This window comes from Mesorhizobium sp. BR1-1-6 (genome assembly GCF_020165355.1).
Lineage (GTDB): Bacteria > Pseudomonadota > Alphaproteobacteria > Rhizobiales > Rhizobiaceae > Mesorhizobium.
Genome location: NZ_JAIUHZ010000003.1, coordinates 1 through 115,343, shown reverse-complemented (window position 1 = coordinate 115,343; position 115,343 = coordinate 1). Strand labels below are relative to the sequence as shown.

Sequence of the window (115,343 nt, the reverse complement as noted above, 5' to 3'; positions counted from 1 at the left end):
CAGGCCCTGCGCGTCCCGTTCACAATCCTCGGCCCGTTGATTATCGTTTTTGCGGTGGTTGGCGTCTACAGCGTCAGCGCCTCGATGTTCGACCTGTGGGTCCTGCTGATCTTCTCCGTGCTCGGCTACTTCATGAAGAAGTTCGGCTACCCCGCGGCACCCATGGTGCTCGCGCTGGTGCTCGGCAACGGTCTGGAAACGGCACTCAGGCAGTCGCTCATGATGTCGCAGGGCAATGCGCTCATCTTCTTCGACCGGCCGATTTCCGGAACCCTGATGGTTGTCGTGGTCCTCATGCTGGCCCTGCCGCTTTTGCGCCTGCTGATCTCCAAAGCCCGGCATTCGGTGCCTGGACCTTCGATGACGCCTAAGGCCTGAGAGCCAGCCATCCAAGAATTGAATCAGGAGTGCAAGACGTGAAGCCGGCCAGCAACGACGAGGCAAAGTTCCGATCGATCCATGCCATGTTCAACCCCGCCTCGATTGCCATCGTCGGCGCAACGGAAAAGCCGGGCTATGGCGGGCGGTTCCTTCCAAACCTGGTCAATACCGGAAGTTCGGCACGGCTCTATCCCGTCAACCCGAATCGCGACCAGATCTTCGGCGTGCGCAGCTATCCCAGCGTCGTCGACCTGCCCGAAGCCGTGGACCTGGCCTGCATCGTGGTCTCGTCGGAGCAGGTCCTGCCTGCCTTCCGCCAATGCATCGAAAGGGGGGTGAAGTCGGCGCTCATCATCTCCGCCGGTTTCGCCGAACTGGCAACCGACCAGGGCAGGGCGCGTCAGGCGGAGCTACGGCAACTGGCCCGCGACAGCGGCATTCGCGTGTGCGGTCCGAACTGCCTTGGCCTCGCCAATGTCGCGGGCAAGAGCTGGACCACGCCTTCGACGCGCATAGGCCCCGACATGCTGGCCTTCAACCCAACGATCGGCCTGGTCTCGCAGAGCGGCGCCACGGCCTATCGCCCGCTGCTTTGCACAGCCGAGGACAAGCGCATTGGCTTCCGGTACATGGTCGCCACAGGCAACGAGGCTGATCTCGAATCCTCGGACTTCATCCAGTACATGCTGCGTGATCCCGAGATCAGCGCCGTCGCGGCCGTGGTGGAGGGCTTCAAGGACGGCGAGAAATTCGTCGAGACGGCCGACATGGCCCGGGAGGCGGGCAAGCCGCTCGTGCTGCTCAAGATCGGCCGCACGGAGGCCGGCGCGCGCGGGGCGAGCAGCCACACCGCCTCGATGACCGGCTCCGACGACGTGCAGGACGCGCTGTTCAGGCAGAAGGGCGTCATCCGCGTCGATGACTATGACGAGCTTCTCGAAACCGCCGCAATGTTCCGCATGAAAATCAGGCCTCGCGGCAAACGCATGGGAGTGATTTCCGAGTCGGGCGGCATGGGCTCCTTCATGGCCGACAAATGCGCCGAGGAGGGGCTCGACGTGCCGGTTCTGTCGGACGGCGTAAGGGGCCAGCTTCTCGAGATCATGGGTGATCGCGGGTCGGCCGCCAATCCGGCGGATCTGACAGGGTTCGGCACGGGCCCGGATTTCCCGCGCGTGCTCGATATATTGCTTTCGGAGGGCGAGCAGGATCTCGTCCTGATGTCGAGCGTCGGCGGCGCCATGCAGGCCGACACGATCATCGAGGCCTCGAAACAGGCCCGCAAACCCATCCTGTTCACATGGACCGGCTCGACCCAGGACGCCCGCGACCTCGACGCCTTGAGGCGGCTCCAGGCATCGGACGTGCCGCTCTTCTATCTCCCGGCGAAGGCCGCCAAGGCAGCGCGCAGATTGATCGCCTATCACCGCACGAGAGAACTTTCGATTGCCGAGGCCGGGGCGACCCGCCCAGCGGCCCGCCGCGATCTCGAGACGGTCCGCGCCGCTCTTGCGGAAGCGGAAACCGGCCTCGATGAATATCAGAGCAAACAGGTTTTGGCGGCCTATGGCATTACGGGCGTTGCGGAACAGTTTTGCAAGAACCGGGAGGACGCGGCCAAGGCAGCCGAAGCGATCGGTTACCCGGTCGTTCTGAAGATTGTCTCGGCGGACATTTCGCACAAGACAGAGGCTGGCGGCGTCCGGCTGGGCATCAAGGACGCCGAGGGCCTCGAACAGGCCTACGATGCCATCATGGCATCGGCGAAGTCCTATGCGCCGAAGGCCATCATCCCCGGCGTCCTCGTGCAGCGCATGAGGAGTGGCGGTATCGAGCTCATTGTCGGCACCTCGCAGGACCCGCAGTTCGGCCCCGTGATCATGCTGGGTCTCGGCGGCATTCTGGCCGAGGCGCTGAAGGCGGCGACATGGCGGCTGTGTCCGGTAAACCGGCGCGAGGCCGAGGAGATGATCGACGAGGTGCGGGCGCTGCCCACCCTGCTCGCCGGATTTCGAGGCAGCCAGAAGTTCGACCGCAAGGCGCTCGCCGAGGCGCTGGTCGCGGTATCCGAGCTGGCCTCGGATGCCCGCGATGCGATCGAAAGTCTCGATATCAACCCGCTGGCGGTCTTCGGTGAGGGGCAGGGCACGACCGCGCTGGACGCGCTTGTCGTCTGCCGTCCGCGGCAAACGCTTCATGAAAAGCGGAAGGCGGGTTGATACCCATGCGTATTCTCGATGTCCGCTCCTATATCGCCCCGCCGCCGCGCGGTTCGTGGCTGAACGAGATCCGCGTCTCGACGCCGATGTCGGCCTATCCCGAGTACGGCGGCAAACGCGGCGGTTGGCGCGGACCGAACGCGCAGGACGTCTTCATCGAGATTATCGCCGACGATGGCTTGACGGGTGTCGGAATGACACGCGGCGGCGCCATCGTAGAGACGATCGTCGCCCAGCATTTGAAGGGCCTGCTGGTCGGCAAGGATCCTCGCAACATCGAAATGCTGTGGGACCAGATGTACCTTTCCACCCTCGCCTACGGACGCAAGGGTGCGCCGGTCATGGCTCTCTCTGGCATCGACCTCGCCTTGTGGGACCTGTTGGGCAAATGGATGGGACAGCCGCTCTACCGCATCCTGGGCGGCGAGATGCGCGCCTCGCTTCCCTGCTACGCCACGCATCCCGACTCCGACGCCCTGGTGAAGGAGGGCTATATAGGAACCAAGCTGCCCATGGCCTATGGGCCTCCCGACGGCAAGGAGGGCCTTCGACGCAACGTTGAGCGCGTCGCCGAGGTGCGTGAGACCGTCGGTCCCGACATCGACATCATGGTCGATTGCTGGATGTCCTGGACAGTGGACTACACGCTCGAATTCGCACGGGCCGCGGCCGAGTATCGCGTTCGCTGGATCGAGGAACCGTTGCTGCCCGACGATCTCGACGGCCATGTGGAACTGCGCCGCCGTCTTAATGGCCCATTGGTCGCGACCGGAGAGCACGAATATACGCGCTGGGGTTTTCGCGATCTCATCGAACGCGGCTGCGCCGACATCCTGCAACCCGATGTCGCTTGGTGCGGTGGCATCACCGAAATCCGCCGCGTCGCGGCAATGGCATCGTCTCATGGAATTCCGGTCATACCGCACAATGGTGTCCTCCAGCCCTGGGCTACCCATCTGATGATGGCGACGCCCAATTGCCCGCTCGCCGAATACCTTGTCTTTTATGGCCCGAATGACGAAGCACCGCCGCCACTGATGCTGGGCGAACTGAAACCTGAGAACGGGCGCGTGCGGCCGAGCGAGCAGCCGGGTGCCGGCATCGAGTTCGACCACGAGGAATGGCGCCGGCAAACGGCCGCGCGATCGGGTGCCTAGCGACCGTGCCAACGGCGGCTGGGCAGCGGCAAGGGAGGCAGGTATTGCGTATTGTGATAGGCACGGACGGTTTCCTCGAACCCGAGACGACGCCGCCATTGTCCCACGATGTCGCCTACGTGCGTCACGACGACGTTGCTGCTCTGGCGTCCGCTCTTGGCAATGCTGATGCGCTGGTCACCCGCCGCGTCTGGGTAAACGAGGATCTGCTGGGGCACGCACGCCGCCTGCGCCTGGTGCAGCAGGTCGGCATCGGTACAGACCGTATTGACCTATCCGCCGCGGGGCGGCTTGCCATCCGCGTCGCAAACACACCCGAAGCCACCAGCAATGCCGTGGCCGAGCACTGTTTCATGCTGGTACTGGCTGCCCTGCGCGGACTGGTCTGGCAAGTCGAAAGCATGCGTGTGGGTGGCTGGTCCGGCGCGGAGGTCTGGAGCGGCGAGGAGATCGGCGGCAAGACCGTCGGCATCCTTGGCTTCGGTTCGATCGGCGCCGATCTCGCCAGGCGGTTTCTGGCGTTCGGCGCCGGGGTGCTGGTTCATACCCGCACCGTCCCCGCCGAAGGCAGATCGGATATCGCCTTTGTCGACCTTCCCACTCTCATGCGCGCCAGCGACATCGTCGTTATCGCCGCTGGGCTGAATGCGTCGACAAAAGGCATGGTCGGCCGTTCCGAGATCACCGCGATGAAGCGGGATGCGCTTCTGGTCAACATCGCCCGCGGAGCGATTGTAGACGAGGAGGCAATGCTTGATGCCCTTCGAAACGGGCGGATTCGGGCCGCGCTCGACGCCTATGCGAAAGAACCACTGCCGGTGGAGTCTCCGTTGCGAAGCCTGGACAACGTTGTTCAGACACCACACAGCGCCGGTTCCAGCCGGCAATCGCGTGAGCGGATCTGGAACCAGATGCTCGCTAATCTCGATCGGCTGGCAGATGGCCGAGACCTACTCAACGTCGTCAACCTTGCGGACATGACGCCGTAGGGCAACTGCACTGGATCGGATCAGCGGTTCTCTCGAACGCTGACCCGATCCAAGCGCGGCTCAAACAAAAGGGCCTGCGTTTCGGCAGGCCATTATCGGCGGCAGGATCCCCGTTTCCACACACCGAAATCAGGCGGCGTGTCGGTATTTTGCCAGGGAGCCACCCTTCATGACCTTGCCGGGCAATTGATGACCAACGACATGTTCGGCAAGACGCGCCGCCTCGATCATTTTTTCCAGGTCGATGCCAGTCTCGATTCCCATTTCCTGCAGCATGAACAGAAGATCTTCCGTGCATATGTTGCCCGCCGCCGCAGAATGACCGGCGAATGGACAGCCGCCGAGGCCGGCGACGGCGGAATCGAAATGCGCGACCCCGAGTTCAAGCGCGGCATAGACATTGGTCAGCCCCGGACCGCGCGTGTCGTGCAGATGGATGCGCAGTTCGGCGTCCGGCCATCGATTGCGGATCGCACCGAGCAGTTGCTTGGTCTGCAACGGGTTGCCCCATCCCATGGTATCCGAGATCAGCAGCCGCTTCAGCTTGGAGCCAGCGTCGTTGATGACTTCCTCGATGGTTGAAATGCGCGACAAGACCCAGTCGACGGGAATTTCGCCCTGGTAGTTACAGCCCCACGCGGCGTTGACGGTCGCCTGTTCCACCGCAACACCCAATTGACGATAGGTCTCGATCCATTCGGGGTAGGTTGCAACCGTTTCCTCAATGGTCTTGTTGGTATTCTTCTTGATGAAGGCTGGACTGGCGCCCAGCTTCAGCGAACCGTCGAGATGGTACTTGCCGGTGGCCGCCGCCCGTTTGAGACCCTGCGTATTCAGGTAGAGACAGGAGTAGCGCAGGCCGTTCCTCGGCTTGAGGCCGGCCGAGACCTCGTCAGCGTCCGCCATCTGCGGCACCCATTTTGGGTTGACGAAGGAGGTAACCTCGATGTCGCTAACCCCGGTATCGGCAAGCGCGTTGATGAGTTCCAACTTGCGTTCCGTAGGTATGAAGTTCTTCTCGAACTGGAAGCCTTCTCGCGGGCCGACTTCGTAGATCGTGACTTTCTTGGGCAGATCGCTCATCGTTGCCTCCTAAGCCTTCGGTGCGACAAACGGGTATGGGACCGGCTTGCCGCCTCTCTTCGGCAGCACAACGGTTGCCGTGCCCTTGGTGGAATCGAGGCCGCGCGAGTTGCGAAGCCCGATCTCAAGTTCGATGTGGCCGAGGCCGTCCTTCTCGGACATGCCGGTGACCTTGCCCCAGCCGGTGATGGTGTCGCCCGGCAGATCCATTTCGCGGTACTGGAAAGCGATCTTCCATGGCCAGCCTCCGGCGCCCGCCCAGTCCTTCAACATCTGCGAGAGCACGTGCTGCTTCCAACTCCCGTTGATGAGGACGTCCGGAACTTTGTCGTGCTCGGTTGCGTAGGGCTTGTCGTAGTGGATGCGGTGCCAATTCTCCATGGCAGCCGACCAACGCATGATGTGGGCGGTGGTCATCGGCCCCTTGGCGATCTGCGGGATGGTCGATCCGACTTCGACGTCATCGAAATAAACTTGTGTCATGGGTTCCTCCGGGAATCGAACGGTCAGCGCAGGATACGCGTCTGGATGGCCTTGAGCAGAAGCTCGCCATCGCCGTTCGTGTAGACAGTCTCCGTCAGCAGGAAGACCATCGTGCCGGTCCGGCCCTCCTTCTGGTAGATGTCGAGATATTTCGAGCGGACCCGAACGGTTTCGCCAGGTTTCGCCTGCTGGTAGATCTCGACCTCGTTGCCGCCGTTGAGCACGCGCGTGAGTGGAATGGGCAGGGGCTTGAGGCCTTTCATCAGGCCACGCACGGAGCCATCGAAGTCTGGGTCTTTGGCGGCGCGTTCGAACGGGTCGGGCGTACCGGGCGCTGGCCGCAGAACGTGCAAGGGAAACAGCGGCGGAGCGACGACCGAACCGAATTTCGTGCCGGCGGCATGCGCGTCGTCCCAGTAAACTGGGTCATTGTCCATAGTGGCCTGGAAATGACGACGGATCTGGCCGCGTTCGACCGGATCGCAGCCTTCCTCCCACTCGGATTCCAATCCGATCAGGGCCTTCACTTCATCTGTAATGTAGTTGACCATGCGTATCTGTTCCTCCCTGCGTGACGGACGTTCTGGATCGGGGCGCACACCTTCCCGGCGTTGCGTCCAGCGCCCGCCCGGCTATTCCCTTGATCAACATAGAACGCCATCATTATATACATCAAGCAAAAATTTGATCTATGATAGAAGGATTGCATAAAATCTGCGAGGGAGGCAGCCATATGCGCACAAGCCTGTTTCACCGCAAACATGTGGCTCGGGCGGCCAATGTGACGGCTGCTCGTCCTAGGCAAGCTTGCCGATCGCAGCGAGGGCACCGGCCATGGTGACCGGCAGGCCACTCCGTTGCGCCCGGCATTAGCCATGTCCGCCAGCGATCCCACCCTTGCGTCAGCCGAAGCCGCTTCCACGAAGGCTTCCTTTCTGACGCTGTTCCCGTCGATCATGCTGCCGATGTTCCTCGCCGTGATCGATCAGACGATCGTCGCCGCGGCGCTGCCAATCATCGCCGGCGATCTCCATAGCGTCGAGCGCACGGCCGGCGTGGTCGTGGCTTATCAACCGCCGCGCCTTGCTCCTCCACTCTGGCAGCGCAGTCGTCGCCTCGACAGTTGCGGCAATGGCAATCGGTACTGAGCCGTCAGATCGAGACCGAGGACCGTCCGATAGTCTGCTAGCGCTGATTGAGGCGCACAAGATAGCTTATGCTGCGTTCGGTGAAGCCCTGCATAACATGGGCGGTGGAAGCAAAGAGTCCGACAGAGCCAGCCGGGAGGAGGAGAGGACGCTGCTCGCCATCTGCGGCTACCCTGCGGTGGGGGAAGCGGACCGCCTAGCCAAGGCTCGGTACCTTTTAGAGATCGAGGCGCGCGGTGAACTCGACTTGGCAGAGCATATGCAGGCCGTTCTCCGCTCTACGGTGTGGAGGGGGTGAGGCGACCGAGGCGTGGACGGTCTGCTCCTGAATATCTAATCTCCGCTGAACTCAGACGTAGAGCCCGCCTTTCCGACATCCCATAAGCGCACCCGTGCGCGGTGTGAGGTCGCATACTGCCAGAAGCGGAGACCGACCCCGGGGCCACCGCGATAACGGCTAGGTGGGAAGATGGCCAGCGGCGGACCAGCATGGGAGAATTGTCGCACATCTAAGAAACCGCTAATATAGTAAACTGGCTACCGGAGGGCCGTCCCATGTCGATCCACGAGGAACTGCAGGTTTTCTGGAATTCCTATGTGGCTGCCTATCGTGCTGGCGATGCCAAAACATGCGGCGCCATGTTTACGGCCGATGCCGAATTGCATTCGCCCTACGCGTCTCCTGCTCGGGGCCGCGACGCTGTCGAAGCTCTCCACGCAACCTGGACGAACGGGCACAGGGAGGCGACCCACAAGAAAATGGCAGTGATACACGCGGGCAAATCTGGTGAGTTGGCTTGGTGCCTGGCCACGTATACCGAGGGCTTGGAGGTCGGCAACGGTACGTCTGTCGACGTCTTCGAACGACAGGCCGACGGGTCATGGCTCATACGCATGTGCAGCCTTAACAGCACTGACTGATTCATTGGTTCGTTGCCGAGTTGGCTGCGGCGCGGAGGCGGTGGAAATGAAGCAGATTGACTTCTTCTATTTCTTTGGGAGCGGCTACGCATATCTGTCGGTGATGCGCATTGACACTATGGCGAAACAGTCGGGTGTTGCCGTTCGATGGCGCCCCTTCAATGTCCGCACCGTCATGGCCGAGAACAACATTGCCCTCCGCACCCAGACGGCAAAGGTGCAATACATGTGGCGCGATGTGGAGCGGCGCGCGGCGAAGCACCGCGTGCCTTACGTCAGGGCGCCCATCTGGCCGACCGATCCGGACCTTCTGGCCAACCGGGTCGCCATGGTGGCGGCCGAGGAGGGCTGGTGTGAGGCCTATACCGTCGCAAGCTTCACGGCGTGGTACTTGGAAGGCATGGAACTGGGTAGTCGCGCTCATCTGGGGCATGTGCTGACTCCCCTCGGTCATGATGTCGACGATGTGATTGCCAAGGCCGACGGCGCCCGCGCCCATGAGCGGCTCAAGGCTGAAACGGATGTGGCCCGCAGCTATCGCATTTTCGGCTCCCCGGCTTTCGTCGTGGATGGCGAAACGTTTTGGGGGGACGACCGGCTAGAAGAGGCGCTTTCCTGGGCTGCTGGCCGACATGATCTGCAAACATTGAATCATGATTGATTGGACTGAGTGGGCGACGCATTTGATGGAAAACCATGCGCCGATTGTCAGCCCAGGGGAGGATTCAAGTGCGAAGCCGCTGGACCATTCTTGCTGTCTTGTTCGTCGCTCGCGCCGCCTTCGCCTTCCAGCTCGTCAGCGTAGGATCCATAGCGCCGCAGCTTAGCCAAAGCCTCGGAGCGAGTCTGGCCGACATTGGGATCCTCATCGGAGTCTATTTTGCGTCGGGCGTCCTGCTCGCCTTCCCTAGCGGCGCCCTCGGACGCCGCTATGGCGACAAGGCTACGGTCCTCGCCGGATTCCTGGCGATGGCGTCCGTCAGACCCGGTGATAACCGCCCATGACGTGGGATGGGGATGGGCGATCGTCCACCGTTCAATTCAGGCCACCACTGACGGTGCCGAACAGCACATGGCTGGATCCATGGCAGAAGCCGGAAGGCGATTGTCCGTGCTTTGTCGCAGGCCGAGGAGAAGACCTTGCCCTGGCCTCAGTTGCTGCAGCGGGAGGGCCTCAGCCAGGCCGACAGCGAAGACGTTGCCAAGGCGCTCACATGGCTTATCGAGACCGGGAAGGCGGTAGACTTGTCGGGTCGGTCGAAGCCGGGCGCTCGAGCATCCTTCAAACTTCTGGAGGCGCGAAAAGTTGGCTACAACTTCAAAAGTTCGGGGTGGCAAAAATGGCCTTCGAACTTTTGAAGTTTTTTGCTAACTTTGCCGGTATGAAAAGTAGGCGTGACATGACGAAACGTAAAGACATAATACATATAGAGAAGAAAATATATTTAAACCTCTTACTATTGAACCTTGCCCATTGGTTTTAGATTCTGGTTTCTACGGCTTTCCCCTTTGCTGTACGGGCGTTGGGAAAAGTTCAAAAAGTTGATAAGTTGACACAGAAGAAGGAATGAAACGTTGAATGAGCGATCAGATCGATCGAGGAGCCTTACCTCTCCGCTTGGTTGGAGGATCTGGATCACCAGCCAGCTTGGGCCGTGCCGGTTCCGGCATGTCGTCTAGCCCCTCCTGCAGAAAGCCCAGCATCTTGGAAACTTTGCGGTCGCTGATAGGTCCTACGATCTCGATCGACTTCCCGGAGCCGAGCGAGATTTTCACCTTCTTCTTTCCGCGGTTGTCGAGCCACTTTATCACAATGTCTTTAGTGGCTTTCAGAACGGCGGCGCCTCCCGCTCCTAAGGCACCGCTCGAGATGATGATTTTCGCTAGATCGGCAAACTCGGGACCACTCAAGTGCTGCTCAGCCCTGAACTTGAAAGTCTCCTCGAAAGGATCGTCGAAGCCCCTAGAGCCACCCAGCCGATCAATCTCGTTAAACAGTTTGTTCGCTTTCCTATTCCGCTTAACGATAGACTCGACGTCCGCGATCTCATGTTCGACTTTCGCATTCAATGGAGCGAACGCATTCGTGACATCATCCACGAACGCGATGTTTCGGAAGAGCACTTCCCGACGGTGGCTATCACTGCATCGCTGTTGGACAAGGCTCCTATATTCCTCGTCACTATAACATCCCATCAACGATACCATCTCGCCGAACTCGACATCGCTCTCGAGCTCAATCTTAAACACAGGCGACGCCATGTGATCACCTTCCGTACAAGGTTGCTGAATTAGAAAACCACTAAATACGACTGCTCACAAGTCCACCATACCGAGGACACTTAATGCACGCTGCCATCCGCGCCGGCCAGGTCGACGAGACTCCGACGCAGGATCCATTCGAAGCCGCAAACGACAACATTGCCGAACTCCAGCAACCTAAGACCACGGCAATGTCGGCACCGCAGATCTTGGCTTGGCTGATGACGAACGGCCACATCAGCGAGGACGAGCGTGACGCGGGTGGGCATGTTATCAAGCTGGCCTCCATTGCACGGTCGAAGCTGACTAGCCCCGTAGTGCGCAACCACGGCCAGGACGGCCGATCGCAAATGGAAGACGGTCGAAGTTCAGCGCCATACGATCCGCGGGGCGCTCGATGCCTGCGTCTCGGCGATCCGTTATGAGCCCAGACGCAAGGAGGCCGTCCAGGCGTTTGTGGTCGAAGAGACAAACATAGACCTGGATAGTCCCCACCGCGTCGCGCGGGGCCTGGCGGACGTCGCTCGGCATCTATGGGAAGCGAGAAGCGAAGTCGCTGTTCCTATCCCATCTGCTCGGCAACCGAAAGCGAGCTTTGCGTCCCTGGCTCGACGGAGCAGCGATTGTGGTCCACCACCCTGTCGTTGTAAGAGAAGCTACACGTCCCACATAGGTGTTGCGTCGAGAGTTTCCCCCATACGTCGACGCGTTCCCCTCAGGAGGTATTTATCTTCAAACCTGGCCGGGCTTATCAGTCCGGCCTTTTTTAGTTCACGAACTCACTTCATCCGACTGAGGGATTCTCGGACCTATTGTACTTAGGCACCAACACCGATGGCGCACACAGTCCGGCCACGTACCGCCGTCGTAAACCCTGGCGCCATGTTGTCGCTGAATACGCTTCGATTGTCTTCGGCGGACACTGGGCTCAAGTGAACTCTGTTCTGCGGCAACATATCCCCAGCGGCGACATCACGAGAGTGCCCGCGCTCTACATTGGTGTCGTAGGCGCTTGACTGCACGAAGCTGCTGAACGATGTTTTTGCCATAGCGTCATGCAGGGGATCAATCGCAAGCTTGCGAAAGCGCTTGTGCAGCTTGCTCCACCAGAGCTTGAAATGTCGGAGATTTCGTTCAAGGATTTGCCGCTCTACAGCTACGACTACGATGCTGAGTTTCCACCTGTCGCGCGCGCTTTCAAAGACTCTATCGCCGCGGTGGAGGCAGTCCTTTTCATAACGCCCGAGTATAACCGCTCGATCCCAGGTGGGTTGAAGAACGCAATCGACTGGGCCAGCCGCCCTTATGGCAAGAACTCGTTCGCCCGCAAGCCCTCAGCTGTCATTGGGACCTCGCCCGGAACCATAGGGACCGCCGTGGCCCAGCAGAGCCTGCGCAGCGTGCTGAGCTTCTGCAACTCCCCGCAGATGAACGCTCCGGAAGCCTACATCCAGTTCACGCCGGGCCTGATCACGGACGGCGGCGAAGTCACAGTCGAATCCACGCAGGAGTTCTTGCGCAACTACATGGCCGAGTTCCATATGTTCATCGCACGGGTCCTTCAGGTGCTTCCAAAGGATGCCTGATGTTGTCACGGAGCCCCTAGACGGCTGCGATCCGGAGGCTGAGGGAAGGGCGGCCTGCTTGCTGCCTTTCGCAACAATGCGAGAGTGATTGATGGCGGATGGGCCACACCGAAGATATCTTCAAGGGAACGGGTAACCCAGAAATGCCACTACGAAGGCATAGTCGTGGAAACCGCACTGCCACAATCTGCAGTGGCGCCTTTCGGTCGCATTGTGGTGCCGCAGTCAGCTCAATGCGTGGCCAGCCAATCCATAAACCCACGCTCCGTTTTCTTCCCGGTTCAGGAAGCGACGCCCTTTGGACATTGTCGTAACGGTCTCGGCAATGCCAAGGCCGCACTGCTCGAGAAACGCGGCAAACATGCCATCCTTCTCCCGGGTATCGACTCGGACGAAGCGTCCTGCAAGATTTCTCAGATGGACGGCTGTGAGATGGACCGCGTCCAGATCGCTGCGCGCGACCATCGGGCCGATCACGTAGCCACGCCCGAACTCGCGACACATGGAGTAGCCGACGATCTCGCCGCCACGGCTCAAAGTGCAGATCGAGGCATCCGCTGAGAGCAATGCGAGCAGCCTCTCGCGGTTTGTGCCAAACGCGCGCGTATCCAGCTCGATGATCTCATTCAGCCTGTCGCTCGGCAGCGTCTGCAATTCACCTTCCAAATCAGGCAGGGCAGGGAGTGCCGGCGGAACCTCTCCTTGGCGCATATATACGATCCCCTCGCTCGTGAAGCCAAGTGAGACATAGAGAGGATAGGCGGCATGGGTGGCGTTGAGCGCCAAATTGCGATCGCCACACTGCTCGAGCACTTGGTCCATGAGCCATCGGCCGCCTCCTTGCGCTTGTGTGCGGGGCGTTGTGATGACTACGCCGATGGTGGCGAAATCGTCCCCTTGCGGAAACCACATCGCGCTGCCGAAAACCCGGCCAATGCCGTCTACGGCAACAATGCCGCGGCCGGCACGGCGCAGAAGATCCCAGTCCTTTGGCCGATGCGGCCAGCGGACTGAGATCGACAGCGCGTGCAGCAACTCGACGTCAACATCATCGATGTCCCGCGCGACCAGTTCGAAAGACTTCAGGCGCACTGATCTCTGCATTTCAGTCGACCTGCTCCTTATATCCAACTCGCGAGCACGTCCTGTCGTCGCTGACGGTGCCGCAGCCGTCTTTGCCTTATGATTGCACCCGAAAGCCAGCAGGTTTCGCTGGTTCCGGGCCAATATTCGAAATCTTCGGCCAAAGCATAGCTTCATTCGGCACGGAATGCTCTCGCCTGCTGCCACACTTGTCGCATCCAGCGAAGTGCGAGTGGAGCGGCGCCCGGTGAATGTCGAAGAAATTCTAGCGACGCTGATCGCGTTCCCCTCGGTCGTGGGCTCGCCCAACGGCGCGATCGTCGACTGGGTGCGTGAATATTGCGAGGCGGCCGGAGCAGAAACGACCGTCCTTTGCGGCCCCGAAGGCGACCGGTCCAACCTGTTTGTCACGATCGGGCCGCGGCGGGCCTGCGGCTACATCTTGTCGGGCCACCTGGATGTCGTGCCGGCCGGTGAGCGGGAATGGAACTCGGATCCCTTTGTTCTGCGCCACGATGGCGCCAGGCTTCATGGCCGGGGCACCTCCGACATGAAGGGCTTTCTTGCCTGCGTGCTGGCCGCGCTGCCGCGGCTTGCGGCGACGAACTTGCAGCGGCCCATTCATCTCGCATTCTCCTATGACGAGGAGGCGGGTGCCCGTGGTGTGCCGCATCTCATCGCCGCCCTGCCAAGCCTGTGCGAGAAGCCGCTTGGCGCGATTATCGGTGAGCCGAGCCGGATGGAAGCCGTGCGGGGGCACAAAGGCAAGGCGGCCGCGCGGCTCGAGGTGATAGGACGGTCCGGCCATTCTTCACGGCCCGAGCTGGGACTGAATGCCGTGCATGCAATGTCAGGTCTCGTCACGCAGATCGTGGCCTATGGTCAGACCCTCGCGGATGGGCCGTTCGACACGGATTTCGCGCCTCCATACTCGTCATTGCAGGTTGGTGTCATCGCTGGCGGCCAAGCCGTCAACATCATCCCTGATCGCTGCACCGCCGATATCGAGGTCCGTGCCGTGCCTGGTGTTTCCCCATCATCATTGCTTGAGCCGGTAAAGGCCCAGCTAATCGCGCTCGGTGACAGCGGCTTTGACGTGGCGTGGCATGAGCTGAGCGCGTATCCGGGGCTTTCGCTCCCGCAGGAGAGTGGTTTGGCAGCCCTTCTGACCGAGTTGACGGGGCGGGAGCCTCTGTCTGCGGTGAGCTACGGCACGGAGGCTGGTCTCTATCAGCAGGCCGGCATCGACGCGATCATCTGCGGTCCCGGCGATATCAGCCGGGCTCATCGTGCCAACGAATATATTGAGATCGGCGAACTTGTTGCCTGCCAGAGCATGATCGAGCGTCTCGGCAAGCGCCTTGCCGTATAGCGGGAGAGGGCGGTTTCATGGCTTTTCTTTTCAATTCCGACCCGGTGCGCGCAGCAGTCTTCCGCAAGGTTTTCGCACGCGAGCTCCCGGACGTCGAATTGTTCCACAGCAGCGAATGTGTCGACCCGGAGAAGGTGCGCTACCTCCTGACTTGGACGGCACCAGATGACATCGCGCGCTATCGCAATCTCGAAGTGCTGTTTTCGCTTGGCGCCGGCGTCGACCAGTTCAAGCGTGAAAGCCTGCCTCAGGAGGTGAAGCTGGTGCGCATGGTCGAGGACGGCATCATTCGCATGATGCAGGAATATGTCGTTCTCGGCGTGCTGAATCTCCACCGGGATATGGTGGCGTATCGTGAACAGCAGAAGCGCCAGTCGTGGCTCGGTCTTGCCGCTCCGCAAGCCGCCGAGCGCCGCGTGGGCTTTCTCGGCCTCGGCATGCTGGCGCAGGCGGCTATCGAGCGATTGCTGCCGTTTCGCTTTCCCCTCGCTGCCTGGAGCCGAAGCAGGAAGGAGATCGACGGCGTCACCTGCTTCTATGGAGCGGATCAGCTTGCCGGTTTCCTCGCACGGACGGATATTCTCGTTTGCCTGCTGCCGCTGACGGAGGAAACCCGTGGCATTCTCGATGCGGAACTCTTTTCCCTGCTGCCGGCCGGGGCGAGGCTGCTGCATGTCGGCCGCGGGCCGCAGTTAGACCAAACCGCCCTGCTTCAGGCTCTCGATAGCGGGCACCTTGATGCCGCAATGCTCGATGTCACCGATCCCGAGCCGCTGCCGGACGGCCATCCGCTCTGGCGGCACCCGAAGGTGGCGATCACGCCGCACATCGCTTCCATAACGCAAGCAGATTCCGCGGCGCAATCCGTCGTGGACAATATCCGGCGCCACCGCGCCGGGGAAGAACTGATCGGCCTCGTCGATCGGACACTCGGCTACTAACAGGGAAACATGACATGTCACTTCTGATCACGATCGACACAGATCCAGCCTTCGCGCCGAAGCAGGCATTACCGGCTCCAGAGCGGCTAATTTCGGGCAATCCATCCTTCAAGACGTGGGCGCAGGATGCCTCGAAAGGCGAGAAGGTCCTGACCGGCGTCTGGGAGGCGACGCCCGGCGAGACGCATTCTATCAAGGGCACTACCTGCGAATTCTGCCACATCGTTTCGGGTCTCGTCGAGATCGAGGAGAAGGGCGGTGAGACCAAGACTTACCGTACCGGAGACAGTTTCGTGATGAAGCCCGGCTTTGTCGGCGTCTGGCGCACGATCGAAACCGTGCGCAAGATCTACGTCAGCGTTTACGACTGAGCTCAACGCTCAAGGTCCGGCCGAATAGTCCGCGCGGCGGTTCCAGAACAATCGACTTTCCAGGTTCCGCCCGACGCGATTCGACGCGGCCGGGCGGCTCATTCTCGGCGAAAAATGCGGCGTGCTGTCGACTATTGTTCCGATGAAACCAGGTACGAGATGCCGAATGTCGCTGCCGTGTTGAGCAAGCTGCGACCTTCGGTGCCCATCGGTCTCCAGGAGGATCTCAATGAAGGCTTACACGATAGCGCTTATTCCCGGCGACGGCATCGGCAAGGATGTGACCGAGGCGGGATGGCAGGTGCTGCAGGCGGCGGCAAAGCGAGGCGGTTTCGCCCTTGATCCTACGAAATTTCCATGGTCGTGCGCCTACTATCTGGAAACCGGTGCGATGATGCCGCCTGACGGCGTCGAGATGCTGCGGAAGTTCGATGCGATTTACCTCGGCGCTGTGGGATGGCCAGCGAAGGTGGCCGACTCCGTATCGCTTCACGGACTGCTCCTGCCAATCCGCAAAGGATTCACGCAGTATGCCAACATACGGCCGCACAGGCTGTTGCCAGGCGTTCAGGGCCCCCTTCGTCGTGAGGGTTTCGATATACTGTGCATCCGCGAGAACACGGAAGGCGAATATTGCGGCGCCGGTGGGCGCATTCATTCCGGTACGACCAAAGAGGTCGCGATCGAGACGGCAATCTTCACGCGTGAGGGCGTCGAAAGAATCCTCCGTTTCGGTTTCGAACAGGCGCGGACGCGTCGTAAGCAGCTCGCATCCGTCACCAAATCCAACGCGCAGAGACATTCCATGGTTTTCTGGGATGAGGTCACGCGCGAGGTCGCGAAAGACTATGCCGATGTGGAGGTCTCGCCCTACCACGTCGACGCCATTGCCGCCCGCATGGTGCTGGCGCCTGAAAGCCTCGACGTGATCGTCGCCTCGAACCTTTTTGGCGACATCCTCACCGATATTGGAGCGGCCATCCAGGGCGGACTCGGTTACGCCGCCTCCGCCAATATCAATCCCGATCGCAGCGCGCCCTCCATGTTCGAGCCTGTCCATGGTTCGGCACCTGATATCGCGCATCTCGGCATCGCCAATCCGATCGCCGCGATCTGGTCCGGCGCCATGATGCTCGGGCATCTGGGCGAGGAGCAGGCCGCGGCCGAAGTGATGTCGGCAATCGAGTCCGCAACCGCACGCGGAATAGGCACGATTGCGGGTAAGGACAGCACTGAAGCAATCACGCGGGCCGTGCTGGCAGGACTAAGCTGAAAGAGCAGAGGAAAAGACCATGAACGCAATTACGAAGATTGGTTTCCTGAAAGATGGGGATCTGTTTCGCCAGCGGGGGCTGATTGGCGATGTCTGGCAGCATGCGTACAGCAACGCGACTGTCGATGTGACCGATCCGGCCAGTCTGGAGGTGCTTGGAACCGTGCCCGACATGGGCCGAGATGAGACAAGGGCTGCAATAGATGCAGCCCAGGCGGCGTTCAAGGACTGGAAGGCCAGGACCCATGCCGAACGCGGAGCGCTTCTGGAACGCTGGCACAGCCTGATACGGGAAAATGAAGAGGACCTGGCGTTGCTGCTGACGCTGGAACAGGGCAAGCCTCTGGCGGAGGCACGCGGTGAAATCCGCTATGGCGCCTCCTTCGTGAAATGGTTCGCCGAAGAAGCACGCCGGATCGGTGGCTCGACCATTCCGTCGCCAACGCCCGAGCGCCGCATTCTGGTGCTGAAGGAGGCCGTCGGCGTCTGTGCCATCGTCACGCCATGGAATTTCCCCAACGCGATGATCACGCGCAAGGTGGCGCCGGCGCTGGCCGCGGGTTGTACGGTTGTCATTAAGCCGTCGGAATTCACGCCATTCTCGGCGCTGGCGCTCGGCGTTCTGGCGGAACGGGCAGGTATTCCGGCCGGGGTGATCAACATTGTCACCGGCATGCCCACCGAAATCGGCAACGAACTGATGGCCAACGAGACGGTGCGCAAGATCTCGTTCACCGGCTCGACCCGCGTAGGAGCGCTGCTCATGCGTGGCGCGGCCGATAGCATCAAGCGGCTCAGCCTCGAGCTCGGCGGCAACGCGCCCTTTATCGTGTTTGACGACGCCGATCTGGGCAATGCAGTCGAGGGGGTGATCGCATCCAAGTTCCGCAATGGGGGTCAAACCTGCGTTTGCGCGAACCGGATTCTGGTGCAAGCGGGCGTTTACGACGCTTTTGCCGAAAAGCTGAGCCAGCGCGTAGCGGGGATGAAGGTTGGCGCAGGGACCGATGACGGCACTGAGATCGGCCCGATGATCAACGCGGCCGCGATCGACAAGATCGAGCGTCATATCGCGGATGCACAGGCGAAAGGCGCGCGGATCATCGCCCAGAGCGAGACAGTGCCGGACGGCAAGCAATATGCACGGCCCGTCGTGCTGGGAGAGGCTACGACCGAGATGCTGCTGGCATCGGAAGAGACGTTCGGTCCGGTGGCGCCGCTTTTTCGCTTCGAGACGGAGGAAGAGGCTATCGCGATCGCGAACGGTACGCCATTTGGCCTTGCTGCCTATTTCTATACGGAGAACCTCAAGCGCTCGTGGCGTGTGGCCGAGGCGCTGGAGTTCGGCATGGTCGGGCTCAACACCGGCCTCATCTCGACCGAGGTTGCGCCTTTCGGCGGTGTCAAGCAGTCAGGGGTGGGGCGCGAAGGATCGCAGCTCGGCATCGAGGAATATCTCGAGGTCAAGACGCTTCATGTTGGCGGACTTAACTAGTTGTCTTGCAAGCAGGTGGAGACACCTGCAGCTTCCAAAGTGTTGGAACAACAAGAAAGGGGCGGTGAAAACCGCCCCTTTCTCCGTATTGCGACCAGTGATCATTAACGTGGTGGGAGGGTATCAGCCTGGCGCGACTGCACTAACAACAGACGTTCAGGCGAATTCACGAACGGGCTCCAGCCCGACGGCGCCGGCCAGACCGCCGATGTCCTTGATCTCGGTGTATTCGTAGAAGGGGTTCGCGGGCTCGTGGCCGCGATTCACCCAGACCTTGCTCTTGATGCCAAGATCATAGGCGGTCATGAGATCGTAGCGGAACGAGGACGACACATGCGTAACGGCTTCCGGGCCGCAGCCGAGCTTGTCGAACATATACTCGAAGCCCTTCATATGCGGCTTGTAGGCGCCGGTCTCCTCGGCCGTGATGACCATGTGGAAAGGTGCGCCGAGTTTCTCCACGTTCGACATGATCAGGCTCTTCATGGAGTTCGACAGGATCACCAGCGGAATCTCCTTGGCGACCTTGGCCAGCCCCGCCGGTACATCCGGGTGCGGACCCCATGTCGGGATTTCCGCATAGATGCGCTGGGCGTCCTCAGGCCGGAACGTCACATTGTTGCGCTTGCAGGCGCGCTCCACGGAATTGTGCACGACCTCGCTGTAGGGCTTCCAGGCGCCAAGAACCTCATCGAGACGATAGGCCGAGAAGTCCTTGATGAACTGCGCCATCACGGTTGCGGATAGTCGCGCGCCATAAACGCGTCGCGCCGCGCCGGCCATGTCGAAGTTGGTCAGCGTGCCGTAGCAGTCGAAAATGATGTATTTCGGTCTGAACTGGGTCATGGGCGTCGATCCTTCCAATCTTTCGGCACTGCGTGCCTTTAACAGCGAGGATCATAATGAGAGCCGAACAAGACGAGTCGCCGCATTCGATGCGCCCCGAAGCAGATTGTTTCGTATCGCGGTAGAGCCTTGGCAGAGAGTTGCGCCCGAGACCGTTTCGGTCTGCGAGGGGAGCGCGATCGGCCCGCTGTCCGTCCGCATAACATGCGGCGCCGGCGGCAAAGGAAAGTCAAAACACCTATCGCTCAGCTCCTGGTCGGAAGGAACTGCTGTCTGCGGCAGCCTACCTTGAGCTCAGAGAATTCAGGCCCGGACTGAACCATGACCACGCAGCAAATTACGCTGGAAACGATGACATTCGCGCATCTGAGGGATGCTCTCGAATTGTCACGTCATGTTGGATGGCCGCACCGTCGTGAAGACTGGGAACTGATGCAATCGCTCAGCCAAGGCGTCGTTGTCCAGGAGGAAGGACGAGTGGTGGGGACGATCTTGATGACGCCCTATGGCGACGATGCCGCCACCGTCAACATGGTCATTGTCGATGCCGCAATGCGTGGTCGCGGGCTCGGTCGCAAGCTGATGGAGGAGGCGCTTGCCAAGGCAGGCGGGCGCACCTGCTATTTGGTGGCGACGCAGGAAGGGCTCGCGCTCTACGAGAAGCTGGGATTCGTCGCGACCGGCAAGATCGTGCAACACCAGGGCCTGGCGCCGTCTGTAGACGCACCGGCACATGTGTCATGGGGCAAGGACGGCGACCACGCGCGCCTTGTTGCTCTGGATCGCGCGGCGTTTGGTCATGACCGGTCGGCGCTCATGCGCTCGTTGCGCGAGCGCGCGAAGTTCGCCGTCGTTCGCGATGAAGGCAATGTTCAGGCGTTTGCCGCAGTTCGTCGGTTTGGCCGAGGGCTGGTGATTGGGCCGGTGGTGGGGAGGAAGCTTCACGAAGCGAGATGCCTGATCGACTTCCTGCTGGCCGACAGTGCGGGCGAGTTTGTCCGTATCGACACCGACGAATCCACGGCTCTCGGCGAGTGGCTCACCCGTCGCGGGCTGGCCCACGTCGGCGGTGGCATCACGATGCGACGAACCGCAGACGAGCCGAAGGTCGAAATCAGGTCACACCAAACTTATGCGCTCGTTAGTCAGGCGCTAGGCTGAATCGGAGGAAGAAATGCTGGCCAACTCATTGATCGAACTCGATCGTGCACATCTGGTTCACCCATTTTCAAGCTATCGGAGCCATGAAGAAACGGGCGTGCGGGTGCTCAAATCCGCCAAGGGCGCAACGGTGACCGAGGCAAGCGGGAAAACCTTGCTGGACGGGTTCGCGGGTCTCTGGTGTGTCAACATCGGATACGGGCAAGAAAGCGTCGTCGAAGCAGCGGCGAAGCAGCTAAGAGAGCTTCCTTATGCGACAGGATATTTCGGGCTAGGATCTGAGCCCGCCATTCGTCTCGCAGCGCGCCTTGCCGAACTGGCGCCTGGCGATCTGAACCATGTCTATTTCACGCTGGGCGGTTCCGACGCGATTGACAGCACGATCCGTTTCGTTCGCTATTACTACCATGCCAAGGGGACGCCGCGAAAAGACCAGTTTATCTCGGTCGAGTATGGCTACCATGGATCCTCTACGGTTGGCGCAGGTCTGACCGCGCTTCCGGCTTTCCATGCTGGCTTCGGCGTGCCTTACGACTGGCAGCACAAGATACCTTCGCACTACGCCTATCGCAATCCGGTCGGTTCCGACCCGCAGGCGATCATCAACGCATCGGTCGCGGCACTGCGGGACAAGATCGCCGAACTGGGTGCTGATCGCGTCGCGGCCTTCTACGCCGAACCCATCCAGGGTTCGGGCGGTGTCCTGGTTCCACCGGCAGGCTGGCTGAAGGCACTGCACGCCGTGTGCAAAGAACACGACGTCTTGTTCGTTGCCGACGAAGTCATCACCGCCTTCGGCCGCACCGGGCCCCTGTTCGCATGTGAGGAAGACGAGGTCGTGCCGGATTTGATGACCACGGCAAAAGGACTGACGTCGGGCTACGTGCCGATGGGCGCCGTCTTCATGACCGACCATGTTTACAATACGATCGCGGACGGGGCCGGCAAAACGGCTGTCGGCCACGGCTATACCTACTCAGCCCATCCGGTGAGCGCGGCGGTCGGGCTGGAATGCCTGCGTCTCTATGAAGATGGCTTGCTCGAGAACGGCCGGAAGGCCGGGAGGCGCCTGATGAAGGGCCTCCGCTCGCTCGCCGATCACCCGCTGGTTGGCGATATTCGCGGTCGCGGCATGCTGGCCGCGGTCGAACTGGTGACCGACAAGGCGCGCAAAACGCCGCTGCCGGCGGCGGCAGATCCGGGACGCCGCATCTTCGACCGCGCTTGGGAGAATGGCCTTGTCATTCGCGCCTTCAACAGCGGCATTCTCGGCTTTGCACCACCGCTCTGCTGCACGGACGACGAAATCGATGGTATCCTGGAACGCACCCGGATGACGCTGGATCAAACCCTCGAAGACAAGGATGTGCGGGCGGCGATGAAGGGCTGATCCTCGCCATCGCCGGAGCTCCCCCGTCCAGGCGGCAGACGCCGAGCGGGGACGAAGCAAACCCTCAGGGTGGTGCCGCATTCCGCCAGGTGCCAAGCAATTTGCAGCTATGGGACCTCAGCAGAAGAAAACACCGGCGCGCGCTCCAGGTGTTCAGACCGCGGAGCGGCTTTTCATTTGTCGAAAATGACATCGAGAGGCAAATGGGACTTTACGATCGGTGACTTCAGCACGACGAAGCTGAAATATTTGTCGATCCCGATATCCAGTTCGAGCATGCGCTCCATGATCGTCTGATACTCGCTTATGCCCGCTGTGACGAACTTCACAAGATAATCATACCCGCCCGAAATCAGATGGCATTCGATGACGGAATCCACTTTCTGAACGGCTGTGAGAAACCTCGCGAAGTCGTTTTGTTGATGGTGCTTGAGCGTGACCTCGGTGAAGATCGTTAGAGTCTGTCCGAGCTTGGACACATCGATCTGGGCGGAATAGCCGGTAATGAAGCCTTCCGCCTGAAGCTTTTTCACCCGCATCAGGCAAGGGCTCGGCGAGAGGTTGACCAGGTCGGCAAGCTCGACGTTGGTGACCCGCCCGTTCTTTTGCAGTTGGGATAAGATCTTGATGTCGATCTTGTCGAGCTTCATCGCAAACCTGTCACACGTTCGAACTGCGGATCGTCCGGCAGACGGCGTCCGTCACGTCCTGCGTGGTCGCTGTGCCACCCACGTCCGGCGTCAGCACGCCCTCACTGGTCACTGTTTCCACTGCGCTCATCAACCGGACGGAGGCTGCGCTTTCGCCCAGATGTTCGAGCATCTGGGCAGCGGTCCAGAAGGTGGCGACCGGGTTGGCAATACCTTTGCCGGCGATGTCGAAGGCCGATCCGTGAATTGGCTCGAACATCGAGGGATAGCGCCGCTCGGGATCAATGTTGGCGGTCGGTGCAACGCCGAGACTGCCCGCCAGCGCGCCCGCAAGGTCCGACAAAATGTCGGCGTGAAGATTGGTGGCGACGATCGTATCGAGGCTGCGAGGTTTGAGTGTCATACGCACCGTCATAGCATCAACCAGCATCTTGTCCCACGAGACGTCAGGGAACTCTTGCGCCACCTCGGCTGCGATTTCATCCCACATTACCATGCCGTGACGCTGCGCGTTGGATTTCGTAACCACAGTCAGGAGCTTTCGCGGCCGTGACCGCGCCAGCCGGAATGCATAGCGCATGATGCGCGTGACCCCGACGCGCGTGAAGATCGCGACTTCGGTTCCGACCTCCTCTGGGAGGCCGCGGTGGGCACGGCCGCCATGGCCGGAATACTCACCCTCCGAATTCTCCCGCACGATCACCCAATCCAGATCGCCGGGGCCAACGCCCGCCAGCGGCGAAACGATGCCCGGCAATATCCTGGTCGGCCGCACATTCGCGTATTGATCAAAGCCTTGGCAGATCGGCAGCCGGAGACCCCAAAGCGTGATGTCGTCGGGCACATCGGGAGCGCCGACCGCACCAAAGAAGATGGCATCGAAGCGCTTCAGTTGCGCCACTCCATCTTCGGGCATCATCCGGCCATTGGCCTTGTAGTAGTCCGAGCCCCAGTCGAAGTGCTGGACGCGCAGCTTGAAGTCGCCGCAGCGCTGCTGCAGCGCCTCAAGCGCCTGGAGACCGGCGGCGATCACCTCCGGGCCGATCCCGTCGGCAGGAATGGCGGCAATCTCGTATTCGCGCATCGTCACTTCCCTGTTTTCAGCACGGCTGCTCGCAGCCTTAATCTCGTGTGCGACCGATTGTTACCTGTAAGTTGATCTTCTCAGAATTCAGCGACCTTGCCCCACGCAGCGGTCTTCAGGCGTTCGGGCCTATAAGGACGCGGGTCGACAATAGGCTCGCTGCCTGTAATGATGTCGGCGATCATATGCCCCGCGCCGGGGCCAATGCCGAAGCCGTGACCACTGAATCCCGCCGCCAGGATGAAGCCCGGAATCCCCTCCACTTCACCGATCGCGGGAATGCCGTCGGGTGTACTGTCGATATAGCCCGCCCAGGCATCGGAGATTGCGACGCGCTGGAGTTCGGGGATCAATTCACAGGCTCTTCGATATGTCAGTCGAATCTGTCCCATGTCGGGCTTCGGGTCGAGAATCCGGTTCCGTTCCATTGGCGTAATATCGTCAAGGCCCCATTTGCGCAGGCTTTCATGGCCTTGGCGCCAGCCCTCGAAGGCGCCCGGGGCGAGATTGCGCCAGCGGCGGGCGAACATCGGGATAAACTCGCGGCTGAACCTGAACTGCTGCGGCGTTGGATCGACGCGAGCCCGCCCGCTGATAGCCAGCGTGTATCCACCGTTGCTGCGCCGCGTCAGCGAGACGCTCGCTGTATGCAGGGCATCGGGCAGGCCGCTTGCGCCTGGCGCCACGGCTAGAATGGATTGACGCACGGCAGCTTGCGGGAAGCGCATACCAAGCTGGTTGCAGAAGGAGGAAGCCCACGCGCCTCCGGACATGACCGCGGTCTTCGTACGGATGGTTCCCGCTTCCGTAACGACGCCACTGACCCTGCCAGCGCTCAACTCCAGCCCGCGCGCCGCGCAATGCTGATGGACGGTACCGCCGGCCGCCATGATACCGCGGGCGGCAACCGGCACTGCCTTGGACGGATCCGCCGTTCCGTCAGTCGGTGAGAAAACGCCGCCCTTCCACTTGCGTCCGGTCACCTTGCCCTTCTCGGTGGCTTCCTCCGCGCTCAGCACATGCGTCGTAACGCCCACTGTCCCGGCGACGTCACGCCACTTCGCCCAGCCCGCCAGCTCATTTTCGTCTTGTGAGAGATAGAGGAGCCCGCACCGGCGAAATCCAGTGTTCTCGCCAGTCTCCTGTGCCACCTTCTCCCAGAGATCGAGGCTCTTGGTCGCCATCGGCAGCTCGCGCGCATCACGGTTCTGCTGGCGGCACCAGCCCCAGTTTCGACTGGACTGCTCGGCGGCCACCCGCCCTTTCTCGACCAGGGCGACGCTGAAGCCGCGGCGTGCGAGATAATACGCCGTGAACACGCCCACGACGCCGCCGCCGATCACGACGACGTCCGCCTCGCGGGGCAGGGAAGGGCTGCACTCGATGTGCATTAGCGGCGCGGGCATCTACGGGACTCCGGTTACTCTGAAGCATTCTAACCCGCGCCGAGAATAGACAGGCTGCGGAGTTGTGTGCCTGGACGGAATATCCTGCGGTTAGTGAGCCTTAGGACATGCAAATTATTGCGTGAAAAGCTCGCTGGCGTCCCACCTCACAGAGGGGAGGTAGGCTGAAGCCTCAAAGCCATCTCGTGTGAAGGGGCGTCGATTGCGTAAGCGGCCTATGGGGTCGAATCCCACGTGCCCGCATGGCAATCCGCGCCGTCGCTGGAGAAGACGTTGTCGCTGCGGCATTGCGGGGCCGGGCCAAGCAAGGCCTCGGCCGGTAGCGAAGCAGACGGCTTGATGTCGGCGTCGGCGAACAGTTGGACAAGGCCGGGCTTCGTCGGTTTGTCGCAAGCGGCTGCGCAGAACGAAAACCGCACGCCTGATCCGCTCTGGATCCGAAGCGCGGTGCCACATCCGATGACAACGCCGCTTGCGGCCCGAGCACCAGCGGGCCGTCCCGGTCGCCGTGGGGATCAGCTCTCCTTCCACCACGACGATGGTTTCGATGTGGGGGAAGCTTGCGACTTCGAGCTCACCAATAAAGCTGGTTCGGCCCACGATCATCGAGTCCGGTCCTTCCCAGGCGATTTCGCGATGCCCCACCAAGGGGTCGTCCTTGCCGAACGCTGCCCTGCGGAAAGAGCTTGCAACGGGTGCGCCGTCGGCGCGATGCAGCACTATAGCCACGGTCATGATTGCTCTTGCGCCTTGCGTCATGATTTCACTGAAACCTAGCAGTCGGTTCCGTCGTGCTAAGCAGTCAACTGGGATCGCTCAGAGTGTGCGAGATCAGTTCCCGCGGGTGGGTAGCAGGGTAGAGCGGTTGACGTTGCCAGCAACACTTCACATCCTTCCTCGCCCAAGGCCACCGCACTGTGCTCAACGCCATATGGAACGACGATGAACTCTCCGGGTTCGATGATCTCTTCACGGTCACGAAATTTCATGAGCAGGCGTCCCCGGTGAACGAAGAACAGCTGATCGTCGTGCTGCCGAAATGACCAGTTAGAGCTTCCCTTGAACAGGGCGACCTGGATTTGCATGTTGTTGACATGCACCTCGACTTTAGGCTCCCAAGGCGCGTGCAGCCCGGCAAACTCAATTGACAAATTCTTCTTGTGAATTGGCGAAAGGTGCTTGTTCAGGGCAGCGACGTCGCGAATGATCGCGGTGAGTTGGCTTGGTAGGTCATTCCCATTGGCCGGGTACTTGCCATCCAAAGCCGCAGTCCCAATCGTAAAACCAGCTGCGCCTGCGCTTTGGACGACTGCGATTCGTTCAGGGGTGTCGATCGAACCTGCAATGTAGACAGGCTTGGTGACCGCAGCGCAGACAGCCTTCATCAACTCGGGCACGTTCTGCGCCGAACGGTATGCCAGCAGGTCCAGGCCATGCACTCCATCGCGCCCTGCAATCGTCTTGGCACTTTCGACAATTTCGTCGATGGCGCCTTCAAGCACGCTCGGATGACCGGCAATCCGACCCGGAAACGGGAAGTACTGGATGCCGGTGTCCCTGAGGATCGGCAGCACATCGTCGACCCGCGTGCCACCAAGAAGAACGTCAACGCCGATTGCGGCAGCTGCCTTTGCCGAAGCAATTTCGCTTTCGCGGTCCAGTGACACGACTTCCAGATAGGAAGTTGCACCGCCCGTCCTGATGGCTGCATTGAGGCCTTTCAGCTGCTCGATCGGCACGCCGATGTCCTTGAACCCGATGTGCCGCACGCCAAAGCTGAGCGCGGTTTGAAGTTGCTGCGACGCGTCCGGAACCGTGCGGTCATTGCGCGTAAGCATGAAGATAAAGCGTAACCCCATCGGTGGTGGTTCCTTTCGAATCTAGTTCGTTTTGGTTCGCGCCGCTACCAGCCGCTTGGCGTAGGCAAGCGCCGTTTCCAAGCTGGCCTGGTCTGCAATCCCCCGGCCCGCGATGTCGAAGGCCGTGCCATGATCTGGGCTGGTGCGGACGAACGGCAGGCCAAGCGTGATGTTCACGCCCTTTTCCAACCCGAGATACTTCACAGGGATCAGCCCTTGATCGTGGTATTGTGCCACCACAACATCGAATCGGCCTTGACGTGCTTGCATGAAGACGGTGTCGCCCGGATAAGGGCCAGTGGCGTCGATGCCCTCGGCTCGGGCCGCGTCGATTGCAGGTTGTATGATCCGGATTTCCTCGTCCCCGAAGAGGCCGCCTTCACCTGCGTGCGGATTGAGACCTGCTACGGCGACACGCGGGATCGCGAAGCCGAGAGCTTTTCCACCGTCGTGGGCGAGCCGAATGGCGGATAGCTGAGCGTCGAAATCGCCCTGTTCGATCGCCTTGCTCAGCGACGTGTGGATCGTGACGAGCACCGTGCGGATGTCATCGTTCGCAAGCATCATCGCCACGCGCTTGGCGCCGCCGTAGTCGGCCAGAATTTCGGTATGGCCGGGGTAGCGGATTCCCGCGCTGGCCATCGCCTCTTTATTGATCGGGGCCGTGACGATGCCGCTCACTTGTCCGGACTTCGCTGCTGCGATCGCTGCAACGATGGCGTCGAAGGCCGCCTGCCCGGAGATCGCGCTGATACGCCCGATTGGTGGGGACCCGGTAATGCGGGTGGTTTCGATAACTTCAATTCGCCGCGGCTCGAATTGAGCTGCATCGGCAGCGTTGATGCGTCGCACCTCGATGTTCAACCCGAGCCGGCGTACAATATCCTGCATGACAACATAGCTGCCGAACACGACGACGCGTTCGCCGCCCTTCGCAAGCACCTTCGCCACGATCTCCGGTCCAATGCCGGAGGCGTCGCCCATCGTGAGAGCAAGCGGGGGAATGTTCTTCATTGGGTTGCTCCACGTATCCGCGCGACGGCGCGCGTCAGGGCGTCGTCACTGCCAAAGCCACCGGCCTTCATCGCGAACAGGAGCGAGCGCCCATCGCCAAGCCTGGCGAGACCAAGTGGGAATCCGGGATCGAGTTCTTGCAGGATCTCGAACTCACGGACGTTGAGAAGATCCAGGATCGCGTCCATCGTGTCGCCGCCGGTGGCGATCAAAGCGCCGAAGCGTGGGCTTTGAAGCTCTTGCGCTGCGTCTTGTGCGATACGGCGCAGCACCGCTGCCGAGTCCGCCTCGCGCGCCCTTGGTCCGCGCAGCAGCATCACGCCCCTGACCTCCTGGAGTTGGTCTGCCTGCTGATGACTGCGCAAATTTGCGCTCCCAATGACGACCAAGACATCGCTACTGATGCCATCGAGCAATGGCGGTGGGGTCTTCGCTTGCACAAAACGCCGCGATAGGGCTGCAGCCATTCCGGGAGAACCAACCCAAAGGACCGACTCTGGATCCTCGATGGAAGCAATCTGCGAATCGAGTTCTTCCTGCGTTTCTGCATCAAGCAGCCTGACATTCTTGATGCAGTTGGGGACCAGGTCGACTAGCGCGGAATGCCGCACGGGATGCACGGGGTCATGGCTATACGCACTTTCCGACACCGGGATGCCGTCAACGAACTGAATGCCCCTCACTGTCGTACGTCCGGCCTGGGGGAACGCCGGCGCGAAGAGCAGCGATTTGCGGCCGCTCGCCGCAAAACATGCTTCAAGCTCCTCCGTTACGTGGCCGCGTAGAGTGGAGTCCACCGTTTTATAGAGCACGGCACGGCTGGCAAGTCGTGCGGTCAATCGAGCGACCGCCTCGAACGCTTGCGACGAAGTAGCAGACCGCGAACCGCTATCGACTGCGATTACCGCTGCCGCTTGGTTCGGAAGCTGGCGTCTGCCGATCGATGCAGTCAAGCCGCGGGCGACGAAAGGTGCTGCGCCATCTGCCGCGCTGGTGAGGTCATCGGCGAGGACCGCTATGCTGGGTTGATGATGGGTGCGCATGCATCAATTAACAAAACGTCGCCAAGTATGAATAGCGATAGTTTCTGACGAAATCGGTGATAGATTGTCACTGATGGATCGCTCGGACATACCTTCGCTCGACGACCTGCGAGCGTTCGAAGCAACAGCGCGGCTGGGTTCGGTCCGGCTTGCAGCAGACTCGCTTGCGCTCACGCACGGCGCCGTGAGTCGCCGTATCACCAAACTCGCCCATGACATCGGGGTCAGGTTGTTTGAAAAGAATGGGCGAGGCCTGCGGCTCACCCCGGCTGGCGAGACACTCAACCTGACTCTCGGGAAGTTCTTCGGTGAGTTGGCCACCACAGTGCAAAGCCTGCGTACCGCCAATGCCGGGAAGAATGCCCTTGTGCTCTCCTGCGAGCCTTCAGTTGCCATGCGTTGGCTTATTCCGCGCCTGGCGGCGCTTCAAGTGGCGCATCCGAACATGGCCCTCCACCTCTCCGTGGGTGGTGGGCTTGTGGAATTTCGCAAGAAACAGGTCGATCTCGCTATTCGACGGCTGGACTTCGCTGTGCCCGAGACATGGAACGTCCGGACCCTTTTCCCCGAAACGGTTGGGCCCGTTATGAGGCCGGAAGTGGTGCCAGCGTTCGAACGTGGCGACTATCTCGCTCTCGGGTCGAAGACTCGACCTGACGCGTGGGCGCAATGGCTGAAGACCCATCCGTCGGCGCGTCGACCCACAGAAATGCGATACTACGACAATCACGCGCTGATCGTCGAGGCAGCGTCCGCAGGCTTGGGTGTAGCCCTCAGTCCGCTCGTACTCGCGGTTGACGATGTGGAACGAGGAAGCCTGGCGGCGCCTGCTGGCTTTGACCCCGACGGCAGTCAATATGGGTTGATATGGTTGGGGTCGAGTGAACTGCAAGGTGTGGAGTTTGAACTCGCAGAGTGGCTCCAAGCGCAGTTCAGCGGCCTGAGCCCCCAGCACCTTTGAAAGAGCGCCCTGCGAGCTTCGCCTAGCTGAATGTGGTCGACCGGCATCGAAAAGCAGCAACCGAGCATTGATAGGCCGGGTAGAGTTTCTCGATGAGCGGCACAGTTTGCCGTGCTTGGTTCCGCACTACCATTTTACAGGCATCCTGATGAGGCATCGCATGGGCGCATCACGGGCTTCGTACAGGTGACGCCGGTTACTACCTACCTTCAACGCCTGGATGGGTGCCAATCCATTTCAAATGCGGAAAATCCCGGCGCGGCGGATCGTGCAAATTCCTGTGACAAGGAATGCCGTGCCCGCCTTGGACAGGTCGGCACGGCGGCTGGCCTCATTGCTCATTCATTTTTGGGGCAATCACTCTCAGACTCTCACCTATCCCACGCTATCATCATCAGGCCAAACAGAGTGAAATGCCAATTCGGACGCTCTTTTCAGAAGTTCGTGCTGCTCGCGGGCCAAGTTTCGATGACTCTGCGGAAACAGAACAGTCAAACTGGCTGAAAGAACGGAGCCAACCTCTTTATGGCGGGCAGGCTCCAGAGGACATCCGATAAGGCACAGTTTGCCCCATCGGTGAGTTCTCCAAGAAAAGGGAACACAGTTCGGTACACGGCCGGATTTTCATAAGGGAGTGGCCTGGATGAGCAGAACCCGTCTCTCGCGGCCTCAGCGTGCGAAGCGTCGAGATGCCCAGGCTACGGCTGTTGCGGTGAGGCGCTTCTGCTCAAAGGGCGATGATGCGGTCCGCAACAGCGTGGACCCGCTCGGTTGAAGGGGATCTGATCCAGATGGTCGCAAGCATCCAGGCTGTTGCCCCCCATGACATAGCGCTTTCGGTGCGCGATCTGACCGTAAGCCTGCCGGCCGGGATGGAGCGGGTCCATGCGGTCGAGAATATCTCGTTCGATCTGAAACGCGGCCAGATCCTCTGCATCATAGGCGAGTCCGGATCAGGCAAGTCGGTCACGGCGAACGCGATCATGGGGCTCCTGCCCAAGGTGATCCGCCTCTCATCGGGTTCAATACAGTTGGAGGGGATGAACATCATCGGCATGTCGCCCGACAAGCTGCGCAACCTGCGTGGTCGGGTCGTGTCGATGATCTTTCAGGATCCGCTCTCGGCGCTCAATCCCCTGATGACCGTGGGCGCGCAGATTGACGAGGTCATGGCCGCGCATGGATACGGCACGCCAAAAACCTGCCGCGACCGCGCCATTGAGCTGCTCACCGAAGTGGGCTTGCCAGATCCCGAACTCATGTATCATCAGTACCCTTTCCGGCTTTCGGGCGGGCAGCGACAGCGCGTCATGATCGCCATGGCCTTGGCGCTCGAGCCGACGGTGCTGATCGCCGATGAGCCAACCACTGCGCTCGACGTGACCACCCAGGCACAGATTCTGGAGTTGATCCGCGACATTCAGCGCCGCAAGGGCATGAGCGTGATGTTCATCACCCACGATTTTGGCGTGGTGGCGGAGATCGCCGACAGCGTCGTGGTGATGGAAAAAGGTCACATCGTCGAGCAGGGCAGCGCCGAGCAGGTGCTGAAGTCGCCCAAGCATCCCTATACGCAGCGCCTGATCGCGGCCGTACCGCATCTGACCGGCGAAGATCGCCCTCGTGCGGAAGCCGCCAGCAAGGAGCCGATCCTGAAAGTCGAAGGTCTGGTGAAGACCTATCATGGCGGCAGCGCGCTATTCGGAGCGCAGCGGATTGTGATGGCGGTGAACGAGGTTTCGTTCGAACTGGCGCAAGGCCGCACCCTGGGCGTCGTAGGCGAGAGCGGTTCAGGAAAATCCTCGCTGGGCCGGCTTCTGATCAAATTGCTGGACAGCGACGGCGGCGAGATTTTGTTCGAGGGATCTGACATCGCCAAGCTTTCCGAAGCGAAGTTCCGCCCACTTCGACCGCGGATCCAGATGATCTTCCAGGATCCCTTCGCGTCTCTGAACCCACGCTCAACGGTCGGCCATATCATCACGGTCGGTCCGGTGGCACACGGAATGCCTTACGCCCAAGCGCGCGAGGAAGCGCGGGCGCTCCTGGCCCATGTCGGTCTCGATGTCGGCGCCTTCGGCCGCTATCCGCACGAGTTCTCGGGTGGGCAACGCCAGCGCATAGGCATCGCGCGCGCGCTGATGTTCAAACCGAAGCTGCTCATTGCCGATGAGGCGGTTTCCGCGCTCGACGTGTCGATCCAGGCGCAGATCCTGCAGCTTCTGGACCAGATCCAGCGCGAGACTGGCGTATCGATGGTCTTCATCACGCACGACCTGCGAGTCGCCAGCCAAATCTGCGATGAAATCGCCGTGATGCAGAAGGGCCGGATCGTCGAGCGCGGACCGCCCTCGCAGATATTCCTGAACCCGCAAGCAGCCTACACGCGCCAACTCGTGGCGGCGATTCCGGGGGAGCGGCCAGGCAATGCCCGTCCCATTGCAGCAAACGCATGAAAAATAACAAGAGAGGAACTACGATGACCAAAAATGCAACGACTACATCCAACTATTCGAGACGCCAGGCACTCCGACTGATGGCGCTAGGTGGGGCTGCAGGCTTGATCGCGCCCAATCTTCTGGGCAAGTCCGCTTTCGCCAAGACCCCTGCCACGGGCCCGGCCGGTCGCGTCGTCGTCGGCCTCTCACAAGAGCCGACGGTGTTCAATCCGCTGATGGCGCATATCGAAGTCGATGACGCGGTCCATTTCTCGGTTTTCGATGCGTTGGTCAGGATGGATGCCGAAGGTGTCCTTCAGCCGAACCTCGCGGCCGAGGTGCCAAGCCAGAAGAACGGCGGCATTTCGGAGGATGGTCTCAACTGGCGCATCCGGTTACGTGACAATGTTCGCTGGCACGACGGCGAGCCCTTCACGGCCGAGGACGTGAAATTCACCCTTGAGCTCATCACCAACCCGAAATTTCGCGCTTGGCGTACAAGCGGCCATTCGCTCGTGCAGGACATTACGGTGGTTTCGCCCACCGAGATCACCTGGCGGATGAAGGAGGCTTTTGCGCCCTATCTGTCGTTCCTGGCCGAAACCTTCATAGTGCCCAAGCACATCCTGGGGAAAGAGGGCGATCCGAATACAGCGGCGTTCAACCAGGCGCCGATCGGCACCGGCGCTTTCAAGTGGAGCCAACGGGTAGCCGGCGACCATATCGAGCTCGTCGCCAACCCCGAGCATGCCGGCGAGGGCCCCTATGTCGAGCAGCTCATCTTCAAATACATCCCCGATATGACGGTGCTCTACACGCAGTTCAAGAGCGGCGACGTCGACCTGGTCGATCAATCCTACATTACCGCCGACCATTATGCTGAAGCCCGCGAATTGCCAGACCGCGTGGTGACACTGGAGACCGGCGCATCCGTGGAGTCGATCTACCTCAATCTGGGGCGCCCGCAGTTCAAGGACCTGGCAGTGCGCCAGGCGCTTTACGCCGCAATGGACAGGAAAGCGATCGTTGACACGATCTATTACGGCGTGGGCACTCTCACCGAGACCTTCATGCCGAAGGAGTCCTACTACTACAATCCGAACCTGCCCGCGCAGGAATTCAATATGGACCGCGCGCGACAAATTCTGGATGAGGCCGGCTGGGCGCCAGGCCCGGATGGAATTCGCGCCAAGGATGGAGTGCGACTGTCCTTTGCCAATTCGACGACGTCAGGCAACAATCTTCGCGAGCAGACGCAGCAGTTCCTGCAGCAGACGTTTGCCGAGATCGGCGTCGAGATGACGATCTCGAACTTGCCGGCTGCGGTCATGTGGGGCGAATTCTGGCTGAAGTCGCAGTTCGACACCGCCATGGTGGGCGTTACCTATCTGATTGCCGCGGACCCCGACGCCACAAACCGCCTCCATACGAAGGCAATCGCTGCTCAAGGCGGGCACGGTTCGAACACCGGGCAGTATTCCAACCCCGAAGTCGATGCCCTGCTTGAAAAGGGTGCTCGCAGCTTCGATCAGGAAGAGCGGCACGGGATCTATAACCGCGTGCAGGAAGTGGTGCGTCATGATCTGCCCTTCCTGCCGCTGTTAGCGATCACCAACGTGCTCGGACGCAAGGCAGGGTTGGACGGTTTCAAGCCCAATGCCAACACGCGCACCGCGTCGTGGCATGCCGCAGACTGGCGCTGGAAGGCCTGATCCATCCTATTGCCGTCGCCGGATTTCACTGCGGCGACGGCAACAGCCTAAAATCGCCAACCCACAACGGAGGACTCAGAATGCGCGGCTTCCTGCTCAATCGCCTCTCGCAGAGCCTGGTGCTGCTTGTGATCGTTTCGATCATCGGCTTCGGCATTCTGAACCTCCTCCCGGGCGGCCCACTGGCGCAATTCGGGCTCGATCCCGGAATGACCCAGCAGGATATCGAGCGGCTGAAGGGATTGCTTGGCCTCGATCGGCCTATATGGATCCAATACCTGGACTGGGCATGGCGGCTGCTGCAGGGCGACTGGGGACACTCCTTCCGCGACGGAGCGCCGGTATTGCAGATCATTGGCAGCCACGTGTTCGCCACGCTGCTGCTGATGGGATCTTCAACCGTGATTGCGATCTCCATTGGCGCCTGGATTGGAATTCGGGGCGCCACACGCCGCTACTCGCTATTCGACTATCTAGCGACTGTCGGTGCCATGATCGCTTTGTCGGTCCCTACCTTCTGGTTCGGACTCGTCGGCATCTACATCTTTTCCCTGAAGCTGGGCTGGCTGCCCGCGGGCAATATGTCCGAGATCGGAGATGCCTCGATCCTGGGATATCTCCACCATTTGATCCTGCCAAGCATCGTGCTGTCGCTGGTCCATGTCGCGATCTGGAGCCGCTACATGCGGACGGCGACCCTCGACGCCATCAGCCAGGACTTCGTCAAGACGGCTCGGGCCAAGGGATTGAGCGAACGGCGGATTCTGATGAGGCATGTCGTCGGCAACGCACTCTTGCCGATGATTACCTTGGCCGGGATGCAGCTTCCCAGTGTTCTCACCGGCGCTCTGGTGACCGAAACCGTCTTTACCTGGCCGGGAATGGGACGGTTGTTCCTGGATAGCCTTGGCTATAGCGACTATCCGGTTGTGATGGGGCTTTTGATGTTCTCGGCCATCCTCGTTCTGCTTGGAAACCTAATCGCCGACATTGTCGTCGCTATTGTCGATCCACGTATTCGCCTGGCTTGAGCGCGCAACTTCCCCGACAGGAGACAGCCGATATGACCGCTCTCACCGCAAATGCAGCTCCAAGCCGATGGACAAACAACCGCGCGGCGCTTCGTTTCATGAGACACCGCCTGGCGCTGCTCGGGTTGGCGATGATCATTTTCCTCGTGCTTGCTTGCGTGCTCGGCCCCCATCTACTGCCTTATGACTCACTGTATATCGATCTGCGGGCCCGCTTTGCCCCACCGCTGACGGGCCACCACTTTCTGGGCACTGATCCGCTTGGCCGCGACCTTGCGGCAAGATTGTTGATGGCGGGACGAATCTCGCTGCTGGTGGGTTTCTTCGCCATGGTATTGTCGACCCTCGTCGGCACGCTTGTCGGCGTGATCGCCGGCTATCGCGGCGGCTGGATCGGGGCGACGCTGATGCGCACGGTCGATGGCTTCCTGTCGTTCCCTTCGATCTTTCTGCTCCTGGCGCTGGCTGCGGCACTGAAGCCCAGTCCTGTGATGATCACCGTCATCATCGCCCTCACCAGTTGGATGGAGGTTGCCCGTATCGTGGAAGCGGAAGTCCGCTCGTTGCGGGAACGCGAGTTCGTCCTGGCCGGGCGCATGCTGGGATTGAGCGGCACCCACATCATGTTCCGCGAGATACTGCCCAACGCCATGGGACCCATTATCGTTGCTTCCACCCTGACGGTCGCGCGCGCCATTCTAATGGAAGCCTACATCAGCTTCCTGGGCTACGGAATTCAGCCGCCATTGCCCAGCTGGGGCAACATGCTCAACGGCGCCCAGCAATATCTGGGCAGCGCACCTTGGCTGGCCATCATTCCCGGAGCTGCAATCACCATCGCGGTGACCAGTTTCAATTTCATTGGTGACGGACTGCGTGACGCGCTGGACGTCCGGGACGACCATATTTGAAGTGCCGCGAGCGGCCGCTTTCTTAATCCCTGGAACATCAAGAGAAGTCAGTCACGTGCAAGAGCCCAAAGTCGCCGAAAAGAACACGCCCTACTGGTGGGAAGCGGCGCCCGTCATGCCGCTGCCGCGGCAGCCGCTGGCAAAGAAGCTCGATGTGGTGATTGTCGGCGCCGGCTATGCCGGGCTTTCGGCTGGGCTTGTGCTGGCGCGCGAGGGGCGCTCGGTCGCCGCTTTCGATGCTATGCATCCGGGCGAGGGTGCTTCCACGCGCAACGGCGGGATTACGAGCGGCAGCATCCGGCCGGACCATGCCACGATCACCCGGCGCTTCGGTGAAGAGAAGGCCATGGCGATCGAGGCCGAGGGCAAGATCGCGCGCGAATTCCTCTACGACTTCATCAAGACCGAAGGGCTCGACTGCGACTTCCGGCTGGTTGGCCAGTTCAAAGGCGCTTTCGGGTATCAACAGTATGAGATAATGGCGCGTGGCGCCGAGACACTGGCGAAGAAACTGGGGATCCAGTCCTACGCCGTTCCGCATGCCGAGCAGCGAAATTATATCGGCACCGACTTCTACCGCGGCGGAACCGTTCGGATGGACATTGGCGGGCTGCACCCCGCAAAGTTCCACGCTGAGCTCCTGCGGGTGGCGCTCGCATCCGGGTTGACGGTCCATTCGCATACAGTGGTCAAGTCGATCGAGGGGAACGGTTCGGGGTTCCGCGTGGTGACTTCGGCAGGGACGGTCGATGCACGGCAGGTTCTGGTCTGCACCAATGGATATACCGACGGCGCCGCTCCCTTCCTGCGTCGCCGCTTGGTTCCGGTCCGCAGCCGGATCATCGTGACCGAGGAACTTGCGCCCGATGTCATGGCGCAACTGATGCCGAAGCTGATGACGATCACCGAAAACCGGCAACTCGGTTTTTATTATCGTCCCTCGCCCGACGGAAAACGCATTCTGCTGGGCGGGCGCGACAGTTCTCGCGTCGGCGATCCGGTGGCGCCGAAACTTCTGCTACGCAAGGGCCTGGTGAACCTTTTCCCGGAGTTGGAAAACGTGCGCCTTTCGCATTGCTGGTTCGGCAACGTCGCGATGAACCGCGATATGCTGCCCCGAATCTTCGAGAAGGAAGGTGTGGTCTATGCCACCGGCTTCTGCGGTTCGGGCGTGGTCTGGGCGCCATGGATCGGCATGCGTGCGGCCCACAAGCTGATCGGGCATGGTGAGCAGTCGCGCACAGCGTTCGACTTTCGACCGCCTTCCGCCATCCCGCTCTATCGCGGCACTCCGTGGTTCATGCCTGCGATTATCCAGGGCTATCGGTTGCAGGACCGTATCGCCTTCTGGCGCGCCAGCCGCTGAGGCCAAAGGTGACGGCCTTTTTGACCATTCGTCGCTGCGGCCCGGCTGGAGCACCGCGGAGCTTGACGGCGCCGGCGAAGCGCTATGGAAGAAGACCGTCGCGAAGTTGCAGAGTCGAATCTGTGTCCTCGATCTGCCGATTGCGCCGAAGGAGGCGCGGTCGACCCTGCTCACGGTCGATGAAGAGGCCGTCATCGTCGCCTTTCGACGCTATACGCTGCCGCCGCAGGATGACTGCTTCTATGCGTTGCAGCCGACGATCCCGCATCAGGGCAAGCAGCACAAGTTCGTCGCCATCTATCGTACCTCGAAGGTCGCCTTCATGGAATTGCATGAGAAGGCCACCACTGTCGTCTCCCGAGAGTTCCTGCTCCGGTTGATCGCGGCCGTTCCCTATAAATCCACTCAGTGCTCACCGACGATGGAAGCAGTTCACCACACCCAATGCCGGAGGCTCGGCCGCGCCGCTGATCAAAGGGGCTATAGCCAACGGGCGAACGCTTCTGGGCGCACGCCTTCGAATATGCCTAGGCCACGAACGACATCGAGCACCGTACGACTAAGGCCAAGCATCATTGGACCAATGGACAGGTCGAGAGGATGTACCGCACGATCAAGGACGCCACGGTCAAACGCTTCTGCTAGGAGAGCCACGAGCAGTTCGGGTAACACCTCGCCGACTTCGTTGCCGCCTACAACTTCGCACGCAGGCTCAAGACCCTCAAGCGCGATCCAACGGACTCGCGAGCAGGTTACGCCGCCCTGCGCCGAACTGGAACTCGGTCGGGCCTGAGCAGTTCGTATCGATCAAGGGATCAAAAGCGCGCACATCTGGCGAAGTCCTAGATGATTTCGGCACATTCTTTCGAGCGCACGATGCGATGAAGGGCTGATCGGAACTTTGCTTCCGCCTTCATGGCAGCCGAGGTTGGTTGGAACATGTCGCCCCGAGTCGAACGCATTCACAGCGATGAGCGTCTCCCGGCCGAAGTCGATGTCGTCATCGTCGGCGGCGGCATCCTCGGCTCTACGGCCGCCTATTTCCTGGCGAAGCGTGGCCTCTCTGTGGCTCTGCTAGAGAAGGGCCACATCGCCTGTGAACAATCGAGCCGAAACTGGGGTTGGTGCCGCCAGCAGAACCGCGATCGGCGCGAACTGCCGCTCTCGGTGATCTCCATGCGACTGTGGGACGAGCTGACGCGCGATATCAATCGGGACCTTGGATTTCGACGCTGCGGTCTCGTCTATGCGACTCACGACGAGGCTGTGCTCGCCGGCTGGGAAAGGTGGCGCGAGGTCGCCAGGGAATACGAGGTCGACACCCGCATGCTGAGCCGGGCGGAGGTGGCCGAGCGCGTCCCCGAAGCGCGCGACAAATGGGTCGGCGGGACCTATTCAGATCGGGATGGTAAGGCCGAACCTGCGCTCGCCGCGCCGGCTATCGCCGATGGGGCCAGAGCTCTGGGCGCCACCATCCACCAGGAATGCGCCGCGCGGGCGCTCGACTTGGCCAACGGCAAGATCGCGGGCGTGCACACGGAGAAGGGCTACATCAGAACCGGCGCGGTGCTGTGCGCCGCTGGCGCCTGGTCCTCGCGCTTCCTTAGGCCGCTCGGGATCAGTTTCCCCCTAGCGAGCATCCGGCAGACCGCGCTGCGTTCCACCCCGACAATCAACATAGGCGAGGCGGTCTCCACACCCTACTGCACGATCACGCGCCGACTGGACGGCAGCTATACGCTTGCGATCAGCGGCAAGGCGAATCTCGAAATCACGCCCCAAGCGATCCGGTATAGCCGGGAATTCATGCCGCAATTCTTGCGTCGCCTAAAGAACGTCAGGCTCGGCATCGGTCAATCGTTCCTTTCGGGGCCGGACTCAATGCCGGCGCTGCTGACCAGCGACGATCGGATCTTCGAACAGAATCGGGTGCTGGATCCTCCACCCTTAAAATGGCTGGTAAGCCAAGTCGTGGAGAGTGTCCGGAAGACCTTCCCCCAACTCGGCGACATAGAGATCGATAGTGCCTGGGGCGGCTTCGTCGATTGCACGCCCGACGCAGTGCCTGTGGTGTCGCAGGTGGATGCGGTGAAAGGTCTCGTCCTCGCGGCGGGCTGCTCGGGCCACGGCTTCGGTTTGGGCCCGGGGCTTGGTTATCTGGCCGCAGAGCTTGTCGTAAACGACACCCCTTGCGTCGATCCTACACCATTCCGCCTGTCGCGTCTGGTCGACGGCTCGAAGCTGGACATCGCCGCTATCTGAAGATCAGCCGGAAGTCAGGCCTGACGCGCACAAACAATCGCCGCTATGGCCTGCAGGACAAGATCGCGTGGTGGCGGGCCCAACGCTGACCGCTAAAACTGGCGGCCCATTGACCATGCGGCGCTGCGGCCCGGCTGAACGATCGCGTCTACAGGGAAGAGCATCACATGCACTACATCTCCACACGCGGCCATTCCGAACGCAGGAAGTTCTGCGAGATCCTGCTTGAAGGTCTGGCGCCGGATGGCGGGCTCTATGTGCCCGAGACGTACCCGTTTGTGGATGACCCAATGCTGGATCGGTGGCGAAGGCTGTCCTATCCGGACCTCGCCTTCGAGATCCTGTCGCTCTACATCGACGATATTCCGCCCGTCGATCTGAAGGCCATCTGCGCAAAGACCTATACGCCCGAGGTTTTCGGAACCACCAGGATCGCGCCGGTGCGCGCGCTTGAGACGTGTCTCCACGTGGCGGAACTGTCGAACGGCCCGACGCTGGCGTTCAAGGACATGGCGATGCAGTTGCTTGGCAATCTGCTCGAGTATGAACTGGCGCGGCGTGGTGAGGAACTAAACATCCTCGGGGCGACCAGTGGCGACACGGGCAGCGCGGCGGAATATGCCATGCGCGGCAAGAAGAGGGTGCGGGTCTTCATGATGTCGCCGCACGGACGCATGAGCACCTTTCAGCAAGCCCAGATGTTCAGCCTGCAGGACGAAAACATCCATAACATCGCCATCGAAGGGGTGTTTGACGATTGCCAGGATATCGTGAAAGCCGTGTCCGGCGATGGTGATTTCAAGAGGCGCCACCGGATAGGCGCCGTCAATTCGATCAATTGGGCCCGGCTGATGGCTCAGGTCGTCTACTATTTCTCCGCCTACTTCCAGGTCACCGCGGGGAACACATCAGAGGTCGACTTCACCGTTCCTTCAGGGAACTTCGGAAACATCTGTGCTGGTCACGTCGCGCGCATGATGGGACTTCCCGTATCCCGTCTCGTCATTGCAACCAACGAGAACAACGTGCTCGATGAGTTCTTCCGCACCGGCGTGTATCGCGTGCGGGGCCGAGCGGACACGTATGAAACATCAAGCCCATCGATGGACATTTCCAAGGCCTCCAATCTCGAGCGTTTCGTCTTCGACCTGCTCGGTCGCGATGCGAGCCGAACGAAATCAATGTTCGACAACCAGCTCGGGGGAAGAGGATCGTTCGATCTCAGTGGTGATCCCGCCTTTGCGCAGGTGGCGGTTCGTTTTGGTTTCTACAGCGGCAAGAGCACGCACGCCGACCGCTTGGAGACGATCCGTGACACGTGGCGCCGCTTCAACGCGTTAATCGACCCACACACTGCTGACGGCATCACGGTCGCACGCAGGCACTCCGTTCCGGAGATGCCGATGATCGTGCTCGAGACGGCCCTGCCGGTCAAATTTGCGGGGACCATCAGGGAGGCTTTGGGCCGCGAGCCAGATCGTCCAGAACGGTTCGATGGAATAGAAGATTTGCCGAGACGATTTAAGGTCATTCCCGCCGATGCGCAGACCGTAAAGACCTACATCGCCGAAATCGTGCAGGGTGCGGCCTGCTGAAGAACTGCTTGAGCAATCGGAGATCGTTATTTCCGCCATGGCTGTATATACGAAGCTGTCATTCGACGAAGTCGCAGCCTTCTTTGGGGAGCTGGGTCTAGGCTGGCCGCGTTCTGTTCGCGGCATCACGACCGGAATTGAGAACACGAACTACTTCGTAGATGCCGAAACCGGAGAGTATGTGCTCACCTTGTTTGAGCGCCTGACATTCGAACAATTGCCTTTCTACCTCCATTTTATAAAGCACCTTGCGGCGCGGCGCCTGCCGGTCCCGGATCCGGTTGCCAACGTCAAAGGCGAAATCCTTCATTCGCTGAAAGATCGCCCTGCGGTGGTCGTCAACAGGCTTCCTGGCGAGAGCGTGACAGCACCGACAGTGTCGCATTGTCGCTCTATCGGGGAGACCCTGGCGCGAATACACTTGGCTGGGACCGATTATCCACGACACCAGGTCAATCCGCGTGGTCTCGAATGGTGGAACGAGGTGGTGCCTGTGGTCGGCCGCTGGGTATCTGAGGAACAGTGCTCGCTGCTCACAAGGGAATTGGCCTTTCAGAACCAAATTGCCCAGTCCTCCACCTACCGGCAACTACCCAAGGGGCCGGTGCACGCTGATCTCTTTCGTGACAACGTGTTGTTTGACGGTGGTCAGCTGACCGGCGTCTTTGATTTCTACTTCGCCGGATGCGACGCCTTCTTATTTGACATTGCCGTATGCCTCAATGACTGGTGCGTCGATGACTGCACCGGCAGCCAAGACGGTGAGCGAGCAGCCGCTTTCTTAGGCGCCTATGAGTCCGTTCGAACGCTTACTCCAGCCGAACGCATATTGCTTCCCGCGATGCAACGCGCTGGAGCATTTCGCTTTTGGCTATCGCGTCTCTGGGACCTGCACCAGCCTCGGGAGGCTGCAATCCTCAAAGCACACGATCCGAGCCACTGCGAGCGCATGTTACGCGTGCACAGGGGAGAAATCGCATGAGCAAGACCGCGAAGATCACCAATGGAAGCAAAAGCAGGATGGCACCGACTCTCAACAACCGCGTTCGCGAGTTGCTTTCGCAGATCGAGGCGGAGGGCCTATACAAGCGCGAGCGCGTCATCACCTCGCCCCAGTGGTCCGAAATCGAGGTTGGCGCCCGAAAGCTGCTCAATTTCTGTGCCAACAACTATCTCGGCCTCGCTGACAGCGAAGAGCTGCGCGAGGCGGCGAAGGCCGCGCTCGACCGATACGGCTACGGCATGGCCTCGGTACGATTCATCTGCGGCACACAAGAGGAACACAAGCAGCTCGAGGCAAAGATATCGAGCTTCCTCGGCATGGAAGACACGATCCTCTACGGTTCCTGCTTCGACGCCAACGGCGGCCTGTTCGAGACGCTGTTTTCCGAAGAGGATGCGATCATCTCCGACGCGCTCAACCATGCCTCGATCATCGACGGTGTGCGGCTCTCCAAAGCGAAACGCTTCCGCTACGCCAATAATGACATGGGGAGCCTTGAGGAAGAACTGAAAAAGGCTGAAGGCAGCCGCTTCAAGCTCATCGCCACCGACGGCGTCTTCTCGATGGACGGCATCATCGCGAATTTGGCGGGCGTCTGCGACCTCGCAGAAAAATATGAGGCAATGGTGATGGTGGACGACAGCCACGCTGTCGGCCTCGTCGGTGAGCATGGCCGTGGCACGCCGGAATATTGCGGCGTCGAGGGCAGGGTGGACATCATCACCGGTACGCTAGGCAAGGCGCTGGGGGGTGCCTCGGGTGGCTACACGGCGGCGAGCAGGCCGGTCGTTGACTGGCTGCGCCAGCGCTCGCGACCCTATCTGTTTTCCAACACACTGATGCCAGCGATCGCGGCGGCATCGCTTAAGGTGTTCGACATCATCGAGAGGAACGAAGGGCTGCGTGAACGTCTCTATGAGAACGCGGAGCGCTTCCGCTCCGGCATGAAAAAGCTCGGCTTCACATTGGCCGGAGCTGACCACCCGATCATTCCAGTGATGATCGGCGATGCCGCGCTGGCTTTGCAGATGGCTGACATGCTGCTCGAGCGCGGCATTTATGTGATCGGGTTTTCCTTCCCCGTCGTGCCCAAGGGCCAGGCCCGGATCAGGACGCAGATGTCGGCCGCCCATTCGGCAGCCGATATCGACCGGGCGGTTGCAGCGTTCGGTGAGGTCGGCCGCGAACTCGGAGTGATTAGCTGATGTCCAACATGATGCGCGCACTTGTAAAAACTCGCGCCGAGCCGGGCATCTGGATGGAAGAGGTGCCGGTGCCGGAAATCGGCCCCAACGACGTCCTGATCAAGGTGAAAAAGACCGCGATCTGCGGCACCGACGTCCACATCTACAATTGGGACCAGTGGGCACAGAAGACGGTGCCCGTGCCGATGGTGACCGGCCATGAATTCGTCGGCACCGTTGCGGATTTCGGCGCCGCGGTCACCGAATACAAGGTCGGCCAGCGTGTGTCGGGCGAAGGCCACATCGTCTGCGGTCATTGCCGCAACTGCCGCGCGGGCAGGGGGCATCTGTGCCGCAACACGCTCGGCGTCGGCGTCAATCGCCCGGGCGCCTTCGGCGAGTACCTGGCGATCCCGCAGCACAATGTCGTGCCGATCCCCGACGATGTGCCGGACGAGATCGCCGCGATCTTCGATCCCCTGGGCAATGCGGTCCACACCGCATTGTCCTTCGATCTGGTCGGCGAGGACGTGCTGGTCACCGGGGCCGGACCGATCGGCATCATGGGCGCGCTGGTGGCGCAATGCGTCGGCGCCAGGAAGGTCGTTATCACGGATATCAATCCGGTTCGGCTGGATCTTGCGCGCAAGCTTGGCGTCCAGCATGTCGTCGACGCCTCCAAGGAAAAACTGCGCGACGTGATGCCGGCGCTCGGCATGACGGAGGGTTTTGATGTCGGCCTGGAGATGTCGGGGGCAGCCCCCGCCTTCCGCGACATGATCGACACCATGAACAATGGCGGCAAGATCGCCATCCTCGGCATTGCGCCGACCGGGTTCGAGATCGATTGGAACAAGGTCATCTTCAAGATGCTGCATCTCAAGGGCATCTACGGCCGCGAGATGTTCGAGACCTGGTACAAGATGATAGCTCTGGTCCAGGGCCCGCTCGACGTCTCAGGCCTGATCACCCACCGTATCGGCATCGATGATTTCCAGGTTGGATTCGATGCGATGCGCAGCGGCAGTTCGGGCAAGGTGGTGATGGATTGGTAGGCGGCGCTTGCGGCTCCCTCCAAGGCTCGCCATCTGCGGGCATGAACGTCCAGGGCAGAATTCTGATGGCGACGATGACGCTGGTTTCTCACTCAGGGCTATCGAATCTGGGACTTGGTTGCCATATGGTCTTTGGCGGTGGGCCGGAGTCTTGAGCTCATGCGGTGCCGTGAAGCACGGCTCGGCTGTAAAGGTTTTTTCCAGTGCAGCGGAAAAAATTCGTCGGGGCTGGACCTGTCGGTGCGAGGCCGATCAGTGGTGGGACGCTTTCGCGCGGATCAGCGCGTCGGCCATGTAGAGGTCCTGGAGAGAGATACCGGAACTGTCGAAGACAGTGATTTCATAGTCGAAGCGGCGTCCGGGAGCACGTTTTTCAACGACGTCGCCGATTGGCGTCACCGCAAGTACGCCGCCGTCGATGTCGTCGCGCACGTGTTGGAACTCGCCGATCTGGACGGACTGGGAAAGCAGATCACAAAACAGGCGTGCCCTGGGAAATAATTCGCTCGGCAATTCGCGTTTGCCCGGGGCATCCGACCCCATGCTGACGATATGGGTTCCGGGTCCCACCCAAGCGGCATCGAACAGCGGTTCGCGTGAGGGTGTCACTGTGACCACGATGTCGGCTGCGCGCACGGCTTCTTCCGGCAAGGCAGCGCGCGCATCCAGGCCTTTTTCGCCGATCTGATCGACAAAAGCGTCGAGCTGCGGCGAAGGCCGCGCCACGACCAGCACGGTTTCAATTGGGCGGATGCGGGCCACCGCCATCACTTCGAAGCCCGCCTGATTGCCGGCGCCGAATATCGCCAGAACTTTGGCTCGCTTGCGCGCAAGTAAATCGGCCGCAACCGCGTCGGCTGCGGCCGTCCTGTAGGCGTTGACCTTTCCGGCCTCGATAACGGCGCTGAGCTGACCTGAATGCTGATCGAGCAGCACGATTGTGGAGTTGTGGCGGGGAAGGCCACGTGCCGGGTTGCCAGACCAGAAGGAGCCGATTTTCACGCCGGTTAGGTCATCCGACGAACCGGATTTGACTGAGAAGGTATTGGTCGCCTCCTGTGTGCGCCCGAGAACAGCAGGAAAGACCCAGCTCCGCCCCGACGCTGCTGCCACGAGAGCCTTCCGCGCCGCCTCGAAAGCAAGCTCATGCGTGACAAGGGCGGCCGATTCCTCCTCGCTGATGTAGATCATCCAAAATTCCCCATGTGCGTCAGTCGTTTATCGCTGGTTGCAGCTACGGCGTTACCGAGGCAGAAATCGCACGCCACAGCGAACGATGCGGACCTCGGCCGATCGCAGGGCAACCAGGCGGAGCGATTCTAGGTGCCCGATAGTCCTCGCCTGATTTGCGCAATTTGGGATGCCGAGGAACTGCTTAAAACGAACAATCCCGCTGAATTGAAAGCGCAAAACAGCAGCGAAATCTGTCCGCCGGACGCCACTCTAAGGTGCGACTTCAATCCTGGATCGAATGACAGCGTTGCACTTATGGCAATTGAGCATGGCACAGACATCGTCAGCAACCAGATGGAGCTGATGAAATTGGAGCCCCGCCATTTGCCGGGCGCGCTGAAGCTGTCGCAGGAGATGGGCTGGCCCTATCGCCTGGAGGATTGGGAATTTGCCGCAATGGTTGGAAATGGTCTGGTCCTGGAGCGGGGAGGACACGTGATCGGCACGGCCATGTCCTGGAGCTACGGACCGACCTATGCTTCCGCCGGAATGATCATCGTCACCGGCTCCGCGCAAGGCGGCGGCAACGGCTCCCGGCTCTTTGATGGATTGCTTGCGGCTACACAGGGGCGCCACGTGCTGCTCAATTCGACCGAAGAGGGGCTCGCGCTCTATAAACGGCGTGGCTTCACTGCCTGGGGCACTGTACTTCAGCACCAGGGCCCGCTGACTGTTGCCGTGACGCAGACGACCCCTGACATCCGTCAGGCGACGGTCTTAGACCTCGCGGCAATCCAGGCCTTCGACGAACGGGCCACCGGCATGCCCCGGACGGCGATGGTGGCTGCGCTCGCCGATGCGGGCAAGGTCGTCGTTATCGAGCGCGCGGGGCGGGTTGCCGGCTACGCCATCGCCAGGAAGTTCGGGCGCGGCTATGTTGTCGGCCCCTGTGCGGCCGAAAGCGTGGAGGACGCGCGGCTTCTGATCCTGGCCCAGCTTTCGAAGCTTCGCGATCAATTCGTTCGCATCGACGTCTATGCCGAGGATGGATTGGGCGACTGGCTTGAGAGCCTCGGCCTCAAGCGGACCGGCAGTGCCACCGCTATGGTCAAAGGGCAACGACCCGTTTCTGACGGGCTGGCCCACATGTACGCATTGGCAAACCAGTCGTTCATTTAGGAAACAAGGTCATGGACAATAGGGCGGCAAATCTATCAGGGAGCGCGACGGCGAAGAGTATCGACGCCCTTGTGACGCCGACCCTGCTGCTGGACCGCGGACGGCTCGGACGCAACATTCAACGCCTCGCTGAACGCGCCAAGAAGCTCGGCGTGGTGCTGCGTCCGCACATGAAGACGGCCAAGAGCATCGACGTCGCTTGCGACGTGTTTCCACAGGGACCCGGTCCCATCACGGTCTCGACCGTCGCCGAGGCGGCGTATTTCGCGGACCACGGCTTTCGCGACATCACCTATGCCGTCGGCATCTCGCCGGCTTCGGCAAGGCGCGCCATGGAGCTTTGTCGCCGTACCGGCGCCGATGTGAAGCTGCTTCTCGATTGCGTGGACCAGGCCGACGCCCTGGCCCGAGTGCGCGAAGCCACCGGCATGACGCCCTCGGTCCTCATCGAACTGGACTGCGACGACCATCGCGGTGGCTTGAGGCCGGACGACCCAAGATTGCTCGACGTGGCCAACAGGGTTGTCGCTGCCGGTGCCAAGCTCGTCGGCGTTCTCGCTCACGCGGGCGAATCCTACGGCTTGAACACACCCAATGCGCTGGTCAAGGCAGCGGAGAACGAGCGTTCAGCCGCCGTGCGCGCCGCTGAAATCCTGCGCGCTTATGGCCACGCCTGTCCGGTCGTCAGCGTCGGCTCGACGCCGACAGCGCATTTCGCCCAGAACCTGGAGGGTGTCACGGAGCTGCGCGCCGGCGTCTACATGTTCTTCGATCTCGTCCAGCATGGGGTTGGCGTCTGCGACCGCGACGATCTCGCAATTTCCGTTTTAGCCACCGTTATCGGCTCCAAGCCGGAAAATGGATGGGTGCTGGTTGACGCTGGGTGGATGGCGCTATCGCGCGACCGGGGAACCGCAAACCAGCAGATCGACCAGGGTTACGGCGTGGTCTGCGACGAAAAGGGGCGCGTGCTTGAAGATGTGATTGTGGCCCAGGCCAGCCAGGAACACGGTATCCTCTCCATTCGTGCCGGTTCCGGGAAATCCATGCCCGAACTGCCGCTCGGGTCTCGGGTCCGGATCCTGCCCAACCATGCGTGCGCGATGGCTGCCCAGCATGACTTCTACAGCGTCGTCAACGGGGACAGCCCCAAGATTGAAACGCGTTGGGAGCGGATGCGCGGCTGGTAGACGCGAACACACGCCTCGGACGAGCCCACTCTAATCAGCACTGGCGGTCAAGAAAATGAAATTTGCCTCTCACTGGTTGGATAAGTCGACGCTGATAGGCAGCACCATGACTGATGTCATGGATGGGCGCCCCGACCTGAACCTCTGGAAGGATTTCGAATGGCCAGCGATACCCGGCCATTTCGGGCGCCCCTGGTTCCTGCCGGTTCTGGGTGCCTATTCCCGCATTAAGGATCTTGTCGCGTGATCACGCCCCTCGAACATCTCTCGCGCAACGGCCACCTGGACAAGTTCTTCATCGACGGTCGATGGGCCGAGCCAAGCGGCACCGCCAAGGGCTTGGTGGTGAACCCCTCCACCGAAGAGGTTGTGGCTCGGTTTCCGCTCGGAAACAGCTTGGACGTGGATGCGGCCGTTGCAGCGGCCCGCCGGGCATTCACCGCCTGGAGCCGGACCACGCCGGAATATCGTGCCGGTCTGCTCGACCGCCTGCAGGCGCTGCTCGAGGCGCGCAGTGAACTGCTTGCGCAATGCCTCACCCTCGAAATGGGCGCGGCGATTGGATATTCGCGCACCGCCCAGGTGCCGCTGGCGATCGCGCATATCAAGGTCGCTCGCGATGTGGTGACAGCCTTTCCCTTCGTCAAGCAGCGGGGCCAAACCGCCGTCACCCACGAACCGATCGGTGTCTGCGCCTTGATCACGCCATGGAATTGGCCCCTTTACCAGATCACCGCCAAGGTTTCGCCCGCGCTCGCGGCAGGCTGCACGGTCGTGTTGAAGCCGAGCGAGCTTTCTCCCCTGGACGCTCTGCTGTTCGCCGAGGCGATCGAGGAAGCCGGCTTCCCTGCCGGAGTGTTCAATCTGGCGCAAGGTGATGGTGCACGCGTGGGTGCTAGTCTGGCATCCCATCCGAATGTCGACATGATTTCCATTACCGGGTCCACCCGCGCGGGCATTGCGGTGGCCCAGGCGGCAGCGCCGACAGTCAAGCGTGTCGCGCAGGAACTCGGCGGCAAGTCCCCGAACGTGATCCTGCCGGACGCCGATCTCGACCGCGCCGTTTCCCTGGGCATAGCCGCCGCCTTCCGCAATCTCGGCCAGTCATGCAGCGCTCCGACACGCATGATCGTGCCACGCGAGCGGCTGTCCGAGATCGAGGCAATCGCCAAGAGGGTCGCGGCCCAGATCGTCGTCGGCGATCCTCTTTCGGAAGCCACCACTCACGGTCCAATCGCCAACCGTGCCCAATTCGATCGCATCCAAATCATGATCGGCGTCGGTATTTCGGAGGGCGCCAGGCTCATCATCGGCGGACTGGGTCGTGCACACGATCTGAACGTCGGCCTCTATGTGAAGCCGACGATCTTTTCGGACGTGCGCACTAACATGCGCATTGCACAGGAAGAGGTTTTCGGTCCAGTTCTCTGCATCATCCCCTACGACACAGTTGATGAGGCCGTCAGCATTGCCAATGACACGGTCTATGGTCTGGGAGCCCATGTGCAGGGCAATGATATGGACGCCGTCAGAGACGTCGCATCGCGCATTCGCTCCGGTCAGGTGCATCTCAACTACCCGGCCTGGGATCCGCACGCGCCGTTTGGCGGTTTCAAGCAGTCCGGAAACGGACGCGAATATGGGATCGAGGGCATGCTGGAATATCTGGAGGTCAAATCCATCCTCGGCTATTTCTAGGCCATCTTTGCCCGGCGCAGAGGCGCGCCGTCGGAGCCATTCATGCCCGTAGTACAAGAGACCGACGGTGAATTGGTCGAGATCATCATGAACGAAGCCAAGTTTCGCGGCCAGTTCGTCCTGTTCGACCTCAGAGAGCCTTTATGAGCCTCCATTGGTTCAATCCCCCGGTCTCTATCAGGACTGGCAAGCCTGGCATGACGTATAGCTGCAACAACGTCGAGGGTGCAGCTCGGGAGCTCATGGGGTGGAACGATCGAGGCCCCAAATGGGACCTTGCGGTACGCGCCTGCCTGTCCTGTTTGGCTGGCGACATGACACCTGAGGATGTCCGCCAGGCGTTCATTGCCGCTGTTGAGGAGGGAGGCAAGCTGCTTGCCAGCGGTTGAGACTATAGCTTACTCCATGTCTGGCACGTCGCCACCCACAAACAGCGTCGTCGGCTCCCGTATTCGCGCAGTACCGGGTTGGCTTCACGCGACCTCGCAATGACGCCGGCATGGTTCCCAGCCAAGTCCTTGCGGTCCATATCGCCCGATCTCCAGTCGGCTGGTCCGAAGACAGGCCGGAGGTCGCCAGTCTCATCGCGGCCAAAGGCGGTGACGACGATTAGCTTCGGGGCTTTATGTTGCGGCATCAGGTTATCTGAGATGGGGGTCCTCTTTGGGCTGGAGCAAGAGCCGGTGGACGTTGAGCGGTGGAGGGGGCAGAACCTCGGTCATCTCGAATAGAGGCACCGATAGGCCCCCTTGCTCTGGCGCTGTGTGCTTTGACTTAAGGTCCGCTATTTCCTCGTCGCGTCTGGCAATTCGGCTTTCCAGATTGGCGATACGCTCAGTCAGCAAATACCGTCCAACAGCGAACCCGCCACCTCCAAACAGCACGGCAAACGTGGCAAAGGCTGCCGGGTTGGCCGCTACCAGTGCAGAGTTACTCCCAATGAAAGCGATAAGGTCATGCATTGAGGGTTGTCAGTCTGACCCCAGCACAGGCGGCGTAGGATCGAAGCTGATCGCCACGAGCCCCGGATGCCTGTGAGCGATGGCGAGGATCTGTGTCTCAAGCTCGCAGTTGTAAGCCATGAGCGCCTTTACGGTCTCAAGGGGCGTTTCGTAGCGGGCGATGAGCTTCTCTGCCTCCGCGTGTAATTCGGCTTTGGTTTCGGCGTCTAGGTGCATCGTGGCCATTGCAGTATTTTCCTAACGGGTTGCTCTGCGGGATGCCGAGCGCGCGTCAAGGCGGTCCTGAAGGTAACCGTTGAGAACGATCATTTCCTTGAGGGCCTTCATCACGTCGCCCTTGTGTACGGCAACGAACCTGTCGACGGTGGCTTGAAGGGCAGCCTCTTGCCGGCTGTCGAGTGACACAACGCAATCCACCTGAACGCCTCCTAATGTCGTGGATGGACAGTGAACAAAAACGGAACAAAGCTGTCAAGAGTGAAATGACGAGACGAGGAATAAATCCCTTTTTGGGCTATGCCTGACAGTGATGGAAGACGGAAGCGGGCCGCACGCCGACACCTGAAGCGTGCGCGTCAGTGCCTTCATGGGGATGATCAAGTGAGCAGAGAAACGGTTGAAGAATCGATGGGATGATCATAGCCCTGGCCGCGGAGAAGTGCTCTTCGTTTGGCTTCCTCTTCCCCTTCGGCCATCGAACACGCGGAACTCTGAGGCCCGCCTCGTCCCTTTAAGGCATATCTCTACCTGCTGAAGGCAACCAGGATGCCGAGCTCTTCCTGCATGGCGCCATGTGCCCCTCGATGCAGGAACTCGCAGTCCATCGGGCCCCGCTGGCTCCGGCCGGCGGGGTTTTCAGTCATCCAGCGAAACGAAGCCGCTTCCGGCAAGTTCGGAGACTAAAGGAGGTTCCGATGAGAGAGCACGGCGGCGGACCCGAAGATGACGAGGGCATGCAGTTGCTTGCTCGGCGGCTGGCTTGAGAGGTCGGCATCCCGGAACGAGAAGCGCGCGGGTTGATCAAGCTCATTGGTACCGACTGAAGTTCTTTGCGCGCGAAGCCCGTTTCCTGAAAAACCAGCGCTGGCCGTTGTGATCTCGGCCAGGATCGCTGCCCTTGAAGGTCTTGCACGGCCGGAGGTCTTGCTGCATGTTTTCGGTGTTGGATTCCCGGGAGAAAATCATGCCAATTCAACGAAAGGCGGCGGAGGCCGGTATTTTCGACGCATCTGAGTTGGCACTGCTTGGGCGGGTTTTCGACAACCTTAAGCTGGGCAACCCATCGCCGGATGAGCGCGAGTTCATTGCCTCCCGAATTATCGCGAATTACATGGCAGGTGTGGTCGACGAGGCGGAGTTGGTTTTGCTCTCGAAGCAGCCGCTGGGCCGTTAGCCAACTCGCGGAACTTACCGCCTGCCCAGTTTTTGCGTTTCGGGGCCTTGTCGGTCTTTTTTCTTTGACGCGGAACAACGTACTCTTTCCGAAGTTGGAGCGCCGGAAGCTTCGCAGCGATACTCCCAGCTTCCGCAGCCCGTCTCGCCCCACGGCAATGGCTTGAGGCGGGCTGCTTTTGCATTTCGGCGATGCCACGGCGGCCATTACAAACGCGTCCGCTGCCGAAAGGTGGCGGGCTTTTTGCTGTCCAGGTGGAACCCGGCCTGGAGACACTCGTTCTGTGCGGCAACACTGGGCGGCAACGTCAGATCGGGGTAGTGATGCGGAAAAGGCAACGGTTCACCGAGAAGGAAAAACAAGACAGAACGGAGCGCACCTCGGATGCTGCGCGCGAGTTGATCGAGGTCGAGCGCGCGGCACGGGATGCGAAAACAGCTCGGCTGCGGGAGCAGCGGCTGACGGCTGACATTCCCTATGCGAGTTCGGCGCCTAGGAAAAAGCGCGAGAACGCGGGGCCCCAATAGCCCACCACCGCTCGCGATGACGGAACATCGGCGCGAATAGATCTCAAGCGGTTCGGTTTCTGGTGTTCATGCCTGGTAACCTGACGCAAAAAGGTTGCGAAGACCGCGCACCAGAAACGTTAGTCATCCACAGGACCGTCCAAATGAGCAGTCAGCGCGCAGTGCGCAACTGCTGTTGCTGGGTCGCCATAAAGTTCTTCGCCCGCTTCAATGGCACGCACGGCATCAACCAGATCCCGGATCGTCAAAGTTGGTAACTTTGCCCTTCCGGTGGGCTAGTGGCGGCTGGAGCCCGCCGCAAACGATTTGGATCGTGCGATTGTAGAGATTGAACATGTCTGATGATCCATAAGCCGATGAGGGTCGACGGCAAGATCACTTGGCACATCCAGCAGTTTCTGGGGTGACAAGGAAAGACCTACGGATCGCTCGTCACCAGCGTTGATGCCTAATTAACCGCGGTGGCGATATGCAACAATGCCGAACAGAGCGGCGGCCCCGACATTGAGCACGGCCCAGAGTTCGCGGGGCAGGCGGACCGGTGCGAATGGGTTGAAGATGGCGCAGCTCCAAACACACGCTCCAACAAATTGCGAACGCTGATTGACGCGCACAAGACAGCATACTCGTCCTTCGGCGAAGCCCTGCACGAAACAGGCTCTGGCAACAGCAACGCCGCCAGAGCCAGCCAGGAAGCGGCGGCTAGTCTGTCAAGTGCCGGACGATACAGGCCGATGCCGGTCCATCTACAATGACTACGCCCGCATCAGCGGATTGACACGTTCCACAATAGCAGCGACCGCTTCCTTCGGGCTCTTGCGCCCAAGGACGGCCAGTTGAACCTCCTCGAGGAATGTCGACTGCGCGCGAACGGCTTCGGGAAAAGCCGGGAAGGCCGGTCTCGCCTTGGCAAGGGCGGCGGCCTCGACCTTCGCTTGCGGCTGCGACTCGACGAACGACGGCTCGCCATAGGTCGATACGCGGACGGGGCCGTTGCCGTTGCGCGCCATGCCGAGTGTGGCCGCCTTGCTTGCCACGAAGCGGATGTAATTCCAGGAGAGCTTCTTGTCAGCCGAATTGGCGGGAATGGCCATTGCCCAGGATTCGACGACCGCATGCATTTCCTGGCCGCTGCCGAGGACCTTGGAACCGGGGAATTCGATTGCCTTAATCTTTCCCGGCGCGGTCGACTGCTCCTTGTTGTTGAGCTGCGCGTGGCGGGCGAAAGGCAGCACTGCGAATGCTGCGCGTCCCTGCTGCATCCACGTCACCATGTCGTCGTTGCGGGTCGTGGCATAGCTGCGGGGGAGCGCCCCGACCTTGAAGAGGTCGGCTAGCACGAATAGGGCCTTTTCCATCGCCTCCGGGTTAGGGACCACGTGAAACTGCTTGTCGATGAAATCGCCGCCGAAGGCGCGGGCAAACATGACCGGGAACACCGCAAGATCGCTCGCAAGGACCATGCCGACGACCGGCGTGCCCGACTTCGAGGTGAAGGTCAGCTTCTTAGCCTGCTCGACCAGTTCCTCCAGCGTGTTTGGTGGCGCCGATATGCCGGCCTCCTGAAGCAGATCCTCGTTGTAGAAAAGCCCCTGCGTGGCGTGGCGCACTGGGATGCCGACAAGTTTGCCGTCGACCGTCATCGACTGGCGCAGGCCCTCGGCGATGTCGTCGAAGTCCTCGATCGGCTCAACTTTCTGGAAGTCGTCGAGCGGCTCAAAGAGTGAGGCGATCTGCGAGGTCATGCGGTTGTCAATGACGTAGCCGACGTTGAAGTCGGTCGCGCTCAGGCTCGCCTCGCGGAACAGCCGGTCCTGGAGCGGATTGCTGTCGAGCGTCGTCCAGGATATCTGGACGTTGTTCTTGTCCTCCCAGGGCTTGATCACATTGCCGGCAGCGCCGGTCGTCAGGTTCGTCTGGTGGACGCGGTGGCAAAGCACGTTCAGCGTCTTCGCTTCGGCATGGGCGAGCCGACCCAATGCGCCCGTCGCGCCGGCGGCCATCGCGGTCGTCAGCAGGGCTCTGCGTGTCATATGCAAAGGCATTGTCTTCCTCCCTTTCCTGGTGACGACGTCACCCTTTGGTCGCGCCGGCGGTCAGCCCGGCGACAAGAAACCGGTTCATCAGCACCACGAAGACGAGAACCGGCAACAATTGGACGGTAGAGGCCGCAAAGAGCACGCCCCAGTCGACGCCATCGACCGAACTGATCATCTCCGAGAGGACCAGAGGCGCGGTCTTGGCGTTGTTGGCGGTGAAGATGTAAGCGAACAGGAACTCGTTCCACGCGAAGACGACGACGAAGACGGCGACGGCGAGCATGCCTGGCGCTACGAGCGGCAGGATGATCTTCACGAGGACCGTCAGCGGCCGCGCGCCATCGAGGACCGCCGCCTCGTCGAGTTCGCGCGGCACCTGATCGATGAAGGTGCGCATCAAAAGCGTTCCGAGCGAGACAAAGAAGCTCGCGTAAAGCAAGATCAGCACCAAATGGGTATCGTTGAGCCCAAGCCGGTTGACGACCGGGAAGAGTGGCAGCGTCACCACGATTGGCGGGATCAGCCGCGATCCGATCAGGAACATTACCGATCCTTCCAGGAAACGGACACCGCGATAGCGTGAATAGGCATAACCGGCGAGCAAACTCGCCGTGACGGCAAGCGCCGTCGCCCCGGCGGTGATGATCAGGCTGTTGACGAGCCCCTCGAAGAAGGCCGGCCAGCGCAGCCATAGCGAGGCGTAGTGGTCGAGGGTCGGGTTGAAGAAGAGCTCCGGCGGAACCGCGAAAATCTCGCGACCGGGCTTGAACGACGAGAGCACGATGAAGCCGATCGGGAACAGCGACCAGACGACGATTGCCGCAACAGCGAGCGTCTTTGCGGCACCGATGGCGAGACGCTCAGGACGCATTGGCCACTGATTCCTTGCGTAGCCGCCATACATAGCCAGTCGCCAGAAGCAGCGAGATGACGACCATCATCCACGCCGTCGCGGCCGCCGTGCCGAACGAGTTGTAGCGGAAGCCTTCCTGATAAAGATAAACCGAAACGACCTCGGTCGTACGTGCCGGGCCGCCCTGGGTCAGGAGCCAGACCTCGGAAAAGAGACGGAAGGCGAAGATGTAGCGGAAGAGCAGCGCGATCAGTATCGCTGGCGCCAGAAGCGGCAGCGTGATGTTGCGGAAGAGCTGGAACGCGTTGGCCCCGTCGGTACGCCCAGCCTCGTAAAGCTCCTTTGGAACCGCGAGCCTTGCCGCGTAAAGGATGATGAATGTGAACGGCAGGTGCAGCCAGATCGTCAGCAGGCCGACGAGGATGAGGCCGTGGGAAGGGATGAACGTCCAGTCGAGCGTCGGCAGCCCGGTGTATCGCAGCATAAGCGTGATCGGCCCGACGTCCGGATCGAACAGGAAACGCCACATGGCGACCGCGGTCACCTCGCTGATGGCGTAGGGAGCGAGCACCACGACGAGCAGGACACGCTGAAAGGGGAGCCCGGAGGTGAAAAGCAGGGCTAGGCCGAGGCCGAGCAGCAGTTCGAGATGGACAGCCACGGCGACGACGAGAACTGTGTTCCAGATCGAGCGCCAGAAATAAGGATCTGTGAGGACACGGATATAGTTGTCGAGCCCGACGAACGTTGCCGATTGGCCGAATGACGAGGCCTCGAAACTCAGCCACAGGACGAAGATGGCGGGTAGCACGATAATCCCGAGCACCAGGAGGTGCACGGGTGTCGCATAAACATAGGCAGGCGAAAGCGCGAGGCGCCGCCTCTTGGTCCCGCCAACCGATTGCGCCGCCGTTTCCCTGGTGTGGCCAACGGAGGCCTCGGAACCAAATGCCATTGCTCCTCCCTGAGCGGTTGCGCGTCAGCCGTCCGCGGCGGCAAGTGGAACGGTACCCTCCACCGTCGTTCTGTACATCACCCGGCGGTATCCGGGGTAATCATTGATGGCAGTGTGCAGGACGTGGGGATTGTTCCACATGCCGAGCGTCTTGGGTTCCCAACGGAGCCTGCAGTTGAACTCGGGCCGGACAGCCCGCGCCATCAGGAAGTCGATCATCGGTTTGCTTTCTTCCTCCGTCATCCCCTTGAAATTGGTCATGACGCTGCTGACAAAGACATAGCGCCGGCCGGTCGCGGGATGCCGGCAGATCACAGGGTGCTCGACGACGGCATTCTCGATCGCCTCGACATCGGCCTTGACGCCGAGCCGGCTGTGGGCCGCATTGATGGCGAAGACCCCGCGGCCGCTATGGATGCCGGTCAGCCCTTGCAGGATTTCGATCAGTCGCGGCGAAAGCGAGGCGTACGCCTTTTCGAGGCTTGAGAAGCACGTGTCGCCGCCGACCGGCGGCACCTCTTCGCCATAGAGCATGGTGATGCCGGGCGGCTTCGGTAGCCAGGCGAGGTCCATATGCCAGTCCTCGCCGATCACCTTGCCCGTGTCGTCCGGCTCGCGCACGAAGCGCACGATGTCGTCGAAGCCGTCGATCGGCGTATGAACCGGATTGCCGCTAAACCGGCCGAACCGGCGGGCGACCTTGTGGAGGCCAGCGGCATCAAGCTGCTGATCGCGCACGGCGAGCACGTGGTACTTGTGGAGTGCCCGGCGAACGTCTTCGAAACCATCCTCGCTCGCACTCGCCAGATCGATCCCGCGGATTTCTGCGCCGAGCGCTCCGGTGAAGGGGCTGACCTCGAAACGGATAAATTCGTCATCCCGCAGCACGTGATCCTCCCTTGTACCGTCAGCGTCATCCGCATGGGCTGGCTGACTTACGTGTAAGTAAGTAACGCGAAAGCGAGCAGCTGTCAACTCGCTCTTGCTTTGATTTGCTGGACGTCTAGCCTTGAGGTGAGCTCTTACCCGTCCTGCCATGCCGCGCGGATGATCGCCTCCAGTGCGGCGAAGGTCCTGGCGACCTCGTCGAAGCTTCCTGTGTCCTGCGTCATCGGTGGACAGGACAGAAGCGTGATGCGCAGCATGTGCACGAGTTCGTCCCTAAGCGTGTGAGGGGACAGTTCTCCGTCCTTCACAGCCTGGTTCACGGCATCGCGCAGGCTCTGTTCATAGACCTGGTTGACCCGCTCCAGGGCATGTTCGGCTGGTTCGCCGAGAACGAGCAGGTCGTGACGCAGACGCGAAAGCGGGCTCCACATATTGCGGGCTCCCTTCTCTGCGTTGAAACGTTCGTAGAAGCGGCGCAGATCCTCGAGCTGCATATCGAGTCGGTCGAAGAACCGGGCGTCGGGCGTCGTCCAGAAGCGCTTGATCCGGGCCTCCGCGTTCACGGCGAAGTCGGCGATCAGTTCCTCCATCAACTGACGCTTGTTGCCGAAGTGATGGTGGATGTTAGCCCGCGTCGTGCCGATCGCCGTCGCTATATCGCCGAAGCTGAAACCGTCGTGGCCGCGCAGGACATAGAAGTCGGCCGCGACCTCTTTGATCCTGCTGCGGGTGGAGGATGCCTCGTCACCGGAAGGTCCTGAAGTGTTGCCTCTCATATCCCTTCCAAAATCCAAGCCGCTCTGCGCTGTGACGATGCGATCGGCGCGCCCATCATACAATGTCATGGATATATGCGTCGTACATGTCTGTTCTTTCACCCCGTGCAAATCTAAAATGCAGTTAGCTAGATGTGAGCTTTCGGGAGGTGTCTAGTCGTCCCCGTTGGGGCAGACCAGGTGTCGATCCCTGCCGGCCACTATACGCACGGCATGGCCGGTGGAGGCCAGCTTTACATCTCCGGCCAACCCCGGTTCCAGCCGAGGGCAGTCTTTGCCGCGATAAGGATTTCGAGACGCAAGCTCGGGAGAACATTGCTAATATGCTGGCAATCCTTAAGGCCGGTGGCGGCGGACCCCGCGATTTGCTGAAAGTGACCGCCTACATTGTCGGTGTGTCCAACTGGCCGCGCTTCAACGCAGTTTACGCCGCTCTGTTGCCCGACGCCCGTCCTGCCCGCATCGTCGTGCCCGTGACGGAGCTCCATCATGGTTCCCTCGTCGGGATTGACGCCATCGCCATGCTACCGCACTGAAACGTCGCTGTCTGGCGGTCCTCAACACCCAGAGACAGAGATGGGCTACCGTGCAGTTCTGCGAGCTTCGGGTACATCCGTCATTTTCTGAACGCGGGCCGGTCGCGGTGCGAGCGTCGTAGCTTGGCATGTCGGTGGCCGCAGTTGAAAAGAATCGCCGGGTGCCCTGGCTAATCTTAAGGCGAGCACTTGAAGTCGATCCCGCCCAGACCGTTCTTGGCGCCGCTGGCGACACAAGCGGGTCATTCCACATTCGGAAGCTTTCGCGGGAAGTGGCCCCGACTGTCGCAACTCTAAATCGAACAAGAACTTGTGGCTACGATCTGACCTCTTCGCCCGGCGACATTTCGATTGGAGGCGCGACTAACCTGTTTGACGGCCTCGGCTTCCTCGTGTCGAAACGGGAAGGTTTGAGCGGCCGCTTTGCGCCTCAAGTTGGCCGTTGAAATTATCATGGCCGCCGTCCAGAAGCAGACATCCGAGCGGCTAGCCGCAATGGCGCTTTCGCCCAACAGCGGCCACCCTCCCCTTGCTGGTGCACCCACTTCTATTGGTTACAAGCATCGGAGCCGGCGTGGACAGGCTGCTACGCGCGTTACCCGGGCTGCGGCCTCAAACTCGGTGCGGGGCTTATTTGGCGAAGCGGCTTCGGAATTCGGTAGTGGTGTTGCTGTGGGGGAAGGGTTCGGCCGGGATCGGCACGGCGAGAAAGGCGCACAGGTTCGGCCAGCCGTCGGCCACCTGATAGACCAGCAGGCGCGACGGCGGGAAAGCCGAGATCACTTCGGCGTTGTGGGCTTCGAGCACTTCGATGGCATGGGTTTCGTCGTCGAGACGACCGCCGAAAATTTCCTCTCTATGACGGCCCGGCCAAAACTTTGCGGGTCGGAGGTCTCGCCCATGGTGTTGAAGATCGTGGCACGTGCGCTCCTGTACCAGTCTTCGGCGTTGCGAATGGTGAGGATGAGCTTGGCGTCGGGGAAATACTCGGCGAGTTCGCGCCAGAAATAGGCCGTCGGCCAGTCGACTGCCGACTTGTAACCGGCGTAGACGACGTCCCAATCCACCGGCTCGCCGCGCCCGGCGGCGCGGATCAGGTTGCGGTGCTCGGGGTTAGAGTTGACGTCCTCCATGTGATGGCACGGCCCGAACCCGAGCATTTCAAGCGCCAGGTTCAGAGTGTGCGTGCCGGTGCGGCCGAAACCAGCCCCGATAACAGATAATGCCATGAGAGCCTCCTGTGGCGGGAGCGGATCATAGATTGCAGACGTTGGGAAGGGAGGATGGTCCTGGCGCTCACCCTGGGATACCAAATCGGATATCGAGCGATGCGCCAAACTCGCTCTGCCCGAATGCTACATGCGGGCCGGCCTGTTACGGCGTCGATAGCGATCCGAGCCGCAGGGAGCTAGGCGGCGGCCTTGGTTCCAGCATCATAGCCCGCTAGAAATCTGGCAATTCCGTCCATCATGGGGTGGAAGAGGACTGGCAGCTATTTAAGTGCCAACGGCGGCTCGGCGCCTCCATTCGCATCAGGTCAGCAAGCGTTGCTTCAACCATAGCGAGACTTCAAGATGCGGCCGATCTGGACCAGATTCAGAAGCACAAAGAAAACATTCCAGCCGACGACGTTCATGAGCGGCGCCGGCTGGCTGTAGAAATACACGGCAAGGCAGATTGCGGCCGTGGTGGTGAGAATCCTCAGCCGCAAAATGTCCAGTGTGAAGTAGGCGATCACATACAGGATGTTCGCCATGTTTATCAGAAGTTCCATGTCCCTGGTTTCCAATTGGGCGGCCACTCAGACGAGACGATCCTTGAAGTGCTCCCGAACGGCATAGGAGATCGCACCGCGGCGAATGCCTATGTCCTTCAAGATGTGGTCAGGCAGCTCCTGCAAGGCTCTCTCGGCCCTGCGGGCCCTCAGACTGACCGAAACGCGTCTTAGATATTGAAGCATTGGTTTCTCCATTCGTGGGGAATCGCAGCACTGGCAAGCGGCATGCCGCCCCGAGTGCCGTCTGTTCATTGTTTACTGCTTGGGATGACGCTGCCCCGCTTTGATTACGCGGGGCAGCAACTGGACGTCGTCAGGCGGCCGCCGTCATCGGATCATTGCGAAGGACGACCGTGTCGAGGATCGGGTAGAATTCCTCACCGGGCATGCCGACGCGCTTGGCGTGATCGCGGATCGCCTCGCCGTCTTTGGCCTCGTAGATGCAGAAGGTGCCGATACGCCCGTCGGGTTCGTGCACGACATAGCTGCGGATCCAGCTGACCGTGCCCGACATCTGTTCCTTGGCGACCTTTGCCGATTTGGCGCCGGCGGCTTCGAGTTCCTGCAGAGATGCCCAAGCGCTGGGGCGGCGAATAACAAACAGGTTCATGATCTTTCCCTTCGATTTCGCGCCAGCTCTTCGCGGCGCCATTGATTGCCAGGCGTGTCTGCCTGGCTGGGGAAAAATTACCTCTAGGGGGACTGATCGTCCTTACCGGGACCTGATCTCTGGCTGATCTTTCGCTGTCACCCGATAAGCTCGATCAGCAGCTCGTCCTGAGGCATTGGCAGGGTGCTGGCTCTCGCGCGAAAAGCTGTGACGGAGGGTCGCGGCTTTCTCTTCCAGGCGTCGTGATCCCAGCTGGCGGGCCGATCTCTCTGCAGCGGTGATTTCCACCTTCGCTCCGCTGACGTCGCCGGAACTCAACAAAGCACTGGCGAGCTGCAGCCGAACCCTTGCTGCGTGATACTCGACGCCTGCGCTGGTCCAGAGCTGCCGGGCCAAGGCCAGAAGCCGATGTCCGTTCGCATCGCCTGGCTCGCAAAGTGCGGCCTTGGTTTCGGCTATCAATGCCTGCGTTGCCGGTTGCCGCCAGCGTTCGGGCTGCGCGTCTATTTCGTCGAGATAGATCTTCGCCTGGGCTGAGCGCCCGCCTCGCGCTGCAATGCAGGCTGCGTGCACCAGCAGGTTTCCGCGCCGCTGCAGATGGAACCACGACACCCCATGCAGGGCTCTGTCCAGTGTGGCCAGCGCCCCGTCCAGATCGCCTGTTTCGAACAGAAGCACGGCATTGCCCGGCTCCGCGTCCCAACCTAGCGCATAAGCCTGGTCGTAGTCGGCGCGCGCCGATGCGAGGTCGCCGATCATGGCGAAGATATCGCCGCGGACACGGAAGCCTTCGCCGAGCGACCAGGATTCCTCCGCGGAGAGTTTGGGCAGCGCTTCGTTTATGCAGGTCAGCGCTTCAGGCAATATCTGCTGCGCCGCGACCACTTCGGCACGATGAAGGTCGCAAGCGCCCGAGGTCTGCGCAAAACTTGCGGTGCACCAGCTTTCGAAGCCTTCGCTCCACTGGCGGGCACGGGGCCAATCCGCGTACGTCCTGCAACTCCAGAGAATATTGCAGTAAACCAAGCTGCCGGTGATCGGGTCGACCTGGCTCGACAAAGCGATCGCCGCCGCATGGTTTTGCTGCTCGCTGCCCTCCTCGATCTTGCCGAGGGCGAGATTGAAAAATCCCTTGTATGTCAGTGTCAGGGCTCGCAGGCCGGGATCGTCGCAATGTTCAGCTATCGCGTAGGCAGCTGACGCCAGTTGCAGCGCTTCCTCGGGACGGCCGCCCGAGGATGCCAGGCGTGACCTCATCCATAGCAGATAGGCTTGTGCGCTATCGTCTTTCGACTGGGAAAGAAGCGATGCAGCACGTTCCAGCCATCCCTCTGCGACGGCACCTGATCCGCGCTCGGCCTGGATCTTGGCGAGCGTGACAGCCGATCTGGCGGCGCGAGCGAAGTCGCCTGCCTCGACATGAGCCGCCACCGCGCGGGCCAACACAGGGATCGCCTCGGTCGGCCGCCCGCCACATTCGACCACCAGTGCCCAGAGATCGACGTCAGCAGGAGAGAGACCCTCATTGTCCGCCAAATGCGAGAACAGTTTTGCAGCCGTGCTCCAGTCGCGCAGGGCTGCCAGCCTGCGGGCCTCGGCAAGCTTGTCGTCCCCTTGCAACGAGGCAGGCTGCACATAGCCCAGTCCCGGTTCATCGATGGCAAAGCGATAACCGTGGCGAACGTAGCTGTGTATTGCGTCCTGCAACCCGCCCGCTGCAAGCGTCTTTCGAGTGAGGCTGACGACGCGCTGTAGCGACGCTTCCGTCACGATGACATCCGGCCACAGAGCGTCCATCAGCTCGTCTTTTGGAACCACCCTGCCGGCGTTGCGCACCAGATACACCAGCAGATCAAAGACAAGCGGCTGGATCTTCTGCTCAACGCCGCCTAGCGACAGTTTGCGGGCAGCTTCGTCAAGTTCGAATTGTCCAAATGCGTGTTGCATCGTCTCATCCCGATGCGACAATCTACCTTATCGGCTTTGACTGCGGGAGGGGTCTGGATCGAAAGGTGGGAGGCCTAACTTGGTCCGTAACCCAACGGCTGCTTTAGCGATAGCCCGCCAAAACTGAACGGTCTGCTTAGGCGCAAATTGTTTTAGTATTCCGCGAGCCCGATGCGGCGAAAGCGGCTTGTGTGGAATAGGCGTGGGCGGGCGAGGGCAGACGTTCACAGATGCGCGGTCGTCTCCTAGGAGTCGCTTAGTAGCGCCTGCGCGGGCTGACACGTTGACGTTAGAATGTCCATCAGTGTTCGCTCACGAACAAAAGCGGACTGTCTGCCTTCGGCCCCAATTCCTGCCAGTCAGCAAGGCGCCTCATCTCAGCCATTCCCGCACCACCGTCCGGCTTCTAGAAGCGGACATCGCTGGTGCCGACGCTCCTGTCGACTTCGCGCCCCAAAGCGGCCATGCGTCGATGCCTGCAATCGCCGCACAATGTATTCAACGAACGCGTAGACGGCTGGATTAGACCCGACAAATCTTGATAGGCTGCCGGTCTGGAGATCGCACCATGAAGGAGGTTGAAAAGCTCGCAGTCGAGGTTGTCGCGACTGGCCTCGGCTGGCCCGAGGGTCCAACGATGCTTTCCGATGGGCGCGTTGTCATCGTCGAAAGCTATCGCAGCCAGCTGACCGCCATCGATCGTGAAGGAACTGCTCGGCAGTTCGCGTATGTTGCGGGAGCGCCGAATGCATGCGTTCTCGGTTCGGATGGCCTGCTCTACGTCTGTCAGAATGGTGGCACGACCGGACCTTGGCGGGCCGCGGAGATGACAACGCCATCGATCCAGCGAGTTGCCGAAGGCGGAAAGCCGGAAATCCTGCTAACGGAAGTTGCGGGCATTCGGGTCAATGGCCCAAACGATCTCGTGTTTGCTGCTGATGGCCGGCTTATCTTCAGCGATCCCGGCACATACAACCCCAGCAATCCGGACCCCAGCTACATCTTTGCCGTCAACCCCGATGGCAGTGCCTACCTTGCTGTCGGCTTCGACGAGCCGACCTTCCCGAATGGAGTGGCGATCGAGACGGACGGCTCGATCGTCTGGGCTGAGTCCTACACGGGGCACGTCAAGCGGCAGCGTCCCAATGGTTGCGTCGAAGATCTTGGCCGCTTGCCTGGAACCAATCCGATCCCGGACGGGCTGAAGGTCGGCGCCGATGGCCGCCTTTATGTCACAGATATTGCCGCCAATGGTATTCATGTGCTGAAGCCCGACGGTACCGCGGAAGGTTTCTTCATCTGCGGCAAGGCAACGACCAACTGCGTCTTCTCCGGCGAGATGCTTTGGGTGACAAATGCCGGCGTGCTGGCGACCGGCAGCGACCCCTCCTTCGACGGCACGCTCTGCTGTGTGCGTGTTCCGGGGGGCGGAGGACCGACGCATTACGGTCGCATCGGCGGTAAGAAACCGTGAGTAGTTCCTCGATTATCTCGAACATAGGCCCTCGGGCCAACGGCGGTGCGGGCGTTGCAGAATCACCTGCTTCGACGGCGGCGCTGAAGCGCCTGTACAGCATCGCCGCGGTGCGCGACGCCGCACTGCGGACGTTGCCGCGCCCGGTGTTCGACTTCGCCGACGGCGGCGCCGAGGATGAGCGAACGCTGCGCCGCAACGAACAGGCGTTCAACGACGTTGCTATCCTGCCGAGGCCCCTCAACGGTGCAGCGACACGGGATCTCTCCCTTGATCTTTTCGGCGCAAAGCTCGCCATCCCGCTCGGTATCGCGCCAACTGGCCTGGCTGGTCTGTTCTGGCCCGACGGCGAGTGCGCGGCAGCCCGAGCAGCGGCAGCCGCTGGCACCTTCTACTGCGCCAGTCACGGCTCGGCCTGCACACTGGAGGACATAGCAGCCACCGGGACCAGCCCGCGATGGATGCAGGTGTTCATCTACACCGATCGCGGCTTCACCCGGGAAATGGTGGATCGGGCGAGTGCCTCAGGATACGGCGCGCTGGTGCTCACCGTCGACAACCAGCTGCTCGGCAACCGGGAACGCGACATCCGCAACGGGTTTTCCATCCCGCCGCGCTTCGGTGTGGCAGGGACGCTGGCGGCCGCCACCAAGGCGGCGTGGCTGCTGCGCATGCGCACCCGGCTTCCGAAACTGACCTTCGGCAACTACCTGCGTCCCGGCGAGACGGCGACGGTTGGCGCGCTGGCGGGCCGCATGGCCGCACTGCTCGACCCTGGTCTGTCCTGGGCCGACGTCGACTGGCTGCGCACCGTTTGGTCCGGACCGTTGTTGCTGAAGGGCATCCTGCATCCCGGAGAAGCCACGGAGGCCGTGGCGCGCGGTATCGACGGCGTCATCGTGTCCAATCACGGCGGACGCCAACTTGACGGTGCCGTCGCGTCGTTCGACGCGCTGCCTGCGGTGGTCGCGGCTGTCGATGGCCGCATACCTGTACTGATTGACGGCGGCGTTAGGAGGGGCTCCGACGTCGTCAAGGCGTTGGCGCTCGGAGCGTCCTGCTGTCTGATCGGCCGGCCACAGCTATGGGGGCTCGCGGTCGCCGGCGAAGATGGGGTGCGACACGTGCTCGAACTTTACCGCAAGGAGATCGACCGGGTCATGGGGCTGATGGGGGCACGGAGCCTTAGCGACCTCGGTCCAGACTGTCTTTCGTTCGTTCAAGCTACGAGGCTGCCACATGATTGAAGACCCGCCGCTGCTCACTATCAAGCGCCGTTTCGAACGGCCTGCGGCAGACATCACCAGTGCCTTTTCCGGCGTGCCCGTCAGCCAGGTCGTCGACGCCATGGGCGGGCGCGGAGCCTTGCACCATGCGATCAAGCCGCTATCACCAGCTGCTGCTACGCTGGTCGGCGTCGCCGTGACCTGTCAGTGCGGCCCTTCCGACAATCTCGCGCTGTTTGGGGCGCTGGACGTCGCCGTAAGTGGCGATGTCATCATTGCGGCCACCGACAGCTTTGCCGGGGCGGCCGTCACCGGGGATCTCGTGCTTGGCATGGCGCGCAATAAGGGGGTCGCCGGCTTCGTCACCGACGGCCTCGTGCGCGATGTTATCGGGATCGAGGCGGTCGGGTTGCCGGTTTACTGTGCTGGCGTTATCGCGAACTCGCCGGCGCGCAATGGTCCAGGCACAGTCGGTTTTCCGGTGGTGCTGGGAGGCGTGACTATCTCGCCGGGAGACATACTGATCGGCGACCGCGATGGCGTCGCCGTGGTACCCCGCCTGGAGGCTAGGACCGTGCTGGCGCGGCTCGCCGCCATCAAGGCGGCCGAGCAGGATCTTGATGCCAAGGTGCGCCAAGGTCTGGAAATGCCCGAGTTCGCCACCGTCGTCCTCAAGTCTGACAGGACGCGCTTCGTTGATTGAAATGGGGTTGCCGAATTGCAAAAAAGATTTGAGGACAACATCATACCGATGAGGTGACGCGACTGCCAGCGTGCGGAGCGCTCAAACGTAATTTACGCGGCGCGCCGTTGGGGCAAATGGGGACCCGAGCGGGCTCGACGAGGGTCGACGGCAGTCACGATGCTGTGGTGGTGATCGCAGTAGACGCGATCAGGCGAAGTTGGCCCGGCACAAAAACGGTAGCCGCCAGGTACTGACGGGTCTTCGCTCACCGGGAAGCGGCACTGGTATACGCCGAGCTGAATGAGGGGAACGTCTCTTGACGTTAGTCTGATATTTTCAGGCATGATGGTTTCCAGGTTCCTTTAGTCCATAGCCATTGCTGGCTGACGACCGCAGTGCGACGTCGGGCGAGCTTCTCTCGTTTGGAGGGCTTTGGATCAGCATATGGTGCTTGTCGCGCCGTCAATGAAGTCCGACCGCCCCGCTTCTGAGGCCAATAGTTTGCGACTTAAGGCCACACCTGCGAGACTCAGGAAACACAGGCAAAGTCCCATCGTAGAGCGCCTCGGCCGGGGTTTGTCCCTTGGCGGAGGTGTAGTGGCTTCGTGAGCGCGCGCCGCCGTGCACGTTCAGGACCCTGATGCCGTTGCTCAAAACCCAAACCGCTCCGAAAGACGGAGCTCGACCCAACGATGACCTTTTCAATGTCCGCGTTGTGAATGGCAGCAATGCGCCTTCAACTCGGTCGTTCGAGCTTGCTTGTGGCTGTCCCGAAAGCTGACGGCAGGAGATGGGGCGCGTACAGTGCGCGAGTGGTGAACTCGGTTGTGCCAAGGGGCCGTGCATTGGCTTGGGAAAACCAAGCCCGACTCCCAGGGGCATGAAAAAGCGTATGCCGCTCGGTTGTCCGATCGAATTCGGAGAAGGGGAAGAAGCCCTAAGTTTTGATCTTTTCGGCGGCGCGGTCGCAAATATCCTGACATTTGCCAGATGTTCTATCTAACATTGCAGCCGGTAACGGATCCTATCCCGGCCCGTGGAGCTACCCCGCCTCCTTCCGATTTGACCCGAGTGGCCCATCTCAATTTCAGACGCGATCTACCGTCCCTTCGAAAATTTGATCCGGCCACTTGAAATTCCCTACCGGCCGCTGCCCTCCAAGGGGCCGGTGGCGGTTCTCATGCACTTCATCTCGATGTTCCGGGCGGTATTGATCGCGCTCGCGCTTTCCTCCATGGCGATGGAAGCCATCAATCTGACGATCGTCTGGGGGCTTTCCGTCATCGTCGACGGCGTCACGTAACAGGGCGCTTCCGCATTTCTGCAAAACGAATGGCCGCTTTTGACTTTCCTTGGCCTGCTGATCTTTCCGGCCATGCCGGTAGCCTCGTTCCTGCTCAACACTCTGACCTCGCACACGCTCGGCGTCGGCATGCCGGCCGCCATCCAGTGGCAGGGCCACAAGGCGGTGGAGCGGCAGGATCTCGCCTTTTTCCATGATCTCTATGCCGGTCAGGTTGCCTCGCGCCTGCAGCAGGTGGGATCTGCCGTCCAGCAGCAGATCATTGCCGCGCTCCAATCCATTCCGCGCTTCCTGCTGCAACTGGTCGGCTCGGTCGGCCTGCTCAGCGCGCTGTCCTGGCAGCTGACTTTGCCGGTCATCGTCTGGTTCGCGCTCATGTGGCATTCACCGTTAGAGTGGTTCCCAGCTTTGCCGAACGCGCGCGCCGCACCGCCAAGCAGCGCAGCCTGGTGGCCGGCGCCATCACCGATCTCTACACCAACATGCAGATGATCAAGCAGTTCGCCGCCGAAGACAGCGAGGCAGGGGCTATCCGCCGCACCATCCAGCAGGCCGTGCATACGCAACACAGCGAGCAGCGCATCTATCGCACCTCGGAACTGACGGTCGTCGTCCTCAACATGGTCCTGTGGCTGACCATGCTTTGGATCCGATTTTCCGGTCTCGTCAACGGATTTCTCTCCATCGGCCAGTTTGTCGGCGCCGTCTACATCCTCCAGCGCCTGTCGACACAGATCTTCACGTTCCTGCAGATGGGCCAGCAGATCTTCCAGGCGATCGGCACGATCAAGGACGCCATGCCGGTCATGATAACCCCACCCACCATCACCGACCGGCCGGATGCCGCGGATCTCAAGGTCGAGACCGGCGAGATCCGTTTCGAAAACGTGCGTTTCGCCTACAAGGCCGGAAAGCCTGTCATCGAAGATCTGTCGCTGACGGTCCGCCCCGGCGAGAAGGTCGGCCTCGTCGGCCTCTCTGGTGCGGGCAAAACCACGCTCGCAAACCTGCTCTTGCGTTTCTACGATATCAAGGAGGGCGCGATCCTGATCGACGGGCAGGATATCCGCGCCATCAGCCAGGCAAGCCTTCGGCGCCCGATCGGTGTCATCGCGCAGGATGTCGCGCTGCTGCATCGTTCGGTCGGCGACAATATCCGTTATGGCCGACCGGATTCGAGCGAGCGGGAGATCGAAGAGGTGGCGAAAATGGCAGCCGCCGATGCCTTCATTGCCGATCTTGCGGACGGGGAAGGCCGCAAGGGCTGACGAGATCAGATAACCTATGCTATGCCGCTTGATGACCGCTCCTACAGAGGGGAAGGTCTGGACGACACTGCCGCAAATCAGACGCCTGACCCGATCCGGCTTCCGGGCGCGCACGAGAATGAAGGTCGGGAGGCGGCAAAGTCGACCATACCCCCTTGGATCTTTTAGCTTCAGTTCCTCATTTTGGTGTCGGCTCGCACATCCCTTCCGCAGCAGATCAACTAACGGGGCTTCCGCTCCATCGCTGAAAGGCATTGACGAAGGCACGAGCGGTAACTGATGAATTGACTAATAGTCTCGAGGCTCGTCTGGCGCGCTTGTTGGGCCGACGTTGAGCTACATTAACCCTTGCATGACGGGGCCAGGTTGGACCGCCCATTGAAAGGTGACCTCAGGCCGGAACGACAACTCTCAACTCAACTTTGCCATTGCGGTAGTTCATTCGCCTTTTCGGAAAGCGCAAGGTTCTCGCGTCGTGCTCGCAGGCAAAGTAGGATGCGGCATGGAAGCAAGGGTGCTCGTTCGCCAGGACGGCAAAACGGACGCAGGGGGTGTTTCGGACCCGGTGCCGTGGTGGAGCTTCACGAAGACTGCGTTGGCGATTGCTCTGCTGCGTCTGTCGGATTACGGCAGGGTCAGCCTGGACGAACCAGTCGAAGGTGAGCCTTACACTCCCGTTCAACTCCTGCGGCATGAAGCTGGGTTGCCGGACTATGGTTCCCTTCCAAGCTACCATGCGGATGTTGAAGCGGGCCGTCCGCCCTGGTCTACTAACGATCTATTGAAAGCGGTCGAAGCGGAACGGCCGCGATACGTCCCCGGACGGGATTGGGCCTACTCGAACGTCGGCTATCTGAAAGTCGCCCAGCTGATCGAAAGAGCATCAGGGCTGCAACTGGCCGATGCCCTTACCGACATGGTTTTCTCCCCAGCCAAAATCACCACGGCAAGACTGGCGACCACACCTGATGATTTGGGGGGCGTTTGCATGGGTGATGTCGTTGGCTACCATCCGGGGTGGGTCTATCACGGGTTGGTCGTTGGGACGGTGGTCGACGCGGCTCGCCTTCTGCATGGCCTGTTGAGGGGTGCTTTGGTCAAACCTGAAACGTTGATCAGAATGCTTGATCGTAGGCCGCTTCCGCAACTTCGCTCCGAGCTTCGCCCCGATCCGGCATACGGATTGGGATTGATGGTGAGTGCGACAAACTTGCTCAATCATCCTGTCGGACACAGTGGAAGCGGTCCAGGCAGTCAAATCGCCGTCTATGCGCAGCGAGAGACGACTAGTGCTATGTGGGCTACCACAACATCCGGCACTGATCCAGAAGCGGAGGTTTTCCGATGTCTGCGGAATGGGCGGTTCTAATGTGTTCGACGCGATATATGATGCCGCATTGTTACCTAAGCATAGGCTAGGCACCAGCCGGGAGCGCGAACCCAACATCGTTCGGCTGGTACCTCATCGTTACGGTACAGCCGCTTCACTCTCTTGTGCTCCCCATTCTCGAATGCCGCAGCGAGCGCTTTTTCCGATTCATCGTCGCGCATTCCTTCACAGGGGAAGATAGCCACCGGCGAAATCCATTGCGCGTGTAATTCCTCACCCCTGCGCGTCACGAGGAACACCGCTCCTCGAAGGTGCATATTGCCCCAATTGCTGCTAATAAATCCAAGATCGGTCGTCAGGGGTAGGACCAGCCTTCCGCCATCATTGAGTCGGTCCAGCCAGATATCCGCCGGTCGGGTTGCTCCAGCATTCACATAGATCACATCGGCTGAATTGAAAGCCACAGAACTGCCATCCCCCTGGACCACGGAAACGGTCCGATAGGAAGTGAGATTTGCTTTAGCCCGGGCAGCAAGCTCCGGCTCGAACTCGATCGCCGTCACCTTGCCGGATGCGGCAACGAGTTCGCCATGATCGCAGAATAGTAGCCGGCACCAGCACCAACATGCACGATATGCTCGCCTGGTCGCGGCGCAGCCTGCGAAAGCAGGAAAGCATGAAGTGACGGTTGCCCGTTATTGATGTGGCGCTCGGGGACGATGCCAACAATGTCATTCGTATAAAGGTAGACCGGATCGGCGGTCGGGGTTGGCACATAGGCTTTTCGCATTCGGAAGATCGGCCAGGGACCGGGACCAAGGAAATCTTCTCGCGGGACTTCGGCAAAAGCTGTCTCAACACGCTCATCGACAATTCTACCAGCCGCCGTGATCTGCTTCGCATAAGCTCGGCGCACGATCTTCAATTCGTCCGGTGTCATCAGCAGAACCAACTCCAGTGAATAATTTCGCTGTCGCAAAACCCCAATAAATGCGACACGATTTTCTTCGGAGCAGAATGTCCGGTTTGTGATCGTGTGATCAAGCCCAATGAACGTCTTGGAAGGGCCGCTTGCCGACGGCAACTTTCGTTTGAGCAGATCCGAGACCGGTCAGTCTGGAATCGGCCCCGTTGAAGAAATTCGATTGGCGACTGCTACCTTTCACTCATACGCCTAGAGGCACGTTTCACATCACCAATAAGGGATCGACGAAGTTTCGCACCCGGCGCAACGATAGCACAGCTCGGTACGGCTCAGCCGAACGGTGTTCCTGGCCGTGTTAGCCGCAACGTGTAGTCCCACGTTGAACACACAATTTAGATGCCGAGCGAAAACCTGCGCACGATCTCGAGACGCCGGCGGGCCGCCACACCGGCGCTATATGACCGCCACCGGCATCGGTGGCATATCGCGGATCCGGTGCGAGGCAAAGCTCATTCAACCTCAATTCGCCGGCTTGCCAATCGCGAGCGGACAAACTGGCACGCGGCTCACGATTGCCGCCGCCACATTGCCGTGCCTGCCGGCGCTCCAAGAGGACCTATGACCCACCTAAGCGAGTCCTCCTGCTGCATTGGGACCAGCGCTTGTGTAGAGTAAACTGACCCTTTAGTTGACAACTGCCATGCGGCAAGAATATTCGAGATGACTGCCGAACCCGCTGCCCTTTGTCTGCCCCCTAGCATTTCTACGCTGGACCCGGTGAGTTCGCTGCGATTTTGCATGGGGTTCTCGCCATGAACAGCCGCCCGGATGCGCACAAACTCGGCGAAAAAAGCCGACGCGAACATGAAGCTGGGTTTGAGCTCCTCGTTCGCAGCGTGAAGGACTATGCCATCTTCATGCTCGATCCCGAGGGACGCGTTGCGAGTTGGAACGAGGGAGCGGAGCGGATCAAGGGCTACTCCGCGGACGAGATCATGGGCAAACCCATAACGATCTTCTATTCAAACGAGGTCGTTCAGTCCGGGCATGTGCAGCGCGAGTTGGAGAGTGCGCGCCAGTATGGCCGATTCGAAGACGAAGGCTGGCGGGTTCGAAAAGACGGTTCACAATTTTGGGCCAATGTTGTCATCACCGCGCTGCGAGCGCCGGATGGGGAACTGCTGGGCTTCGCTAAAGTGACGCGCGATCTAACCGAGCGGCGCCAAGCTGAAGAGCAGGCCCGGCAGTTGGCGGCGGAGCAGGCGACCCGCGATTCAGCACTGCTGCGCAGTCAGGAGCTAGCGGAACTTAATTCAAAGCTGCAGGAACAGGCTGCCGAATTGAAGGAGGCGCTGGATGCGACCAAGGAAGCCCGCAACGCGGCAGAACTCTCGGCAGAGGCCGAAAGGGAGGCATATCGCGAGCTTGACCAGTTCGCCTACATCGCATCCCATGATTTGAAAGCGCCACTGCGCGGCATCGGCAATCTCGTAGAGTGGTTGCAGGATGATCTTGGCGAGAAGATCGAGGGAGAGTCGATTGAGCACATGCGCCTCCTTCAGGTGCGCGTCCGGCGCATGACTGCGCTCATCGAGGGCATTCTCACCTACTCGCGCGCGGGCCGCCAACACGGCTCGCAAGAACAAGTAGATACGGGTGCGGTTCTAAGCGAGATCGTCGACCTGCTCAACCCGCCAGAGCAAGTGCGAGTTCAGTGGCCCCAGCGGATGCCAACGATAGAAGCAGAACTCGTGCCTCTCCAGCAGGTTTTCATGAACCTGATCGGCAACGCGATCAAATTTACCTTGGCCGTGCGACCCGATCCCGCAATTGCGATCGAATGGCGCGATGTCGATGACGGCGTCGAATTCGCGATCACAGACAACGGCCCTGGGATAGAGCCACAATTTCACGATAGAATCTGGGCAATGTTCCAGACTCTCAACAGGCGAGATGACGTCGAAGGAACCGGCATCGGCCTCTCAGTCGTCAAGAAGGTCGTCGAGCGCCGCGGCGGCAGAGTCTCCGTCGAATCCTTGCTCGGCGAAGGGGCGACATTCCGCTTTGTTTGGCCGAAGAGTACCCAAGAGGACGTGAGCCACCGTGAGTGATCAACTCAACATCCTGCTCGTTGAAGATGACGAAGTGGACGTCATGAATGTACGGCGCGCCTTCCGCAAGAATCACGTTGCAAATCCGGTCTATGTGGCGTCGGACGGGATCGAGGCGTTGGAGAAATTGCGAAATGGTGAGGTTCCGAAGCAGAGAAGACTGATCCTGCTCGATCTCAATATGCCACGGATGAATGGGATCGAGTTCCTTCGAGAACTGCGGCGGGATCCTGATCTTTGCACGACAGCGGTCGTAGTTTTGACCACTTCCAAAGACGAGCAGGACGTTTGCGATGCCTATAGCCTGAACGTTGCCGGATACCTTGTTAAGCCCGTGACCTTCACAGATTTCTGCGAAAAAATGGCCGCTTTGAACAAGTTTTGGTCGCTCGTGGAGCTACCCTGAAGGTTGTGATGGCGAAATCTCCGCCCCTCCCAATTCCTGTTCCCGCCGACAAGCGTCGGCCCCTGCGTGTGCTCGTCATAGACGACGACGAAACCGATAGAGCCTCGATCCGACGACTTCTGCAGCAAACGGACTTGTCGGTTGCGATTGATGAGGCGGCTTCCGGCGCGGAATCGCTGGGGTACCTCGAAAGCAGTGGCTATAGCTGCGTCCTTCTGGACTACTATCTGCCCGACATCAACGGACTCAAGTTGATCGAGAAAATCAGAGCGGCTGCCCCTAATGCTCCGATCGTCATCTGCACGGGACGTGGACATGAGGATCTCGCCGTCGAATTCATGAAGGCCGGCGCCTCGGACTATCTTTCCAAGAGTTCAATGACAGCTGAACGCCTTGCTGCGGCGCTGCGCTATGCGATCGAGCTCGGAGAAGTGAAGAAGGCGAAGGCGCGGGCCGAGGAGGAATTGCGGGCCGTGCTGGCAGAACGGGAGCTGCTGCTCAAGCGGGAGCACGAGGCACGAACCCGCGCCGAACAGGCGACGCAAAGCCGCGATCAGCTTTTGGCCATAGTGGCGCACGATTTGCGCAACCCCATTCAGGTCATCATGAGTGCCGCGCGAAGAACGCCGGAGCCTGAGGCAGGATCGGGACAGAGAAACTACGCTGAGTTCATCCAGCGCGCCGCTCGCGAAATGGATCGGCTGGTGCGCGATCTGTTAGACCTCTCCAGCTTGGAATCGGGAAGCTTCGCGGTAGAATGCCAGCCCGTTGACCTTCTGGAGGTTATCGAAGAGGCGCGGGAAAGCTTCGATTTCTCCGCGGAGGGCAGAAATCTGGCCGTCGATTTTGGCGTTATGCCGAACATCCCCGCAGTCATGGCCGATCGCTCCAGGCTCCTTCAGGTAGTTGGCAATCTGCTCAGCAACGCGCTGAAGTTCACACCTGACCAAGGGAGCATATCCGTTCGCGCTGAAGAGCACGACGGTTGTGTTGAAATTGCCGTCCAGAATACCGGATCGGTGATCGCCCCAGAGCAAATGCCTCATATTTTCGATCGGTTCTGGCGAGGCGATCGGTCATCCCGGAACAGCGCAGGACTTGGGCTGGCAATCTGCAAAGGCATCGTCGAGGCCCACAATGGTGCCATCGAAGTAGTCAGCACGGACCAAGAGGGCACTATATTTAAAGTGACGCTTCCGGTTGGTGGCCCGGATCGCCACTGAAGCACTGCTGGAAAGTGCAACACAGCAAATCCCATAACAGGTAGGAACCAGTTGCACTCTCACAGCTTCTGCTCGCAGCCTCAACGAGCGGACCAGGCATGGGTGACAATAAACCGGATCGCGAGCAGATGACCACGATCCTCGCACGCTTCCTCGCCAAGAAAACCGGCATCACCGAAGCGCAGGCTCGAAATCTAGTAAGCTTGGTTGGTACCGAGCTTTTGTTGCCGCGGCCTGACGAAACCCATAACGAGGCCCCGCAAGCAAATGGTGGTTTTGCAAATGGTGGTTTTATTGTGCGCGACCCCGTGTTGAGCGAGGCTAAGCAGCGGGCCAATGGTGGCATACCGCGCCGCCTGGTTGTCCTCTCAAATCGGCTGGGGAATATCCGCGATCCGGCGCAGGCGGGCTGGCTGGCAGTAGGCATCGCGGATGCATTGGCCGAGCGTGGCGGTCTATGGCTGGAGCAAGCACCGAGTATCAAGACTCTGCCGCGGGCGACGAACCGCTGATCCACCTTGAACACGTGGGAAGGATTGAGACGGCTGCGCTCACCCTGCCGCGCCAGGAGTATACGCTCTACCACAACGGCTATGCCAACAGCGTGCTATGGCCACTTTTCCGCACCTTCGACGAAGCTCTCGCGTGGGGCAGCCGGTCGGCGAAGTATTCCTCAGCTGCTCGGAGGGCGTCATCTGGGCCAGCAGGTACGGGACTACTAGCAGGGGGCTCTTCGTCGAGCTCGTAGAGCACGATCCCCTCGCGACGAACGTCTAGGAAGAAATACTGACCCTCCCCGAGTGCAGTATTCGCGCCGGCGGACATGTCAAGCAAAGCTTCGCGGTGCAGATTATATGCAGTGCGAAAGGTGGCGTTGCGCAGGTGTCGCAATGCGGCCACGTCCAATGGCGCGCGCGGGCGAAATCTTAGGCCCTATTTCCGTCCCTATTCGCGCCGGGACCTGGATGATGCGGCGGCGTTATAAGATCTCTGCAACTGTCTTATAACGCCGCTTGCGTCGCTTGATCTCATCCTGTTATAAGAGAAACTCATTTTTCTTATTATTGGAGTTGTGCGCAGCCAAGCCGGCGGATGCCAAGCAATTTCGCCGGTTGATCGCCACGGCCGCGGAGCGAGTGGGCGGCTCAGGCGGCGCGATGGCGCTTGCGCGGCCTGAGCCGCACCGGCCGCTGAGCGTGCTGGTAACGCCGCTGATTATCGAGACGACCTGGTTTGTGACAGGCCGCTCCGCCGCGATCGTGTTCTTGGCCGATCCAGACAGCGCGCCTCCGACGGCGCAGGAACACTTGCGCAGTCTCTATCGGCTGACCCCGTCCGAGGCGGCCGTGGCCATGGCAATTACACACGGCGCGGGGCTACAGGCGGTCGCAGATGAGCTCGAAATCAGCCTAACCACGGCGCGCACTCACCTGCAGCACGTATTCGAAAAGACGGGGACGCGGCGACAGGCGGAATTGGTTCGCCTTATCGGGGCTAGTGGCCTTTACGAGCGACAATAGCCGGAGCGCAGTCCGGCTTAGTAATGCCCCAGCAGGTCGTGAGGACCTTCTACAGCTCGACGCCACTACATCCGATATCTCAAAGACGCACTTTGTAACCACTGCTGCTAGTCTAGAAAGCGATCCGGCGGACAGATCACGGCTTCCCTGCCTCGCCCCGGCGCAACCCGCGCCGGCCACTGCGTTACGGCACCCCGCAGGCTTGCCGCAGGTGATCGGTGCGTTCCATGTATGCAAAGGCGCGATACAGGCCGCCGGAGCCGCAGGACTCCCATCGCCGGCACAGAAGAGTTGCTCGTCGGCATAAGCCGAACTCACTCAAGTGGGTTTGGCAGACGTCAACTTTAGCTTTGCTACGTGCCCAAACCCGTCAGTCGTCTTCGCGAAGAGTTTCGGGCGCCGGCAGGCGTACGAAAGTCCCCGAGGAAGGAATCCGGGGGCCACAGGCGACGGCTATGGAGATTTCGATCTGCGGCTGATGTCGGCGATGGCTGGGACGTCGCCAGGGAGGGCGGAGATGGATGCCGACGGCCGCTTCGTTGCGCCTCCAGGCGATGTTGTCGACCTGGCACGCTGCTGGGCACGGCTCTGTCGGCGTTGAAGATCACCTTGGACACACGTGGGTTCGCCGCCGGAGGCTGAGTGCCTGCGGCTGAATGCTGGATGATACAATGCCGGTCATGGGGCGTTCTCCGGGTTCGGTGTCGATATGTCCGGGGCCCCCGCGGCTGCCTCCATCGGTCGAAGGTCTAGATGACGATCATGCGTCTCGCATCGCAGATTCGCTCCGGTCAGGCTCATCTCAACTAGCCGGCCTGGGATCCGCGCGCCCCATTTTGCGGTTTCAAGCAGTCCGGAAACGGGCGCGAATATCGGGCCCAAGGCAAGTTGGAATGTCTTGAGTGTCAAATCCATCCTTGGATGTTTCTAGGCAACATCTTTGCCGAGCGCCGAGGGCGCGCCCGGTGGCGTCATCTTGCCGGTAGGCGGCCTTCAGTGGGGCTTCCGCTCTCGGGTGCGCCGCCGATCCGAAAAGAGGCGAGCCGATCGGCGGGACCAGCCGGATCATTAACAGACCGCGGAACAGCTTGCGGGGCTTTTCCCATGCTACCGAGATGCCGTTGGAAAGCTCATGGGGCTTGGCCTATTGGGTGCGACGGTATGGCGGCGTCGCTGGTCCCCACTTACTGTTCAGGCATCTGGCGAGCTGTTTGAGTAGGTGAGCCTCACCGTGACACAGGGTTCGGTCTAAGGCTTGTTTAACCAAGCCGGGGCTTTGCCGACAGATAGGCCTCTGTCTCAATCCTCCATCAACCACGTTCGTGCAAAGGGAAGAGGTTGGCTGACAGGGGGTTGTTGTGCCTAAGGATTTTTGGCGTTGTAAGAGCGGAAATTTTGCGCTTCTGATGGGCTTGGCGTTGCCCGCTATTCTGGCGACCGTGGGTTTTGCGACGGACGTCTCCACCATAATGCGGGCGAAGGTCAGCCTTCAAAGCTCCCTGGACGCTGCAACTCTCGCCTCGTCGCATCTGTCGGATAATGAAGCCGACCGCAGGCAGCTTTTTGATCGCTATTTTCAGGCGAACGTCGCCAACCATGGCGAACTCTCGAATGCGAGAGTGACCTTTTCCGTCGACAAGGGTCTGAACTACATCAAGACCAAAGCTGTTGCTTCCGCCGATGTGGCCCTCAATTTTGCCTTTCTATTTGGTGCCAACCAGCGCATCGAGGTTGACTCGGGCGCGGTAGAGGCCACCAACAACCTCGAAGTCGTCCTCGTTCTGGACAACACCGGCTCCATGGCAGGGGCCAAGATCAAGGCTCTTCGGGATGCCACCAAAGCGCTGCTTGATAGCCTGGAGGGAGCGAAGTCACCCAACCGCAAGGTGAGTGCTGCACTTGTCCCCTTTGTCACCGCAGTCAACATCAATGGCGACGAGTTCGACCCATCTTGGATCGACATGGATGGCAAGTCGTCGACCAACGGCGTCAACTTCCCTTTGCTGCCCGATGGCAAGCGCGTCAATCACATGGACCTGTTCAGGGACCTGGCCGAGGGAACCGGTTGGAAGGGCACAGGCTGGAAGGGCTGCGTCGAGGCCCGTCCAGGAAGTGCCGGCATTTCCGATATCGCGCCGGACCAGACTGATGCCGATACCTTGTTCGTGCCCTATCTCGCTCCAGATGACCCCGGCGATGCCACGGATCCATCGGCCAGCTATGGCAACGATACCAAGGTCTACAACAACTCCTATCTCTCCGATGACGTTGAGGACGGCGCGGATAAGAAAGGAAAAGACAAGAAAATTGCGAAATACAAGAACCCGAAAGCGAAAAAGATTAACGACAAGAAAGGGCCACTTACGGTCGGTCCCAATCGCGCTTGCCCCACACCAGTGGTCCCGTTGAGCATCGACCTCGACAAACTGCGGACCGCCGCCGCCCAGATGCAAGAATGGAATGGCTCTGGCACCAATGTCTCCGAAGGGCTCTCCTGGGGTATGCGGGTGCTGTCGCCGGACGCACCTTACACCGGCGGGGCCGCATGGAAGGCACCCAACACGAGCAAGATCGTCGTTCTGCTGACTGACGGCGAGAATGTAGTCTTTGGAGCCAGCAACGAACCGGAAAAATCGGACTACACGTCATATGGCTTTCTGTCGTCGGGCCGCTTCGGTTCGAGCAACCAGACGGACGCGGCGCGCACGGTCGATCGCTGGACCCTTGACGTTTGTCAAAAGCTGAAAGCGCAGCAGGTCCAGATTTACACGATCACCCTGCAATCCGACACGGCGGCCAACCGAACGCTTTACGGAAAATGCGCCACTGATCCGAGCAACTACTACGCCGTTAACGACCCTCGCAAACTGCCCAACGTGTTTCAGGAAATCGCTCGAAAGTTCACGGTGCTACAACTGACCAACTAGATCGCCGTCCTATTCAGATGAATCGATCGCGCCGAGCTTCAGCAGCAAAGAAGCATGCCGGGACACGCGCCGCGGAACGCCGCTGCCGACAGATGGCGGGCTTCTCTGGCTTGCATGAATTCAGGACGGCGTCTCGCGCACGCTGACCGTCCTCGGTATCGTTTGGCTTGCCACTCAAATCCATTGCCAGGTTGGCGTGGCAGCACATATGCACGCCCCGTTCGGGTTCGGGCTGAACGGGGATTTTCGCAACGTGATAGCCTTGTCGTCGGAAACTTGCGGGGATTGGCCGCCTTTAGGTCGCCAGAATCGCGGTGGCTGTGGCATCGCTCGTGACCGCTTGGGGTCGACATCTGGCGCGCCTTGCCAGGCGGTTTGAAATCGGACCGCCCAAACCCGACCAAAGTCTGATTCCGAAGCGCAAAGGTCTGAACGCGTGAAACAACGCAGGCGTGGTCACATTAGTAAGGCGACCGCCGATCATCAGTCCCTTCATCGCCGGTCGATTGAGTACCCGCCACGCTCGCTTCGTGTGGCGGGTACTATATGGTGGCTTGGCCGGCAGCCTGGTACATGATTGTGTTCGCAGCGGTTTTGGTGAGTGTTCCTTGTTTTCGGCAAGCCGTTATAGCCCAAACGACAGGCTCGATGGTGATCATGCTGCCCGTCCATACAATCGGTCCCGCTCTGAATGGCTGACTGCCAAGCGACATGGCCGACGAAGAACGGTTGCTCAAGATCCTACAGGCCGGCACCCAAGAATTCCGCTGGCGTCGGCATTGAACTGACCCATCAAATGTGCCTAGATTGGACAAACATCGCTGGGGAGGAATGGCGATGATGGCCACGCAAACAGATACCACTCGAACGTTTATCGAGGCTGCGCGGTTAAGTGTTCGGCGTACCGGACGGGAGATTGACGAACTTCACCGGAGCCTGAGCTTTTCCCGGAAAGCCGTCGAAGCCTCGCGCCAACTCTTGAAGCGCCTTCATGAGCAGCAGAAAGATCGCCCGCCGGGATCGTGCTCCGCATTCATCGGAAAAGCGGCAAAGGCACCGAGCGACATCTCCGCATTTGATTGCGACATTCTGCGCGAAGTGTTCAAAAAACTTGTCTTGGAAACCAAAGTGCCGGAAGACAAATGGCGCGATCTGGCTACAAGCCTGATCCTGGAATTTACCGACCACAAACAGATCGAACCAGCCTTGATAAACTGGATCATCCGCAAGTAGGCACTGCCGCCGTGGAGGGTTGCCAGTCGCCCCTCTCTCGTTGCGAAAAAGTTGTTCGGCGAATCTCGCTGGCTGGACTTCAGGTCCTGCTTCGTCACTGCGTGCTCTTGTTGCCGGCCCTTGCCGAGCTGGGCATCGACTCCCGCATGAATGAAGCCGTCAATAGCTGCTGAAATGACGAAGCTCTAGCCCGATGTAATTGAGACAGTTCTTGACGAATGGCGAGTAGCCAACGTTTACGTATACCGTATGCACTCCACGCCGATCACCGATCGGCCTGTCGCTAGTCTGCCAGCGAGGGAAACACTTGGATTGCTCATGCCAAAACCATTGCCTTCAGAGGCGGCCGCATGCCGCTGCAAGCAGGCATCGCGTTTGGTCATCAGGTGCCGGGTCCAGCTCCGCCCTCGGGCGAGAGATTGCAGATCGACCATGTAGTAGTTTGGCCTGAGAGGCTTGACGATGGCACTACGAAGATGTCCGCGTACATTTTTGAGCACGTATATCTGAAGCGGGAGAGCAATCCGTGTTATTGGTTTCATCACTTTGAAGGGAGGCCATCCGATCAATATGAAGGACAATGGTCCATTCGACTGGAGAACAGGGGCATAGTGCTGCTTTCACGAACCTTCGGCCTCATCAAAGACTGACTGCCTCGGACTCGTACAGTTCGTTTCGCCAACCATGCTAGCGCTGAGTGATGGCGTTGGGCAGCGCCTTGAAGTCAACAGTCCTTAATCTCGGGACCATGACTTCGCCATCAACGATGGAACCTCCAACGTCAACTCCTGCGCTGTGCTGTCGGCATTACATATTTCGACATGCAATCCCAACCTGAGGCCTCTGAAGTGGCCAGCTCGGTATGTCGATGGGAATCTGAGGCGGCCGCCGTCGAATTCACGTAGTGCGGGTGGGCATCGCTCCAGGACAATGAGGAAGCAGCTTTCGAAGGCTCGCAGCTTTCCCAGAGGTCCGGCGGCGTTACGTCTGTTTTTTCGCGGCAAGTCGGCCGGCCGGGATTCGTCTCACCCCGGAAGCGGCCGCGCCGGTCAATATCTAATCGCTTGGATAATTCGACATCTCCGCTCTGCGCGGCCCAGCAGCATTGGCCACAACCGGAACCTCGATTTTCGCGAACATCGGTCATGCCGGCTGGCGCCTGTTGAGCAGATCTCTCGAACGCGCGAGCGCCTGATGAGAGATCGCGATCAGTTCCGTGCTGATAGTCATGATCCCCACGGAGCGATGCAGACGTTCGTTCGTTCCTGCGATGCTGGTAAGCACGTTATTCTCGACCGCAATGAGGGTGGCGGTGAGCCGATTAGCAGCGCACCCTTGCCGACGCGATTCATTGTTATTTTTCGAGACGTTTGAGGCTGAATACCGCCTCTTGTCGCCAGGATTAAAGATCGGCCGCTCGCTGGTCATGACGCCGGTATGCGCGATGATGGCGGCTATCGAACTTAACTGGATCAAGCTTGCAGCAAGATCGCCCTGGCGGAACCAAAGCTATCGAATCGGCTTTTTCCTGCATCCCATGATCAGGAGGGTCCCCATGGATAGTCCGTTGCTCAAGAAGCTGGTGCAGTTCTCCGATTTTTCCGAGGACGACAAGTGTCTCATCAACGAACTCACGTCAGAGCGACAGAAACGCTATGGTGCCCGCCAAGACATTATTCGGGAGGGTGAGCACTCCAAAGACATCCACGTAGTGCTTTCCGGGCTTGCATGTCGATATAAACTCCTCGAGGACGGCTCGCGTCAGATCATGGCATTCCTTGTGCCGGGAGATCCCTGCGATTCCGAGATATTCATCCTGGACGCGATGGACCACAACATCGGGACTCTGGCGCCGAGCGTGGTTGCGTCGATCTCAGGCACCCGCATGAAGGAACTGCTTCTCAACCGCCCTAGTATCGCGCTCGCCTTCTGGTGGAACACGCTTCAGGACGAAGGAGTGTTGCGCGAACGCATTATCGATGAGGGAAGGCGCGACGCCTATTCGCGCATTGGATTTCTGATATATGAAATTTTCGTGCGCATGCGGGCTTTCGGCGACATCGTTGACCAGAAGTTTGAATTCCCGATTACCCAAGTGGACCTGGCGGACGCGACAGGCCTCACACCTGTTCACGTCAATCGGATGCTGAAGCAGCTTCGCGAGCAAAATCTCATCGCGATTGATGGCACGACGTGGACTGTACTTGACCCTATAGGCCTGCGCAAAGCCGCTCAATACGAGGCTAGCTACCTGCATTTGGACCGAGCCAAACGGGAGCCGGCAAGCGAGGCGGGGCGACGGGTCAATGGTCTAATCTGATGAGGATTACCGGCGGTGAGCAGCCGATAGAGATGCCATCTAGGCCATCAAAACCGATCAATCTGACCGCAGCGGCGGAACCGATGCCTTGGGTTGAAGCCTGCAAAACCATCGGCGTGACCGGACCAAGCGAGCTGGTTGCGCTGGATGTTCGTGGCTTAACTCATGCAGACAATGGCCGGCTTAACGATGGTTCTCGGGAGACCGTATATGTCGTGGTCGCTGGTTTCGGCGTGTTGCGGTGCGATGATGCGGCTATGGAGTGCACCGCTGGCGACGTCATTTTCGTCCCGAGAGGCTGTCCGCACCGCTTCGAACGACTGGACGGAGAGATCAAGATCTGGACTATTTCGCCAGTGGGCGGCCCGTAGCCGGCAAACTGTTCCCTCACAGCTTCAGCCCCCGGAACTGCGCATTGTCGAGAGCTGGCGCAAAGCAGACAATCGTCTCTCAATTCATGACAGGAACCTGCCAGAGGCTAAATATTGTTTGGTGCTTCGAAAGCGGACACATTGGATGTTGAGCGTCGGGGACAGGCGTAACCGCGTCTTGAGGGTGGCTGTAGGGCATGCCGGGATCTAGCCTACCGACTTCTCTTCAGGCGTCAGCCCGCCAAGATCACCCATGACGACTCCGCGTTGGCGTCGCTCGTTACTCCTATTGTCAGACATCTGGCGTGTGTTGAGGGGGTAGGAGAACTTAAATCTGCTGATGCGGTTTTCGGACCGGTGGGATCCAGCCATTCCTAAGAGGAACATATGGGCCAAATAATCGCCCGATATACCGAGACCCGCGCCCCGCAAGGAAAAAAGACAGGGATAACCGACAGGGATAACCGAGAGGCTATCGTCAAAGCTCCCGACAAGACGAACAATTGGGATCATGATGCGGTCTATGTGACGGCGACAATCGGCGTTGAGTCGGAGCAAGGCGTGGAATCGAAATAGCCAGCGCCAGGGCAAATGAACGCGTTGGCCAAGACATGAAGCGGAGATCGACGATCTGCCGCGCAAGGGATTTGCCATTGGCATAGTAGCCTAGCGGTTATGCTTTCATCCGCTAGGAAAGCGCGCGGAGGGCAGCGGCATCCTTGACTTCCGGCGAACGTCGGCAAGTTCGTCAAGCAACCGCTACATGATCCCTGCCGAAGCATGGAACGATTTCGAGCTGGCGATGTTGGGCCCTCGCACTGTTCCCATTCAGTGCTGTGTTCCCGCTGATTGCCCGCCGCCGAAAGGTGGCGGGCTCTTTTTGCATCGTGGAACATACCTCCACCTTCGCAGTTTATAGCGTTCCGATTGCTGCGTGTGGGGAATTCATGAAGCGAGATTTTGCAGACCTGTGCGCTTGGGCGAGCGCACGGGGCATTACAATCTACCAGCGTTCAAAGACAGTATGGATCGCGGCTGGCGGCTATCGAGGTCGCGATTTGGAAGTTAAGGGGCGGTCGCCAGCTATTGCCCTCGCACTATGGATTGAGGCTACCCGGTACCGAGGCTCGATGTAGGCTGTTCTTGCAAACAATTTGCTCGCACCCGCGCCGAGCCAAGGTGGCCGGCGCCCTTTTTGCGGGGGGCGGGTGGGGTAAACCTGCCAGCCGCGCGGTGCGGCCTGAACCCTACAGCATGCCCACTACAGGGCAGGAGGGGACCTAACCCACCATCCGAAGCGGCATGTCATGACGGGAAATGATGCGTTCGAGTTCGCCTTCGTCCTCGATGCCGGCCTGAAACAGCGCCATCAGCTCACATGCTGCGTCGTTGGCCATGGCGGAATCCAGGCTGCACCGTCTCTCTGAACAATACCGGATAAGAACCCGCTGGAGCAGTTCGAGATCGGTTGGATAAATGGCGATGTCTGCTGGATGATGCATGCGCATGCTGTAGTCCTCCGCAAGCCGCTGCCTTTGTTCAGCAGCTTAAGGGAGCCGCTGAGCACCCCTATCGCATCCTGCTCCTGCACCGTCACTTAACTATGATATGTCCGCCCTGGATCTGCCGTCGCCAGCCACGTCGCCGCTCTGTTTCCCGATCTTGCTCGTCGGTGTTGGTCAACTAGGTTCTGTGGACAAAATGTTCAAACGTGATCTGCCAGGGGTCACTCTCCAAAGAGCGCTCTTCGCCAACCCAATGGAAGGTGTTTGCAGTGATCTCTGTGAATCGCCACCGCGCTTTGAGCCCGCGTGAATCCTCACCCAGCTGAACAATGTCCTTGCCCTCTGCCCGCCCGATCCGGCGCGGGTAATCTTGGTTGAGCGGGTCACTCCAAATGATGTGCCAACCACCGATCTCAGGATCGAAAACGCGTAAGGTCGTGCCATACATGGTGGATGGAGCGGGGCGCTTGGGCCTGATCCAGATGTCCTGAATCGCACGGCCTTCGAGTACCCAGTCGAAATGGATTTCCCCCGTCGATCTGTGTTTCGTGCCGTCATGGAGATGATGAATCGTCTCCATTTCCCAGCTTCCAATGAGCCACCCATAAAGCTCCATGTCCTTCGCGTATTCAGTTACCGGACCGTCGGATCCAAACCCTCCTGTTGAGCGGCATTAGACAGAGAATATCGCACAGTCTCCCTGACAGCCCTCTGTCAGGAGGTTCGCGAAAAGAACTTTTCAGCCCGCGTAGGTCGCGCAGATCAACGGGATACCCATCTCACCCGACGCGTCATTCAACACCGATCTTTGAGGAGGGCAGCTTTGTTTCGAGGACTGATGGACGAGGCGGAATTGGCGTTCTTCGCGCCTTTCCTGATCGAGAACCGCTCTCGAGGCGGCCGGCGTCCGCAGGATCATCGCAAGGTGCTGGACGGCATCTTCTGGATCACGCGGACGGGCTCGGCCTGGCGTGATCTGCCGGCCGAGTTCGGCAACAGGAACTCAGTTCAGCGCCAGTATCGCCGGTCGAAGGAAGCCGGCATCTGGGACGTCATGGTAGCAGCCCTTGCCGAAAGCGACGCGGCCGACACCAACATGCAGATGATCGACAGCACGATCGTGAGGGCGCACCAGCACGCAGCCGGCGGAAAAGGGGGATTCACAGAAATGCTATTGGCCCTTCGCGCGGTGGGCTCACGACCAAGCTTCATACCCGAACGGATGCGCAGGGCCGTGCTATCGGCTTCTGCCTAACGCCCGGGCAGGCGTCGGGCATGGCCGCCTACGGGGACCTCATGCAGGAGGAGGCGCCCGATCCGGCCGCGATGCTGGCCGACAAGGGGTATGACAGCGACGACATTCGCGACGATCTCGAGCGGCGCGGCGCAGGCCCGGTGATCCCGACAAAGTCGAACCGCAGAGTTCAGCGCCCGGTCGACAAGGCGACATACGGGCTGCGCAATCGCATTGAGCGCTTCTTCGATCGCTTCAAGCACTCCCGCCGCACCGCCACCCGATACGACAAGCTGGCTTCAAGCTTCCTCGGCTTCGTTCAACTCGCAACGATCAGACGGTGGATCAGGTTTGTCCGCGCTACCTAGTGCTCCCGAGGCATCGATCCCGCGCCGCAGGGAACACTTCCGCAAACTCGAAGTTCGGCTTCCACAACGGAGAACCAATATGACGGCCACTCGAAATTCAAACGACAATCGAATGCCAGAAAAGATCCCGTTTGGTGCGGTGGAGATATCGCGCAAGCAAGCGGAGGATGAAGTCAGGGCCCGACGCAGGTACAAAATGGCGAGGCGGGCTAGGGAATCGAGGCGAGGCCCGGTCATGCCTCGCATAGTTCTTGACGGACGCCACTAGCAGATCGCGGGCGCAGCCGTCTGGATCGACCTCTCTATCTAGAGATGGGGCACCCTTAAGTGGCACCCTCGGCACACCTGCGATGCCGAAGCTCCGAGCACCATAGGTTTCAAGGGATGGCGCATCCGCCGTGGGGGCGTGCCAGGGGTAGAGGTTGGTAGGGGACGAACTGGGCTCGCGTTGCGGAACCCGGGGGGTTCGTGTTCCCAAGACGACTTGCTGAGCGCAAGTTCTGGCCCGCGCGGAAGGCGAAGACCGCAGCCTTCGCGTGGTTCCTGCTGTCGGATGCTGCTGCATATGTGACCGGCAGGCAATACGTGGTCGATGGCGGGATACCGATGCTGTAAGTGGTCCGTGCGCCATGCGACCGCGATCGCCGTTGGAGCTCTGGTAGCGTGGGCTGATCGACGGGCGGCGAGAACCGCGCCTACGCTGGCCCGTTCAGATCCGTTGCCGACTTGCCGAAATCGATCATGTGATGCTCGTTGGCATGAGGGGCACTCAAATGCGCTGTTGATGAGGCAAACCGACCCGATCCGATCAGGTCCGCGCGGGTCGTCGCAGACGAGCGGAAACAGTTCCCTCGTTGAGCATGTCGCTGGCGCTCTCTTCCGAGCTTGCAGAACTACTGCCAGGCGAGCGTCGGCAACTGCCTGCTTTTTAAATCATCATCAACTCAGTTCGAGCAACCTACACCTTCCTCAGACCCCGCCGCTGTCTCTGCGATTATGGGCTTTGCGAACTGGCACACCGTCCACCGACCTCAGATTGACGCACGGCCCTTTCGCTGCAAAGATATTAACCACTTGTTTACCAAGCATCAGCAAGCGCTGACGATCGGAGGGGGTGTGGAATCGTTTCTGGGTACGAACCGCCTTAATTGGGATGATCGGGCCGAACTGCATTCGACTGACACAACGGGCAGCTACCAGATCGAAAACGTGCTGGCAGGAGGATCCAATCTCTATGAGCTTGAGACGAGCGAGCTCGGTAATATTGTCGGCAAGGATATCATCCATCTACAATGTCACATTGGGCTCGACACGATCAGCTTGAAAAATCTCGGCGCGCGCAGCGTGACCGGCCTCGACTTTTCATCAACTGCCATCGCCGCTGCGCGGGATTTCGCTTCCAAGGCAGGCACCGATGTGCGCTTCGTGGAAGCGCCGCTATTCGAGGCAGTCGAAGCGCTTGGCCGGACCTTTGACGTCGCTTACGTGACTTGGGGTTCGGTAAACTGGCTCGACGACGTGGGCCGGTGGGCGCGAGTGGTTGCCGATCTCCTGCGACCCGGCGGTCGGCTCTATATGGCTGAGGGTCATCCGTTGATGTTCCAGTGTGATCGCAAGGCCGCGGCACTCGAGTTGAAGCACGACTGGCGAACGCCCATAGCTCAGCCGCTCGCCTGGAACGAGGAACTTACCTATACCGGCGACGACCGGCGCTTGAAGCATCCTCGCTACTATGAGTGGATTCATCCCATCAGTGATGTCGTGAACGCCCTGATTTCAGCTGGGCTCACGCTCGATTTTCTGAATGAGCATGACACGGTTTCGTGGCAGCACTTTTCATTTGCGGTGAGGGCCGGCAAGAATATGTACGGCTTGCCAAAGAACTCTCCCAGGATTCCGATGGCCTATTCCATCGGCGCGACGAAGCGAAGCGCCGGTATGATCCCGTATCTCGCCGCTCCTAAAACCATGTGACGGTATGGATCCCGCTTAAACGACTGTCGCCTGCGGTCAGGGTTCTTTCCGAGCACAGGGCTCTTGCTACGACGCGCAGTCGAAGGCACCCGCCTTTGCCGAGCACCGGCTGGTCGGGTTTTGACGGCGATCTGGTTTGCAAGGCGAACGCCCTCACCTTGAGTGTAGCCGTTTCCTAAATCTTGCGTATAGGCCAGCCGCGCCGTGGAGCGCGGCTTATAAGGGGTTCACAACAGCCCAGGTTCGTGCCGTTTTCGCCGGTCTTCTCTGATTGCGGTCAGGGCAGGTGACGAAATCGCTTGTCGACGATTCCCATCAATATCAGTGTTGTCATCGGTGTCGTCGGCAGCGTGAAAACGTCGAGGGACCGGCGTCGACCCGAGATGACATCAACGTCGGAAGTGCAAAGTTTTCAGGAGTGTGAAGTTTAAAATTAAGCAATGAACGCTAGTGTTGGAGCAACGAGTCCATCCGAACACCGGAACCACACAGGGAGTTCCACCCCATTGCCCCTTTTCGGCGCTAGGTTCGGCGGGATGAAGGATGCCGTTTTTTCTTCGGTGAATATTCCGGCCGCCATGGCGGTCTTGGTTATTGCCATCAGCGCAGCATATGCGGACCATCAAAACAAAATTGTTTCGGACCAAGCCGCCCGCGCGGATGTCCTGGTCAAGGTAAATCTGATCCGCGCCAAGCTGGAAGGTAACATCAGCGGAAACCTTCAACTTGTGCATGGACTGGTCGCGACGGTCGTGACGGAACCCTATATGGGACAGCAACGCTTTGCTTCTCTCGCGAGAAACCTGTTCAGCGAAAACTCACAATTGAACAACATTGCCGGCGCGCCCGATCTGGTCGTTTCCTTGTTGTACCCGCTGAAGGGCAACGAGAGGGCGATGGGCCTCGACTACCGCAAGGATGATTGGCAACGCAAGGCCGCGCTAAGGGCGCGAGACGAGCGCAAGTTGATTCTTGCCGGCCCCGTCGACCTGAAGCAAGGAGGCCAGGGCTTCATCGGCCGTTTTCCGGTTTTCGTGTCGAGTGCGGGCAACAGCGAAAGATTTTGGGGCATCATATCCGCAGTCGTCGATGTGCAGCGCCTTTACAAAGCGAGCGGCCTGTTTGACGATGATCTCGGGATTGATATCGCGCTCATAGGGAGAGATGCCCTTGGCCCAAGCGGAGTTCAATTTTTCGGCTCTGCAGACATCCGCAAAAGCAATCCGGTGACGGCCGAAGTTCTGCTTCCGTCCGGCTCGTGGCAGATCGCAGCCGTCCCCAAAAACGGCTGGCCTTCGACGCCCAGCAACGCTTGGCTTTTGCGTACCATCATGGCCGCGGCCGGGGCGCTGATCCTGATCCCATTCCTGGTAGCAGGTCGGCTGCTTGGTGAAAGGCAGCGCAATTATACGGAACTGCGTCGATTGTCCCGACGCCTAGAACTTGCTCTGGAGGCGTCAGCCATTGGCGTTTGGGAACATGATCTCGCGACCAATGACCTGTCGTGGGATGATCGTGTCAACGAAATATATGGCAAGCCCAGCGATGGAGGTCCTCGCGGTTATTCGGATTGGGCGGGCGCAATACACCCTTTGGATCTGGCCCGCGCCAACGCAGATTTCAACAGTGCTGTGGCCAGCGGCGGAACATATTCGTCGGAGTACCGGATTGTCCGTCCAGGTGGTGAAATCCGTTACGTCCGATCCAAGGCCACCATATACCAAGCCCCAAACGAGACGCCCAAGATGATTGGCGCGGAATGGGATGTGACGGCCGACGTCCTGCTCAACAGCGACCTGGTTCGCGCAAAACAGCTGTCGGAGACGAAAAATGCAGAACTCGAGTCTGCCAAGGCGCGCATAGAGCATATCGCACTTCACGACTCTCTGACGGGTTTGCCCAACCGTCGTTACCTCGACCAGGTACTGAAAGACTACGCAGCAAAAGCTAGGCGAGACTGCGGTCATGTGGGCCTGCTTCACATCGACCTCGATCGGTTCAAGCACATCAATGATACACTTGGCCACGCCGCGGGTGACGCGATGCTGGTTCACGCATCTACCGTGCTGCGATCCAAGGTAGGGGAGGGGGGCTTCGTCGCTCGTATTGGCGGCGACGAATTCGTGGTCCTGTGCACTGTGCAGCTTACTAAGCAACTGGGGCTGCTGGCTGACGACATCATCAGCAAGATGAGCGAACCTGTTTACTACCAAGGCCACCGATGCCGCTTTGGTGCTAGCGTGGGGATTGCAGTCGAGAACGACAATGACATTGAAGGCAAGCATCTGCTGGTGAATGCCGATATCGCGCTTTACCAAGCAAAGACGCGTGGGCGCAACCGGTATGATTTCTTCACCGAGGTCATGCAAAGCGAGATCGTCGACACCAAGCGGATTGCCGACGAAGTTCTCGGCGGCCTGGAGCGCAATGAGTTCATAGCCTTCTACCAGCCTCAATTTAACGCAAAAACCCTCGAAATCGTCGGCGTGGAGGCGCTCGCGCGATGGAGACACCCAAAGCGGGGAATTTTAGCGCCGGATGCCTTCCTAAGGATTGCCGACGAGTTAAATGTCGTCTCGATGATCGATCGATCCATACTGAACCAATCACTTTCAGACTTTGCAAAGTGGTCCAATGCAAATCTCCATATACCACGCGTATCGGTCAACGTTTCAGCGCGACGTCTTCAAGATGAGGAACTCATAAAGAGCTTAAGAAAATTAAATATCAAAAAAGGAACGATTTCGTTCGAACTTGTAGAGTCTATTTTTCTGGATGGCAGCGATGATTTGATTGCATGGAACGTCAATCAAATAAAGGAACTCGGTATCGATATAGAGATAGATGATTTCGGCACGGGCTATGCCTCTATAGTCAGCCTGCTCAAGCTGCAGCCTCGCCGGTTGAAAATAGATCGACAGCTGATTATTCCAATCGTCAAATCTCCGCAACGAAGGCAGGTTGTGTCGTCGATCATTGAGATTGGCAAGTCCTTGGGTATCGAGATTATAGCAGAAGGTGTCGAGACTATGCAGCACGCACGGATGCTTGGAGATTTGGGCTGCGACATACTGCAAGGCTATGCCTTTGGTCATGCGTTGGATTCCGAGGGACTACAACTCTTTGTTCAGTCTCGGCGCCTGCGCGCAGTCAGCTAAGTGTCAGACGCGGCCCGGGGTTCAATCGGTGGGCGATATCCAACAATGCTGCGCCATCGCTTTAGCCCTGTCGACGAGTTCGCCGGCAATTAGGATCACCGGATCCAGCGCGGGTGGCGGTTTCCTCAGTGGACCCACGACAGGCCGAACAGGGCCGGGCTGGGGCAATGCGGGCGTCCACCGGCGTCTATAAATGCCTTTCCCGATTGCCGAAAACCCGGAAACTCTAGCCGCATCCGAGTATGCCGGTTCGCGCCACCCCGCTTGCGGCCATGATGTAATCGGCGTCGTCCAGATTGCAGGGCTCCTTAGTTTGCGTAAGCGGCAGCCTTTCGCCTCTTTTGCAACGAGCAGGTCTGGCGGTCATTGCTTCTAATTCGACAATAATCCGCGTAGTTCGATAGTTAATCCGCGGGCATCGATGGCACGCCGTCCATGTTCTGGCGTCAGGTCGGGTGATGCGCGGCGATAGAGCTTCGTGCTGGCCGCGCTACTTCTCATCGAAGGATGCCTTCGCTGCTAGCGAGCGCGGCTCCTTCGGCCATTCCCAATCAGTTCCAGGAGCATGTCCTTGCGGTGCTCCAAACGGATTCCAGACGGCCAGGACGCGCGGTCAAACGGCCTCGTACCTCGCCCTTTATTCAAGCCGCTTCAGTGAGCTTTGGGCTCAATCAGGTCGCGAAAAACATCAAACCAGAAATGAAAATCGGCTGTCCGCCCAGCGAAATGTGCTTCCATGCCGCAGTAGACCACTGCCGTTGCCGCGTCTGGGCCATAGAGTTCCCGGGCCGCACTTGCAGCAGCAATTAGGTCGGCTGTATCCGACAGCATTAGGTCGCGAGTTGCGTCGATCCTTGAAGTCATTTGGTAGTTCTGTGGCGGTGATGCGTCTCGTCAAGAAGGGCGGCCAAATTCGGCAATAATAATCCGCCCACTTGCTCCGGCCGGCGTTTTTTTTTGCCTGTCGAAACCAAACCAGCGCTGCCACGTTCGGCCGTAGGAGGTTTCGATGGAAGATGACGGCAGCGAACGGGAAGACCAGGGCATGCGGCTTCTTGCTCGGCGGCTGGCTAAAGAAGTCGGCATCTCGGAACGCCAGGCGCGTGACCTGATCAAGCTCATCGGCCCCGATTGGAATTCATTGCTGCGGGAGGCGAGGTTTTTGAGAGACCGCAATTAAGGGACGTCATGTGTTCAAGCAATACGCGGTTCGCGGCCAGAAATCGCCGGTATGCCGACGCGAGCAAATCGCCAGGCGTGCTGTTCTCACTGACCCGGCCTTAGCACCTCCTGCAGGTCGGAGCCGAAGGCGCTTTCGCTGGAGTGAAAAATTGAATATGTGGCAGCCATGGAAGTTATTTTTCCGGGAAACGGGATTAGCGGAACCTAAGATCTCCCCGCAGCTTGTTGCGGAATGGACGATCGAACCAAGCCTGAAAAGGTGGTGCCTCCGCCGCCGCCCGGATGGCAGAACGGCAGGGGCATTTTGATAGCGGTCTCAGCGGTTGTGGTTGGGGCTTGCGCGCTGTTCATCTGGTGGTTGTTCTCTCGATGAGCACGCGTGGAACCAACTTCCTTCACAAATGGATATCAAGCAACGTCCCGGAAACAGTCGGGGCGGATGTCAGCTCGGTTGCCCAACTCACCCAGAAGCTTTTTTCGGATGCGAAAGCGGCTGGCATCAGCAGCACAGAAATCGAGGAAGATACCGTCAGTTTGTACAACGCAATCCTTGACGCAATAGTACACCATGAGGCCGGCATGGCGGATTGAGGGAACGTCTGAATCTCTCCGCCTCATCGCCAGATCAGCCGTCCTTGCCGCCCCGGTTCACCTGTGACCGGGCTTCTCATGCCAAATGAGAGCTGCCGCAGGCCGCGCATGGCCACCTCCGGCCGCAGGCCAGGTGGACAAATGGTCCTCTTCGCGGCCGTGTTCCCGGGACTTGGCGGGCCGAGACCGGATAGCTTTGGCGCCCGCGCAATTTTTTTGCCTCGAATTCCAACATGGGCGCTCGTTGCGGCGGCGCTTGACGCATTTCGAGGACCTGTTCGGTGATGCCTGCTCGGCAAAGTATCGGCCCAGACGCGGTTTCGAGGAATCGCGCTTCCTGGCGAACATACCACCATGGTGGACCATACAATCGCGGCCGTCACCCGATCACGAGGCAAGTTCGCAGCGCTACTACTGCATGTCTCCACCTCCACGAGCCTGTGAGAAGGATTGAATCTCCTCGAGGTCAATCCTGCCATCGCCGTTCTCGTCGACGGCGTCAAATATCCGCCCGATCACGTCCTGGATCTCGCTGTGCGAAAGGGCTCCATCGCCGTCGGCGTCCATTATCGCAAACATTATTTGCATACGGGCAAAGTACATCATGCGGGGCCCCATGCGATCAGCCTTTCGAGATATCCTGCCCGCCTCGCGAGGCCCTTGTGCGATGTCCCGGTGCCAATCTTTGCGGCGCGGAGGTCCTCCTTCGGTACCGCCATCTCCCTGCTGTTTTTCCTGCAACATCTCGTCGATCATCTGGCGCATCATTTCACGCGTCTGGTCGTCGATATGTCCGGTGGGGCCGGGGGCGGCGTGGATCCAGACTGCTGCGTTGGCAGTTTAAGGTCCGGTGTCCCGCTCGTCTGGGCCATCGCCGGCAAGCTCAACAAGACCAAAGCAGCGGCAACTGCCGCCGGCCCGCATTGCACTTTCATCGGATTCTCCTTCCTTGGATGGTTGTGCCAAACTTTGGCATTCACGGCCAAACTTGCTCCTCAAACTTTGGTTCCGATTCGCACGCTCGGCTAGCAGCCGAGTCAGATGCCTCGGTCCTTTCCGACTGACGGTCCGCGATGTTCAGGTCGGGCAACGGGGGCACCTTCGCTTGCGTCTGGAAAGCGGTCGTCGACGGCATCCATTCAAGAAGAGCGGCTCCGTGCCGGCGCTGAGAAGCTAAGGAGGACTCGGCCAAGCCGGGAGCCTCGGGGTGCGCGAACGGCCCCGGGTTCTAACTGCCGACCGAAAAAGCGCCGGTCAGAACGAGGGCGAGCAGCCTGGAGCAGACATCGCCGAGAGACGGGCAGGACATCGAACACGCATAGCCGGTGTGCAGCCTCTCCAGCGATCTATGGTAGTCGGCCCACCACGGGCCGATATTGACGGTCGGGAGATTGGCTAAACCCACTCTGCGACGTCCATCGTAAGGTGTCCTTCCATGCGGGCGTGTTTGCGTGCGACGATGTCGAGACAGCGTTCGGCGGCTTCGCCGAAGAAGCTCATATCGGAAATCCCCGCGACAAGTCCGAGCAGCCAATGATTGTAGGCCCAGTTAATTGGCTGAGACACCAGGCCTTCTGGGTTGTCAGGCCAGGCAAAATGGATTTCGGTGGTCTATATGCGTACAGTCCCAATAGATCAGCCGGCCAGCTTGGAGCGTACCAATTCGCGACTGCAACGAAGATTGCGTCGGTTAATTTCAAAGCCAGGGCTCCGCCAGCACTGGCTGCCGGTCGTGACGCTCAGCCTTTGTTGTCGAGCTCCTGCAAACCCCTTTGGATGGCTTCGATGAGCATCGCCGTAGAGTAGGGTTTCTGAACCCAGCCGAGTGGTCTTGCCGCTTCGGCTCGAAGCTTTACGTCGCGGTCAGCGTGCGCGGTTGCAAAGATGCACCGTATGCCGAAGTCCCGGTAGAGTTCCAACGCTGCGTCAATTCCGTCCCGCTTGCCAAGCAAGCGGATATCCATCAGGGCAATCGCAGGCTGAGCCGAGCGCGCAATTATGATGGCCTCCTCGGCTGTACTGGCTATCCCAGCCAAGACAAAACCTGCATCGCCAAGACTAGCCTCGACATCGATGGCGATGAGGTAGTCGTCTTCGACGATCATGATGGATGGTTTGCCGGAAACTCTCGCTTCTGCACCAGTCCCATCGTCTCTGGAGAAAACTAGCTGAGGTCTGGATGGTCGGCTCGAAACCCCCGTCCGGCTTGTCTCAACTATTGCCGTTTTTAACGTCAAAGCCGTTCTCCCCGGGAGCCTGAGAAAAAATCACGATGCAACGAGACGGATCTCGCTCAACTTCGAGAATCCCACCAATCTGTCGCGCCAATCCCTCAACCAACCGCAAACCTGACGAGGAATGACGCACCGCCCTCAGATCGAAACCTGAACCTTCATCCTCTACCGTCAACACCTGCTTTTGACCGTGCTGCTTGATCCCAACCCGAATAATGTTGCTTGCCTTGCCCGCAGATCCATGTTTGACGGCATTGACCAAAAGCTCATTGAGTATGAGCGCAAGCGGCATCGCGATATCGTTGGGCAACTGGATGGGATCGGCGTCGCAAACGAGTTGGACGTTCGCTGGAAACACCTGCTTTGTCGTTTCGCAAATAGCCCCGAGAAAAAGTGGCGCGCTGAAATTGGATGCATCTGGCGTGTCGTAGAGGACACGTTGAGCCGCAGCCATGGTCGCCACTCGCTTGCTTGCCTCGTCGAGCGTCTTGCGTGCCTCCGAATTTTGACTGGTCCTGGCCGCTACCGAAAGCAAGGACTTCAACATCATCATGTTGTTCTTAACGCGATGGTTGAGTTCGTTAAGCAGGATCCGCTGTTGTGTCTCAGCTTGCTTGCGCTCGCTGACGTCGACCAGCATGTTGATGCCGCCGACAATTTCTCCAGCTGCATCCCGCATCGGTGTCGGATAGGGAATGAATGGAATCCGCGTGCCGTCCGGCCGCTCGGCAATTGCCTCAACTCCCCGGACCGGCCGCCCTTCACGAAGGGAAACAGCCATTGGACACTGGTCGTGAGGAAGTGGCGTTCCATCTGGCCAATAGAGCTTCCAGGTGACGCACCATTCATCACTGCCGATCACCGGCGTGCGGCCGGCGAGTTCGACCGCTGCCTCATTGAAATAGGTGATCTTGCCCTGCTCGTCGGTCGTGTAGATTGCAGCAGGGATGGCGGCGAGAAGATCCTGAAGGTGACGTTCACTGTCGCGCACCTTTGCTTCCGCGATTTTCTGCGCAGTTATATCCCGGGCAATTTTGGAGGCGCCAACGATACGGCCCGCTGCGTCTCGGACAGGCGATATCGTCAGAGAAATGTCCACTAGCGACCCATCCTTGTGGCGCCGGACTGTTTCGAAATGATCGACAATTTCGCCCTTGCGTATCCGACCCAGGATGAGCGGCTCCTCTTGCAGCCGATCCGGAGGGATGATGATCGTGATGGGCTTGCCGAGCACTTCCGAGGCCGAATAGCCGAACAGGCGCTCAGCTCCGCGATTCCATGTCAAAATGATCCCATTCAAATCCTTGCTGACGATCGCGTCATGGGAAGACTCCACGATTGCTGCCAGCCTCTGAGCAGCATTTTCGCCCTTTATGCGTTCGATGCCGAAACCGAGTTGACGAGCGATGGTCCGACCCGTTTCAATCTGCTGTTCCGAATACTCTTGAGGCTGGTCGAAGTAGGCCATGAATTTGCCCAGAAGCCGTCCACCTTGTGTGATCGGAATGAAGTAGACCGCACCGATGCCCTCAGTCCGGATCGCTTGTTTCAATTCTTCCGGCAAATCCGCTTGCTGTGCATCGTCCACACAGATCGGCTGCGGATCTTGGCTCTGCGCTGACCAAGGCGAGTGTCCTTCCACCGCTACGCGGTAAGTGTCGGACAGGCCACGCCAAGCCACAAACTTCATGCGCCCGTTTTTATCCAACAGCAATATCGAAGCACGCTGGCATTGGAGCGCACGTTGGATTGCATCGAGCGCCGGCGCATACACATCCTCTTGCGTGCGCGCATGCTGCAGCATTTCGGTGAATCGATGTATCGCACCCTGCTCCTCGGCACGTTTGGCAAGCGCCGCCTCAACCCGCTTGCGCTCGCTGATATCGTGCTGAACACGTACAGCGTATCGAAATGACCCGTCGCAGTCATGAACGCTCGACGAATTCACAACAGCCCAAAAAACTGATCCATTCTTGCGAACAAATCGCTTTTCAAGTGTGTAGCTGTCGATCTCGCCAGCCACTTGCCGTCGATACTGCTCGCGATCTGCTTCAGCATCGGCGGGAAAGGTGCGGTCAAAAATCGATCGCCCAATCAGCTCATCCTGCGAGTAACCCAAAAGGTCACACAGATAGGAATTTACCCGCAGCAGCTGGCCTTCGGCGTTTGCTTCCACGATACCTGCGGCAGCGTTCTCATAGGTAATGGCAAGCCGCCGCTCCTGTTCGCGTATCAGCTCCTGCGCCTTGACCGTTTCAGTCACATCGGTGGTGATACAGCGGGTATTGAGAAAACGGTCACCCAATGCGCGAACGTTGGAGGTTATTTCTACCCAGCGGATCGAGCCATCTTTGGCCCGCAGCCGCGCGCGGTGGTTTTGAAGTTCCTCCCGCCGGGACAGGCGGTCCAATATGTCTGCAATAGCAACCGGATCTGCGTGAAATTCGCGAATGTTGCGGCCTACATATTCCTCGGCCGTGAATCCCAACATTTGCAATTCTGCGCGATTGGCACGCAAGATGGTGCCATCTTTCCCGACGAAGTGAAGTGCGATGGCGGCATTCTCGAAGAAATCCTCAAACTCATTGGTGAGTATCGGGTCGGGCACCTCCGAGAGAGAGGCTATCTCGTCGACTTGAGCAGGAAGAACCCCTTGCTTCATTTGGTACCCCGTCTCCCACAAGCCCCCTCAAACGCTTGTGGGGATGAAAAGTTCCAAACTGATCGCTTTAATCGGCGCCAGACGCATCAGATCCGTTAACCCAAGGTGCATGAACATCGCGGATCCCATGCTTGAGGGCCGCCCGGATAGGTTCAAATGCAGCAGAGGAGCCAGAAGAAATCGCCTGCCGTGCGGCCCGAAGCACTATGCGTCGGCACGATTGTGCACGGGTCGAGGTGGTTGAGCAGTGCGTCGGCAATTTGCCCGTTGGGGTCTTCCACCTGCCTCTCAAGCCGAGCGTGCCGTGCCATTGCTTGGGCCATCATTGCTGCTGGAGACGACGAAGCCCGCGAATAAAAGTCTCTATCGCGGCTCTTTGCGAAGGTTGAGATAAGTCGCATCGAACTCAGCGGCTCGCGCCAAGCGATCCCAGTTCGTGATGGTCACCACCTTACGCTGCCATGTGATAAGGCCAGCACGGCGCAATGCCATGAGCGTCCGATTGAGATGGACAACAGACAGCCCGACCGTATCCGCCAGCATGCTTTGCGTGACAGGAAATTCAAATGACCATTCCCGGGTCAAGCCGACGACCTCCATGCGCAGGAACATCTCGCAAATGATGTGCGCCAGGTGGGCCTCTGCGGACCGGCGCCCGAGGCACGCGATCCAAACCCTCTGGATGGCGGCATCCACCGCCAATACCGTTGTCAGCACGCGGAACAGGTGCTGGTGGGTCTCGGTGATCCGACGCAGCGTATCATGCCCGATGAACGCCATGCGAGTTGGCGCCAAAGCAACGACGTTGTGGTCCATAACGTGCAACAGGAATGCATGCAGGTCCACGAAGTCGCCTGGAATGTGGAGGGCCGTTATCTGGCGCCTGCCGTCGGCGAAGGTGACATTTCTTCCCGTGATCCCCGAGACGATAACGCAGCTCTCCTTGGGTTCGGAGTGCTCCACGACGATTTCGTCGTCGACTTCGTAATCACGCACGCGCCAGGGGCCGTCCTGAAGTACTGCCCGGTCTTGGACCGTGAGATCGTCCCGTCGCTCCAGCACCTTGAACAACACGGATAAATCGAAACCTGATCTGTTCGGCAGTATCATCTCACCTGGCAAGGGGTTACCTCCTTAATGTCGAGCGGGCTCAAAAGCTCAGGTCAGGTAGTATCGTGTCCCATACCTCACCCCATCACTTGGAAGTAGTCACGTTCCGAGAATCGCCGAGTGTCGGACCAATATGATGGTACGACTGTCTGCGGGGTCGAAGGCGGCAAGCTAGCGATTCATTTTTTTCGCACGGACATCACAGTGGCGTCACCGAGCGCTCGCCCGCGTGCTGCACACCACCCACGCCGGCGAAGACAAGCTGCATCTCCCCTCATGATCTCCACCTAAAGAACGTAAAGCTGCACGACGCCGAAGGTTCCGCCACACATGAAGAAGGCTTCATATCTTGCCGTGGAGCGACACCTTCACGCCGCCGCATCCGACCATGGTCACCAAGTTCCGGGTTCGTCCTAAACTGTGGCCACCCAAGATGTCGGATCAGCTTGCGGCAAAACCTTCAAGCACGTTTGCAGAGCTTGGGCCAAGAATGGGAACCCGCGTTGCAGTCGAAAGTTCTTGATGATGGCAAATCACCCGATCACGAGCGTGCTCACCTCAATCGGCACATTGACCTCTCGGCCGGCAGCATTCCTGGTGTTGCTGGCTTACGCCGCCCTTTGGCTATTTTTCGACAGGGAAAGTTTGAACTGGCATGGCGCGGCGACCCTGTTCACCTGGGCCATGACACTGTTCATTCAGCGCGCAGAGCATCGCGACACGCAGGCGATCCATGCCAAGCTGGATGAGATGTTGCGAACGAATAGCTCGGCATCAAACATCACCAGAATCGATGATGAAGAACCAGAGGAAATCGAAAAGCATCGCACTCGTAAACAGCAGGGCGATTGAGATGTGCCAAGCGGACTCGCGGCGCCACGGGCGGGCGCGGACCCAGTGAGGTTTGGCCTAAATCTGCGAAGGCTGCTCAAGGGCCTCAAATACGTGGCCGTTGCCGTCGTCGCCAGCCTGATCACGTTGCTGAGCATAAACTTGGCACCAGAGCCACGCATTTTGCGAACGCTTGTGCCGCACCGTTTCGACGCGGCGGATCCTGAATTTGTCAGGAGCATGAGCAGTTATTCGCAAGGACAGCTGTTCGAATCAAACTCGGTACAAACCCTTGTCAACGGAGATGAGATCTTTCCTTCGATGCTGCAGGCGATCCATGCGGCTCGCTCTACAATTGATTTCGAGACCTATATCTATTGGTCGGGGGTCGTCGGTTATGAGTTCGCGAGCGCGTTGGCAACCAAAGCCCGAGACGGTGTCGAGGTCCGTGTGCTCGTTGACTGGGTCGGCAGCCTGCCGTTCGATGAAGACCTGATCGAGATCATGACAAGCGCCGGCGTGCGGTTCCAGCGCTATAGACCTATTCATTGGTATACGTTGGATCGTGTAAACAACCGGACCCATCGCAAGCTGCTCATCGTCGACGGGCTGGTCGCGTTCACCGGCGGCGTCGGTATTGCCGACAACTGGCTCGGAAACGCCCGCAACCCAGATGAGTGGCGCGACACGCACTATCAAGTCAAAGGGCCCGCAGTGTCTGCCTTCCAGGCGGCATTCGCGGAAAACTGGTTGGAGACGGCCGGCGAGACATTGCAAGGTGAGAAGTTCTACCCACCCTCCGAACCTGCGGGGACGCTTGGAGCTCAGCTGATCCTGTCATCGCAGCCAAATGGCTCGGAGAACATGGAACTGATGATGCTGGCCGCGATAGCTGCCGCCAAGGATCATCTTCGCATCGGAATGGCCTATTTCGTGCCTGACGATATTGCCCTGCAGCAGATCCTGGACGCCAGGAAACGAGGGGTAGCAGTCGACGTGATCGTGCCCAACTGGCTCACAGACGTGCCCCTGGTCCGAAAGGGCTCGCGGTACTTCTGGGGCGACTTGCTCAAAGCTGGGGTCCGGATCTTCGAGTTCCAGCCAACGATGTATCATCCCAAACTCCTGATCGTCGACGACGTCTGGACGAGCTTTGGCTCTGCCAACCTGGACGAGCGCTCTTTGCGACTGAACGACGAAGCCACGCTGAATGTCTACGGCCGGGATTTTGCCAAAACGCAGATCGACCTGTTCAGCCAGGATCTTGCGCGATCAAGGCAGATCAGTTTGGGCGAATGGGAAGCGCGCCCCCTGACCGAAAAAGTATCGGACTGGCTGGCCAGCAGACTACACTCGCAACTCTAGAGCCTCTTGGTGGGCGAGTCCCCGCAAACGGCATCTGCGCCCGTCAAATGGCTAATATGGTGCGCCACGCGCAAGAATGGGAGCAACCCCGCAATAACACCGAGCGAATTGCTCAAAACGCGCCCTGCAACTTCATCGGCCGATGCATGAGTGCCCACCTTGTCATACACGCAGCGCCAGCGGCGCCGGGAACACGGAACTGTTCTCGCTAGTCACTGATTTCTTTCACGCCCAGTTCGGGCTGATCGGTGTGTGGGTCATTCCATGCCGGCCAAGCCGCCGGCACTTGGCCCCATCTCACCGCCGCCGAAAACCTACGCTAACCCACGCTGCATGGACTTGCCGCAGACGTCGGCGAAGGAGAATTTGCGAGGAGCTCGACTGGCGCGATGAGCGGGTCCGTTCGCTTTCGGGCCGCCAGCTGAGCAGCGGCGAGATCTCCCGGGCGTTGATGCACCGGTCGCGCCTCCCGATCCTCGACGACCCGACCACGGGGCTAGACGCCCGCCGGGCGCTCCACCTGGACATGCGCGATCGTTGCAAGGCGAGGTATCGCCGTGCTCTGGCGACGCCTTTCATCGAAGAGCGCGCGCGCGGGAACAATGTCGTGGGTCGGCGGTGCAGACCGCGTCGCCGCCGACTCGGGTGGCCAGCACGGAGGACCCATTCGCCCCTCTACAGTAATCTGCCAGAGCGTCATAAGCGTCATGTCATGCTCAAGGAGCGAGCTGGACGGCCGCCGCTCGATCCGCCGGATGCGCGCGTCACTGAAATGAGTATCACTCGTGAAGAAGACTGTCGGAGTGCTTTTCTGCATGCGGCATTCCCAACCGGACTGCCTGCGAAAGCGCCGAAGCGCGAGCACAATGCGGGCAGCATCGGTCCATCGCCGCCATCGGCGTCGAACTCCATCCAGGCTGTGCAGACCGATCTAGCGTAGGGGATCCAACCAACCAAGACAGATGAGTTGCTGACAGGCGACGGTGAAGGGGAAGGCGGCTCGCTTCGTTTGCGGCAATGGCATGCTGGGGACTTCGGTCGATGCCGGTGGAGTTCGCAATTCCTGACAGGGCCATGGAACAACCACTCTCTGCGGCAGTTGTCCGGCTCAGGAGGCGAGATGAGTGCGACCATAGAGTTCTTTCGAAGCTGGCTGCAGGAGAATGTCGGCAATGTGCCTGCGGACGCACCAGTCACCGTCGCAGGGCTCGTGCAGCAGTTCGAACAGGATGCGGATGCTGCCGGATATGGGCGCGAGGTTCGCGAACAAGAGATCGACAACATAGAAGACGCCATCCAGCAAGCCCTCGACAAGGCGAATGCGACCAGCGAGTTGCAGGCGCCGCGTCAGGAAGATGACTCGCTTGCTCCGGTCATCGACGCTCTTGAGGCGGCAGAACCCGAATAGTCCGCTTCTGCCGGTAGTGACTGTGGTGAGAGGGGCCGCTGATCATGGTGTGCTGTGGAATATTGTGTCGTCCGACGAGACACGCTGTCCTCGGCGGAGACACGCTGTCCTCGGCGGCCCATCAAGTCAACCAGAGCGCGTTCACAGCACGACGAGCGCTCATGGACAAGTGTCGCTATCGGTGGGACATTGGCGACGCCCTCTCCCCCAGAGTTGCCTACTCCTCTGCCTCCACGATCTTGTCGAGAACAGCTTCAGGCGCGACGTCGCGCTTCAGTTCGTTCAATTCATCATCCGCTTCCGTGCGAATATTCAAGCGCCTGGCAATCTCCTCGACCATCTTGATAAGCTTGGTCGTCTCATGTTCGTTCAGCAGGCTCACCTGAAGATCGAGGTCTGCTCTGGCATCGTCCTCAGCGGCCATCCGGTTCTGGTTGATGAGCACGAACGTGGACAAGAAAATCGCCTCCACGGATGCAATCATTGCAAGGATGACCAAGGATGGGTCCCAAGGCTGAACAAAGCCAACGGGCTTAATGTTGAGGACGATCCAGCCGCCGAAGAAAACAAGATGAATATAGACGAAGATCATGCTGCCTGCGAACTTGCTGATTGCTGCCGCAGCGCGTTGCTCCGCAGTGGCTGCTTTCGCATCGCGCTTTCGTCGTTGAACAATTGCTTCGATGTTGCGGGCCAAGGCCGGAGCGAGACCGTCCGCGGCTGGTCTGGTTGGGGTGGCGTGTCCTATGTCATTGCCTGAGGCATTCGGGCTCACAGTTCTCTCCGTGTCTGCACCTGACCCACCTAACTGGCCGGTTGGCGTTTCGATCCATGCAGTCTCAGGAGCGTTGACCTAATCTCATTACGATGGCTCACCCAGTGAGAGACCTGTCAGAAGACGTTGTGATAGCGAGACGGTCACCGGCACGGATGGGCCTGGCGACGCTGATCGTGCCTTCCATACGATTGCGATGTCGAGTCCGGGGCTCGCACAAGCGACGGCATCCGCGGCAGAGCGGGTCCGCGCGCGAGAGTTGGGGCCGCACACCTCGCCCGCGCTCCCCGTGAAGAGAGCTGGCGCACCGATATCGCAAACAGCCTACGGCGTAAAAAAATCCGCGCGTTTATCCTAAGCGTGAATGTTATGCCAGCTACTATGTCGACGAGGTGGCCAGATGCGCCGGCATCGCACGCAGCTCTGATCAGTTTTCCGCGCCGTCGCTACTCCTTTGTTCTTATTGCTCAACTGCGGAACCGCTCCGAATTTCCAGGATCATTTTTCCTGGAAAAGGCAAAGAATTCTATGCACGCGTCACCATTTATCTGAGACAACTTCTTTTTCTGAGACAATTGCTCTCGGTTAGAATGTCTGCGGCTTGAGAAATTCGTGGGCAGTTTTGGAGCAAAGAGTGGTTCACCACGACCGGCTTTGTCTGGCGACCAGACTGGTGCTGATCGCCTCAAGCTTTCTGGCGGTGCTGGTCGCTCGCGCTCAGGCGCAGGACGCGGACCGCGTCATCAGAGATCAGACAACTGTCATTGAGCGGTTCGAGCCGCCGCCTCGGCGGCCTCCAAGTATCACCGTTACGCATGCCGCGCCGGTCGCCGGCCTGTCCCCCGAGCAGCTCAAAACCATCCGCTTCCGGCTCCGCAAAATCGACCTCGAAGGAGCGGTGACGCTCGATCCGGCGATCTTCTCTGCGCTTTGGGGGAAACTGATTGGTCGAGAGGTTTCACTCCTCGATATGAAGGAGATCATCGACGGAATCGAACGCATCTACCGTGAACACGATTACTATGCGGCGGCCCTGGTCCCGAAGCAGGATTTCAGCAGCGGCCGGATCCGCATCGTCGTCTACGAATCCTATCTCCGCGATGTTGTCGTGGAATCGGATCAGCCCGGTCTCGAGGAACGGCTGAAGCCGTATATTGCCCGCATGGTGGCGGAACGACCGGTCCGTGTCTCTCACCTTGAGCGCTACGCCTTGCTCGTCGCCGATATCCCCGGCTTCACGGTGGAGGCCAAGCTTTCCAAGGTCGAGGACGATCCGGCTGCGGGGAGGCTTGTTTTGAAGGTCGACTTCAAGAGGAGCGGGCTCGATGCCCGCCTCGACAATCTGGGCACGCCATCAACCGGGCCGCTGCAGCTTTCCGGTATCGCGCGCGTCAACGATGCTCTCGGATTGTTCGAGGGCACCGAGGCGCTCGCGGTGACCAATCCCGCCGACCCGGACAAGCTCGTGTTTCTCCGGTTCGGGCAGGCATTTCCGCTCGGGCCGTCGGGGTTCGTCGCCGGGTATGAGTTCGGCCAAGTCTGGTCGAATCCGCTGGACGACGACGACATTCACGTCGGGAGCACGTTCGGAAAGGCTTTTTTGAACTACGCGATTGTGCGCACGATCGACCACAATCTCTTCGCCAAATTCGCGATCAATACCAAGGATGTGGCAGTCGACGTCAATGGCGATCCGGCGGCGCGCAATAGCAATCGATGGCTGACGGCGGCAGCCACGTTTGACACCACCATAGGCGGTGTCGCCGTCGTCGCCGAGGCCGGCCTGGGCCGGGGTTTAAGCGGTCTCGGCTCGAATACCGAGAACGCCGATTTCACCTACATGTTCGGTGAAGGCACGCTCTCACGCGACATTACCGATACCCTCACGGCGCAACTGCAGTTCACCGGCCAGTACGCCTTCACCGAGCTCCCTTCGGCGGTCCGCTTCGACCTGGGAGGCGACCCCTATAGCCGAGCCTTCGACAGCTCCTCGATCACCGGCGACGATGGCATCGCGGCCGCGTTCGAGCTTCGGAAAGGGATCGATGCCGCCATGCCGTGGCTGGCTAATCCCAGCCTGTTCGGATTCGTTGACTATGGAGCGGTGTGGAACCCGCCGGGCAGGGATTATGAGTTCGCTTCGCTCGGTTCCGTCGGTATCGGCATCCGCGCCGGGATCGGAACCCACCTCAACCTCCTGGCCTACGTGGCTACGCCCTATAAGGATGAAGCCCAGCTCGGTGTCGAGGGCGCCCTGTTCCGCGTCGCGGCGGGGGTGCGCTTCTAACCATGCGTCCTCTACGCTCAAACCTCGCCCAGCGCGTGGATCCACGCTCATGAAAAGGAATTGCCCATGATCACGATCCGTTCGATGTCCGTGACCAGCCTCGTGGCTCTAGTAAACCTGGGCGTCTTATGTAGTACGGGCGTGCGCGCCGACACCCTTCCCCGGATCGAAGGCGACACGCCGGCAAGCGTTTCTGCTGTCATAGCAGAGATCCAATCCAAAACCGCGTACGCGCACACAAGCTGGGGCATGCGCGTGGTCGATCTCGACGCGGGGACTGTGCTTGTCGATCAGGCGGCCGACCGGTCGCTCACTCCGGGGTCGATCATGAAGGTCTACAGCACGGCCACTGCGCTCGACCTGTATGGGGCGGACTACCGGTTCCATACCCCGGTCTACAAAGCTGGGCCGGTGTCGGAAGGCAGGCTTGACGGCAATCTGATCCTGGTCGCCTCTGGAGATTTCAGCTTCGGCCTGCGAGAGCAGCCTGACGGCACTCTCGGTTACAACAATTTTCCAGAGATCGACCACAACTATGCCGACACCGGCTTTGCTGGGGGCGCCTTGGTCAAGGAGAGCGACCCGCTAGCCGCCCTGGACAATCTGGCGAAGAGGGTTCATGCCTCCGGCATCGCGGAGGTCAAGGGCGACGTCATCATCGATGCGCGGCTTTTCGAAACCCATCGCGACCCCACGGACGGGATCATTTCCCCGATCTGGCTCAACGAAAACGTCATCGACATCATGACGACGGCGGCCGGCGCGGGGCAGCCGGCCAAGATCGATTGGCGACCCAAGACCGCGTCCGTCAAGGTGATAGGCGCCGTGATGACCGTCGCAGAGAATCCAAAGCCCATCACGATCGAGTCGCCTGCCCCTGGAGAGATTCGGGTCAGCGGCGAAATCGCCGCCGGAGTTGCGCCCACCTTGAGCATCTGGCATGTGCCGGACCCTGCCGCCTTCGCTCGAACAGCGTTCATCGAAGCTTTGCAGCGCGCCGGAGTGAAGGTAGACGCGAACGCGCTTGGGCCAAATCCAGTTGACGAACTGCCGGACGCGGCGGCCTATTCCCCTGACAATAAAGTGGCCGAGCACGTCTCGCCTCCGCTCTCGGAATTCGTCAAGGTCGTTCTCAAGGTCAGCTACAATCGCGGCGCCCATTTGATGCTGTGCCTTGCAGCCGTGAAAGGCGGAAGCCGAGACTGCGTGGCTGGAATCGGCAAGGAGCTCGAACTGCTCGACCGCCTGGGTGTGTCGCGGCAAAGCACTTACGTCTTCGACGGCGCCGGCTCCGATGATCACGCCAAGACAGCGCCCGTGGACCAGACAACGGTGCTCACGCGAATTGTCAAGGAGCCGTGGGGATCGGCCATCCGGGACGGAATGGCCATCCTGGGTGTGGATGGAACACAAGCTGCGAACGGTCTTGGAACCCCGGCGGTCGGGCATATTCACATCAAGGATGGCACACGGGTGATCTCCGCGCCCGGAGATTATCAGGGCATCATCATCGCCAAGACCCAAGTCGGCTATATCGAGGCGAAAAGCGGCCGCGAGCTCGCTTTTGCGATCTTCCTCAACAGCGCTCCTTTTGGCTCGGTCGAGGATTTCATCTCCGCCGATCACGACATTGCTGCAATTGCCGCTGCGATTCAGCAGGCCTACTAGGCGCGACGCTTCTGAGGCAGGCATGGTAACACCCCACAGCACTCCCAGCTTTTATATCTTCAGTAGCAGCGCCTTTATGCGCGTTCTCTTCGGATTGGCATTCTCATTGGTACGTCGGTACGTCGTGGCGATCGAGCCGCGGCCGCATTGGAGGAAGAGATGGAACGAACGATGTTCAAGAGAACGCGAAGCGGCTTGATGGTTGCCTTGGGCGTCGTGGCGCCACTTTGGGGTGCCGGAATCGGCGCGGCCGCAGCCGAACTCGACCTTCCGCCCGCTATCCGCTCGATTATGGACGCGCCACGCTATTCCGGGGCGATCTGGGGCCTCCGGGCAGTCGATCTCTCCTCGGGAGCCACGACGGCGGCCTATGGCCCGGACTCGCTTTTCTTCACCGGTTCGGTGCGAAAGCTGTTCTCGGTCGGTCTCGCGCTGAACGCGCTCGGCATAGATCATCGCTTCGAGACGAAGGTCTATCGTCTCGGCGAGGCAGGGGCAGACGGCACGCTTCAGGGAAATCTCGTCTTGCTCGCAAGCGGGGATCTGACCCTTGGCGGACGAACTGCGGCCGGCGGCAAGATCGCCTTCACCAACTTCGATCACACCGAGGCCAATTCGCTCGGCAGCGCGACCCTCACGGAGGCCGATCCGCTGTCCGGGCTGAATTCCATTGCAAGGCAGGTCGCCAAATCCGGAATCAAGGCCGTCACGGGCGATGTCGTCATCGATGATCGCCTTTTCGATCATTTCCGCGTGCCAAACGGGAATGTTCTGATCACACCGATGATCGTGAACGACAACCTCATAGACGTGACCATCCTGCCGGCTGAAGCTGGACAACCGGCCGCGGTGGACTGGCGACCTAAAACAGCGGCCTTCACCGTCAGTTCGCAGGTGATAACCGTCGCCGCCAGCGAACCGATGGAAATCTCCCTCGAGATCTCGCCAGCCGACCCCAAGATCGGGATCGTCAAGGGCCAGATCCCTGCCGGCTACAGGCCGAGCCTGCCCGGCGTCGCAACATTGGTCCAGACGTTCCCGATCGTCGAGCCGTCTTCCTTTGCGCGCACAGCTTTAATCGAGGCGCTGGGCAGGGCGGGAGTCTCAGTTACGGCATCGGCGACAGGCCCGAACCCGGTCGCGAAGCTTCCTTCGAAAAGCGCCTACTTACAGTCAGCGGAAGTCGCTCGACTCGTTTCACCGCCATATGCGGAATACGCGAAGCTGATCCTCAAGGTCAGCCACAATCTCGGAGCCAATCTGAGCCTTGCGCTATTTGGACTGACGCAAGGAGCAAGAACCATTGAGACGGACCTCGCAGCCGAGCGGAATACGCTGATAGGTGAGTACGGACTTTCTCCCGACGGCTTCGATTTTCCGACAAACGGCAGCGGCAGCCCCGATAGCCGTGCGACACCCGGCGCCGTTACGGGCCTCCTTGCGGCAATGCGGAAGACGAAAGCGTCGGAAGTTTATTTCGACGCTCTTCCCGTTCTCGGGGTCGATGGTTCGCTAGCCACAGTCGGGATCGATCCGCCAAATCCCCTCATTGCGCCAGGCGTGGGAAACGTGTTTGCGAAAACCGGGACAACAGTCGCGGACGGCACGCTCAAAGCCCAGGTCTTTGCGGGATACATCAAATCGAAGGCGGGAAAATTGCTGGCCTATGTCACTTATGTGAACAACGTCGCGCCAATCGGGAGCATTGCGGACGTCATCAAGGTATTCGCGGACGAGGGAGCGATATCTGCGATTTTGTACGAACTCAACTGATGACCGCGAGATTTCCCATTGGGTGCCGTGGGGCACGTTCCAACCGCCGGAGCAGATGATGAAACATTCGAAATTGGCCTCTTGGGCGGGAGTCGCGATAGTTGCCTGCCTCCTGCCGAAACTGGCCTTCGCCGAGCCCGTCACAACTGACCCCGTGACGACTGACCGTGTCACCGAGGTTCTCCCAAAACTCGATGCCATTATCCGCGATGGCATGTCGCGAACCGGCGTGCCCGGCTTGGCGATCGCCATCGTTCACGACGATGCGGTAGTGTTTCTCCGCGGCTACGGCGTTCGCGAGGTGGACAAGCCTGAGCCCGTCGACCCCGACACTGTGTTTCAGCTCGCCTCGATGTCGAAGCCGATTGCGTCCACGGTGGTCGCCACTCTCGTCGGCGAAGGTCTCGTGGCTTGGGACGATCCGATCGTAAAGCACGATCCCGGATTCGAACTGAAGGACCCCTGGGTCACGCGCGAGGTCACGCTTCGTGACATGTTCTCTCACCGAAGCGGTCTTCCCGGACATATTGGCGACCTGCTCGAGGACCTGGGATACAGCCGCGAAGAAATCCTGTTCCGGCTACGCCACGTCAACCCGGCCGGTCCCTTCCGGGCGAGCTACGCCTATACCAATTTCGGCTTGACGGAAGCGGCGCTCGCCGCAGCCAAGGCTGCCGGGAAGCCTTGGGAAGTATTGTCAAAAGAGCGGCTGTACCGACCCGCGGGCATGACCCGGACGAGCTCGCGACATTCTGATTTCCTCGCCGCCGAAAATCGCGCCGTGAATTCCGTCCGCACTGACGGCAAATGGCTTCCCGGCCCGCCACGCGATCCTGACGCCCAGTCTCCGGCTGGCGGTGTCAGCTCCACGGCACGCGACCTCGCGCAGTGGCTGAGGCTCCAGCTTGGCGGCGGCAAGCTCGATGGCAAGGAGATCCTCACCTCGGCTGCTCTCGCCGAGACTCACCAACCGGTAATCGCACGGGGGTCCGCATCGGGTCCGTCCGGCGCTTTTCCCCCTTCTTACGGGCTCGGCTGGAACGTCGATCTCGATCCGCAGGGTCGTATCCATCTCAGCCACTCGGGAGCGTTCAATCTTGGTGTCGGCACGAATGTGCATCTCGTTCCGTCAGAACGGCTCGGCATAGTCGTGGTGACGAACGGCTATCCGGTCGGCCTCGCGGAGGCCACGAGCAAGAGCTTTCTCGATCTGGTATTTGCCGGAAAGGTTGAACGAGACTGGATCGACGCCTACGGCCAGCTCATGGCTGATGCCATGAAGCCCGACTACGGCGGCGCCATCGATGCCGAGCGGGCGCGCTCGCAGCCTTCGCCGGCCCTGCCTGCCGCAAGCTATGTCGGCACTTACGGCAACGACTTTTATGGCGGACTGACGGTTACACAGAAGAGCGACAGCCTGGTCATGAGCCTCGGGCCCCGCACGGAGTCCTTTCCACTTCAGCACATCACCCGCGATACCTTCACATACCAGCCGATAGGCGAAAACGCCTCTGGACCGAGTGCCGTTTCGTTCACCGTTGAGGCCGACCGGACGACAGCCGTCACGATCGAGAATTTGAACCTCCATGGCCAGGGCATTTTTCTTCGAGACCCACGCAAGCCTTGACCCAGAGAGAGAGAGAGAGAGAGAGAGAGAGAGAGAGAGAGAGAGAGAGAGAGAGAGCTTGGGGGTGTCGAACATGACCGACATAGCGAGCCAGCCGCCTTGAGGTTTCCGATGCGGACACGATGCCGCTGGAGCCACATCGTCCGGCATCCGAGAACCTTCACGCTCGCGCATGTTGGCGTCCCAGAGATTTAGGTGTTCCCCGATGTTATTAGGTTGGGTCTAATGTCTAACGCCTCGGCAACCCGGTAAACGACATGGATTTCAGGACGTTCTCAGGCTACGGATACCTCCTCATCGGCGGCCTTATCCTCGTCGGCGCCGGGCTCCTGACCATTTCGCTCATCGTCAATCTTGGGGTGGCGCGCAGTGTGCGGCAGGACGCACGCCATCGTGAAAAGCTGTTGGAATATTATCGCAACACCTTTTCGCAGCTGGGGGTGATCCTGATTGGAATTGGAGTATCTCTGTTCATCTTCTTTTTTCAGCAGAACTACCAAGACCAGCGCAAACGCGAAGCCGAACTCCAGCAGGTCATGGCCAAACTGGCGGCACGCATCGCTCGTGGCGCAGCCGTCGTCGAATCCCTAGGTGAATTCGACACGCTGCTCGATGAGGGTGGGCCCTACATCGATCCGAAACTCGGTGGAAAGAACAACGCCATCAGCGCGCACGGAGCGGAGCTCGCCAAGCAGGTCGCCGAGATTCTTTTGGTCGAGCGCGACGTTGACGTTCAGTCGTTCGAGATTCTGAACTTATCGCGTGACTTCGAATCGTCGTTCGTCGTCAACGAACTCGATCCGACGCTGTGGTTTAATATCGTCAGCGATGAGAGCGAGATCAAATATGCCACCACCCAGCTCCCGCTGGACTACACGGATTTGCACGATGCGATCGGCGGTGAGCCACTTGATGCTGCGATCGCTAATCCTGAAAAGGAGCGGAAGATCAAGCAGGAGGTGCTGGATATCTTTTATGATGCCGACCTGTTGCGCCTGCGCAGCAGGAGACTTCTCGGCCGTGCGTGCTGGCTTTTCAGCAACGGGCGGGGCTTCGTCAAACTTAGACCGGTCGATGAGATCGAAGCGGACGCCAGGTCGCACCAGGAGTGGATCGATCGGTCGAAACATTTCCTGATGCAATTGAAGTCGGGAAGCGGGGATTGCTTCAAATTGCTCCGCTACAGCCAAACGTCTTGAATCGAGACTGATCTTGCTGCCCTCGTGTGGCTAATCTCCGTCCGCCGCCGCGTGCCGGGATTATTCCGTCGCGAAGCTCTATGCCTTGTCTCCTCTCATGCTCATGTTGTTGCCCCACCCACGGAACCGGTGCGTTTCCAGGGCCTCTTTTCCTGGAAAGGGCAAAGAATTCCATATTCGTTCCCCAGTATTTCTGAGACAAATTCTTCCGTTTTTGGAATGTCTGCCGCGAGAGGGGTTCATCGATGCATATATCGTTAATAGGCTAAAACATGCGCCCATTCGTTATTGTGTCCGAAAGACCCGAAGATGCAGACTATAAAACGATCTTGAGGGCCTTGGTCAGCTATAATGATGCGACGAGCGAACCTTCTGGCTATGCGCCAGTCGGCATCCTCCTTCGTGATCATGATAGCGATGAGACCATCGGCGGCTTGTGGGGAAAAGTGTCTTACGATTGGTTGTTTGTCGAACTGTTGTTTGTTCCGGAATTCCTGAGGCGGCAAAAGCTCGGGACGCAACTCATGAATGCTGCTGGACAGCTCGCTCGGGAGCGGAAGTGTGTGGGGGTGTGGCTGGAAACCTATGGATTCCAGGCGCCAGCTTTCTATAAGACCTTGGGTTACGAGGTGTTCGGGCAACTTCCAGATCACGCTCGGGGCTCAGGTCGGTTCTTCTTGCGCAAGATGCTGGCAGCGTCGGTTTAGTGACCAGCAGTGCATCTCGGCTATGGTAGGGGCGGATGTGGTCCGGTGGGCTCGCGGCGGGACAACGGCATTCTGGTCCAGCCGGAAAATCGACCCCGCGTAAAGGCGCATGAGAGCAGCTACGCCTCTCCGAAACGCTGCTGCGCCATTGCGCCAGCAAGCCAGATCGGATCGAACAGGTCGACCAACGCCCTGTGGCAAGGCGATTGAACTTGGTCGAGGCCAGCTTCATGGCCGCCCGTCAGAAACGCGCCGACGCCTTCATCGACCGCGGCTGGATCTGGAATCCGCAGCCCCAGCGAGGCCAAGTCGCCGGCAATCGACGTTTGGGACGGCAGGTATGCAACCGCAGAGCGCAGCCGCATGCTCGGCGCTGGAAGCCGGATCATCACAATTCGGGTCACCGATGGCTGCGCGTCGGGGCCGATGATCGTGGCGCCGCACATCAGGCCCGCAAGGACGCTAGCCGGTGGTGTCGGCAAGGAAAGACAGAAGAACATGCGGCCATCACCGCTGGGTTCGACCAGGTCGAGGTGCATGGCCCGCCCCGCCATCACGAGCGGGCCTTCAAGTTGAAACCGGCTCGTCGGCAGCCGCTCCGAATACTGTGCGAGAACGCCCTGCGGGCCATTCGATTGGATTGACAGTTCTGCCCTGATGAACTGGGCGCGGAAATAGGGCGACCAGGCGTGGGAGTAGCAGGCGTAGGTGCCGGCGAGCGACCGGCTTGCATCCTGGCGTTGCCCGGCGAGCGACCGGCGCGACGGTTCGCTTATGCGCTCCAGTGTATCGCGCTCGCAATTATGTCGAGTACAAATGGCCTGGATGAACTCGTCGAGCTCGCAGTCGGCGATCCAGGCTCCCGGACGCCCAACATCCACGACCTTCGCCCAGTCCTCGTAGAGCCGGAGCTCGCGCGGGTGGGCACGCCCCTGCATCCATTTGTGCGCGCGCTCGACATCGAACGACGTCGCCGGGTTGACACGACGGAACGCCGCCGCGAGGTCCTTGCGTGTCACGGCGCCGAGGAATGCCATCGTCACCCGCAATTTCTGACCAACATTCTGCGTCACGCGCTCTCCTTTGCTGTTGTTCTCCCGCCCGCGGATTCGCCCCGAATTTCCAGGGTCAGTTTTCCTGGAAAAGGCAAAGAATTCTATAACGCCGTTCCCGCTTATCTGAGAGGATCTCTTTTCGATTTAGAGCGTCTGCGGTGAAACCTTCGCCACCCAGCATGCAGGCGGCAGAAATGCTGTTGATTTGCTGCCCCAATCGGCAGTCATGGGTGCATAGAATCTAATTTAAGATTTCCTAATTCGGAGAGGTTCGAGGGGCCAGGCAGGTGGGTAGAAAAGTCGACGTCATCAGGCGGTCGCGCCTTACGGCCGGCCGGCTCAGGCAAATTGGGTCGCCGACGCGAATCTCCTGCCTGGCGCGGGCCATAGTACTCCTTGCAGGCCTGCTATCGACGGCACTTCCAGCAAACGCCAGGAACTTCAATGTCGGCAACGAGACGCAGCTCCAGACCGCGCTCAATCCGAGTGGTGGCGCCCAGGACGGCGACACCATCACCTTCACCGCGAACATCATCTTGAGCACCAACCTGCCTGAGGTGAAGCGCGACGTGACCATCAACGGCGCCAACCATACGCTCTCCGGCAACAAGCAGCATCGCGGTCTGTTCGTCCAGTCGGGCAAGGTCGCGATCAATGATCTCGTCATCGAAAATGCCAAGGCACAGGGCGGCAACGGCGGCAACGGCGTGAGCCCCAACACGGGTGATGCCGGTGGCGGCGGTGGCGGCGCCGGACTTGGCGGGGCCCTGTTCGTCGCCAGCGGCGCCCGTGTGACAGTGAGCAACGTCACCTTGCTGCACAACACGGCGCAAGGTGGCGTCGGCGGTGCCGGCGTTTCGGCTGACGGCAAGTTTGCGGGCGCCGGCGGCGGCGGCGGCGGTATGTTCGGAAACGGCGGCATATACGACGGCACCAGGGCCAAAGGCGGCCCCGGCGGTGGCGGCATTGGAGGTGGACCGGGACCCGAGAACGGCGGACCTGGTGTCTTTGGCGGCGGAGGCGGCGGCGACGCCAGCCTGGGAGCCGCGGGCATCGGCATCCACCTGCGC

At 59.9% G+C, this 115,343-nt stretch carries 100 protein-coding genes and 5 pseudogenes (1 of these 105 running past the window's edge); 66 read left to right on the top strand and 39 right to left on the bottom strand.

Translation table 11 applies throughout. The features are described from left to right. The 4 genes in view from LB545_RS08440 to LB545_RS08425 are tightly spaced (at most 53 nt apart) and all read left to right on the top strand, a layout consistent with a single transcriptional unit that may run on beyond the window. Window positions 1-378 carry the final stretch of a tripartite tricarboxylate transporter permease gene (locus tag LB545_RS08440; RefSeq protein ID WP_140560005.1) on the top strand. Its footprint begins 1,143 nt before the window's first position, so only the last 378 of its 1,521 coding nucleotides appear in the window; its start codon lies beyond the left edge, outside the window; the stop codon is at window positions 376-378. A 38-nt stretch (window positions 379-416) separates the two neighbouring features. Beyond that, window positions 417-2,600, top strand: coding sequence for an acetate--CoA ligase family protein (locus LB545_RS08435; RefSeq protein ID WP_140581795.1), 2,184 nt, complete (start codon window positions 417-419; stop codon window positions 2,598-2,600). A 5-nt stretch (window positions 2,601-2,605) separates the two neighbouring features. Continuing rightward, on the top strand, window positions 2,606-3,757 hold the full coding sequence (locus tag LB545_RS08430; RefSeq protein WP_140581798.1) for an enolase C-terminal domain-like protein: 1,152 nt from the start codon (window positions 2,606-2,608) through the stop codon (window positions 3,755-3,757). Between the two features lie 53 nt (window positions 3,758-3,810). Beyond that, window positions 3,811-4,746 carry an NAD(P)-dependent oxidoreductase gene (locus LB545_RS08425; RefSeq protein ID WP_224704926.1) on the top strand — a complete coding sequence of 312 codons (936 nt, stop codon included), beginning with the start codon at window positions 3,811-3,813 and terminating at the stop codon, window positions 4,744-4,746. A gap of 129 nt (window positions 4,747-4,875) precedes the next feature. Here LB545_RS08425 and LB545_RS08420 read toward each other — a convergent pair whose 3' ends face one another. Genes LB545_RS08420 through LB545_RS08410 form a run of 3 tightly spaced genes read right to left on the bottom strand, consistent with a single transcriptional unit; the run spans window position 4,876 to window position 6,863 of the window. Beyond that, window positions 4,876-5,829 carry a hydroxymethylglutaryl-CoA lyase gene (locus LB545_RS08420; RefSeq protein WP_140560001.1) on the bottom strand — a complete coding sequence of 318 codons (954 nt, stop codon included), beginning with the start codon at window positions 5,827-5,829 and terminating at the stop codon, window positions 4,876-4,878. Window positions 5,830-5,838: 9 nt separating this feature from the next. Beyond that, a complete protein-coding gene (locus LB545_RS08415) occupies window positions 5,839-6,312 on the bottom strand; it encodes an acyl dehydratase (RefSeq protein ID WP_140560000.1) in 474 nt (157 codons plus the stop codon). 23 nt (window positions 6,313-6,335) lie between these two features. Continuing rightward, the gene (locus LB545_RS08410; protein WP_140559999.1) at window positions 6,336-6,863 is read right to left on the bottom strand and encodes a MaoC family dehydratase N-terminal domain-containing protein; all 528 of its coding nucleotides are present in this window, start codon (window positions 6,861-6,863) and stop codon (window positions 6,336-6,338) included. 324 nt (window positions 6,864-7,187) lie between these two features. Between LB545_RS08410 and LB545_RS08405 the strand changes: the two genes are divergently transcribed. The 4 genes from LB545_RS08405 (at window position 7,188) to LB545_RS31135 (ending at window position 9,386) form a co-directional block, all read left to right on the top strand. Beyond that, window positions 7,188-7,460, top strand: coding sequence for an MFS transporter (locus LB545_RS08405; protein ID WP_140559998.1), 273 nt, complete (start codon window positions 7,188-7,190; stop codon window positions 7,458-7,460). Window positions 7,461-8,015: 555 nt separating this feature from the next. Continuing rightward, complete coding sequence (locus tag LB545_RS08400; protein WP_140559997.1) at window positions 8,016-8,381, top strand: YybH family protein; 366 nt, start codon at window positions 8,016-8,018, stop codon at window positions 8,379-8,381. Window positions 8,382-8,427: 46 nt separating this feature from the next. After that, entirely contained in the window at window positions 8,428-9,042 is a 615-nt protein-coding gene (locus LB545_RS08395; RefSeq protein ID WP_140581803.1) for a 2-hydroxychromene-2-carboxylate isomerase, read from the top strand. Between the two features lie 35 nt (window positions 9,043-9,077). Further along, complete coding sequence (locus tag LB545_RS31135) at window positions 9,078-9,386, top strand: MFS transporter (protein ID WP_348640287.1); 309 nt, start codon at window positions 9,078-9,080, stop codon at window positions 9,384-9,386. 582 nt (window positions 9,387-9,968) lie between these two features. Here LB545_RS31135 and LB545_RS08390 read toward each other — a convergent pair. Continuing rightward, window positions 9,969-10,643 carry a hypothetical protein gene (locus tag LB545_RS08390; RefSeq protein WP_140559995.1) on the bottom strand — a complete coding sequence of 225 codons (675 nt, stop codon included), beginning with the start codon at window positions 10,641-10,643 and terminating at the stop codon, window positions 9,969-9,971. Between the two features lie 83 nt (window positions 10,644-10,726). Between LB545_RS08390 and LB545_RS08385 the strand changes: the two genes are divergently transcribed. Both LB545_RS08385 and LB545_RS08380 read left to right on the top strand, forming a co-directional pair. Further along, complete coding sequence (locus LB545_RS08385) at window positions 10,727-11,068, top strand: hypothetical protein (protein ID WP_140581805.1); 342 nt, start codon at window positions 10,727-10,729, stop codon at window positions 11,066-11,068. 630 nt (window positions 11,069-11,698) lie between these two features. Then, window positions 11,699-12,229: an NADPH-dependent FMN reductase gene (locus tag LB545_RS08380; RefSeq protein ID WP_140559993.1), complete on the top strand. Its 531-nt coding sequence runs from the start codon at window positions 11,699-11,701 to the stop codon at window positions 12,227-12,229. Between the two features lie 225 nt (window positions 12,230-12,454). Here the strand turns inward: LB545_RS08380 and LB545_RS08375 are convergent, their stop codons facing one another. Then, a complete protein-coding gene (locus LB545_RS08375; RefSeq protein WP_140581808.1) occupies window positions 12,455-13,333 on the bottom strand; it encodes a GNAT family N-acetyltransferase in 879 nt (292 codons plus the stop codon). A 226-nt stretch (window positions 13,334-13,559) separates the two neighbouring features. Between LB545_RS08375 and argE the strand changes: the two genes are divergently transcribed. From argE to LB545_RS08350, 5 genes are all read left to right on the top strand, one after another. After that, window positions 13,560-14,684, top strand: coding sequence for an acetylornithine deacetylase (gene argE / locus LB545_RS08370; protein WP_140581810.1), 1,125 nt, complete (start codon window positions 13,560-13,562; stop codon window positions 14,682-14,684). A 17-nt stretch (window positions 14,685-14,701) separates the two neighbouring features. Then, entirely contained in the window at window positions 14,702-15,625 is a 924-nt protein-coding gene (locus tag LB545_RS08365; RefSeq protein WP_140581813.1) for a 2-hydroxyacid dehydrogenase, read from the top strand. A gap of 14 nt (window positions 15,626-15,639) precedes the next feature. Beyond that, window positions 15,640-15,996, top strand: a complete 357-nt coding sequence (locus LB545_RS08360) for a cupin domain-containing protein (protein ID WP_140499561.1) — start codon at window positions 15,640-15,642, stop codon at window positions 15,994-15,996. A 229-nt stretch (window positions 15,997-16,225) separates the two neighbouring features. Next, on the top strand, window positions 16,226-17,269 hold the full coding sequence (locus tag LB545_RS08355; RefSeq protein ID WP_140499559.1) for a tartrate dehydrogenase: 1,044 nt from the start codon (window positions 16,226-16,228) through the stop codon (window positions 17,267-17,269). 19 nt (window positions 17,270-17,288) lie between these two features. Continuing rightward, entirely contained in the window at window positions 17,289-18,764 is a 1,476-nt protein-coding gene (locus LB545_RS08350) for an NAD-dependent succinate-semialdehyde dehydrogenase (RefSeq protein ID WP_140581815.1), read from the top strand. Between the two features lie 156 nt (window positions 18,765-18,920). Here LB545_RS08350 and LB545_RS08345 read toward each other — a convergent pair whose 3' ends face one another. Further along, window positions 18,921-19,610, bottom strand: a complete 690-nt coding sequence (locus LB545_RS08345) for a haloacid dehalogenase type II (RefSeq protein ID WP_140499555.1) — start codon at window positions 19,608-19,610, stop codon at window positions 18,921-18,923. A 321-nt stretch (window positions 19,611-19,931) separates the two neighbouring features. Here LB545_RS08345 and LB545_RS08340 point away from each other — a divergent pair, with 321 nt between their 5' ends. Further along, the gene (locus LB545_RS08340) at window positions 19,932-20,771 is read left to right on the top strand and encodes a GNAT family N-acetyltransferase (RefSeq protein WP_140581818.1); all 840 of its coding nucleotides are present in this window, start codon (window positions 19,932-19,934) and stop codon (window positions 20,769-20,771) included. A 13-nt stretch (window positions 20,772-20,784) separates the two neighbouring features. Further along, window positions 20,785-22,161, top strand: a complete 1,377-nt coding sequence (locus tag LB545_RS08335) for an aspartate aminotransferase family protein (RefSeq protein WP_140630291.1) — start codon at window positions 20,785-20,787, stop codon at window positions 22,159-22,161. A 173-nt stretch (window positions 22,162-22,334) separates the two neighbouring features. On the opposite strand, the gene LB545_RS08330 is transcribed toward LB545_RS08335, so the two are convergent. The 6 genes from LB545_RS08330 to LB545_RS08305 form a co-directional block, all read right to left on the bottom strand. Next, on the bottom strand, window positions 22,335-22,811 hold the full coding sequence (locus tag LB545_RS08330) for an Lrp/AsnC family transcriptional regulator (RefSeq protein ID WP_140499549.1): 477 nt from the start codon (window positions 22,809-22,811) through the stop codon (window positions 22,335-22,337). Between the two features lie 10 nt (window positions 22,812-22,821). Further along, a complete protein-coding gene (locus tag LB545_RS08325; RefSeq protein WP_140523338.1) occupies window positions 22,822-23,895 on the bottom strand; it encodes a tartrate dehydrogenase in 1,074 nt (357 codons plus the stop codon). An 80-nt stretch (window positions 23,896-23,975) separates the two neighbouring features. Further along, entirely contained in the window at window positions 23,976-25,301 is a 1,326-nt protein-coding gene (locus tag LB545_RS08320) for an NAD(P)/FAD-dependent oxidoreductase (RefSeq protein ID WP_224704884.1), read from the bottom strand. Between the two features lie 794 nt (window positions 25,302-26,095). Next, window positions 26,096-27,160: a cupin domain-containing protein gene (locus LB545_RS08315; protein ID WP_140499543.1), complete on the bottom strand. Its 1,065-nt coding sequence runs from the start codon at window positions 27,158-27,160 to the stop codon at window positions 26,096-26,098. A gap of 21 nt (window positions 27,161-27,181) precedes the next feature. Then, window positions 27,182-28,174, bottom strand: coding sequence for a 4-hydroxythreonine-4-phosphate dehydrogenase PdxA (pdxA, locus tag LB545_RS08310; protein ID WP_140499541.1), 993 nt, complete (start codon window positions 28,172-28,174; stop codon window positions 27,182-27,184). Next, entirely contained in the window at window positions 28,171-29,217 is a 1,047-nt protein-coding gene (locus tag LB545_RS08305; protein ID WP_140581823.1) for a four-carbon acid sugar kinase family protein, read from the bottom strand. Before LB545_RS08305 ends, pdxA begins: the two co-directional genes overlap by 4 nt. Before the next feature lie 73 nt (window positions 29,218-29,290). On the opposite strand from LB545_RS08305, the gene LB545_RS08300 reads away from it, so the two are divergent. From LB545_RS08300 to tdh, 12 genes and pseudogenes are all read left to right on the top strand, one after another. After that, window positions 29,291-30,178, top strand: a complete 888-nt coding sequence (locus tag LB545_RS08300; protein ID WP_140499537.1) for a LysR family transcriptional regulator — start codon at window positions 29,291-29,293, stop codon at window positions 30,176-30,178. Between the two features lie 791 nt (window positions 30,179-30,969). Then, window positions 30,970-32,634 (top strand): ABC transporter ATP-binding protein, encoded by a 1,665-nt coding sequence (locus tag LB545_RS08295; RefSeq protein WP_140581825.1) that lies wholly within the window; start codon window positions 30,970-30,972, stop codon window positions 32,632-32,634. 23 nt (window positions 32,635-32,657) lie between these two features. Beyond that, the gene (locus LB545_RS08290) at window positions 32,658-34,328 is read left to right on the top strand and encodes a peptide ABC transporter substrate-binding protein (RefSeq protein ID WP_140581828.1); all 1,671 of its coding nucleotides are present in this window, start codon (window positions 32,658-32,660) and stop codon (window positions 34,326-34,328) included. An 80-nt stretch (window positions 34,329-34,408) separates the two neighbouring features. After that, a complete protein-coding gene (locus LB545_RS08285; RefSeq protein WP_140499531.1) occupies window positions 34,409-35,359 on the top strand; it encodes an ABC transporter permease in 951 nt (316 codons plus the stop codon). 32 nt (window positions 35,360-35,391) lie between these two features. Further along, a complete protein-coding gene (locus LB545_RS08280; protein ID WP_140499530.1) occupies window positions 35,392-36,270 on the top strand; it encodes an ABC transporter permease in 879 nt (292 codons plus the stop codon). 115 nt (window positions 36,271-36,385) lie between these two features. Then, the gene (locus LB545_RS08275) at window positions 36,386-37,636 is read left to right on the top strand and encodes an NAD(P)/FAD-dependent oxidoreductase (protein ID WP_263493767.1); all 1,251 of its coding nucleotides are present in this window, start codon (window positions 36,386-36,388) and stop codon (window positions 37,634-37,636) included. A gap of 88 nt (window positions 37,637-37,724) precedes the next feature. Beyond that, window positions 37,725-38,302 (top strand): annotated as a pseudogene (locus LB545_RS31130) (IS481 family transposase); the annotation flags it as partial. Between the two features lie 273 nt (window positions 38,303-38,575). After that, the gene (locus LB545_RS08260; RefSeq protein ID WP_140581914.1) at window positions 38,576-39,898 is read left to right on the top strand and encodes an NAD(P)/FAD-dependent oxidoreductase; all 1,323 of its coding nucleotides are present in this window, start codon (window positions 38,576-38,578) and stop codon (window positions 39,896-39,898) included. A gap of 167 nt (window positions 39,899-40,065) precedes the next feature. Then, a complete protein-coding gene (gene thrC / locus LB545_RS08255; RefSeq protein WP_140581833.1) occupies window positions 40,066-41,493 on the top strand; it encodes a threonine synthase in 1,428 nt (475 codons plus the stop codon). A gap of 37 nt (window positions 41,494-41,530) precedes the next feature. Continuing rightward, the gene (locus LB545_RS08250; RefSeq protein WP_140581836.1) at window positions 41,531-42,475 is read left to right on the top strand and encodes a homoserine kinase; all 945 of its coding nucleotides are present in this window, start codon (window positions 41,531-41,533) and stop codon (window positions 42,473-42,475) included. A gap of 38 nt (window positions 42,476-42,513) precedes the next feature. Then, window positions 42,514-43,701: a glycine C-acetyltransferase gene (locus tag LB545_RS08245; RefSeq protein WP_140581916.1), complete on the top strand. Its 1,188-nt coding sequence runs from the start codon at window positions 42,514-42,516 to the stop codon at window positions 43,699-43,701. Beyond that, entirely contained in the window at window positions 43,701-44,735 is a 1,035-nt protein-coding gene (gene tdh / locus LB545_RS08240) for an L-threonine 3-dehydrogenase (protein WP_140581838.1), read from the top strand. The genes LB545_RS08245 and tdh overlap by 1 nt, the downstream gene beginning before the upstream one ends. 252 nt (window positions 44,736-44,987) lie before the next feature. Here tdh and LB545_RS08235 read toward each other — a convergent pair whose 3' ends face one another. Then, a complete protein-coding gene (locus tag LB545_RS08235; RefSeq protein WP_140581841.1) occupies window positions 44,988-45,926 on the bottom strand; it encodes an ornithine cyclodeaminase family protein in 939 nt (312 codons plus the stop codon). 132 nt (window positions 45,927-46,058) lie between these two features. Here LB545_RS08235 and LB545_RS08230 point away from each other — a divergent pair, with 132 nt between their 5' ends. The 5 genes from LB545_RS08230 to LB545_RS08210 all read left to right on the top strand — a co-directional run bounded on the left by LB545_RS08230 (window position 46,059) and on the right by LB545_RS08210 (window position 50,364). After that, entirely contained in the window at window positions 46,059-47,087 is a 1,029-nt protein-coding gene (locus LB545_RS08230) for a GNAT family N-acetyltransferase (protein WP_224646636.1), read from the top strand. Window positions 47,088-47,098: 11 nt separating this feature from the next. Next, window positions 47,099-48,277, top strand: coding sequence for an alanine racemase (locus LB545_RS08225; RefSeq protein WP_140581843.1), 1,179 nt, complete (start codon window positions 47,099-47,101; stop codon window positions 48,275-48,277). A 55-nt stretch (window positions 48,278-48,332) separates the two neighbouring features. Further along, complete coding sequence (locus tag LB545_RS08220) at window positions 48,333-48,524, top strand: hypothetical protein (RefSeq protein ID WP_224704882.1); 192 nt, start codon at window positions 48,333-48,335, stop codon at window positions 48,522-48,524. Next, on the top strand, window positions 48,521-49,975 hold the full coding sequence (locus LB545_RS08215) for an aldehyde dehydrogenase family protein (RefSeq protein WP_140581846.1): 1,455 nt from the start codon (window positions 48,521-48,523) through the stop codon (window positions 49,973-49,975). The genes LB545_RS08220 and LB545_RS08215 overlap by 4 nt, the downstream gene beginning before the upstream one ends. A 143-nt stretch (window positions 49,976-50,118) precedes the next feature. Further along, window positions 50,119-50,364, top strand: a complete 246-nt coding sequence (locus LB545_RS08210) for a DUF982 domain-containing protein (RefSeq protein WP_140559981.1) — start codon at window positions 50,119-50,121, stop codon at window positions 50,362-50,364. A gap of 582 nt (window positions 50,365-50,946) precedes the next feature. Here the strand turns inward: LB545_RS08210 and LB545_RS08200 are convergent. Next, window positions 50,947-51,162 carry a hypothetical protein gene (locus LB545_RS08200; protein ID WP_140559979.1) on the bottom strand — a complete coding sequence of 72 codons (216 nt, stop codon included), beginning with the start codon at window positions 51,160-51,162 and terminating at the stop codon, window positions 50,947-50,949. 925 nt (window positions 51,163-52,087) lie between these two features. Between LB545_RS08200 and LB545_RS08195 the strand changes: the two genes are divergently transcribed. Next, a complete protein-coding gene (locus LB545_RS08195) occupies window positions 52,088-52,330 on the top strand; it encodes a hypothetical protein (protein ID WP_411971069.1) in 243 nt (80 codons plus the stop codon). A 979-nt stretch (window positions 52,331-53,309) separates the two neighbouring features. On the opposite strand, the gene LB545_RS31125 is transcribed toward LB545_RS08195, so the two are convergent. The 6 genes from LB545_RS31125 to LB545_RS08170 all read right to left on the bottom strand — a co-directional run bounded on the left by LB545_RS31125 (window position 53,310) and on the right by LB545_RS08170 (window position 58,368). Beyond that, the gene (locus LB545_RS31125) at window positions 53,310-53,471 is read right to left on the bottom strand and encodes a DUF6804 family protein (RefSeq protein ID WP_411971072.1); all 162 of its coding nucleotides are present in this window, start codon (window positions 53,469-53,471) and stop codon (window positions 53,310-53,312) included. 141 nt (window positions 53,472-53,612) lie between these two features. Beyond that, window positions 53,613-54,902, bottom strand: a complete 1,290-nt coding sequence (locus LB545_RS08190) for an ABC transporter substrate-binding protein (protein WP_140559976.1) — start codon at window positions 54,900-54,902, stop codon at window positions 53,613-53,615. Window positions 54,903-54,930: 28 nt separating this feature from the next. Then, window positions 54,931-55,767, bottom strand: coding sequence for a carbohydrate ABC transporter permease (locus LB545_RS08185; protein ID WP_140581853.1), 837 nt, complete (start codon window positions 55,765-55,767; stop codon window positions 54,931-54,933). Further along, window positions 55,757-56,704 (bottom strand): carbohydrate ABC transporter permease, encoded by a 948-nt coding sequence (locus tag LB545_RS08180; protein WP_140559974.1) that lies wholly within the window; start codon window positions 56,702-56,704, stop codon window positions 55,757-55,759. Before LB545_RS08180 ends, LB545_RS08185 begins: the two co-directional genes overlap by 11 nt. A 24-nt stretch (window positions 56,705-56,728) precedes the next feature. Then, window positions 56,729-57,679 carry a TauD/TfdA dioxygenase family protein gene (locus tag LB545_RS08175; protein WP_181171874.1) on the bottom strand — a complete coding sequence of 317 codons (951 nt, stop codon included), beginning with the start codon at window positions 57,677-57,679 and terminating at the stop codon, window positions 56,729-56,731. A gap of 47 nt (window positions 57,680-57,726) precedes the next feature. Further along, window positions 57,727-58,368, bottom strand: a complete 642-nt coding sequence (locus LB545_RS08170) for a TetR/AcrR family transcriptional regulator (protein WP_181171873.1) — start codon at window positions 58,366-58,368, stop codon at window positions 57,727-57,729. 134 nt (window positions 58,369-58,502) lie between these two features. On the opposite strand from LB545_RS08170, the gene LB545_RS30980 reads away from it, so the two are divergent. After that, window positions 58,503-58,904 carry a RidA family protein gene (locus tag LB545_RS30980; protein WP_318012528.1) on the top strand — a complete coding sequence of 134 codons (402 nt, stop codon included), beginning with the start codon at window positions 58,503-58,505 and terminating at the stop codon, window positions 58,902-58,904. A gap of 630 nt (window positions 58,905-59,534) precedes the next feature. Here LB545_RS30980 and LB545_RS30975 read toward each other — a convergent pair. The 6 genes from LB545_RS30975 to LB545_RS08140 all read right to left on the bottom strand — a co-directional run bounded on the left by LB545_RS30975 (window position 59,535) and on the right by LB545_RS08140 (window position 63,238). Then, a complete protein-coding gene (locus LB545_RS30975) occupies window positions 59,535-59,711 on the bottom strand; it encodes a sulfotransferase (protein WP_281405963.1) in 177 nt (58 codons plus the stop codon). Further along, window positions 59,684-60,133: a sulfotransferase family protein gene (locus tag LB545_RS30970; protein WP_210239947.1), complete on the bottom strand. Its 450-nt coding sequence runs from the start codon at window positions 60,131-60,133 to the stop codon at window positions 59,684-59,686. The genes LB545_RS30975 and LB545_RS30970 overlap by 28 nt, the downstream gene beginning before the upstream one ends. A gap of 323 nt (window positions 60,134-60,456) precedes the next feature. Continuing rightward, entirely contained in the window at window positions 60,457-60,678 is a 222-nt protein-coding gene (locus tag LB545_RS08155) for a hypothetical protein (protein WP_140559971.1), read from the bottom strand. 27 nt (window positions 60,679-60,705) lie between these two features. Continuing rightward, the gene (locus tag LB545_RS08150) at window positions 60,706-60,864 is read right to left on the bottom strand and encodes a DUF1127 domain-containing protein (RefSeq protein WP_140559970.1); all 159 of its coding nucleotides are present in this window, start codon (window positions 60,862-60,864) and stop codon (window positions 60,706-60,708) included. Window positions 60,865-60,994: 130 nt separating this feature from the next. Continuing rightward, the gene (locus LB545_RS08145; protein ID WP_140581860.1) at window positions 60,995-61,291 is read right to left on the bottom strand and encodes a DUF4242 domain-containing protein; all 297 of its coding nucleotides are present in this window, start codon (window positions 61,289-61,291) and stop codon (window positions 60,995-60,997) included. 102 nt (window positions 61,292-61,393) lie between these two features. Then, window positions 61,394-63,238, bottom strand: coding sequence for a winged helix-turn-helix domain-containing protein (locus LB545_RS08140; RefSeq protein WP_140559968.1), 1,845 nt, complete (start codon window positions 63,236-63,238; stop codon window positions 61,394-61,396). Between the two features lie 568 nt (window positions 63,239-63,806). Between LB545_RS08140 and LB545_RS08135 the strand changes: the two genes are divergently transcribed. From LB545_RS08135 to LB545_RS08125, 3 genes are read left to right on the top strand one after another with little or no spacing between them, the layout of a single operon-like run. Next, window positions 63,807-64,712, top strand: coding sequence for an SMP-30/gluconolactonase/LRE family protein (locus LB545_RS08135; protein ID WP_140559967.1), 906 nt, complete (start codon window positions 63,807-63,809; stop codon window positions 64,710-64,712). Continuing rightward, window positions 64,709-65,959 carry an alpha-hydroxy acid oxidase gene (locus LB545_RS08130; protein WP_140559966.1) on the top strand — a complete coding sequence of 417 codons (1,251 nt, stop codon included), beginning with the start codon at window positions 64,709-64,711 and terminating at the stop codon, window positions 65,957-65,959. The genes LB545_RS08135 and LB545_RS08130 overlap by 4 nt, the downstream gene beginning before the upstream one ends. Then, on the top strand, window positions 65,952-66,641 hold the full coding sequence (locus LB545_RS08125; RefSeq protein ID WP_140547177.1) for an RraA family protein: 690 nt from the start codon (window positions 65,952-65,954) through the stop codon (window positions 66,639-66,641). Before LB545_RS08130 ends, LB545_RS08125 begins: the two co-directional genes overlap by 8 nt. A 92-nt stretch (window positions 66,642-66,733) precedes the next feature. Here the strand turns inward: LB545_RS08125 and LB545_RS31120 are convergent, their stop codons facing one another. Continuing rightward, window positions 66,734-66,967 (bottom strand): GcrA family cell cycle regulator, encoded by a 234-nt coding sequence (locus tag LB545_RS31120; protein WP_140559965.1) that lies wholly within the window; start codon window positions 66,965-66,967, stop codon window positions 66,734-66,736. A gap of 734 nt (window positions 66,968-67,701) precedes the next feature. On the opposite strand from LB545_RS31120, the pseudogene LB545_RS08115 reads away from it, so the two are divergent. Both LB545_RS08115 and LB545_RS08110 read left to right on the top strand, forming a co-directional pair. After that, window positions 67,702-69,191, top strand: a pseudogene (locus LB545_RS08115) (ABC transporter ATP-binding protein); the annotation flags it as partial. Window positions 69,192-69,696: 505 nt separating this feature from the next. Then, window positions 69,697-70,563, top strand: a complete 867-nt coding sequence (locus LB545_RS08110; RefSeq protein ID WP_140584636.1) for a serine hydrolase domain-containing protein — start codon at window positions 69,697-69,699, stop codon at window positions 70,561-70,563. Window positions 70,564-70,598: 35 nt separating this feature from the next. On the opposite strand, the pseudogene LB545_RS08105 reads toward LB545_RS08110, so the two are convergent. Further along, a pseudogene (locus LB545_RS08105) lies at window positions 70,599-71,464 on the bottom strand (protein-L-isoaspartate O-methyltransferase family protein). Between the two features lie 797 nt (window positions 71,465-72,261). Here LB545_RS08105 and LB545_RS08100 point away from each other — a divergent pair. The 10 genes and pseudogenes from LB545_RS08100 (at window position 72,262) to LB545_RS08055 (ending at window position 83,560) form a co-directional block, all read left to right on the top strand. Further along, a complete protein-coding gene (locus tag LB545_RS08100) occupies window positions 72,262-73,560 on the top strand; it encodes an ATP-binding protein (protein ID WP_224704880.1) in 1,299 nt (432 codons plus the stop codon). Beyond that, on the top strand, window positions 73,553-73,966 hold the full coding sequence (locus LB545_RS08095; protein WP_140562225.1) for a response regulator: 414 nt from the start codon (window positions 73,553-73,555) through the stop codon (window positions 73,964-73,966). Before LB545_RS08100 ends, LB545_RS08095 begins: the two co-directional genes overlap by 8 nt. 8 nt (window positions 73,967-73,974) lie before the next feature. Next, window positions 73,975-75,189: an ATP-binding protein gene (locus LB545_RS08090; protein ID WP_140584635.1), complete on the top strand. Its 1,215-nt coding sequence runs from the start codon at window positions 73,975-73,977 to the stop codon at window positions 75,187-75,189. 98 nt (window positions 75,190-75,287) lie between these two features. Continuing rightward, window positions 75,288-75,701: a hypothetical protein gene (locus LB545_RS08085; protein WP_181172028.1), complete on the top strand. Its 414-nt coding sequence runs from the start codon at window positions 75,288-75,290 to the stop codon at window positions 75,699-75,701. Between the two features lie 645 nt (window positions 75,702-76,346). Next, the gene (locus tag LB545_RS08075) at window positions 76,347-76,709 is read left to right on the top strand and encodes a helix-turn-helix transcriptional regulator (RefSeq protein ID WP_210239524.1); all 363 of its coding nucleotides are present in this window, start codon (window positions 76,347-76,349) and stop codon (window positions 76,707-76,709) included. A 768-nt stretch (window positions 76,710-77,477) separates the two neighbouring features. Further along, a pseudogene (locus tag LB545_RS31115) lies at window positions 77,478-77,640 on the top strand (aldehyde dehydrogenase family protein); the annotation flags it as partial. A 427-nt stretch (window positions 77,641-78,067) separates the two neighbouring features. Then, window positions 78,068-79,636, top strand: a complete 1,569-nt coding sequence (locus LB545_RS08070) for a pilus assembly protein (RefSeq protein WP_224704879.1) — start codon at window positions 78,068-78,070, stop codon at window positions 79,634-79,636. 837 nt (window positions 79,637-80,473) lie between these two features. Further along, window positions 80,474-80,869, top strand: a complete 396-nt coding sequence (locus tag LB545_RS08065; protein ID WP_140646494.1) for a hypothetical protein — start codon at window positions 80,474-80,476, stop codon at window positions 80,867-80,869. Between the two features lie 1,351 nt (window positions 80,870-82,220). Continuing rightward, on the top strand, window positions 82,221-83,189 hold the full coding sequence (locus tag LB545_RS08060; RefSeq protein ID WP_181172029.1) for a Crp/Fnr family transcriptional regulator: 969 nt from the start codon (window positions 82,221-82,223) through the stop codon (window positions 83,187-83,189). Continuing rightward, entirely contained in the window at window positions 83,189-83,560 is a 372-nt protein-coding gene (locus tag LB545_RS08055) for a cupin domain-containing protein (protein ID WP_140584631.1), read from the top strand. The genes LB545_RS08060 and LB545_RS08055 overlap by 1 nt, the downstream gene beginning before the upstream one ends. A gap of 1,280 nt (window positions 83,561-84,840) precedes the next feature. Here LB545_RS08055 and LB545_RS08050 read toward each other — a convergent pair. Both LB545_RS08050 and LB545_RS08045 read right to left on the bottom strand, forming a co-directional pair. Next, window positions 84,841-85,068, bottom strand: a complete 228-nt coding sequence (locus LB545_RS08050) for a hypothetical protein (protein WP_140584630.1) — start codon at window positions 85,066-85,068, stop codon at window positions 84,841-84,843. Window positions 85,069-85,243: 175 nt separating this feature from the next. After that, window positions 85,244-85,645, bottom strand: a complete 402-nt coding sequence (locus tag LB545_RS08045; RefSeq protein WP_140584629.1) for a hypothetical protein — start codon at window positions 85,643-85,645, stop codon at window positions 85,244-85,246. 258 nt (window positions 85,646-85,903) lie between these two features. Between LB545_RS08045 and LB545_RS08040 the strand changes: the two genes are divergently transcribed. From LB545_RS08040 to LB545_RS08030, 3 genes are all read left to right on the top strand, one after another. Further along, window positions 85,904-86,667 (top strand): IS5 family transposase gene (locus LB545_RS08040; RefSeq protein WP_224704923.1). Its coding sequence is split into 2 segments (ribosomal slippage): window positions 85,904-86,213 and window positions 86,213-86,667, totalling 765 coding nucleotides; the frame shifts between segments, so codons are not numbered across the junction. Window positions 86,668-87,552: 885 nt separating this feature from the next. Continuing rightward, window positions 87,553-88,641 (top strand): class I SAM-dependent methyltransferase, encoded by a 1,089-nt coding sequence (locus LB545_RS08035; RefSeq protein WP_224704878.1) that lies wholly within the window; start codon window positions 87,553-87,555, stop codon window positions 88,639-88,641. 536 nt (window positions 88,642-89,177) lie between these two features. Beyond that, a complete protein-coding gene (locus LB545_RS08030) occupies window positions 89,178-91,799 on the top strand; it encodes an EAL domain-containing protein (RefSeq protein WP_224704877.1) in 2,622 nt (873 codons plus the stop codon). Between the two features lie 651 nt (window positions 91,800-92,450). Here LB545_RS08030 and LB545_RS08025 read toward each other — a convergent pair. Continuing rightward, on the bottom strand, window positions 92,451-92,663 hold the full coding sequence (locus LB545_RS08025; protein ID WP_224704875.1) for a hypothetical protein: 213 nt from the start codon (window positions 92,661-92,663) through the stop codon (window positions 92,451-92,453). Between the two features lie 145 nt (window positions 92,664-92,808). Here LB545_RS08025 and LB545_RS08020 point away from each other — a divergent pair, with 145 nt between their 5' ends. Together LB545_RS08020 and LB545_RS08015 are read left to right on the top strand one after the other, a co-directional pair. Further along, window positions 92,809-92,979 carry a hypothetical protein gene (locus LB545_RS08020; RefSeq protein WP_181172030.1) on the top strand — a complete coding sequence of 57 codons (171 nt, stop codon included), beginning with the start codon at window positions 92,809-92,811 and terminating at the stop codon, window positions 92,977-92,979. Window positions 92,980-93,263: 284 nt separating this feature from the next. Next, window positions 93,264-93,572 carry a hypothetical protein gene (locus LB545_RS08015; protein ID WP_411971068.1) on the top strand — a complete coding sequence of 103 codons (309 nt, stop codon included), beginning with the start codon at window positions 93,264-93,266 and terminating at the stop codon, window positions 93,570-93,572. A gap of 411 nt (window positions 93,573-93,983) precedes the next feature. Here the strand turns inward: LB545_RS08015 and LB545_RS08010 are convergent, their stop codons facing one another. The 6 genes from LB545_RS08010 to LB545_RS07985 all read right to left on the bottom strand — a co-directional run bounded on the left by LB545_RS08010 (window position 93,984) and on the right by LB545_RS07985 (window position 99,590). After that, entirely contained in the window at window positions 93,984-94,139 is a 156-nt protein-coding gene (locus tag LB545_RS08010) for a hypothetical protein (protein WP_224704921.1), read from the bottom strand. A gap of 661 nt (window positions 94,140-94,800) precedes the next feature. Continuing rightward, entirely contained in the window at window positions 94,801-94,977 is a 177-nt protein-coding gene (locus LB545_RS08005; protein WP_181172031.1) for a hypothetical protein, read from the bottom strand. Then, window positions 94,968-95,138, bottom strand: coding sequence for a hypothetical protein (locus tag LB545_RS08000; protein WP_181181828.1), 171 nt, complete (start codon window positions 95,136-95,138; stop codon window positions 94,968-94,970). The genes LB545_RS08005 and LB545_RS08000 overlap by 10 nt, the downstream gene beginning before the upstream one ends. Window positions 95,139-95,311: 173 nt before the next feature. Next, window positions 95,312-95,677 carry a response regulator gene (locus tag LB545_RS07995; RefSeq protein WP_140584665.1) on the bottom strand — a complete coding sequence of 122 codons (366 nt, stop codon included), beginning with the start codon at window positions 95,675-95,677 and terminating at the stop codon, window positions 95,312-95,314. 106 nt (window positions 95,678-95,783) lie between these two features. Further along, window positions 95,784-98,468, bottom strand: coding sequence for a PAS domain S-box protein (locus tag LB545_RS07990; protein ID WP_140584666.1), 2,685 nt, complete (start codon window positions 98,466-98,468; stop codon window positions 95,784-95,786). A gap of 363 nt (window positions 98,469-98,831) precedes the next feature. Next, window positions 98,832-99,590: a Crp/Fnr family transcriptional regulator gene (locus LB545_RS07985; protein WP_224704873.1), complete on the bottom strand. Its 759-nt coding sequence runs from the start codon at window positions 99,588-99,590 to the stop codon at window positions 98,832-98,834. A gap of 513 nt (window positions 99,591-100,103) precedes the next feature. On the opposite strand from LB545_RS07985, the gene LB545_RS07980 reads away from it, so the two are divergent. From LB545_RS07980 to LB545_RS07970, 3 genes are all read left to right on the top strand, one after another. Beyond that, the gene (locus tag LB545_RS07980) at window positions 100,104-100,430 is read left to right on the top strand and encodes a low affinity iron permease family protein (protein ID WP_140562275.1); all 327 of its coding nucleotides are present in this window, start codon (window positions 100,104-100,106) and stop codon (window positions 100,428-100,430) included. A 93-nt stretch (window positions 100,431-100,523) separates the two neighbouring features. After that, window positions 100,524-101,774: a phospholipase D-like domain-containing protein gene (locus tag LB545_RS07975; protein ID WP_224704872.1), complete on the top strand. Its 1,251-nt coding sequence runs from the start codon at window positions 100,524-100,526 to the stop codon at window positions 101,772-101,774. Between the two features lie 1,120 nt (window positions 101,775-102,894). After that, on the top strand, window positions 102,895-103,182 hold the full coding sequence (locus LB545_RS07970; protein WP_140562242.1) for a DUF768 domain-containing protein: 288 nt from the start codon (window positions 102,895-102,897) through the stop codon (window positions 103,180-103,182). A gap of 217 nt (window positions 103,183-103,399) precedes the next feature. Here LB545_RS07970 and LB545_RS07965 read toward each other — a convergent pair whose 3' ends face one another. After that, complete coding sequence (locus LB545_RS07965) at window positions 103,400-103,957, bottom strand: DUF1003 domain-containing protein (protein WP_140562244.1); 558 nt, start codon at window positions 103,955-103,957, stop codon at window positions 103,400-103,402. A gap of 634 nt (window positions 103,958-104,591) precedes the next feature. On the opposite strand from LB545_RS07965, the gene LB545_RS07960 reads away from it, so the two are divergent. The 6 genes from LB545_RS07960 (at window position 104,592) to LB545_RS07935 (ending at window position 113,218) form a co-directional block, all read left to right on the top strand. Then, on the top strand, window positions 104,592-106,244 hold the full coding sequence (locus LB545_RS07960) for a ShlB/FhaC/HecB family hemolysin secretion/activation protein (RefSeq protein WP_181172033.1): 1,653 nt from the start codon (window positions 104,592-104,594) through the stop codon (window positions 106,242-106,244). A 66-nt stretch (window positions 106,245-106,310) separates the two neighbouring features. Next, complete coding sequence (dacB, locus tag LB545_RS07955; protein ID WP_140562247.1) at window positions 106,311-107,912, top strand: D-alanyl-D-alanine carboxypeptidase/D-alanyl-D-alanine-endopeptidase; 1,602 nt, start codon at window positions 106,311-106,313, stop codon at window positions 107,910-107,912. A 171-nt stretch (window positions 107,913-108,083) separates the two neighbouring features. Beyond that, on the top strand, window positions 108,084-109,685 hold the full coding sequence (locus tag LB545_RS07950; RefSeq protein WP_224704870.1) for a D-alanyl-D-alanine carboxypeptidase/D-alanyl-D-alanine-endopeptidase: 1,602 nt from the start codon (window positions 108,084-108,086) through the stop codon (window positions 109,683-109,685). 58 nt (window positions 109,686-109,743) lie between these two features. Beyond that, window positions 109,744-111,312 carry a serine hydrolase gene (locus tag LB545_RS07945; protein ID WP_210239519.1) on the top strand — a complete coding sequence of 523 codons (1,569 nt, stop codon included), beginning with the start codon at window positions 109,744-109,746 and terminating at the stop codon, window positions 111,310-111,312. 257 nt (window positions 111,313-111,569) lie between these two features. Beyond that, window positions 111,570-112,511, top strand: a complete 942-nt coding sequence (locus LB545_RS07940; RefSeq protein ID WP_140584671.1) for a hypothetical protein — start codon at window positions 111,570-111,572, stop codon at window positions 112,509-112,511. A 272-nt stretch (window positions 112,512-112,783) separates the two neighbouring features. Further along, complete coding sequence (locus tag LB545_RS07935; protein ID WP_140584672.1) at window positions 112,784-113,218, top strand: GNAT family N-acetyltransferase; 435 nt, start codon at window positions 112,784-112,786, stop codon at window positions 113,216-113,218. Window positions 113,219-113,337: 119 nt separating this feature from the next. Here the strand turns inward: LB545_RS07935 and LB545_RS07930 are convergent, their stop codons facing one another. Further along, the gene (locus LB545_RS07930) at window positions 113,338-114,291 is read right to left on the bottom strand and encodes a hypothetical protein (RefSeq protein WP_140562256.1); all 954 of its coding nucleotides are present in this window, start codon (window positions 114,289-114,291) and stop codon (window positions 113,338-113,340) included. Window positions 114,292-114,560: 269 nt separating this feature from the next. Here LB545_RS07930 and LB545_RS30775 point away from each other — a divergent pair. Further along, window positions 114,561-115,343, top strand: a pseudogene (locus LB545_RS30775) (hypothetical protein); the annotation flags it as partial.

What these genes read in the sequence shown, in the direction of transcription:
- LB545_RS08430 (WP_140581798.1), top strand. Translation starts at nt 2,606, where the DNA reads ATGCGTATTCTCGATGTCCGCTCCTATATCGCCCCGCCGCCGCGCGGT.
- LB545_RS08420 (WP_140560001.1), bottom strand. Translation starts at nt 5,829, where the DNA reads ATGAGCGATCTGCCCAAGAAAGTCACGATCTACGAAGTCGGCCCGCGA.
- LB545_RS08415 (WP_140560000.1), bottom strand. Translation starts at nt 6,312, where the DNA reads ATGACACAAGTTTATTTCGATGACGTCGAAGTCGGATCGACCATCCCG.
- LB545_RS08410 (WP_140559999.1), bottom strand. Translation starts at nt 6,863, where the DNA reads ATGGTCAACTACATTACAGATGAAGTGAAGGCCCTGATCGGATTGGAA.
- LB545_RS08405 (WP_140559998.1), top strand. Translation starts at nt 7,188, where the DNA reads ATGTCCGCCAGCGATCCCACCCTTGCGTCAGCCGAAGCCGCTTCCACG.
- LB545_RS08400 (WP_140559997.1), top strand. Translation starts at nt 8,016, where the DNA reads ATGTCGATCCACGAGGAACTGCAGGTTTTCTGGAATTCCTATGTGGCT.
- LB545_RS08395 (WP_140581803.1), top strand. Translation starts at nt 8,428, where the DNA reads ATGAAGCAGATTGACTTCTTCTATTTCTTTGGGAGCGGCTACGCATAT.
- LB545_RS31135 (WP_348640287.1), top strand. Translation starts at nt 9,078, where the DNA reads ATGCGCCGATTGTCAGCCCAGGGGAGGATTCAAGTGCGAAGCCGCTGG.
- LB545_RS08390 (WP_140559995.1), bottom strand. Translation starts at nt 10,643, where the DNA reads ATGGCGTCGCCTGTGTTTAAGATTGAGCTCGAGAGCGATGTCGAGTTC.
- LB545_RS08385 (WP_140581805.1), top strand. Translation starts at nt 10,727, where the DNA reads ATGCACGCTGCCATCCGCGCCGGCCAGGTCGACGAGACTCCGACGCAG.
- LB545_RS08380 (WP_140559993.1), top strand. Translation starts at nt 11,699, where the DNA reads ATGCAGGGGATCAATCGCAAGCTTGCGAAAGCGCTTGTGCAGCTTGCT.
- LB545_RS08375 (WP_140581808.1), bottom strand. Translation starts at nt 13,333, where the DNA reads ATGCAGAGATCAGTGCGCCTGAAGTCTTTCGAACTGGTCGCGCGGGAC.
- LB545_RS08365 (WP_140581813.1), top strand. Translation starts at nt 14,702, where the DNA reads ATGGCTTTTCTTTTCAATTCCGACCCGGTGCGCGCAGCAGTCTTCCGC.
- LB545_RS08360 (WP_140499561.1), top strand. Translation starts at nt 15,640, where the DNA reads ATGTCACTTCTGATCACGATCGACACAGATCCAGCCTTCGCGCCGAAG.
- LB545_RS08355 (WP_140499559.1), top strand. Translation starts at nt 16,226, where the DNA reads ATGAAGGCTTACACGATAGCGCTTATTCCCGGCGACGGCATCGGCAAG.
- LB545_RS08350 (WP_140581815.1), top strand. Translation starts at nt 17,289, where the DNA reads ATGAACGCAATTACGAAGATTGGTTTCCTGAAAGATGGGGATCTGTTT.
- LB545_RS08345 (WP_140499555.1), bottom strand. Translation starts at nt 19,610, where the DNA reads ATGACCCAGTTCAGACCGAAATACATCATTTTCGACTGCTACGGCACG.
- LB545_RS08340 (WP_140581818.1), top strand. Translation starts at nt 19,932, where the DNA reads ATGACCACGCAGCAAATTACGCTGGAAACGATGACATTCGCGCATCTG.
- LB545_RS08335 (WP_140630291.1), top strand. Translation starts at nt 20,785, where the DNA reads ATGCTGGCCAACTCATTGATCGAACTCGATCGTGCACATCTGGTTCAC.
- LB545_RS08330 (WP_140499549.1), bottom strand. Translation starts at nt 22,811, where the DNA reads ATGAAGCTCGACAAGATCGACATCAAGATCTTATCCCAACTGCAAAAG.
- LB545_RS08325 (WP_140523338.1), bottom strand. Translation starts at nt 23,895, where the DNA reads ATGCGCGAATACGAGATTGCCGCCATTCCTGCCGACGGGATCGGCCCG.
- LB545_RS08320 (WP_224704884.1), bottom strand. Translation starts at nt 25,301, where the DNA reads ATGCCCGCGCCGCTAATGCACATCGAGTGCAGCCCTTCCCTGCCCCGC.
- LB545_RS08315 (WP_140499543.1), bottom strand. Translation starts at nt 27,160, where the DNA reads ATGGGGTTACGCTTTATCTTCATGCTTACGCGCAATGACCGCACGGTT.
- pdxA (WP_140499541.1), bottom strand. Translation starts at nt 28,174, where the DNA reads ATGAAGAACATTCCCCCGCTTGCTCTCACGATGGGCGACGCCTCCGGC.
- LB545_RS08305 (WP_140581823.1), bottom strand. Translation starts at nt 29,217, where the DNA reads ATGCGCACCCATCATCAACCCAGCATAGCGGTCCTCGCCGATGACCTC.
- LB545_RS08300 (WP_140499537.1), top strand. Translation starts at nt 29,291, where the DNA reads ATGGATCGCTCGGACATACCTTCGCTCGACGACCTGCGAGCGTTCGAA.
- LB545_RS08295 (WP_140581825.1), top strand. Translation starts at nt 30,970, where the DNA reads ATGGTCGCAAGCATCCAGGCTGTTGCCCCCCATGACATAGCGCTTTCG.
- LB545_RS08290 (WP_140581828.1), top strand. Translation starts at nt 32,658, where the DNA reads ATGACCAAAAATGCAACGACTACATCCAACTATTCGAGACGCCAGGCA.
- LB545_RS08285 (WP_140499531.1), top strand. Translation starts at nt 34,409, where the DNA reads ATGCGCGGCTTCCTGCTCAATCGCCTCTCGCAGAGCCTGGTGCTGCTT.
- LB545_RS08280 (WP_140499530.1), top strand. Translation starts at nt 35,392, where the DNA reads ATGACCGCTCTCACCGCAAATGCAGCTCCAAGCCGATGGACAAACAAC.
- LB545_RS08275 (WP_263493767.1), top strand. Translation starts at nt 36,386, where the DNA reads ATGCCGCTGCCGCGGCAGCCGCTGGCAAAGAAGCTCGATGTGGTGATT.
- LB545_RS08260 (WP_140581914.1), top strand. Translation starts at nt 38,576, where the DNA reads ATGTCGCCCCGAGTCGAACGCATTCACAGCGATGAGCGTCTCCCGGCC.
- thrC (WP_140581833.1), top strand. Translation starts at nt 40,066, where the DNA reads ATGCACTACATCTCCACACGCGGCCATTCCGAACGCAGGAAGTTCTGC.
- LB545_RS08250 (WP_140581836.1), top strand. Translation starts at nt 41,531, where the DNA reads ATGGCTGTATATACGAAGCTGTCATTCGACGAAGTCGCAGCCTTCTTT.
- LB545_RS08245 (WP_140581916.1), top strand. Translation starts at nt 42,514, where the DNA reads ATGGCACCGACTCTCAACAACCGCGTTCGCGAGTTGCTTTCGCAGATC.
- tdh (WP_140581838.1), top strand. Translation starts at nt 43,701, where the DNA reads ATGTCCAACATGATGCGCGCACTTGTAAAAACTCGCGCCGAGCCGGGC.
- LB545_RS08235 (WP_140581841.1), bottom strand. Translation starts at nt 45,926, where the DNA reads ATGATCTACATCAGCGAGGAGGAATCGGCCGCCCTTGTCACGCATGAG.
- LB545_RS08225 (WP_140581843.1), top strand. Translation starts at nt 47,099, where the DNA reads ATGGACAATAGGGCGGCAAATCTATCAGGGAGCGCGACGGCGAAGAGT.
- LB545_RS08220 (WP_224704882.1), top strand. Translation starts at nt 48,333, where the DNA reads ATGAAATTTGCCTCTCACTGGTTGGATAAGTCGACGCTGATAGGCAGC.
- LB545_RS08210 (WP_140559981.1), top strand. Translation starts at nt 50,119, where the DNA reads ATGAGCCTCCATTGGTTCAATCCCCCGGTCTCTATCAGGACTGGCAAG.
- LB545_RS08200 (WP_140559979.1), bottom strand. Translation starts at nt 51,162, where the DNA reads ATGGCCACGATGCACCTAGACGCCGAAACCAAAGCCGAATTACACGCG.
- LB545_RS08195 (WP_411971069.1), top strand. Translation starts at nt 52,088, where the DNA reads ATGTTTTCGGTGTTGGATTCCCGGGAGAAAATCATGCCAATTCAACGA.
- LB545_RS08190 (WP_140559976.1), bottom strand. Translation starts at nt 54,902, where the DNA reads ATGCCTTTGCATATGACACGCAGAGCCCTGCTGACGACCGCGATGGCC.
- LB545_RS08185 (WP_140581853.1), bottom strand. Translation starts at nt 55,767, where the DNA reads ATGCGTCCTGAGCGTCTCGCCATCGGTGCCGCAAAGACGCTCGCTGTT.
- LB545_RS08180 (WP_140559974.1), bottom strand. Translation starts at nt 56,704, where the DNA reads ATGGCATTTGGTTCCGAGGCCTCCGTTGGCCACACCAGGGAAACGGCG.
- LB545_RS08170 (WP_181171873.1), bottom strand. Translation starts at nt 58,368, where the DNA reads ATGAGAGGCAACACTTCAGGACCTTCCGGTGACGAGGCATCCTCCACC.
- LB545_RS30970 (WP_210239947.1), bottom strand. Translation starts at nt 60,133, where the DNA reads ATGGCATTATCTGTTATCGGGGCTGGTTTCGGCCGCACCGGCACGCAC.
- LB545_RS08155 (WP_140559971.1), bottom strand. Translation starts at nt 60,678, where the DNA reads ATGGAACTTCTGATAAACATGGCGAACATCCTGTATGTGATCGCCTAC.
- LB545_RS08150 (WP_140559970.1), bottom strand. Translation starts at nt 60,864, where the DNA reads ATGCTTCAATATCTAAGACGCGTTTCGGTCAGTCTGAGGGCCCGCAGG.
- LB545_RS08145 (WP_140581860.1), bottom strand. Translation starts at nt 61,291, where the DNA reads ATGAACCTGTTTGTTATTCGCCGCCCCAGCGCTTGGGCATCTCTGCAG.
- LB545_RS08140 (WP_140559968.1), bottom strand. Translation starts at nt 63,238, where the DNA reads ATGCAACACGCATTTGGACAATTCGAACTTGACGAAGCTGCCCGCAAA.
- LB545_RS08135 (WP_140559967.1), top strand. Translation starts at nt 63,807, where the DNA reads ATGAAGGAGGTTGAAAAGCTCGCAGTCGAGGTTGTCGCGACTGGCCTC.
- LB545_RS08125 (WP_140547177.1), top strand. Translation starts at nt 65,952, where the DNA reads ATGATTGAAGACCCGCCGCTGCTCACTATCAAGCGCCGTTTCGAACGG.
- LB545_RS31120 (WP_140559965.1), bottom strand. Translation starts at nt 66,967, where the DNA reads ATGCCTGAAAATATCAGACTAACGTCAAGAGACGTTCCCCTCATTCAG.
- LB545_RS08110 (WP_140584636.1), top strand. Translation starts at nt 69,697, where the DNA reads ATGGAAGCAAGGGTGCTCGTTCGCCAGGACGGCAAAACGGACGCAGGG.
- LB545_RS08100 (WP_224704880.1), top strand. Translation starts at nt 72,262, where the DNA reads ATGAACAGCCGCCCGGATGCGCACAAACTCGGCGAAAAAAGCCGACGC.
- LB545_RS08090 (WP_140584635.1), top strand. Translation starts at nt 73,975, where the DNA reads ATGGCGAAATCTCCGCCCCTCCCAATTCCTGTTCCCGCCGACAAGCGT.
- LB545_RS08085 (WP_181172028.1), top strand. Translation starts at nt 75,288, where the DNA reads ATGGGTGACAATAAACCGGATCGCGAGCAGATGACCACGATCCTCGCA.
- LB545_RS08075 (WP_210239524.1), top strand. Translation starts at nt 76,347, where the DNA reads ATGGCGCTTGCGCGGCCTGAGCCGCACCGGCCGCTGAGCGTGCTGGTA.
- LB545_RS08065 (WP_140646494.1), top strand. Translation starts at nt 80,474, where the DNA reads ATGATGGCCACGCAAACAGATACCACTCGAACGTTTATCGAGGCTGCG.
- LB545_RS08055 (WP_140584631.1), top strand. Translation starts at nt 83,189, where the DNA reads ATGAGGATTACCGGCGGTGAGCAGCCGATAGAGATGCCATCTAGGCCA.
- LB545_RS08050 (WP_140584630.1), bottom strand. Translation starts at nt 85,068, where the DNA reads ATGCGCATGCATCATCCAGCAGACATCGCCATTTATCCAACCGATCTC.
- LB545_RS08045 (WP_140584629.1), bottom strand. Translation starts at nt 85,645, where the DNA reads ATGGAGACGATTCATCATCTCCATGACGGCACGAAACACAGATCGACG.
- LB545_RS08030 (WP_224704877.1), top strand. Translation starts at nt 89,178, where the DNA reads ATGAAGGATGCCGTTTTTTCTTCGGTGAATATTCCGGCCGCCATGGCG.
- LB545_RS08025 (WP_224704875.1), bottom strand. Translation starts at nt 92,663, where the DNA reads ATGACTTCAAGGATCGACGCAACTCGCGACCTAATGCTGTCGGATACA.
- LB545_RS08020 (WP_181172030.1), top strand. Translation starts at nt 92,809, where the DNA reads ATGGAAGATGACGGCAGCGAACGGGAAGACCAGGGCATGCGGCTTCTT.
- LB545_RS08015 (WP_411971068.1), top strand. Translation starts at nt 93,264, where the DNA reads ATGGCAGAACGGCAGGGGCATTTTGATAGCGGTCTCAGCGGTTGTGGT.
- LB545_RS08010 (WP_224704921.1), bottom strand. Translation starts at nt 94,139, where the DNA reads ATGGACGCCGACGGCGATGGAGCCCTTTCGCACAGCGAGATCCAGGAC.
- LB545_RS07995 (WP_140584665.1), bottom strand. Translation starts at nt 95,677, where the DNA reads ATGATCGTCGAAGACGACTACCTCATCGCCATCGATGTCGAGGCTAGT.
- LB545_RS07990 (WP_140584666.1), bottom strand. Translation starts at nt 98,468, where the DNA reads ATGAAGCAAGGGGTTCTTCCTGCTCAAGTCGACGAGATAGCCTCTCTC.
- LB545_RS07980 (WP_140562275.1), top strand. Translation starts at nt 100,104, where the DNA reads ATGGCAAATCACCCGATCACGAGCGTGCTCACCTCAATCGGCACATTG.
- LB545_RS07970 (WP_140562242.1), top strand. Translation starts at nt 102,895, where the DNA reads ATGAGTGCGACCATAGAGTTCTTTCGAAGCTGGCTGCAGGAGAATGTC.
- dacB (WP_140562247.1), top strand. Translation starts at nt 106,311, where the DNA reads ATGATCACGATCCGTTCGATGTCCGTGACCAGCCTCGTGGCTCTAGTA.
- LB545_RS07950 (WP_224704870.1), top strand. Translation starts at nt 108,084, where the DNA reads ATGTTCAAGAGAACGCGAAGCGGCTTGATGGTTGCCTTGGGCGTCGTG.
- LB545_RS07945 (WP_210239519.1), top strand. Translation starts at nt 109,744, where the DNA reads ATGAAACATTCGAAATTGGCCTCTTGGGCGGGAGTCGCGATAGTTGCC.
- LB545_RS07940 (WP_140584671.1), top strand. Translation starts at nt 111,570, where the DNA reads ATGGATTTCAGGACGTTCTCAGGCTACGGATACCTCCTCATCGGCGGC.
- LB545_RS07935 (WP_140584672.1), top strand. Translation starts at nt 112,784, where the DNA reads ATGCGCCCATTCGTTATTGTGTCCGAAAGACCCGAAGATGCAGACTAT.